This window comes from Subtercola frigoramans, from assembly GCF_016907385.1.
GTDB lineage: Bacteria > Actinomycetota > Actinomycetes > Actinomycetales > Microbacteriaceae > Subtercola > Subtercola frigoramans.
In genome coordinates this window covers 1-114261 of the sequence record NZ_JAFBBU010000001.1, presented here as the reverse complement: position 1 = coordinate 114261, position 114261 = coordinate 1, and the positions used below count along the sequence as shown (strand labels likewise).

114 protein-coding genes and 3 pseudogenes (1 of these 117 only partly in view) are annotated in these 114261 nt (G+C 64.4%); 59 read left to right on the top strand and 58 right to left on the bottom strand.

Annotated features, from left to right (window positions below; translation table 11 throughout):
- The 3 genes from JOE66_RS00585 to JOE66_RS00575 all read right to left on the bottom strand — a co-directional run.
- On the bottom strand, positions 1–192 hold the 5' portion of the coding sequence (locus tag JOE66_RS00585) for an ATP-binding cassette domain-containing protein (RefSeq protein ID WP_205106232.1). 618 nt of this gene lie to the left of the window's left edge; 192 of the gene's 810 nt are visible here — the first part of the coding sequence; its start codon is at positions 190–192; its stop codon lies off the left edge, out of view.
- A 5-nt stretch (positions 193–197) separates the two neighbouring features.
- Positions 198–1208, bottom strand: coding sequence for an ABC transporter permease (locus JOE66_RS00580; protein ID WP_205106231.1), 1011 nt, complete (start codon positions 1206–1208; stop codon positions 198–200).
- A 71-nt stretch (positions 1209–1279) separates the two neighbouring features.
- Entirely contained in the window at positions 1280–2281 is a 1002-nt protein-coding gene (locus tag JOE66_RS00575) for a sugar ABC transporter substrate-binding protein (protein WP_205106230.1), read from the bottom strand.
- A 227-nt stretch (positions 2282–2508) separates the two neighbouring features.
- On the opposite strand from JOE66_RS00575, the gene JOE66_RS00570 reads away from it, so the two are divergent.
- From JOE66_RS00570 to JOE66_RS00545, 6 genes are all read left to right on the top strand, one after another.
- Positions 2509–3390 carry a TolB family protein gene (locus tag JOE66_RS00570; RefSeq protein ID WP_205106229.1) on the top strand — a complete coding sequence of 294 codons (882 nt, stop codon included), beginning with the start codon at positions 2509–2511 and terminating at the stop codon, positions 3388–3390.
- The gene (locus tag JOE66_RS00565; protein WP_205106228.1) at positions 3387–4376 is read left to right on the top strand and encodes a Gfo/Idh/MocA family protein; all 990 of its coding nucleotides are present in this window, start codon (positions 3387–3389) and stop codon (positions 4374–4376) included. Before JOE66_RS00570 ends, JOE66_RS00565 begins: the two co-directional genes overlap by 4 nt.
- 120 nt (positions 4377–4496) lie before the next feature.
- Positions 4497–5369, top strand: coding sequence for a fumarylacetoacetate hydrolase family protein (locus JOE66_RS00560; RefSeq protein WP_205106227.1), 873 nt, complete (start codon positions 4497–4499; stop codon positions 5367–5369).
- Positions 5366–6133: an SDR family NAD(P)-dependent oxidoreductase gene (locus JOE66_RS00555; protein WP_307826979.1), complete on the top strand. Its 768-nt coding sequence runs from the start codon at positions 5366–5368 to the stop codon at positions 6131–6133. The genes JOE66_RS00560 and JOE66_RS00555 overlap by 4 nt, the downstream gene beginning before the upstream one ends.
- Positions 6134–6147: 14 nt before the next feature.
- A complete protein-coding gene (locus JOE66_RS00550; RefSeq protein WP_205106226.1) occupies positions 6148–7131 on the top strand; it encodes an aldo/keto reductase in 984 nt (327 codons plus the stop codon).
- The gene (locus tag JOE66_RS00545; protein ID WP_205106225.1) at positions 7128–8024 is read left to right on the top strand and encodes an amidohydrolase family protein; all 897 of its coding nucleotides are present in this window, start codon (positions 7128–7130) and stop codon (positions 8022–8024) included. The genes JOE66_RS00550 and JOE66_RS00545 overlap by 4 nt, the downstream gene beginning before the upstream one ends.
- On the opposite strand, the gene JOE66_RS00540 is transcribed toward JOE66_RS00545, so the two are convergent.
- Complete coding sequence (locus JOE66_RS00540; protein ID WP_205106224.1) at positions 8009–8731, bottom strand: FadR/GntR family transcriptional regulator; 723 nt, start codon at positions 8729–8731, stop codon at positions 8009–8011. The two genes, JOE66_RS00545 and JOE66_RS00540, sit on opposite strands and share 16 nt — an antisense overlap.
- Before the next feature lie 141 nt (positions 8732–8872).
- On the opposite strand from JOE66_RS00540, the gene JOE66_RS00535 reads away from it, so the two are divergent.
- Together JOE66_RS00535 and JOE66_RS00530 are read left to right on the top strand one after the other, a co-directional pair.
- Positions 8873–10174, top strand: coding sequence for an L-fuconate dehydratase (locus tag JOE66_RS00535; RefSeq protein ID WP_205106223.1), 1302 nt, complete (start codon positions 8873–8875; stop codon positions 10172–10174).
- Positions 10171–11721, top strand: coding sequence for a glycoside hydrolase family 43 protein (locus tag JOE66_RS00530; protein WP_205106222.1), 1551 nt, complete (start codon positions 10171–10173; stop codon positions 11719–11721). Before JOE66_RS00535 ends, JOE66_RS00530 begins: the two co-directional genes overlap by 4 nt.
- On the opposite strand, the gene JOE66_RS00525 is transcribed toward JOE66_RS00530, so the two are convergent.
- Positions 11696–12718, bottom strand: a complete 1023-nt coding sequence (locus JOE66_RS00525; protein WP_205106221.1) for a LacI family DNA-binding transcriptional regulator — start codon at positions 12716–12718, stop codon at positions 11696–11698. The two genes, JOE66_RS00530 and JOE66_RS00525, sit on opposite strands and share 26 nt — an antisense overlap.
- Before the next feature lie 135 nt (positions 12719–12853).
- Between JOE66_RS00525 and JOE66_RS00520 the strand changes: the two genes are divergently transcribed.
- The 9 genes from JOE66_RS00520 (at position 12854) to JOE66_RS17520 (ending at position 24696) form a co-directional block, all read left to right on the top strand.
- A complete protein-coding gene (locus JOE66_RS00520) occupies positions 12854–14155 on the top strand; it encodes an ABC transporter substrate-binding protein (protein WP_205106220.1) in 1302 nt (433 codons plus the stop codon).
- A gap of 17 nt (positions 14156–14172) precedes the next feature.
- Positions 14173–15102 carry a carbohydrate ABC transporter permease gene (locus JOE66_RS00515; protein WP_307826978.1) on the top strand — a complete coding sequence of 310 codons (930 nt, stop codon included), beginning with the start codon at positions 14173–14175 and terminating at the stop codon, positions 15100–15102.
- Positions 15099–15917: a carbohydrate ABC transporter permease gene (locus JOE66_RS00510; RefSeq protein WP_205106219.1), complete on the top strand. Its 819-nt coding sequence runs from the start codon at positions 15099–15101 to the stop codon at positions 15915–15917. Before JOE66_RS00515 ends, JOE66_RS00510 begins: the two co-directional genes overlap by 4 nt.
- The gene (locus JOE66_RS00505) at positions 15918–18308 is read left to right on the top strand and encodes a beta-xylosidase/alpha-l-arabinosidase (RefSeq protein ID WP_205106218.1); all 2391 of its coding nucleotides are present in this window, start codon (positions 15918–15920) and stop codon (positions 18306–18308) included. It abuts the gene before it with no gap.
- On the top strand, positions 18301–20718 hold the full coding sequence (locus JOE66_RS00500; RefSeq protein ID WP_205106217.1) for a glycosyl hydrolase family 95 catalytic domain-containing protein: 2418 nt from the start codon (positions 18301–18303) through the stop codon (positions 20716–20718). Before JOE66_RS00505 ends, JOE66_RS00500 begins: the two co-directional genes overlap by 8 nt.
- Positions 20715–21965, top strand: a complete 1251-nt coding sequence (locus JOE66_RS00495) for a multidrug effflux MFS transporter (RefSeq protein WP_205106216.1) — start codon at positions 20715–20717, stop codon at positions 21963–21965. The genes JOE66_RS00500 and JOE66_RS00495 overlap by 4 nt, the downstream gene beginning before the upstream one ends.
- A 54-nt stretch (positions 21966–22019) precedes the next feature.
- The gene (locus tag JOE66_RS00490) at positions 22020–23213 is read left to right on the top strand and encodes a DNA alkylation repair protein (RefSeq protein ID WP_205106215.1); all 1194 of its coding nucleotides are present in this window, start codon (positions 22020–22022) and stop codon (positions 23211–23213) included.
- Positions 23214–23405: 192 nt separating this feature from the next.
- Entirely contained in the window at positions 23406–24176 is a 771-nt protein-coding gene (locus JOE66_RS00485; RefSeq protein WP_205106214.1) for an HAD-IIB family hydrolase, read from the top strand.
- Between the two features lie 97 nt (positions 24177–24273).
- Positions 24274–24696, top strand: a complete 423-nt coding sequence (locus JOE66_RS17520) for a TraR/DksA family transcriptional regulator (protein WP_205106213.1) — start codon at positions 24274–24276, stop codon at positions 24694–24696.
- Positions 24697–24866: 170 nt separating this feature from the next.
- On the opposite strand, the pseudogene JOE66_RS00475 reads toward JOE66_RS17520, so the two are convergent.
- A pseudogene (locus JOE66_RS00475) lies at positions 24867–25315 on the bottom strand (MarR family winged helix-turn-helix transcriptional regulator).
- A gap of 52 nt (positions 25316–25367) precedes the next feature.
- Here JOE66_RS00475 and JOE66_RS00470 point away from each other — a divergent pair.
- Positions 25368–25649 carry a hypothetical protein gene (locus JOE66_RS00470; protein WP_205106212.1) on the top strand — a complete coding sequence of 94 codons (282 nt, stop codon included), beginning with the start codon at positions 25368–25370 and terminating at the stop codon, positions 25647–25649.
- Positions 25650–25826: 177 nt separating this feature from the next.
- On the opposite strand, the gene JOE66_RS00465 is transcribed toward JOE66_RS00470, so the two are convergent.
- Positions 25827–26669, bottom strand: coding sequence for an alpha/beta fold hydrolase (locus JOE66_RS00465; RefSeq protein ID WP_205106211.1), 843 nt, complete (start codon positions 26667–26669; stop codon positions 25827–25829).
- An 81-nt stretch (positions 26670–26750) separates the two neighbouring features.
- A complete protein-coding gene (locus JOE66_RS00460) occupies positions 26751–27011 on the bottom strand; it encodes a hypothetical protein (protein ID WP_205106210.1) in 261 nt (86 codons plus the stop codon).
- Here JOE66_RS00460 and JOE66_RS00455 point away from each other — a divergent pair.
- Complete coding sequence (locus tag JOE66_RS00455; protein ID WP_205106209.1) at positions 27010–28608, top strand: hypothetical protein; 1599 nt, start codon at positions 27010–27012, stop codon at positions 28606–28608. The two genes, JOE66_RS00460 and JOE66_RS00455, sit on opposite strands and share 2 nt — an antisense overlap.
- 104 nt (positions 28609–28712) lie before the next feature.
- Here the strand turns inward: JOE66_RS00455 and JOE66_RS00450 are convergent, their stop codons facing one another.
- Genes JOE66_RS00450 through JOE66_RS00440 form a run of 3 tightly spaced genes read right to left on the bottom strand, consistent with a single transcriptional unit; the run spans position 28713 to position 30199 of the window.
- The gene (locus JOE66_RS00450) at positions 28713–29051 is read right to left on the bottom strand and encodes a hypothetical protein (RefSeq protein WP_205106208.1); all 339 of its coding nucleotides are present in this window, start codon (positions 29049–29051) and stop codon (positions 28713–28715) included.
- A 3-nt stretch (positions 29052–29054) separates the two neighbouring features.
- Complete coding sequence (locus JOE66_RS00445; protein ID WP_205106207.1) at positions 29055–29657, bottom strand: Asp23/Gls24 family envelope stress response protein; 603 nt, start codon at positions 29655–29657, stop codon at positions 29055–29057.
- Complete coding sequence (locus JOE66_RS00440; protein WP_239518368.1) at positions 29654–30199, bottom strand: RNA polymerase sigma factor; 546 nt, start codon at positions 30197–30199, stop codon at positions 29654–29656. Before JOE66_RS00440 ends, JOE66_RS00445 begins: the two co-directional genes overlap by 4 nt.
- 201 nt (positions 30200–30400) lie before the next feature.
- Between JOE66_RS00440 and JOE66_RS00435 the strand changes: the two genes are divergently transcribed.
- The 6 genes from JOE66_RS00435 (at position 30401) to JOE66_RS00410 (ending at position 33102) form a co-directional block, all read left to right on the top strand.
- Positions 30401–30859: an Asp23/Gls24 family envelope stress response protein gene (locus tag JOE66_RS00435; RefSeq protein ID WP_205106206.1), complete on the top strand. Its 459-nt coding sequence runs from the start codon at positions 30401–30403 to the stop codon at positions 30857–30859.
- The gene (locus JOE66_RS00430) at positions 30856–31104 is read left to right on the top strand and encodes a DUF2273 domain-containing protein (protein WP_307826977.1); all 249 of its coding nucleotides are present in this window, start codon (positions 30856–30858) and stop codon (positions 31102–31104) included. The genes JOE66_RS00435 and JOE66_RS00430 overlap by 4 nt, the downstream gene beginning before the upstream one ends.
- Entirely contained in the window at positions 31101–31484 is a 384-nt protein-coding gene (locus JOE66_RS00425) for a hypothetical protein (protein ID WP_205106205.1), read from the top strand. Before JOE66_RS00430 ends, JOE66_RS00425 begins: the two co-directional genes overlap by 4 nt.
- Positions 31485–31489: 5 nt before the next feature.
- Positions 31490–32191, top strand: a complete 702-nt coding sequence (locus JOE66_RS00420) for a hypothetical protein (protein WP_205106204.1) — start codon at positions 31490–31492, stop codon at positions 32189–32191.
- Entirely contained in the window at positions 32188–32793 is a 606-nt protein-coding gene (locus JOE66_RS00415) for a hypothetical protein (RefSeq protein WP_205106203.1), read from the top strand. The genes JOE66_RS00420 and JOE66_RS00415 overlap by 4 nt, the downstream gene beginning before the upstream one ends.
- 135 nt (positions 32794–32928) lie before the next feature.
- Complete coding sequence (locus JOE66_RS00410) at positions 32929–33102, top strand: CsbD family protein (protein WP_205106202.1); 174 nt, start codon at positions 32929–32931, stop codon at positions 33100–33102.
- Positions 33103–33215: 113 nt separating this feature from the next.
- Here JOE66_RS00410 and JOE66_RS00405 read toward each other — a convergent pair whose 3' ends face one another.
- From JOE66_RS00405 to JOE66_RS00390, 4 genes and pseudogenes are all read right to left on the bottom strand, one after another.
- A complete protein-coding gene (locus JOE66_RS00405) occupies positions 33216–34439 on the bottom strand; it encodes a lactonase family protein (RefSeq protein WP_239518164.1) in 1224 nt (407 codons plus the stop codon).
- Positions 34439–35845, bottom strand: a complete 1407-nt coding sequence (locus JOE66_RS00400) for a M18 family aminopeptidase (protein ID WP_205106201.1) — start codon at positions 35843–35845, stop codon at positions 34439–34441. The genes JOE66_RS00405 and JOE66_RS00400 overlap by 1 nt, the downstream gene beginning before the upstream one ends.
- A gap of 24 nt (positions 35846–35869) precedes the next feature.
- A complete protein-coding gene (locus tag JOE66_RS00395; protein ID WP_205106200.1) occupies positions 35870–37054 on the bottom strand; it encodes a hypothetical protein in 1185 nt (394 codons plus the stop codon).
- A gap of 38 nt (positions 37055–37092) precedes the next feature.
- Positions 37093–37949 (bottom strand): annotated as a pseudogene (locus JOE66_RS00390) (PhzF family phenazine biosynthesis protein).
- A 343-nt stretch (positions 37950–38292) separates the two neighbouring features.
- Between JOE66_RS00390 and JOE66_RS00385 the strand changes: the two are divergent.
- Positions 38293–39936, top strand: coding sequence for an aminotransferase-like domain-containing protein (locus JOE66_RS00385; RefSeq protein ID WP_307826976.1), 1644 nt, complete (start codon positions 38293–38295; stop codon positions 39934–39936).
- 60 nt (positions 39937–39996) lie between these two features.
- Here JOE66_RS00385 and JOE66_RS00380 read toward each other — a convergent pair whose 3' ends face one another.
- Positions 39997–40908 (bottom strand): NADP-dependent oxidoreductase, encoded by a 912-nt coding sequence (locus JOE66_RS00380; protein ID WP_205106198.1) that lies wholly within the window; start codon positions 40906–40908, stop codon positions 39997–39999.
- Between JOE66_RS00380 and JOE66_RS16970 the strand changes: the two genes are divergently transcribed.
- From JOE66_RS16970 to JOE66_RS00365, 3 genes are all read left to right on the top strand, one after another.
- Positions 40907–41713, top strand: coding sequence for a helix-turn-helix domain-containing protein (locus JOE66_RS16970; RefSeq protein ID WP_239518163.1), 807 nt, complete (start codon positions 40907–40909; stop codon positions 41711–41713). The genes JOE66_RS00380 and JOE66_RS16970 overlap by 2 nt on opposite strands.
- 170 nt (positions 41714–41883) lie before the next feature.
- A complete protein-coding gene (locus JOE66_RS00370; RefSeq protein WP_205106197.1) occupies positions 41884–42750 on the top strand; it encodes an SDR family oxidoreductase in 867 nt (288 codons plus the stop codon).
- Between the two features lie 169 nt (positions 42751–42919).
- On the top strand, positions 42920–43705 hold the full coding sequence (locus JOE66_RS00365) for a class I SAM-dependent methyltransferase (protein WP_205106196.1): 786 nt from the start codon (positions 42920–42922) through the stop codon (positions 43703–43705).
- Here JOE66_RS00365 and JOE66_RS00360 read toward each other — a convergent pair.
- Together JOE66_RS00360 and JOE66_RS00355 are read right to left on the bottom strand one after the other, a co-directional pair.
- Entirely contained in the window at positions 43698–43949 is a 252-nt protein-coding gene (locus JOE66_RS00360; protein WP_239518162.1) for a hypothetical protein, read from the bottom strand. The two genes, JOE66_RS00365 and JOE66_RS00360, sit on opposite strands and share 8 nt — an antisense overlap.
- An 87-nt stretch (positions 43950–44036) precedes the next feature.
- Positions 44037–44546 (bottom strand): MarR family winged helix-turn-helix transcriptional regulator, encoded by a 510-nt coding sequence (locus JOE66_RS00355; RefSeq protein ID WP_205106195.1) that lies wholly within the window; start codon positions 44544–44546, stop codon positions 44037–44039.
- A gap of 186 nt (positions 44547–44732) precedes the next feature.
- Here JOE66_RS00355 and JOE66_RS00350 point away from each other — a divergent pair, with 186 nt between their 5' ends.
- Together JOE66_RS00350 and JOE66_RS00345 are read left to right on the top strand one after the other, a co-directional pair.
- On the top strand, positions 44733–45242 hold the full coding sequence (locus tag JOE66_RS00350; RefSeq protein ID WP_205106194.1) for a nucleoside deaminase: 510 nt from the start codon (positions 44733–44735) through the stop codon (positions 45240–45242).
- 102 nt (positions 45243–45344) lie between these two features.
- Entirely contained in the window at positions 45345–45626 is a 282-nt protein-coding gene (locus JOE66_RS00345) for a hypothetical protein (protein ID WP_205106193.1), read from the top strand.
- Positions 45627–45714: 88 nt separating this feature from the next.
- Here JOE66_RS00345 and JOE66_RS00340 read toward each other — a convergent pair whose 3' ends face one another.
- Positions 45715–45891, bottom strand: coding sequence for a hypothetical protein (locus JOE66_RS00340; protein WP_205106192.1), 177 nt, complete (start codon positions 45889–45891; stop codon positions 45715–45717).
- Between the two features lie 9 nt (positions 45892–45900).
- Positions 45901–46089, bottom strand: a complete 189-nt coding sequence (locus JOE66_RS00335; RefSeq protein WP_205106191.1) for a PLDc N-terminal domain-containing protein — start codon at positions 46087–46089, stop codon at positions 45901–45903.
- A gap of 182 nt (positions 46090–46271) precedes the next feature.
- Between JOE66_RS00335 and JOE66_RS00330 the strand changes: the two genes are divergently transcribed.
- Positions 46272–46649, top strand: coding sequence for a hypothetical protein (locus JOE66_RS00330; protein ID WP_205106190.1), 378 nt, complete (start codon positions 46272–46274; stop codon positions 46647–46649).
- 114 nt (positions 46650–46763) lie between these two features.
- Here the strand turns inward: JOE66_RS00330 and JOE66_RS00325 are convergent, their stop codons facing one another.
- The 3 genes from JOE66_RS00325 to JOE66_RS00315 form a co-directional block, all read right to left on the bottom strand.
- Positions 46764–48074: an MFS transporter gene (locus JOE66_RS00325; protein ID WP_372435500.1), complete on the bottom strand. Its 1311-nt coding sequence runs from the start codon at positions 48072–48074 to the stop codon at positions 46764–46766.
- 289 nt (positions 48075–48363) lie between these two features.
- Positions 48364–49839 carry an MDR family MFS transporter gene (locus JOE66_RS00320; RefSeq protein WP_205111429.1) on the bottom strand — a complete coding sequence of 492 codons (1476 nt, stop codon included), beginning with the start codon at positions 49837–49839 and terminating at the stop codon, positions 48364–48366.
- Positions 49840–50149: 310 nt separating this feature from the next.
- Positions 50150–50602 (bottom strand): GNAT family N-acetyltransferase, encoded by a 453-nt coding sequence (locus JOE66_RS00315; RefSeq protein WP_205106188.1) that lies wholly within the window; start codon positions 50600–50602, stop codon positions 50150–50152.
- 43 nt (positions 50603–50645) lie between these two features.
- On the opposite strand from JOE66_RS00315, the gene JOE66_RS00310 reads away from it, so the two are divergent.
- On the top strand, positions 50646–51155 hold the full coding sequence (locus JOE66_RS00310) for a GNAT family N-acetyltransferase (RefSeq protein ID WP_307826974.1): 510 nt from the start codon (positions 50646–50648) through the stop codon (positions 51153–51155).
- On the opposite strand, the gene JOE66_RS00305 is transcribed toward JOE66_RS00310, so the two are convergent.
- A complete protein-coding gene (locus tag JOE66_RS00305) occupies positions 51112–51774 on the bottom strand; it encodes a TetR/AcrR family transcriptional regulator (RefSeq protein ID WP_205106187.1) in 663 nt (220 codons plus the stop codon). The two genes, JOE66_RS00310 and JOE66_RS00305, sit on opposite strands and share 44 nt — an antisense overlap.
- A 124-nt stretch (positions 51775–51898) precedes the next feature.
- On the opposite strand from JOE66_RS00305, the gene JOE66_RS00300 reads away from it, so the two are divergent.
- A complete protein-coding gene (locus JOE66_RS00300) occupies positions 51899–52474 on the top strand; it encodes an NAD(P)H-dependent oxidoreductase (RefSeq protein ID WP_205106186.1) in 576 nt (191 codons plus the stop codon).
- 198 nt (positions 52475–52672) lie between these two features.
- Entirely contained in the window at positions 52673–55144 is a 2472-nt protein-coding gene (locus JOE66_RS00295; protein WP_205106185.1) for a phosphoketolase family protein, read from the top strand.
- A gap of 82 nt (positions 55145–55226) precedes the next feature.
- On the opposite strand, the gene JOE66_RS00290 is transcribed toward JOE66_RS00295, so the two are convergent.
- Positions 55227–56627: an MFS transporter gene (locus JOE66_RS00290; protein WP_205106184.1), complete on the bottom strand. Its 1401-nt coding sequence runs from the start codon at positions 56625–56627 to the stop codon at positions 55227–55229.
- 64 nt (positions 56628–56691) lie between these two features.
- Here JOE66_RS00290 and JOE66_RS00285 point away from each other — a divergent pair, with 64 nt between their 5' ends.
- Both JOE66_RS00285 and JOE66_RS00280 read left to right on the top strand, forming a co-directional pair.
- Complete coding sequence (locus JOE66_RS00285) at positions 56692–57210, top strand: SRPBCC family protein (protein ID WP_205106183.1); 519 nt, start codon at positions 56692–56694, stop codon at positions 57208–57210.
- A complete protein-coding gene (locus JOE66_RS00280) occupies positions 57203–57886 on the top strand; it encodes a dienelactone hydrolase family protein (protein ID WP_205106182.1) in 684 nt (227 codons plus the stop codon). Before JOE66_RS00285 ends, JOE66_RS00280 begins: the two co-directional genes overlap by 8 nt.
- A gap of 21 nt (positions 57887–57907) precedes the next feature.
- Here the strand turns inward: JOE66_RS00280 and JOE66_RS00275 are convergent, their stop codons facing one another.
- Positions 57908–58432, bottom strand: coding sequence for a DinB family protein (locus tag JOE66_RS00275; RefSeq protein WP_205106181.1), 525 nt, complete (start codon positions 58430–58432; stop codon positions 57908–57910).
- A 54-nt stretch (positions 58433–58486) separates the two neighbouring features.
- Here JOE66_RS00275 and JOE66_RS00270 point away from each other — a divergent pair, with 54 nt between their 5' ends.
- Positions 58487–59212, top strand: coding sequence for an alpha/beta fold hydrolase (locus JOE66_RS00270; protein ID WP_205106180.1), 726 nt, complete (start codon positions 58487–58489; stop codon positions 59210–59212).
- A gap of 92 nt (positions 59213–59304) precedes the next feature.
- On the opposite strand, the gene JOE66_RS00265 is transcribed toward JOE66_RS00270, so the two are convergent.
- From JOE66_RS00265 to JOE66_RS00200, 14 genes are all read right to left on the bottom strand, one after another.
- Positions 59305–60588 (bottom strand): ATP-dependent DNA helicase, encoded by a 1284-nt coding sequence (locus JOE66_RS00265; RefSeq protein ID WP_205106179.1) that lies wholly within the window; start codon positions 60586–60588, stop codon positions 59305–59307.
- Positions 60589–60646: 58 nt separating this feature from the next.
- Entirely contained in the window at positions 60647–62605 is a 1959-nt protein-coding gene (locus tag JOE66_RS00260) for a bifunctional copper resistance protein CopD/cytochrome c oxidase assembly protein (protein WP_205106178.1), read from the bottom strand.
- A gap of 186 nt (positions 62606–62791) precedes the next feature.
- Positions 62792–63079, bottom strand: a complete 288-nt coding sequence (locus tag JOE66_RS00255; RefSeq protein WP_205106177.1) for an HU family DNA-binding protein — start codon at positions 63077–63079, stop codon at positions 62792–62794.
- 205 nt (positions 63080–63284) lie between these two features.
- A complete protein-coding gene (rpsN, locus tag JOE66_RS00250) occupies positions 63285–63590 on the bottom strand; it encodes a 30S ribosomal protein S14 (RefSeq protein ID WP_205106176.1) in 306 nt (101 codons plus the stop codon).
- 3 nt (positions 63591–63593) lie between these two features.
- Positions 63594–63761 carry a 50S ribosomal protein L33 gene (gene rpmG / locus JOE66_RS00245; protein ID WP_136640251.1) on the bottom strand — a complete coding sequence of 56 codons (168 nt, stop codon included), beginning with the start codon at positions 63759–63761 and terminating at the stop codon, positions 63594–63596.
- Entirely contained in the window at positions 63761–63997 is a 237-nt protein-coding gene (gene rpmB, locus JOE66_RS00240; RefSeq protein ID WP_205106175.1) for a 50S ribosomal protein L28, read from the bottom strand. Before rpmB ends, rpmG begins: the two co-directional genes overlap by 1 nt.
- Positions 63998–64126: 129 nt before the next feature.
- Positions 64127–64537, bottom strand: coding sequence for a Fur family transcriptional regulator (locus tag JOE66_RS00235; RefSeq protein ID WP_205106174.1), 411 nt, complete (start codon positions 64535–64537; stop codon positions 64127–64129).
- Positions 64538–64589: 52 nt separating this feature from the next.
- The gene (locus JOE66_RS00230; protein ID WP_205106173.1) at positions 64590–65471 is read right to left on the bottom strand and encodes a metal ABC transporter permease; all 882 of its coding nucleotides are present in this window, start codon (positions 65469–65471) and stop codon (positions 64590–64592) included.
- Positions 65468–66421, bottom strand: coding sequence for a metal ABC transporter ATP-binding protein (locus JOE66_RS00225; protein ID WP_205106172.1), 954 nt, complete (start codon positions 66419–66421; stop codon positions 65468–65470). The genes JOE66_RS00230 and JOE66_RS00225 overlap by 4 nt, the downstream gene beginning before the upstream one ends.
- A gap of 34 nt (positions 66422–66455) precedes the next feature.
- The gene (locus tag JOE66_RS00220) at positions 66456–67421 is read right to left on the bottom strand and encodes a metal ABC transporter solute-binding protein, Zn/Mn family (RefSeq protein ID WP_205106171.1); all 966 of its coding nucleotides are present in this window, start codon (positions 67419–67421) and stop codon (positions 66456–66458) included.
- A gap of 165 nt (positions 67422–67586) precedes the next feature.
- Positions 67587–69080 carry a dihydrolipoamide acetyltransferase family protein gene (locus JOE66_RS00215; RefSeq protein WP_205106170.1) on the bottom strand — a complete coding sequence of 498 codons (1494 nt, stop codon included), beginning with the start codon at positions 69078–69080 and terminating at the stop codon, positions 67587–67589.
- A 40-nt stretch (positions 69081–69120) separates the two neighbouring features.
- Entirely contained in the window at positions 69121–70107 is a 987-nt protein-coding gene (locus JOE66_RS00210; RefSeq protein WP_239518160.1) for an alpha-ketoacid dehydrogenase subunit beta, read from the bottom strand.
- On the bottom strand, positions 70107–71228 hold the full coding sequence (locus tag JOE66_RS00205) for a thiamine pyrophosphate-dependent dehydrogenase E1 component subunit alpha (RefSeq protein WP_205106169.1): 1122 nt from the start codon (positions 71226–71228) through the stop codon (positions 70107–70109). The genes JOE66_RS00210 and JOE66_RS00205 overlap by 1 nt, the downstream gene beginning before the upstream one ends.
- A gap of 35 nt (positions 71229–71263) precedes the next feature.
- Positions 71264–72370, bottom strand: a complete 1107-nt coding sequence (locus tag JOE66_RS00200; protein ID WP_205106168.1) for a histidinol-phosphate transaminase — start codon at positions 72368–72370, stop codon at positions 71264–71266.
- A gap of 151 nt (positions 72371–72521) precedes the next feature.
- On the opposite strand from JOE66_RS00200, the gene JOE66_RS00195 reads away from it, so the two are divergent.
- The 5 genes from JOE66_RS00195 (at position 72522) to purB (ending at position 78549) form a co-directional block, all read left to right on the top strand.
- On the top strand, positions 72522–74828 hold the full coding sequence (locus JOE66_RS00195; RefSeq protein ID WP_205106167.1) for a glycosyltransferase: 2307 nt from the start codon (positions 72522–72524) through the stop codon (positions 74826–74828).
- Positions 74825–76117, top strand: a complete 1293-nt coding sequence (locus JOE66_RS00190) for a glycosyltransferase (protein WP_205106166.1) — start codon at positions 74825–74827, stop codon at positions 76115–76117. The genes JOE66_RS00195 and JOE66_RS00190 overlap by 4 nt, the downstream gene beginning before the upstream one ends.
- A gap of 7 nt (positions 76118–76124) precedes the next feature.
- Positions 76125–76520, top strand: a complete 396-nt coding sequence (locus tag JOE66_RS00185) for a phage holin family protein (protein ID WP_205106165.1) — start codon at positions 76125–76127, stop codon at positions 76518–76520.
- Positions 76521–76598: 78 nt separating this feature from the next.
- Positions 76599–77162: a low molecular weight protein-tyrosine-phosphatase gene (locus JOE66_RS00180; protein WP_205106164.1), complete on the top strand. Its 564-nt coding sequence runs from the start codon at positions 76599–76601 to the stop codon at positions 77160–77162.
- 7 nt (positions 77163–77169) lie between these two features.
- Positions 77170–78549, top strand: coding sequence for an adenylosuccinate lyase (purB, locus tag JOE66_RS00175; protein WP_205106163.1), 1380 nt, complete (start codon positions 77170–77172; stop codon positions 78547–78549).
- A gap of 76 nt (positions 78550–78625) precedes the next feature.
- Here purB and JOE66_RS00170 read toward each other — a convergent pair whose 3' ends face one another.
- The 7 genes and pseudogenes from JOE66_RS00170 to rpsF form a co-directional block, all read right to left on the bottom strand.
- The gene (locus tag JOE66_RS00170) at positions 78626–78973 is read right to left on the bottom strand and encodes a hypothetical protein (RefSeq protein WP_205106162.1); all 348 of its coding nucleotides are present in this window, start codon (positions 78971–78973) and stop codon (positions 78626–78628) included.
- Positions 78970–79575 carry a hypothetical protein gene (locus JOE66_RS00165; RefSeq protein ID WP_205106161.1) on the bottom strand — a complete coding sequence of 202 codons (606 nt, stop codon included), beginning with the start codon at positions 79573–79575 and terminating at the stop codon, positions 78970–78972. Before JOE66_RS00165 ends, JOE66_RS00170 begins: the two co-directional genes overlap by 4 nt.
- A gap of 88 nt (positions 79576–79663) precedes the next feature.
- Entirely contained in the window at positions 79664–81040 is a 1377-nt protein-coding gene (gene dnaB / locus JOE66_RS00160; protein WP_205106160.1) for a replicative DNA helicase, read from the bottom strand.
- 392 nt (positions 81041–81432) lie between these two features.
- On the bottom strand, positions 81433–81885 hold the full coding sequence (gene rplI / locus JOE66_RS00155) for a 50S ribosomal protein L9 (protein ID WP_205106159.1): 453 nt from the start codon (positions 81883–81885) through the stop codon (positions 81433–81435).
- Between the two features lie 9 nt (positions 81886–81894).
- On the bottom strand, positions 81895–82158 hold the full coding sequence (gene rpsR / locus JOE66_RS00150; RefSeq protein ID WP_104245567.1) for a 30S ribosomal protein S18: 264 nt from the start codon (positions 82156–82158) through the stop codon (positions 81895–81897).
- 30 nt (positions 82159–82188) lie between these two features.
- Positions 82189–82701, bottom strand: a complete 513-nt coding sequence (locus JOE66_RS00145; protein WP_205106158.1) for a single-stranded DNA-binding protein — start codon at positions 82699–82701, stop codon at positions 82189–82191.
- A gap of 168 nt (positions 82702–82869) precedes the next feature.
- Positions 82870–83199: pseudogene (gene rpsF / locus JOE66_RS00140) on the bottom strand (30S ribosomal protein S6); the annotation flags it as partial.
- 211 nt (positions 83200–83410) lie between these two features.
- Here rpsF and JOE66_RS00135 point away from each other — a divergent pair.
- Both JOE66_RS00135 and JOE66_RS00130 read left to right on the top strand, forming a co-directional pair.
- Complete coding sequence (locus tag JOE66_RS00135) at positions 83411–84628, top strand: glycosyltransferase (protein ID WP_239518360.1); 1218 nt, start codon at positions 83411–83413, stop codon at positions 84626–84628.
- A gap of 92 nt (positions 84629–84720) precedes the next feature.
- Entirely contained in the window at positions 84721–85791 is a 1071-nt protein-coding gene (locus JOE66_RS00130) for an inositol-3-phosphate synthase (RefSeq protein WP_205106155.1), read from the top strand.
- A 66-nt stretch (positions 85792–85857) separates the two neighbouring features.
- Here JOE66_RS00130 and JOE66_RS00125 read toward each other — a convergent pair whose 3' ends face one another.
- Both JOE66_RS00125 and JOE66_RS00120 read right to left on the bottom strand, forming a co-directional pair.
- Positions 85858–87579, bottom strand: coding sequence for a DUF4214 domain-containing protein (locus JOE66_RS00125; protein ID WP_205106154.1), 1722 nt, complete (start codon positions 87577–87579; stop codon positions 85858–85860).
- A gap of 110 nt (positions 87580–87689) precedes the next feature.
- Entirely contained in the window at positions 87690–89129 is a 1440-nt protein-coding gene (locus tag JOE66_RS00120) for a CCA tRNA nucleotidyltransferase (protein WP_205106153.1), read from the bottom strand.
- 127 nt (positions 89130–89256) lie between these two features.
- Between JOE66_RS00120 and JOE66_RS00115 the strand changes: the two genes are divergently transcribed.
- Together JOE66_RS00115 and murJ are read left to right on the top strand one after the other, a co-directional pair.
- On the top strand, positions 89257–91473 hold the full coding sequence (locus JOE66_RS00115; protein ID WP_205106152.1) for a DUF6049 family protein: 2217 nt from the start codon (positions 89257–89259) through the stop codon (positions 91471–91473).
- Positions 91473–93089 (top strand): murein biosynthesis integral membrane protein MurJ, encoded by a 1617-nt coding sequence (gene murJ / locus JOE66_RS00110; protein ID WP_205106151.1) that lies wholly within the window; start codon positions 91473–91475, stop codon positions 93087–93089. The genes JOE66_RS00115 and murJ overlap by 1 nt, the downstream gene beginning before the upstream one ends.
- Here the strand turns inward: murJ and JOE66_RS00105 are convergent.
- Positions 93036–93869, bottom strand: coding sequence for an alpha/beta fold hydrolase (locus JOE66_RS00105; RefSeq protein WP_205106150.1), 834 nt, complete (start codon positions 93867–93869; stop codon positions 93036–93038). The genes murJ and JOE66_RS00105 overlap by 54 nt on opposite strands.
- Before the next feature lie 107 nt (positions 93870–93976).
- Between JOE66_RS00105 and trxB the strand changes: the two genes are divergently transcribed.
- From trxB to JOE66_RS00085, 4 genes are all read left to right on the top strand, one after another.
- Positions 93977–94963, top strand: a complete 987-nt coding sequence (gene trxB, locus JOE66_RS00100) for a thioredoxin-disulfide reductase (protein ID WP_205106149.1) — start codon at positions 93977–93979, stop codon at positions 94961–94963.
- Between the two features lie 91 nt (positions 94964–95054).
- Positions 95055–95381, top strand: coding sequence for a thioredoxin (gene trxA, locus JOE66_RS00095; protein ID WP_205106148.1), 327 nt, complete (start codon positions 95055–95057; stop codon positions 95379–95381).
- Between the two features lie 123 nt (positions 95382–95504).
- Positions 95505–96830 (top strand): aminotransferase-like domain-containing protein, encoded by a 1326-nt coding sequence (locus JOE66_RS00090; protein ID WP_307826970.1) that lies wholly within the window; start codon positions 95505–95507, stop codon positions 96828–96830.
- 2 nt (positions 96831–96832) lie between these two features.
- Positions 96833–97810: a D-alanine--D-alanine ligase family protein gene (locus tag JOE66_RS00085; RefSeq protein ID WP_205106146.1), complete on the top strand. Its 978-nt coding sequence runs from the start codon at positions 96833–96835 to the stop codon at positions 97808–97810.
- 28 nt (positions 97811–97838) lie between these two features.
- On the opposite strand, the gene JOE66_RS00080 is transcribed toward JOE66_RS00085, so the two are convergent.
- The 8 genes from JOE66_RS00080 to rpmH form a co-directional block, all read right to left on the bottom strand.
- Entirely contained in the window at positions 97839–98801 is a 963-nt protein-coding gene (locus JOE66_RS00080; protein ID WP_205106145.1) for a ParB/RepB/Spo0J family partition protein, read from the bottom strand.
- Positions 98794–99705 carry a ParA family protein gene (locus JOE66_RS00075; protein WP_205106144.1) on the bottom strand — a complete coding sequence of 304 codons (912 nt, stop codon included), beginning with the start codon at positions 99703–99705 and terminating at the stop codon, positions 98794–98796. Before JOE66_RS00075 ends, JOE66_RS00080 begins: the two co-directional genes overlap by 8 nt.
- 242 nt (positions 99706–99947) lie before the next feature.
- Entirely contained in the window at positions 99948–100601 is a 654-nt protein-coding gene (gene rsmG / locus JOE66_RS00070; protein WP_205106143.1) for a 16S rRNA (guanine(527)-N(7))-methyltransferase RsmG, read from the bottom strand.
- Between the two features lie 14 nt (positions 100602–100615).
- The gene (locus JOE66_RS00065) at positions 100616–101212 is read right to left on the bottom strand and encodes a Jag family protein (protein WP_205106142.1); all 597 of its coding nucleotides are present in this window, start codon (positions 101210–101212) and stop codon (positions 100616–100618) included.
- On the bottom strand, positions 101209–102189 hold the full coding sequence (gene yidC, locus JOE66_RS00060) for a membrane protein insertase YidC (RefSeq protein WP_205106141.1): 981 nt from the start codon (positions 102187–102189) through the stop codon (positions 101209–101211). The genes JOE66_RS00065 and yidC overlap by 4 nt, the downstream gene beginning before the upstream one ends.
- A 9-nt stretch (positions 102190–102198) precedes the next feature.
- Complete coding sequence (gene yidD, locus JOE66_RS00055) at positions 102199–102462, bottom strand: membrane protein insertion efficiency factor YidD (RefSeq protein WP_307827267.1); 264 nt, start codon at positions 102460–102462, stop codon at positions 102199–102201.
- Positions 102463–102572: 110 nt separating this feature from the next.
- Positions 102573–102911, bottom strand: a complete 339-nt coding sequence (gene rnpA / locus JOE66_RS00050; RefSeq protein WP_205106140.1) for a ribonuclease P protein component — start codon at positions 102909–102911, stop codon at positions 102573–102575.
- 25 nt (positions 102912–102936) lie between these two features.
- Positions 102937–103074: a 50S ribosomal protein L34 gene (gene rpmH / locus JOE66_RS00045; protein ID WP_055810406.1), complete on the bottom strand. Its 138-nt coding sequence runs from the start codon at positions 103072–103074 to the stop codon at positions 102937–102939.
- A gap of 326 nt (positions 103075–103400) precedes the next feature.
- Here rpmH and dnaA point away from each other — a divergent pair, with 326 nt between their 5' ends.
- The 8 genes from dnaA to JOE66_RS00005 all read left to right on the top strand — a co-directional run bounded on the left by dnaA (position 103401) and on the right by JOE66_RS00005 (position 114230).
- A complete protein-coding gene (gene dnaA, locus JOE66_RS00040; RefSeq protein ID WP_205106139.1) occupies positions 103401–104828 on the top strand; it encodes a chromosomal replication initiator protein DnaA in 1428 nt (475 codons plus the stop codon).
- Positions 104829–105191: 363 nt separating this feature from the next.
- Positions 105192–106337, top strand: a complete 1146-nt coding sequence (gene dnaN, locus JOE66_RS00035) for a DNA polymerase III subunit beta (protein ID WP_205106138.1) — start codon at positions 105192–105194, stop codon at positions 106335–106337.
- Between the two features lie 9 nt (positions 106338–106346).
- Positions 106347–107234 (top strand): phosphogluconate dehydrogenase (NAD(+)-dependent, decarboxylating), encoded by an 888-nt coding sequence (gene gnd, locus JOE66_RS00030; RefSeq protein ID WP_205106137.1) that lies wholly within the window; start codon positions 106347–106349, stop codon positions 107232–107234.
- 24 nt (positions 107235–107258) lie between these two features.
- A complete protein-coding gene (gene recF / locus JOE66_RS00025) occupies positions 107259–108503 on the top strand; it encodes a DNA replication/repair protein RecF (protein WP_205106136.1) in 1245 nt (414 codons plus the stop codon).
- Positions 108388–109053, top strand: coding sequence for a DciA family protein (locus JOE66_RS00020; protein ID WP_307826968.1), 666 nt, complete (start codon positions 108388–108390; stop codon positions 109051–109053). The genes recF and JOE66_RS00020 overlap by 116 nt, the downstream gene beginning before the upstream one ends.
- 120 nt (positions 109054–109173) lie before the next feature.
- Positions 109174–111135 carry a DNA topoisomerase (ATP-hydrolyzing) subunit B gene (gyrB, locus tag JOE66_RS00015; RefSeq protein WP_205106134.1) on the top strand — a complete coding sequence of 654 codons (1962 nt, stop codon included), beginning with the start codon at positions 109174–109176 and terminating at the stop codon, positions 111133–111135.
- Between the two features lie 127 nt (positions 111136–111262).
- Positions 111263–113830 (top strand): DNA gyrase subunit A, encoded by a 2568-nt coding sequence (gyrA, locus tag JOE66_RS00010; protein ID WP_239518351.1) that lies wholly within the window; start codon positions 111263–111265, stop codon positions 113828–113830.
- A complete protein-coding gene (locus JOE66_RS00005; protein ID WP_205106132.1) occupies positions 113823–114230 on the top strand; it encodes a DUF3566 domain-containing protein in 408 nt (135 codons plus the stop codon). Before gyrA ends, JOE66_RS00005 begins: the two co-directional genes overlap by 8 nt.
- The last annotated feature ends 31 nt before the right edge of the window (positions 114231–114261 follow it).

Genomic DNA, 114261 nt, shown 5'->3' with positions numbered 1-114261 from the left:
GGTCGCCCCGGCCAGAATACTGACGAGAGTGGACTTTCCGGCACCGTTGTGGCCGAGCAGTGCAACGACCTCACCGGAATACAGGTCGATCGACACATCCCTCACCGCATGGACGCCTCCGAAAGCCACGTCGATGTTGCGCATACTGACAGCGGCGACGCGCGTTGCGCCGGGCTCGATTGTCGTAGTCATCGTTCTCAGATCTCCACTCGGGTTCTCATCATTCGCCGTTTTGCCATCCGGGCGGCGAGCTTGGTCGAGTTCACATCGATGAACAGGGCGAGAAGGATCAACAGACCCTGCCAGATGATCTGGAAGTTGGCGTTCACACCCAGGAGATTCATGCCGTTGCTGATCATGCCGATGACGAGGCAGCCGAAGAGCGTGCCGACCATTGCGATCTTTCCGCCGAGCAGGGGGGTGCCCCCGATGACGACCGCTGCGACGACGAGCAGCAGGAGGGTCGAGCCCGCAGAGATCTGTGCGGATGCCGATCGTGCCGTGAGGAGCACCGAAGCGAACCCGTAACAGGCGCCGGCAATGGTGAACAGGCGCACACGCATCCAGGGGATGCTGATACCGGCCACTCTGACTGCCTGGGGGCTGACAGCCATGGCGATGAGATGTTGGGCGAAGACGGTGGAACGAGACACGACCACGAACAGCGCGAAAACGGGAATCAGAATCAGCGTGGCCACCGAGATGACGCCCACTCGTCCCTGGCCGATTGCGACGAAGGCGGGAGGGAGCTGCGAGACGGGAACGAGGTTCGTGATGACGTAGGTGATACCGATGTACACGGCTCCAGCGGCGAAGGTCACGATGAATGCGGGCAGCTCGAACAGATTCACGATAGCGGCGTTGATGAGCCCGCAGAGTGCGCCGACCACGATGCCGACGAGGACGGCCGCCCAGGCGGGGAAGCCGAACTCGGTCATCGACTTGGCGGAGATGACGCCGACAAGCGGAACGACCCCGGTGATCGACAAGTCGATCTCGCCCGCACCAAGGAGGAACGTGAACCCGAAGGCGACGATCGAGATGACGACGATCTGGTCGAGCAGGGAACCGAGGTTCGACGCCGTGAGGAAGTAGGGGCTGCCGATCGAGAGGGCGACCCCGAAGATCACGGCGAACAGGGCCGCCTTGTTGCCGAGAAGAATACGTTGGACGATGAAGTCCCCGCGACTGGCCATGGTTGTAGACATTGTTTTCACCTTCGTGTGTGACGAGATGCCGGGCCCGGAGTCGTACACCGGGCCCGGCTTCAGGGGCTGGGTCAGCCCTTCAACTTCGAAATGACGTCATCGACGTTCGTGGTGGTCACGGAGTAGACCGGCTTGATCGAGTAGACCTTGTCGGTGAACGAGCCGTCCATCAGGCCGGCTGCCACATCGATGATCTGGCCGTAGTCCGGGCCGAGAACTCCGGTCGTGAAATCGATCGCGCCGCTCTTGACTGCGTCGAGGCTGGACTGGTTGATGTCGTAACCGGAGACGAGCACCTTGTTGCGTACGCCAGCCGTGGTGAGTGCGTTCGAGGCACCCTGGCCCATCGTGGAGTTCGCGGCGGAGATGAGGTTGACTTCCGGGTGGGACTGGAGCCAGTCGGCGGTGGTGTTCTGGGCGATGTCGGTCTGCCAGTTGCCGTACTGTTCGCCGATGATCTTCACGCGGTCAGGGTTTGCCGTGGCGAACGCCTTGACTCCGTCTTCTCGGATGAGTTGCGGAGTCTGCGCCGCAGCCCCGTAGATCAGTCCGACATTGAGCGTCAGTTTGGGGTCGGCGTCGAGCAGGCTCTTCATCCAGTCGGTCGTTGCCGCTGCGTAGTCCTTCTCGCTCGCTCCGAAGGCGACATCGTAGACATCGGGCTCGGGGTCGGAGGGGCGGAAGTCGATCGTCTTCACCCCCGCATCCTTCGCGGCCTGAACAGCGGGCAGCGACCCGGCCGGGTCGACGGCCGAGAAGATCATCACATCGGGGTGCTTCTGAAGCGCCGTCTGCACATCGGAGATCTGCTTGTCGACACTGCCGTTTGCGTCGTACGACTCGAAGGTGATGTGCTTGCCCTTGGCGTTCAGGACTGCCACCTCATCCGTCATGAACTTGATGTACGCCGTCTGGTTCTCGTCGATCTTGTCCACGCTGTAGATGACACTGAAGGTGTTCGCATCCTTCGACGCCTGCGGGGTGCTCCCGCTGGCACAACCAGAGAGAACGAAGACCAGGGCTGTGCCGGCGGATACCGCACCCACGCCCCAGCGAATTCTGCTGTGTTTCATTGCTACTCCTCTTTGAGTTTTCGGGAAGGCCGGTTCGGGCCCACACCACAAGGTAGCCTCGCATTATCGCCCTTTCAAAGCACCTTCTGTACTTTTTCAGAGCAGAAGACGCGCTGCTTCTGTGCTCTGAAAAAGCACATGAAGGTCGTAGAACGCCTTCAGTGAATGCGTCTACCGTCGATGTACACGTACCGCGCGGCAACGAAGCTGCCAGTGGGGAGAGAAACATGGACCTGAGAACACTTGGCACCGCACAATCGACCGCGGTCAGCATCTACGATCGGCTGCTGGAACGCACCACCGAGATCTACCGGAGCGACTCTCTTCTCCTGGAGGCACCGAACTGGGCTAGCGACGGCCGTCTCGTGTTGAACGGTGCCGGTGGGCTGTGGCGGCTCGGACTCGACGGCGATCTCATCGCTGTCGAGCTCAGCGGGGTTCCTGACCTGAACAACGATCACGTGCTCGACCCCGATGGCGAACACATCTACCTCTCTGCCAACGACTGGCAGATCTACCGCGCACCACTTGCCGGCGGTGAGGGGGTGCTGGTGACCGGGAACCCAGAGATCGCCGGGCTGATGCACTTCTTGCACGGGGTCAGCCCCGACGGCGAGCGGCTCGCCTTCATCGGTCTGGAACCGGAGGGAGACAACTGGTGGGCGCACGCGAACGTCTTCACTGTGTCATCGGCCGGTGACGACTACCGGCGGCTGACGGAGGGCGTGTCGCCCTTCGACGGCTCCGAATACTCCCCCGACGGCGAGTGGCTCTACGTCAACACCGAACGGTTCGACGGGCACGCGCAGCTGGGCAGAATGCGCGCTGACGGATCGGATCTCGAACAGCTCACCTTCGATGAGAACGTCAACTGGTTTCCGCACATCTCGCCGGATGGCAGGCACGCGAGCTACATCTCCTTTCCACCCGGTACCGAAGGGCATCCACCCGACGTCTGGGTCGAGATCAAGATCGTCGACATCGACGACTGGAGTTCGCCCCGCACGGTCGCCCGCGTCTTCGGCGGCCAGGGCAGCCTGAACGTCAACAGCTGGAGTCCTGATTCGACTCGATTCGCCTTTGTGAGCTACCCGGAGAACACCAAATGACTGACGCACCTGTGCGGTGGGGCATCCTGGGAACAGGGATGATCGCCGCCGAGTTCAGCGGGGCGCTCGAGCGCTCCTCGGTCGCAACGCTGAGCGCCGTGGCCAGCCGTTCCCTCGGCCGCGCCGAAGCCTTCACAGAAGGCCGCGACGGCGCCAGGGCATATGGGAGCTACGAAGAACTGGTGAGCGACCCGGCCATCGAAGCCGTCTACATCGCAACCCCCCAGCACCGCCATCGCGATGATGCCCTGCTGGCCATCGGCCACGGCAAACACGTTGTGGTCGAGAAACCGCTGGTGCTGAACTCGAGCGATGCCGAGACCATCGCCCAAGAGCTCGGCGATCGCCCGACGCTGGCGATCGAGGGCATGTGGACGCTGTTCAATCCCCTGGTCTCCCAGTTGCTCGGCCTCGTCGACTCGGGTTCGCTGGGCGCGCTGCGGGCCTTCACGGCGAACGCGGGGCCGATCGGCGTTCCCAGGGGCCATCGCGCCCTGACGGCTGAACTCGGTGGCAGCTTTCTCTGGGAGTGCCTGGTGTATCCCCTGGCCATCCTCACGGCAGTCGACAGCGGGTTCCACGAGCCCGCCTCGATAGCCGCCACCTCGCAGCGCACCGCCGATGGGACGGATTTCGCGACCGCTGTGCTGCTCAGCCGCGACACGTCCTTCGCGCAGTTCGGCGGCAGCTTTGCCGCAGACTCGTCGGGCGCCGCCCCTTCGGCTGCCCAGCTGCAGTTCGAGAACGCGTGGGTGGAGCTGCGTGAGATCTACAGCCCGGCCGAACTCACCATCGGCTGGAACGACGGCCGCGTCGAACACTTCACCGTCGACTCGGCTGCGGCGGGATTCGCCTATGAAATCGAGGGTGTCAGCGCAGCCGTGCGACAGAGGGCACCGCTGGATCACCGGCTGCTTCTGGCGCACACGATGCAGAACATCGCGCTGCTCGAGCGCATCCAGGGCGCGGCCGCCGTCCGCCCCTGACAGAGATACATCCGATGTAATCGGGTAATTGACTGAAATCAGCACGGTATCTCTCTCAATCTTCTCAATGACATATGATGTATCTGTCGTTCGTCATGAACCGAGAAGTGTGAGGTCACAGTGAAGTTTCTGCGGTTGGGCCCCCCAGGCCTGGAAGCACCTGCGGTGATGGATGATCGCGGGCAGTTGTTCGACATCTCGACGATCACCGACGACATCACCGGGTCATTCCTTGAACGTGGAGGCATCGAACAGGTGCAGATCGCTCTGGACCAGGGCGGTTTGACGGCGATCGACGATCCGGGCGACGGCACGGGCCAGCGGATCGGCGCACCGATTGCGAGACCGGGTGCGGTCGTCTGTGTGGGCATGAACTACGCAGCCCACGCTGCCGAATCAGGCGCGGAGCCTCCCACAGAGCCGGTGATCTTCTTCAAACACCCGAACACCGTCGTCGGGCCCTACGACACCGTTCTCCTTCCTCCAGGGTCGGTGAAGACCGACTGGGAGGTCGAACTCGGCCTGGTGATCGGCAGACGCGCGCGATACCTGCAGAGCCACGCAGAGGCTCTGGCATCCATTGCCGGTTTCACCATTTCGAACGATGTCTCTGAGCGCGAATACCAGTTGGAGATCTCCGGTGGCCAGTGGAGCAAGGGCAAGTGCGCCGAGACGTTCAATCCCCTGGGGCCGTGGCTCGTACCGACCGCTGAAGTCGGGGACGGGAGCGGGCTGCGTCTCGCGTCGGCAGTGAATGGCGAGCCCCGCCAGGACTCGACGACCAGCGATCTGATCTTCGCCTGCGCCGACATCGTGCTGCGCCTCAGCCAGTACATGGTGCTCGAGCCGGGAGACCTCATCAACACCGGCACCCCGGAGGGCGTGGCTCTCTCTGGCCGGTTCCCCTACCTCAGCGACGGCGACGAATACACCTCCACGATCACCGGGCTGGGCGCCCAGCGCCAGCTCATCAGGCAAGGAACCACACTGTGACCGATTCCCGTATCCCCCTGCCGTACGAAGGGCTCGTCGCTGCGGTGACGGGAGGCGCATCCGGGCTCGGCACGGCCATCGCCAGGGAGCTGAGCAGTCGCGGCGCGACTGTGTACTGTCTCGATCTCACGATCGAGAGGGTCGAGTTGCCCCTGGTCGGCATCGTCTGCGACATCGGCAGCTCGTCGAGTGTCGAGGCAGCGATCGACGAGGTCATCAGGCAAGCACACCAGCTCGACATCGTCGTCGCGAACGCGGGCATCGGGGCACAGGGTGACATCGAGGCGAACGACGACGAGGAGTGGGCGCGCGTTCTGAACGTCAACGTCATCGGCTCCGCCCGCACGGTGCGAGCGGCCATGCCACACCTGCGCCGGTCATCCGCCGCGGCCATCGTGTTCACCTCATCGATCGCGGCATCGGCGGGGCTGCCTGACCGGGCCCTCTACTCGGCGTCGAAGGGCGCGATCTCAGCCCTGACTCGTGCCGTGGCAGTCGATTGCCTGCCGTATGGCATCCGCGTGAATGCCGTCGCGCCGGGTACGGCCGACACCCCGTGGGTGGGGCGGCTTCTCGACGGAGCGAAAGACCCGCAGGCCGAGCGGGCGGCGCTGGAGAACCGGCAGCCCACAAAGCGCCTTGTTCGTCCCGAAGAAGTCGCGGAGGCCGTCGCCTACCTGGCGTCGCCGAGCTCGGGCAGCACGAACGGTATCATTCTCGCTGTCGACGGCGGCATGGATTCGCTCCGCCCGCGACCCGCGTGAATCGAAGGGTCATTGTGAAACACCGCACAGTGCGTGGGCTCGACGTCTCCGAGTTGGGCCTCGGAGCCGCGCAGTTCGGCAACCTGTACCGCGCGACGAGCGATGCCGAGGTCGAGGGCGCCGTCAGCGAGGCGTGGGAAGCGGGCATCCGGTACTTCGACACAGCCCCGCACTACGGCCTCGGGCTCTCGGAACGGCGGCTCGGCAGAGAGCTTCGTGCGCACCCGCGTCATGAGTACGTGTTGTCGACCAAAGTCGGCAGGCTCCTCGTCGCGAACCCCGCTGGTGCCCATACCCGCGATGACGAGGGGTTCGATGTGCCCGCTTCGTTGCGACGCAAGTGGGACTTCTCGGCCGACGGGGTACGGCGCTCGCTCGAGCAGAGCCTCGAACGCCTGGGCCTTGACCGAGTCGACATCGTCTACCTCCACGACCCAGACGACCACCTCGACCAGGCGATCGCCGAGGCCCTGCCCGCTCTGGCTCGCCTTCGCGACGAGGGAGTGATCACGGCCATCGGCGCAGGCATGAATGACTCCGCAGCACTGGCGAGAATCGTCGCTGAGAGCGATGTCGACGTTGTGATGTGCGCCGGTCGCTACACACTCCTGGAACAGGGTGCGCTCGACGATCTGCTGCCGGCAGCCGAGCACCGCGGAGTCGGCGTCGTCATCGCCGGCGTCTACAACTCAGGCCTTCTGGCGCAGAGGCGTCCACCGGCAGACGCCAAGTTCGACTACCTTCCTGCCCCGCCCGAGCTCATCGAGCGCGCAAACCGCATCGCCGACATCTGCGAGAGCCATTCTGTGACGCTGCCGGAAGCTGCCTTGGCGTTCCCCCTGCAGCACTCCTCCACGGCCTCGGTGGTGGTCGGTGCCCGCACGGCTGGGCAGGTCAGGGGCACGATCGAACGTGCTGGGGCCTCGATACCAGTCGGTCTCTGGAGCGACCTGGTCTCGGCCGGCCTGCTCCGCGAAGAATCGGTCGGCTCTGCGTGAGAGACACCCGCATCGACGCTCACCTGCACGTCTGGGATCCCGGCCGTGTGCACTACGCCTGGCTCGGGGCCCAACACGCACCGATAGACCGCCCGATGCATTTCGAGGATGCGGCACCGCTGCTCGCGCGGTCGGGACTCGACGCGGCGATCCTGGTGCAGTCTGCCGACAATTCGGCTGACACGGAGTACATGCTCGACGTTGCGGAGCGATGGCCGCGGATCGTGGGCGTCGTGGGCTGGATTCCACTCGACCAACCGGAGCAGGCCGAGCACGAGCTCAACCGATTGCACCGGAATGAGCTGGTGGTGGGCATCCGGAATCTGATTCACGACCAAGAGGATGCCGACTGGCTGAGGAGACCCGAGGTCATGGACGGGCTGAGACTTCTCGAAGCGAGCGGGACCCCGTTCGACCTCGTCGCCGAACTGCCGCGTCACCTGCAGCACGTGCAATGGATGTCTGAGCGTTTTCCCGCCCTGGACATCGTGATCGACCACCTCGGCAAACCTCCGATCGGGCGTTCAGACGACACCCCTGAGGCATGGTGGAGACTCCTTCGTGATGCCGCAGAGAACCCTCGCGTCCATGCCAAGGTCTCCGGCCTGTATTCCGCCGAGGGCCACACTTCGGCGTGGACCCCGGAGGCGGTCGCGCCCTTCTTCGATCGTGCTCTCGAGGCGTTCGGGGCGGAGCGTCTCATGTTCGGCGGCGACTGGCCCGTCTGCGAGCTCGCCGGCGGCTACGACCGCGTGTGGTCTGCACTCTCGTCGCTCATCGGCGAGTTATCGCCGACAGAAGCAGGCCGGATGCTCGGCGGAACGGCGGCCGAGTTCTACACCCTCGACCCCGCTCGTCTCGAACGCGCGAGGCTCGCTCAGACAGCCGTCTGATCGGGTTCGTGCTCGGCGAGGAATTCCTCGACGGCGAGAAGGTGTGCGCCCATCCTCAGCTGGGCAGCCTCGGGATCACGCTTGGCGATCGACGCGAGAATGGCCCGGTGTTCGGCGAGCGTCACAAACAGTGCGTTCTCGTCAGCGATTGCGCGCCAGAGCCTCCCGCGCACCGTGCGGCTCGAGAGCGCCTCGATCAGGGCAGCAAGCACGGCATTGCCGGAATTGGCGGAGATGAGCCGATGGAATTCGATGTCGCAGTCCAGCGCGGTCTCATGGTCAATCGGGTCGGAGCTGATGGCGACCTCGCTGCGGTCCAGGATGCGGGACGCTTCGTCGAGCTGCGACTGCGTCATCTGTGACACCGCCCGGCCCGCTGCAGCCGTCTCGAGGATTCGCCGCACGGTGTGCACGTTCTCGATGCCGGCGGCGTGCTGGAGATCGACGACGAACCCCATCGGCGCGAGCAGTAGTGAGGGGTCAAGGGCCGTCACAAATGTTCCGGCGCCCTGGCGGGTCTCCAGAACACCCATGATCGACAGCGCCCTCACACCTTCGCGCAGTGAACCTCGTGACACGTTCAGACGAGGCGCCAGATCTTTCTCGATCGGCAGCCGGGCACCCGGGGTCAGTTCCCCGTCGAGGATCATCTGCTTGATGCCGAAGACCACGACATCTGTTTGAGAGAGCGACGATTCATCAGACATATCCGAAGTTTAGCCAATTCCGGCATTTCTTCTGAATGAAATCGCTATTCTCCATTATTCATCTGATCTATACTGGATCGGTCCGGCTTGAGCGGGCCAATTCAGAACCGAATTCATCGATACATCTAATCAAAGGCGCCCATGACCCAGATCACGAGAGTGAGCGTGCACGACGTTCGCTTCCCCACGTCGCTGTCGGCAGACGGATCCGATGCGATGAATAAAGATGGTGACTATTCGGCCGCCTACGTCATCCTGCACACGGACGATGCCTCGCTGAGTGGGTTCGGGTTCACCTTCACGATCGGTCGGGGCAACGACATCTGCGTTCTGGCTGCCCGGCAGCGTGCCGAACCGCTCATCGGCCGCGATGTCGACGACCTGCTCGACGACCTGGGCGGGGCGTACCGCGAGCTCAAGTCCGACTCGCAGCTCCGCTGGCTCGGGCCCGAGAAGGGCGTCGAACATCTGGCGATGGCAGCAGTCATGAATGCGCTGTGGGACTTGGCCGCCCGGCGCGCGGGCAAGCCGCTCTGGAGACTGCTCGCCGACATGTCACCCGAGCAACTCGTCGACGTCGCAGACCTCCAGTACCTCTCTGACGCGCTCACGAGAGAGGAAGCGATGGCCATCCTCCAGAGACAGGCTCCGACCCGCCAGGAGAGGATCACGCAGCTCGAAGCCAGCGGCTACCCGTGCTACACCACCAGCGCCGGGTGGCTGGGGTATTCGGATGAGAAGCTGCGCCGGTTGTGCCAGGAGGCCGTCGATGCGGGCTACCGGCACATCAAACTCAAAGTGGGGGCGAATCTCGACGACGACATCAGGCGCTGTTCGATCGCCCGTGAGGTGATCGGCGACGACGCGAACCTCATGATCGATGCGAACCAGGTCTGGGACGTGCCTGTTGCCATCGAATGGGTCAACGCGCTGGCGCAGTTCCGGCCCCTCTGGATCGAGGAACCGACCAGCCCGGACGACATTCTGGGTCATGCGGCCGTGCGCCGGGCCGTCGCCCCTGTGGGTGTCGCCACCGGAGAACACGGCATGAACCGGGTGCTCTTCAAGCAGATGTTCCAGGCCGAAGCAATCGATTTCTGCCAACTCGACTCCGCCAGACTTGCCAGCATCAACGAAATACTCTCGGTGTACCTCATGGCCCAGAAGTTCGGGGTCCCTGTGTGCCCGCATGCTGGCGGGGTGGGCCTGTGCGAACTCGTCCAGCACCTCTCGGTGTTCGACTACGTCGCGATCTCGGGCTCGCTGGAGAACCGCGTGACCGAATACGTCGACCACCTGCATGAGCATTTCGTCGAGCCTTGCGTCGTCACCGACGGAGCGTACCGGCTCCCCCAGGCGCCGGGGTACAGTGCAGAAATGTACGACAGCACCATCGAGGAATTCTCCTACCCGTCGGGCAGCTACTGGGCTGGCAGGCGATGACGCCCGTCGCCACGGGTGCAACTCCCGTGCTCCCGGGCCTCTACCCCGATCCCTCGGTGTGCCGCGTCGGTTCGCTGTACTACCTTGTGAACTCGACGTTCCACTATCAGCCGGGGCTCCCGCTTCATTCGAGCACCGACCTGGTGACGTGGCATCAGCTCGGCAACGTCGTGACCGGCGAGCTCATCGACCTGCGCGAAGCACCCGACTCCGGCGGGCTCTATGCCCCGACCATCCGCCATCACCGGGGGGTCTTCTACATTGTCTGCACCGTCGTCGGTACCCCGACGGGTGCTGGGTCGTTCTACACCAGCGCAACCGACCCGGCCGGCCCATGGTCGGCGCCGGTGTTCCTCCCCGACGCGGTCGGCATGGACCCGGACCTGTTCTTCGACGGCGACGATGCCTGGTGGGCCGGCTGCCGACTCGTCGAACACGGGGAGTACGAGGGCCAGACCGAGATCTGGCTCCGTCGTCTCGATCTGAACGATGAACGGCTCGTCGGCCAGGAATTCGTCATCTGGAATGGTGCCGTCAAGGGCGGCGTCTGGTCGGAGGGCCCGCACCTCTACAAACGCGACGGCTGGTTCTACCTGCTGACCGCCGAGGGCGGCACCGAGGGCAACCACTCTGTTGTAGTGGCGCGATCGCGTTCGATCACGGGGCCCTACGAAGGCTGCCCCCGAAACCCGGTCTTCACCCACCGGAACCTCGGCACCGACTACCCCGTGCAGTGCGTCGGCCACGCCGACCTCGTCGAGAACGCCGACGGCAACTGGTTCGCCCTCCTGCTCGGCACACGGCCAGCGAGCGGGCACACGCTTCTCGGCCGCGAGACGTTCGCCGTTCCCGTCGCCTGGGAGCAGGGCTGGCCCGTCTTCAATCCCGGAGTCGGTATGCTCAGCGACGCCCTGCGGGAAGAGCGTGGCACCGGCGTCGAGCCCTTCAGCTACCACCTCGACCTGACGGGCGCGACTGCACCAGACGGGGGATGGCTGGCACCCCGCAGCAACCCCCGACTGGGCGCTCCCTCTGAACGCGGCCTGCCGCTTCTGGGCGGCCCCGACGTCAACGATGCGGGCGAATCAGGGTTCGTCGGGCGCCGGCTGGCGCACCACGGTGTCGATATCACCGCCATTGTCGTGCCACCGGATGATCTGGCCGCCCGTGCCGAATTCGGTCTGTTGTTCCTCCAGAACTCGTCACACAATGCCAGGCTCGCAGTGACGCTCGAACACGGAACCGCCTCCTGCGCGGTGGTCGAGACGGCTGGTGGTGTGAGCACGGTCGTCGCTCAGAGTTCGGTACCTGTCGATGACGGAGGCCGGGCGGGCATGAGCCTCATCGGCCGACTCTCAGGCGATAATGTCGAGTTCCGCCTGGCACACAGAGGCAGCGTCACGACGATCGGCGTGGCAGATGCCCGCATTCTCAGTACGGAAACGGCAGGCGGCTTCATCGGCAGCCTCGTCGGGCCATACTTCACGACCTCTTCGGGAGGCCCACTCCACCTCGCTGCCTTCAGCTACGAGGTGCCGCGCAGCTGAGGCGAGAAACCAGGCTGGTGGCGAGGTCGAGACGAACCGTGTCGACCTTCTCACCACTGGCCAGGCGAACCACCAGCCGCGTGGCCTGCTCAGCCATCTCGGCAAGCGGCTGACGGATCGTCGTCAAGGGCGGGCCAAGCCATGCCGATGCCTGGAGGTCGTCGTACCCGACGACAGACAGGTCGCGCGGAATCGTCAGGCCACGCTCGCGAGCAGCCTCGTACACGCCCATCGCCTGCAGATCGCTGCCAGCGAAGATGGCCGTCGGCGGTTCGGCCAGGCCGAGAAGCTCCCTGGCGCCGGCCGCACCACCCTCGACGTGGAAGTCACCTTCACGCACGAGCGCTGGATCGAAGGGGATCCCCGCCTCCTGGAGTGCTGCGCGGTAGCCGTCGACGCGCGCACGAGAACACATGATGTCATCGGGGCCGCTGATCATGCCGATTCGACGGTGCCCCAGCGAGACGAGATGCCGTGTCGCCGAGAGGCCCCCGGCCCAGTTCGCCGAGCCGATGGCAGGAACGTCTGGAGCCGGGTCGCCCGCGGGATCCACGATGACGAAGGGGATGTCCCGGGTACGCAGTTTGGCTTTCTCGTCGGCCGTCAAGTCGGAGAACACCAGTATGACCCCCAGCGGGCGGCGCTCCAGCACGCCCGCTATCCATCTCGTTCCGGGCGAGTGACGGTCGCCGCTCTCTGTAAGGATGAGACTCAGGTCCATCTGCCGAACGACACGCTCGACGCCGCGGATGACCTCGATCGCCCACGCGGAGTCGAGTTCATGAAAGACGAGCTCGATCATCTTCGATCGCTTGCGAACCGCTCGAGGCTCGTACCCCTGGTGCGCCAGAAGTGCCTCGACCCTCTCGCGGGTGCTCTGGGCGACGTCGGATCGACCATTGAGGACCTTCGACACGGTGGCAATCGATACTCCGGCATCGAGTGCGATGCGATCGAGCCGAACTTCGTTGCGGGCATCATTGCCGTTCTTTGCCATGCGTCCAATCAATCTGGTTTTCGAGAGAGAATAAGGGGTCGAATTTTCAGTTGACGCCGCAATTCATCTGACCTATAGTGACAACAGTCCAATCACATTTCGACTATAACATCGAAACTTTCGAAAGGTTCAACGTTGAACATCAAGAACAAGCGGGTCAAGGCACTCGTTTCGCTCGGAATTGCAGGCTCATTGGTGCTCGGCCTCGGCGCGTGCGCGTCGTCGGGCGGTGCAGCAGGTGGAGGAGACAAGAGCATCCAGTTGTGGGTGCTCCAGGACCAGCTCGACTCGGCCCAGAAGGCGGCCGTCGAAACGTTCAACAAGACCTCCGACGTGAAGATCGTGTACAACGAGATCGCGAACGACGGCTACCAGGACAAGGTCCGCACCGCGATGGGCTCGAACCAGGCGCCGGACATCTTCTTCAACTGGTCGGGCGGCAGCATCCGTGACTACGTCGACGCCGGAAAGCTCCTCAGCCTCGACGACGCGATCGCAAAGGACCCGTCATTCAAAGACGCGTTCGTCCCCTCGATCTTCGATGTCGGGCAGATCGACGGCAAGCAGTACGCCGTCCCGATGCGCGGCACCCAGCCGGTCGTGATGTTCTACAACAAGTCAGTGCTGTCGTCTGCCGGGGTCACGGCCCCGACGAGCATGGCCGACGTGATGGCCGACATCCCCAAGCTCGCAGCTGCGGGCGTGACGCCATTCGCCCTCGCCGGCGCCGGATCATGGACCGAACTGATGTGGCTGGAATACCTGGTCGACCGCATCGGCGGCCCCGAAGTCTTCAAGAAGATCGAAGGCGGAGACACCACCGGATGGTCTGACCCCGCGATCCTCGAAGCCGCCACGCAGATCAAGACCCTCGTCGATGCCGGCGCCTTCGGTACCAACTTCGGATCAGTCAACTACGGCTCTGGCGGCACGTCGACTCTCCTTGCTGAGGGTCGGGCCGGCATGCAGCTCATGGGTACCTGGGAATTCGCGACCCAGTTGGGCGAGAACCCCGACTTCGCGAAGAACGATCTCGGCTATGTGGCGTTCCCCTCCGTCGCCGGCGGTGCCGGAGACCCCAGCGACGTCGTCGGCAATCCGTCGAACTACTTCTCGGTCAACTCTGCGACGAAGTACCCTGACACGGCAATCGCGTTCCTGAAATCGCTCTCGTCAGCCGAATACACGGATGCCCTGCTCGCCGGTGGCGAAGTTCCGACAACCACGGCCACCGCCACCAAACTCGACACGACGCCGAACCCCGACTTCGCGAACTTCCAGTTCGACCTCGTGAAGAATGCGCCCAGCTTCCAGCTCTCCTGGGACCAGGCCATCAGCCCCACCATTTCAGCACCGCTCCTCACCGAGTTGCAGAAGTTGTTCAACGGCCAGGACACGCCGGAACAGTTCGTGGCCGCCGTACTGGCGCTCAAGTAACCACAAGGAAGTCAACCGTGAGCACTCGCACCATGACGTTGCCACGGCACAAGACACAGAGTTCGGTCGGCCTGTCAGTAGGTCGGCCGAGCTCTCTGTGGATTCTGCCGGGCACCCTGTTCTTCGCCCTCTTCGCGGTCGTACCGCTGGTGGGAGTCGCCTATCTCTCGTTCACCTCGTGGAACGGGCTCGGCACACCGGAATTCACCGGACTGGACAATTGGGCGAAGCTCTTCAGCGACCCGGTCATGCCCCAGGCCATCGGCATCACGCTGGTTCTCCTCGTCGGCACGATCGTTGTGCAGGTTCCGCTCAGCTTGCTGCTGGGGGTGTGGGCGGCCGGCTTCCAGAAGAACCGCGCGGTGCTGTCTGCCATCTATTTCCTCCCGCTTCTGCTCTCGTCGGCTGCCACGGCGATCATGTGGAAACAGCTGCTCGACCCGAACTTCGGAATTCCGAGCCAACTGGCCAAGATCTTCGGCGGTGACGGCAGCTTTCTCGGTACGCTGACGGGCGCGGTCGCCGCGCTCATCATCGTCTCGAGCTGGCAGTTCATCCCGTTCCACACACTGATCTACCAGGGTGCCGCCCGGGCGATCTCGCCGACTCTGTACCAAGCCGCCTCGATCGACGGCGCGGGCACCGTGCGCTCCTTCTTCGCGATCACCCTGCCGCAGCTGCGCAACGCCATGGTGACGTCGACCGTGCTCATGGTCGTCGGCGGCCTCACCGCCTTCGACCTGGTGCTGATCCTGACCCAAGGCGGCCCGGGCACCGACACCACAACGCTCCCCTACCTGATGTACAAGACGGCCTTCAAGGGCTTCGATATGGGCTACGGAAGCGCGATCGCGCTGCTGCTCGTGATTGTGGCCACCCTGGTCTCCATCGCGATGGTGCGACTCACCGGTTACGACAAGATGACCAGCACCCAGGAGGGGCTATGAGACCGCGCACGAACATCTTCGCCGGATTCGGCTCGATCCTCTGGCTGATCGTGGTCGGCGTGCCGCTGTACGTCGTACTCTCGGCCTCGCTCCAGCCCCGCTCCTCCTACCTCAAGGGTGGGCCCCTCTCTCTTCCGAGTTCACTCACGCTCGAGAACTACGCCTCCGTCTTCCAGAACGGATTCCTGCTCTACCTGCTCAACACCGTCCTCGTCGGCATCGGTGTCGTCGCCCTCGTGCTGGTGCTCGTTCTGCCGCTGGCCTACGGGGTTGTGCGGGGCCGGGGCCGCATCAATATGGCGACGTTCCGGGTGTTCCTGCTCGGCCTCGCGATCCCCTCGCAGGCCGTGATCATTCCGCTCTTCCTTCTGATCAACCAGCTCGGCCTGTACGACACCCTCTGGGCGATCATCCTGCCGACTGCTGCCTTCTCACTGCCTGTCAGTGTGCTGATCCTCACCGGCAGCATGCGTGACATCTCGAATGAACTGTACGAGGCGATGACGCTCGACGGCGCGAGCCCCAGCAAGATCTTCTTCACGCTCGTTCTGCCGCTCTCGAAGTCGGGCATCTCGACCATTGCGGTCTTCACCGCACTCCAGGCGTGGAACGGGTTCCTCTTCCCTCTGATCCTCACGCAGTCGCAGGGTACGAAAGTCGTCACCCTCGGCCTCTTCACCTTCATCAACCAGTACGGTGCCAACGTGCCCGGGCTTCTCGCCGCGGTCATTCTCTCGGCGCTGCCGATCCTGGTCGTCTACCTGTTCGCCCGGCGCGCCCTGGTCTCCGGTCTCATGGGCGTGGGGGGAAAGTAGATGACCCTCGAGAAGCCACCGACGCTCGACACCGTGCCGGTCTGGCAGGATGCTGCGCTCACCGTCACCGAACGGGTCGACTACCTGCTCCAGAACATGACCCTCGAAGAGAAGGTCGGCCAACTCTATGGAGTCTGGGTCGGCGCCTCCGCCGATGGTGGCGACGTCGCGCCGCACCAACACGACATGGAGGAGACGCTCGACCTCGACGATCTCCTCCCGAACGGGCTCGGCCAACTCACCCGCCCCTTCGGCACCGCCCCGGTCGATGCCGCAGTGGGTGCGATCTCGCTCACCACCAGCCAGCGACGAATCATGGCGGCCAGCCGTTTCGGCATACCGGCGGTGGCCCATGAGGAGTGCCTCGCCGGCTTCACCGCCTGGGGCGCGACGGCCTACCCCGTGCCATTGACCTGGGGTGCGACGTTCAACCCCGACATCGTGAGGGCGATGGCGGCCCAGATCGGCACAAGTATGCGTGCGGTGGGCGTGCACCAGGGCCTGGCCCCTGTGCTCGATGTGACCCGCGACCCGCGCTGGGGCCGAACCGAAGAGACCATCGGCGAAGACCCGCACCTCGTCGGAACAATTGCCACGGCCTACATCCAGGGTCTCGAATCGGCAGGTATCGTCGCCACGCTCAAGCATTTCGTCGGATACTCTGCCTCGAAAGCCGCCCGCAACCTGGCGCCGGTCTCTGTGGGCCACCGCGAACTGCACGACGTCCTGCTCGCCCCGTTCGAGATGGCGATCAAGCACAGCGGAGTGCGATCGGTCATGCATGCCTACACCGACATCGACGGCGTACCCACGGCCGCCGACGCATCGCTGCTCACCAGGCTCCTGCGCGAGAGATGGGGCTTCGACGGAACGGTCGTCGCCGACTACTTCGGCATCGCCTTCCTGCACACCCTCCACCGGGTGGCACCGACGCTGGGCGACGCAGCCGCCCTCGCGCTCACCGCCGGGGTCGACGTCGAACTCCCCACCCGCAAGGCCTTCGGTGCGCCGCTGCTCGATGCCCTCGACCGGGGCCGCATTGCCGAGTCCTATGTCGACCGGGCTGCACGGCGCGTGCTCCGGCAGAAGATCGAGCTCGGTCTTCTCGATCACACCTGGGACGCGCTGCCTGAAGGCTTCAGCGAGAGCGATCTGGCTGACCCCGGCGCGAACGTCGGCCGCATCACGCTCGACCCGCCCTCGCACCGCGAAACCGCGAGGGCGATCGCCGAGCAGGGCCTTGTGCTGGTGAAGAACGACGGCCTCCTGCCGCTTGATCCCGCCTCGGCCCCTGCCCGCATTGCGATCATCGGGCCGAGCGCGTCAGATGCACTGACCCTGCTGGGCTGCTATTCGTTTCCGGCACACGTCGGCTCGCATCATCCTGATGTGGCGCTCGGTGTCGAGATCCGGACCGTGGCCGAGGCCGTTCGCACCGAGTACCCGAACAGCGAGATCATCGTTGCCGAAGGCTGCTCGATAGACGGAGACGACCGCTCCCACGTCGCGGCCGCCGCCGAGCTCGCCCGCACGGCCGACCTCGTGATCGCTGTCGTCGGTGACAGGGCCGGCCTGTTCGGCCGTGGCACCTCGGGCGAGGGCTGCGATGCGCCATCACTGCAGCTTCCCGGGGTGCAGGAGGAGCTCGTCGCAGCCCTCAGCAGCCAGGGAACACCCGTCGTACTGGTCGCCGTCGCCGGTCGCCCGTACGCCCTCGGTTCGCTGGTCGACGGCCTCGCCGCGGTCATCCAGACGTTCTTCCCCGGCGAAGAGGGTGCCGGCGCCATCGCGGGAGCCATCAGCGGGAGGGTCAACCCCTCTGGCCGGCTCCCCGTGAGCATTCCGGCGCTGCCGGGCTCGCAGCCGTCCACCTACCTGCAAGCACCCCTTGCCGGGCCGAGCGAGGTGTCGAACATCGACCCCACTGCGCTGTTCCCGTTCGGCCACGGTTTGGGCTACACAAGCTTCGACTGGGACCGGCCACGAGTGGGCGGTCGCCCGGTCGGTGAGTCGTTCTCGCTCGCGACCGACGCCTCAACCCGCGTCAGCGTCACGGTCACGAACACCGGGCAGCGCGCCGGTGCCGATGTCGTGCAGCTGTACCTGCACCGTGATTCGGCCCAGGTCGTCCAACCAGCGAGCCGCCTGATCGGCTATTCGCGGGTCGAGCTCGACCCCGGGCAGAGCACGACGGTGTCATTCGACGTCAGTGCCGAGCTCACCGCATTCACCGGGCTCTCCAGGGAATGGACCGTGCAGCAGGGCGACATCGAACTGCGGCTCGGGCGCTCGAGTTCCGAAACGGCGTACGCCATTCCCGTCACCCTCGTCGGTGGCGACCGGATGCTCGACCACACTCGAATCGTCTTGTGCCCGGTGACCCATGGCTGAACCGGTCGGCCCGCAAGGGTTCACCAGCACCACCCAGGCCCTATCCTGGGCAGACGGGATCGTCTCCGGCAGCGGCACGGTCGGCGCCGTCATCTACGGCACACCGGTGCAGCACCGCATCACTTTCGCCCACGAGCAGTTCTTTCTGCCCGCCAACCGTCGTTCACCGGCACCAGACATGAAGGCGAGTCTCAGCGAGCTGAGGCGCGCGTTGTTCGAGGGCGACTCCAGCACCGCTTCCGAGATCATGCTCGGGGCGGCGGCCGACGGAGATGCTCCGGCTGAACTGATCTGGACCGACCCGCTGGTGCCCTGTGCGTCAGTGTCGTGGCGGCCCGATGCGCCGAGCGAACCCGGGCAGTATCTCCGCACCGTCGACTTCACCACGGGCGAGGCCACCGTGGAGTGGGGCGGAGAAGGGCATCGCCAGTCGATCTCGACCCTTGCCGTTCGATCATCGTCGCGCGTCGTCATCACGATCCGGTCTGAGCGCGATGCGACCGGAACCCTGGCCATCTCGAACGAGAATGTCGTGGAGCCGAGCGGAGTGGGCGTGGGGGCCGTCGACTACCTCGATTTCGTGACCTCTCTGGCCGGCGCCACCGACCGCGCCCTCTGGCTAGATCTTCGCGCACCCGGGCGCGAAGCGGGAACCGCCGCCGGAGTGCTGACGACGGTTCGTTTCACCGGCACCGGCCGTGTTGTGACGGCGGGTGGCGACGAGGGTGCGGTGCGCCTCACGGTCAGCCCCGATCATCCCCTCGTCATCGAAGTGCAGGTCACTCCGTATCCGCTCTCGGGGCGTGAACTTCCCCCCGTGCTGCCCGGATTCTCGCCCAGCGCCGAAACGCCGGAGCAGGCACTCAGCCAGCAGCGCTCGAGCCACGGGTCTCTCATGGCTGCGAGTTCTTTCACCCTCGGCCGAGGCGATGGATGCCCACACCCCTCCACCCTCACCTCGGAACAGCTCTTCGAAGAAGCCCGGCGCGAGAACGCGACCACAGACGCGGTGAACGCCGTCATCGAAACGGCTTTCGCTGCCGGCCGGCACACTATCATCTCCTCGACCGGCGCCCTGCCACCCACGCTCCAGGGCGTGTGGCAGGGCACCTGGACACCGGCGTGGTCTGCTGACTACACGCTCAACGGCAACGTGCAGAACGGAGCGATCGCCGCCCTGGCGTCGACCGGGAACCCCGAGCTGCTCCTGCCGTACTTCGACCTGGTCGGAGCCTTCACCGACGACTACGTCGAGAACGCCGCGCGACTCTATGCTGCCGAGGGCTATCTCCTCAACGCCCGTGCCACGACACACGGCCGCGCGAACCACTTCGTTGCCGACTACCCGCATCTGTTCTGGGTCGGGGCGGGAGGGTGGGCGCTGCGCTTCGCCTTCGACTACTTCAGCACCACCGGAGACATCGCCTTTCTCCGCGAGTGGGCCTGGCCGTTTGCGCAACAGGTTCTCCGGTTCTACGAGACAGCACTCGTCGAGCACGAGGGCGCCCTGCACATCGTGCCGTCGTACTCCCCCGAGAACCTTCCCGGCGGCCGCACGAGCCCCCTGGCCGTCGACGCCACCTGCGACGTTGCGATCATCCGGGATGCCGTGGCGATCGGGCTGGAGTTCGCGCGGGTTCTCGACGACCACCGGTTCAGTTCTGCGTGGTCGCACCTGCGCGATTCCCTGCCTCCGTACCTGGTGGCGCCTGACGGCACGGTGGCCGAGTGGCTCGACCCGCAGTACGCCAACCGCCTCGAACACCGGCATACCTCGCAGCTCTACCCGCTCTGGTATGGCATCGATGACGCCTTCAACACGCCGGAGCTGCGAGCGGCGGCCCGACTCACGATCGAGCAGAAACTCGCCTGGCGCCTGGAAGACCCGACTCCGCCGCCGGGTCGGATGGAGATGGCATTCGGTCTCGTGCAACTCGGCCTCGCCGCGAGCGCCCTGGGCGAATCCGAGCTGGCATTGAGCTGTGTGGTGCTACTCGCCCGAGACCACTGGAAACCCAACATGGTCTCCACGCACGACGCGGGCGTGATCTTCAACGTCGATGCGAGCGGAGGCCTGCCCGCGCTCGCCTCGAGCATGATCATCCGATCGCAGCCCGGAATTCTCGGGCTCTTTCCCGCGCTTCCCGAGAGCTGGAGCAGCGGCGAGATCCGCGGCTTCACGGCGCGAGGCGGAATCCGCATCGACCGCCTGGCCTGGGCACCGGGCGGTGCAGAGTTCGAGATCAGCACGGTGGAGGGCAGCGAGGCCAGCCGCACGAGTGACATCCTGACAGTGCAGACGGCGCGCGACGGCGCTGTCGAGAGTGCCGAGCTTCTGACCCAGGCCTCGCCGCGAGGGTTTCGACTCGACCTCACGTCGGGCAGGGCATCCGGGCGACTGCGCTGGTGACGGGTGCGAGCGTCGCCCTCCGTCACCCCCGCTCCCTCGTCATCGTGCTCGGGATGCTCGTGGCCCTCGGCCCCTTCACCATCGACCTCTATCTGCCGGCCTTCCCGGCGATACAGCACGATTTCGACACCACGCCGGCCGCGATCACGCTGACGCTCACCGGAGCCACGCTGGGGTTCGGCATCGGCCAGCTCATCGTGGGACCCCTCAGCGATTCGGTGGGGCGCAGGGTTCCTCTGATCGTGTCGATCGCCCTGCACATCGTTGCGAGCGCGGGAGCAGCCAGCGCGCTGTCGGTCGAATCGCTGACGGCATTCCGCGTGGCGCAGGGCATGGGCGTCACCGCAACCGGCGTCGTCGTGATCGCCATCGCGCGAGACCTGTTTTCGGGCCAGCGACTGGTGCAGACGCTGGCGAACGTGGCGGTGATCAGCGGGATCGCACCCATCGCCGCCCCCGTGTTCGGGTCGCAGCTTCTGCGGATCACCGACTGGCGGGGTACCTTTCTGGTCATCTGCGGTTATGCCGTGGTTGCGTTCGTGCTGGTGATGCTGCTCGTGCCTGAGACCTTGCGGCCCGAGTTCCGATCACGATTGCGACTGCCGGTGGTTCTGGGCCGCTACCGGGCGCTCGGGCGCGACCCGGGCTTCGCGGGCATCGCTGTCGTCGGGGCGCTGACCTGGTCGGCCCTGTTCAGTTACCTGGCGGCCTCGTCATTCCTGTTCCAGAACGTCTACGCGCTTGATGCCCAGCAGTACGGGCTCATCTTCGCGGGAAACGCCGTGGTGGGCCTGGCGGCGGGCCAGAACACGTCGCGGGTGCTCATCCCGCGATTCGGGGCGGAGCGCGTGCTCACAGCGGCCATGGTCGGACTTCTCGGCGCGGCGGGCGCGGTGGCTCTGAGCGCGATCGCAGCGGCTGGCGGACTCCTGGCGTTCATCGCTGCGCTGATGGCGGTGGTCGTCTGCTGCGCCTGCGCTATGCCGTGCCTGCAGATCCTGGGGCTGCAGCACCAGGCCGCACAGGCCGGCACCGCCGCCTCGGTGCTCGGGGGTGCCAACTTCTGCGTCGCAGGCCTGGTGACGCCGCTCGTCGGGGTGCTCGGCGTCACCACTGCCCTGCCGCTCGCCGCCATCATCGGCTCCTCTGCGGTTCTCGCTCTGATGACCCGGCTTGTGTTTCGTCGTATCTCTCACCTCGCCGTCGTCCGCGCCGGTACCCCTGGCGCCCACCGCGCGTTCGAGTAACCGGGCACTTCTCGGCGGAGCGGGAACGTCGGCGGCATGCGACAGTATTGGCCCATGCCCACTGCAGACGAACTCCTCGGGCCAGGCGTGCTCACGAGCCTCATCGACGTGCTCGAGAGCGTTCGGCCCGGGCATCCGTTCAGCGCCCTGCGGGCGTGTGCTGGTTCACTCCCAGCGCTCAGCCTGCGAGAGCGCAGCGACCTGCTGAAAGACGCGATCCTCGTCGACCTGCCGGGCACTGCGGCCGAGCTCGACGGCGTCATCCACACGGCGCTGAAGAGTCCCCGTTTCACGGGGTGGATGATCTGGCCGGTGTCGGAGGCGGTGAGCACGAGGGCGCTGGAGGCCGGCCGGCGCGTCGAAGCGCGTTCTGGCGTGGAGGAGGGAGCGGGTTCAACCACGGGTGCGAACACGTCGTTCGACGAAGACCCCGGCTCGGCATTCGACGCAGCCCTCGCCCTGCTTGCCGAACTCACCCCACGGTTGACGGCCGAATTCGCCATCAGGCCGCTGCTGCGCGCAGACCTGCCGCGAGCGCTCCCACACGTCCAGGCCTGGACCGCCCACCCCGATGAACACGTTCGGCGGTTGGCGAGCGAGGGCACTCGCGCCTTTCTGCCCTGGGCCACCCGTGTGCCCGGGTTGCTCGAGCGGCCAGAGAGCACGGTGCCGATCATCCACGCCCTCTATCGCGACGAGAGTGAGTACGTGCGTCGATCGGTCGCGAACCACCTGAACGACCTCAGCCGGCAGAACCCCGACCTCGCTGCTTCGATCGCCGCCGAATGGATGCTCGCGGCCGACGCAAACACGGCCCGCCTCGTGAAGCACGGCCTCCGCAGCCTCGTGAAGAAGGGGCACCCCGCCACCCTGGCGTTGTTCGGCTTCGATCCCGGGCACGGGGTGAGCGTGTCGGGCCCTGCGCTCGGGGCATACACTGTGGCGGTCGGCGACGAGCTGCCGTTCTCCGTCAGGCTGCAGAACCCGACGGCCAAACCAGCTCGGCTCGTGATCGACTACGTGGTCCACCATCGCAAGGCGAACGGCACCCAGACGGCGAAGGTGTTCAAGCTGACGACGATGGTGCTGCAGCCGGGTGCCTCTGTTGAGCTCTCGCGGCGGCACTCGTTCAAACGCATCACCACGCGCGTCTACCACCCCGGCGTCCACTCCATCGAGGTGCAGCTGAACGGCAAAGCGTCAGGCCGGGTCGACTTCGAACTCGCGCCAGAGCGCGCGGGCAAGTGAACCGAAGAACGCAAAATCGCGCTCGGGGCGTTCGTCGAATACTCTAGAGGCGTTGCGTGGGTGCTCAGGCTGAATTCGGCGCCGCCCCGCGCGTGCGCCGGCAGACAGGCCAGACTCCCTCCCCCTGCGCACGGCACACGAGAACTCCGCAGTACCTGACCGCAGACTCCCTGAACCGAAGGAAACCCCTCCGTGACGACACTCCCCCGGCTTGTAGCGTTCGACCTCGACGACACGCTCGCCCCCTCGAAGTCCCCGCTCGACCCCGCAATGGCCGAACTGCTGGTGCGCCTTCTTGACGTGACAGAGGTGTGCATCATCTCGGGCGGCCAGATCGCCCAGTTCACCTCGCAGGTCATCGAGAACCTGCAGGGCGCCAGTGACGAAGCGCTCTCGCACCTGCACATGATGCCCACCTGCGGCACCCAGTACTACCTGCACCAGAACAGCGGCTGGAACCAGATCTACGCCGAGAACCTGACCGAAGACGAGAAGGCCCGCGCCCTCGCGGTCGTGGAGCGAGTCGCCCGCTCGCTCGGCTACTGGGAGGCAAAGACCTGGGGGCCCATCCTCGAAGACCGGGGCTCGCAGATCACCTTCTCCGCTCTCGGGCAGGCGGCCCCCGTGTCGGAGAAGACCGCGTGGGACCCGACGGGTGAGAAGAAGAACACCCTCCGCGAGGCCGCCCAGGCCGAACTCCCCGACCTCGAAGTGCGGTCAGGCGGCTCGACGTCGGTCGACATCACCCGCCAGGGCATCGACAAGGCCTACGGCATGAAGAAGCTGGCTGAACTCACGGGCATCCCCCTCGACGACATGATCTTCGTGGGCGACCGGCTCGACGAGAACGGGAACGACTACCCCGTCAAGGCGCTGGGCGTCGAGTGTGTCGCGGTCGAAGGCTGGCCAGACACCGCCGCGTACCTCGAAGAGCTCATCCCGCAGTTCGCGCCGCGCTCATAGGGCGTGTTTTGCACCGAGTCCGGCGCTGCGGGGGTCGCCTCCCCCGAGACCGCTCGCTGCGCCGTGAGAATCCTGCGCCGAAATGAGGCCGGCACACGTGCCTCATAACGACGCAGCGGACACAGAAGACAGCTTCGAGCGCAGGATGACCGGGGCCGAGCGTGCGCGTCTGCACGGCGAGCTCCGGCACCAGCGCGACACCCTCACGGCAGAACTGCAGCGTTCGGCGCAGTCACTCGCCTCGGTGCGCGAGGCTCGGAGCGGGAGAGACGCCGATGACGAGCACGACCCCGAGGGGGCGACCCTGTCGCAGGAGTGGTCGCGTATCGCCGGCCTGGATTCCGAACTCGTCTCCCGCTCCGAGACCCTCGACCGTGCGCTTGCACGCATGGCCGACGGAACCTTCGGCACGTGCATCCGCTGCGACCAACAGATCGGCTTCGCGCGGCTCGAGGCCGTGCCCGCTGCAGAACTCTGCATAACCTGCGCCCGCGAGATCGCAGGCCGAACGCACGCGTAGAGCGTGCCGCTGGCGGCCCACTGGAACACCGAACCCTGGGTGCGCAGAAACGTCCCCGAATCGCCACTTTTGAGGACGTTTCGCCGCACCTAGCGCGCCTCACCACGGTGCAGCGGACTCACGACCACGCTGACTCGGGCCCGCACCGGGCTCACGTGCGCGACCGGCGGTCAGACGGTGGATGCCGACGCGATGACCCCGTGCAGCATCGACCTCAGCTGCTCCAGCTCGGGCACCGACATGGCCAGCGCGCCTGCGATCCGCGGCGGGATGGTGAGCGCCTCGGCGCGCAGGGCGCGACCTGAATCGGTAAGCGTGATGTCGAGCATCCGTTCGTCGGTTCCGCTGCGCTCGCGCCTGACGTAGCCAGCTGCCTCGAGTCGTTTGAGCAACGGCGAGAGTGTCGCCGGCTCAAGCCGAAGGGTCGCGGCCAGGTCTTTCACCGACCGGGGGCTGCCTGCCAGAGCGCCAGCATCACGAGGTACTGCGGGTGCGTCAGCCCCATCGGCTCGAGGATGGGGCGGTAGAGGCCGATCACCGTGCGCGCGGCAATCGCCAGCGCGAAGCACACCTGGTTCTCCAGGCTCAGGATGTTCGGCTCGACCGCATCCTCGCTCATGTCGATTCCTCTCACCGGGCCCATCTCCACATTTAGTTAGTACACTAACAGAATGAGCACCACGTCCACCGACGACACAGCGGCGTCACCGTCTGAGCGCGCAAAGCCCCACAAGATCAGCGTGAAAGAAGCCGGTGGCCTGGGCAATTGGCTGAACGAGCGGCTGTTTCCGTACCTCGGGCCGCCGCCACTCGGGCCGTTCGACACAGCAACGCCCGACGACAGGGCACGCGCGGCCCTCGCCAGCGCGTGCCCCCTCTGTGGTGCGCCGATGAACGCTCACGACGTCGACCGCAGCGGCGAGCGCACCCAGTTGCACTGCCCCCAGCCCTGAATTCAGACGACACCGCCCGAGGCGAGACACGTGGACCGGGGATCGAGGCTTCGTCGCCCCCATCTCGAAGGTGAGTCGCGTGCGCCGTAGTGAGGCCGGCACACGCGCCTCACCATGGCAGGAGGCTCACGACGCTGCCCCCGCGGCACGGGCGGGCCGGGCCGCGCGGGCCCGCGGTTAGCCCTTCACGAACGCCAGCAGGTGCTCGTTGACCTCGGCCGCGTGCGTCGCGAGCAACCCGTGCGGTGCACCCGGTATCTCGACGTAGTCCGCTTCGGGAAACACCTCGTGGAAGACCCGGCCGGTCGAGTCGATGGGTAGGATCCGATCCCCTGTTCCCTGCAGGATGAGCGCTGGTACCCCCGAGGCCCGAACGGCCGCCACGTCGGGCCGGAAATCCTCGATCCAGCTCGGCACGACGGCATAGGCCGCACTGGGTGCACTGGTCGTCGCGGTGTTCCAGGAGGCGTCGACGGTCTGCTGGCTGATCCGTGAGCCGAGGTTCTCGTCGAGGTTGTAGAAATCCTGGTAGAAACCGGTGAACCAGGCGAACCTGTCGGCCTTCGCGTTGGCTTCGATGCCGTCGAAGACCGACTGGGGTACACCGGTCGGGTTGTCGTCGGTCTGCAGCAGGAACGGCTCCAGCGGCGCGAGGAAGGCCACCTTCGCCACCCGCGCGGCTCCATAGGTACCCACATACCGCCCCACCTCGCCGGTGCCCATCGAGAACCCGACCAGAATCGCGTCACTCAGCTCGAGTGTGGTGAGCACTGTGTCGAGGTCGGCCGCGAACGTCGCATAGTCGTACCCCACCGTCGGCTGGCTCGACTTGCCGAAGCCGCGGCGGTCGTAGGTGATGACCCGGAACCCGGCATCCAGCAGCACGGCCGTCTGCTTCTCCCACGAGCGCCCGTCAAGCGGGTACCCGTGAATGAGCACGACAGCCTGCCCCGAGCCGTGGTCCTCGTAGTAGAGGTCGATGCTGGTCGAATTCTCCTGGCCGACGGTGATGTATCCCATGATGTGTCCTTTCGACGGCTGGCGAACGAAGCGCCTGCCTTGGGTGCGTGGGTGAGCACTTCGCGCCATCCACTCCTGACTTCAACCCAACGCGTCGGTGTCCGACTTCGCAAGGGCCAGCCGACAAATCAGGCGAATGTTCACCCAACGGAGAAAGTCGCTGTGGGGGATGCTCACCGACATCTGGCTCGCGCCGACAGGGCCCCGGGCATCCGGCTGTCGCCCTAGTCGGCTGATCTGCCCAGCAGCATGCTGCGCTCGGCTCGCCAGCACCGCTACTCTGCTCGTGAGGGGTACTCGCTTGTTGCGACGCGCTCCGGATGATCGGAGGAGAGTCGCCATGGCACGACTGTCGAATGCGCAGCTCGAGCAGCTTGTCGAGCAGCTCGAAGACGAGAAGAACGTGCTGCGCGACGAGCGCGATGCAGCGGCAGCGAAGGCAGAGGCAGAGGCGACCGCGAGGCGTGCTGCTGAGACGGCAGCAGCCGAATCGACCGCGGCCGCCTCAGCTGCTTCGGCCGCCGCCGCCTCTGCCGCCGCCGCGCCCAAGGGGCGCAAACCCAGAGGCAGGGGCTGGACTGTTCTCGCCACGGCCCTGATCGTCATCGGCGCGCTGCTCTCCCCGGTCGCCGTCGTCGCCAACTGGGCGAAACTGCAGCTCAGCGACACAAACGCATTCGTCGACACCTTCGCTCCGCTCGCCGACGACCCGGGCGTACAGGACTACATCACCGCCCAGGTGGTCATCGCGATCGACAACCAGATCCACATCGACAAGCTCACCTCCGACGTCTTCGATTCCATTTCGAATCTCGGCCTGCCACCCGTGGCAACCACTGCGCTCGGCGCATTCAAGGGTGTCGCTGCAAATGGCATCCGTACGCTGATGACCAATGCCGTCGGCACCTTTGTCAGGTCCGATGCCTTCGCGGCGATCTGGCGGCAGGCGCTCACCACCAGCCACCAGCAGCTCATCGACGCGATGAATGGTGACCCGAACGCCGCACTCACGATCAGCGGCACCGGCGAGGTGGGCATTCAACTCGGCCCGATCATCGACCAGGTCAAGACGGTGCTGGTGAACCAGGGAATCACCTTCGCCCAGAACATCCCCACCATCAACAAGACCATCGTCGTTGCGCAGTCGGATTCGGTCGTCAAGGCGCAGCTCGGTTATCGGGCTGCCGTTGCGGCCGGCGCCTGGCTCCCCTGGCTCGCTCTGCTCTTTCTGGTTGCCGGAGTCGTCGTGGCTCGGCGTCGCACGGTAGCGATGATCTGGGCCGCTATCGCCCTCGCGCTTGCCATGGGGTTGATCATCGCCGGCGTACCCATCGGTGAGCTGATCTTCGTGGGTTCGGTCTCGCCTCAGTACGTACCGAGCAACGTGGCTGGGACCCTCTACGAGCACATTCTGGCCCTGGCCCAGAACAGCGCCATCGCGGTCGCCGTGCTCGCGCTCACGATCGCCATCATCGGCTTCGCCACAGGGCCATTCCGGGTCTCGCGCGCGGCCCGGAGCCTGGCCGAGTCGGGGGCGTCGAAGGCCCGCGGCGCCGTCGCCAAGCGTGGCGTCACCAGTGGCAGGGTCGGGGTGTGGCTGTACCGGTACCGCTACATCACGCGAAGTGCCCTGGCCGTGATCGGTGCGGCGATCATCCTCCTCACCCGGCCGCTGTCACCGGGCCTCATCATCGGAACTGCCGTGTGGATCGTGGTGGTGCTGATCGTTCTCGAGCTGCTCCAACGACCCCCGGCAGAGGTCGCGGCGTATGAAGCCCTGCCCGCCGCGGAGACCCGGGCCGCACTCGGCACCGACTCCACCTCCAGCGCGGGCACGGGCATCGAGTTCAGCGACGCCGACACCGTCGAGATCGGGCCGAACGTCACCGCCGTGATTCCGGCTGACGCCGAGCAGGGTTCCGGCGAGCGCACCAGCTGAGCCGGTCGTCGGCCGCCTGCGCCCCGGCGACGGGCACACGACGCAAGAGGCACGACACAGAAGCCCCAGCGCGAGTTACCCGTGACAGGCGTCCGGGGCGGAGGTCAGCCGATACGGCCGACAGTCACCGCGATCGTGGCGGGCGCGGTCTCACCCTTCAGGGTGAAGAACGAGCAGATGGAGTCGTAGACATCGCGGCACACCTCGGTCGCCGAGGCAGCCTCCTCGACCCCGATCGTGACCTTGATGACCAGGTCGGCCGTGTTGTCCGGCTTGCCCGAAACCGAGACCTCGGCCGATTCGACCTCCCGCTGGGTCACGAGTTCGACCACCCGGGAGACCAGCTCGACCGGGCCCGGCGTACTCGCATAGAGCGATTCGACCCCCGGCACTGCGCGCACGACGGCGCTGAGTTGCGAAGGGAGTGCAGTGCGATCATCCATGGGTCATTCGCTCTCGTCTGGTGTGCTCTTGATGAAGTGCACGTCGTGGATGTTCACGTCGATCGAGGCGATGGTGAGTTCGGTGTGCCGAAGCAGTTCAGCGTAGATCGCGCTGCGAACGCGGGCGGCCGCACCCTGCATCGATTCGCCCCAGAACACACTCACGTCGAGCAGAACGGTGATCGGCTCACCCGGGACACTGACGTCGCCCACCAGCTGGCACCGCCCGATGAGCACGCCGGCAACCGAGTCGCCGGCCGCACGGATGAGACCACGCACGGCCCCTTCGGTGAGACTGAGTTTGGCCGCGGGAGAGGGGTGCTGGATGGGGATCTCGCGGCCCGCCCGGGATTCCAGGCCGATGCGGTTCAGGATGCCCGAGATCCAGCTCTCGTCGCGTGACGGTTCATTCAGAGCATCGGTGTCGAGCAGCGACCCAGACACGGCGCGCAGCCGTTCGATCGCCGAGAGCGCGATCTGGCAGCCCGGCGAATTCTCGATCGAAGCGATGACCGGCAGGCGCCCGGAGTCGAGGTAGTCACTGAGCTCGTCGATGGTGTGGCCGTCGAGGTCGTCGGGCTCGAAGCCCTTGAGAATATCGCTCATCGCCACTCCTCCATCTCGCGGATGACGTTCTTTCGCGCCCGGGCCAGTAGGCCTCGAACCGTCGAGACGGGAACATCGAGCTCGCTGGCTATGTCGTCGTAACTGTAACCCGCGAGTTCTTTCAGCACCCAGCACTGCCGCTGCTCCGGCGAAAGCCGTGAGAGGGCCTCGCTGAGGGCCGCCTGTCGGGAACGGGATTCGGCGACCACCGCGGGGGCGTCGGCAGCGGGCGCCGGCTGGTCGTGATCATCGATGTCCACGTGCAGCTTGCGGGCACGGATGCGGTCGATGCTCTTGCGACTGACAATGCGCATCAGCCAGCTCTTCACAACACTGCCGTCGTTGAGATTCGGCAGCTGCTGCCACGCGGTGATGAATGACTCCTGCACAACATCGTCGGTCTCGTCGTTGTTGCCGAGCACCCGCGTGGCGTAGGCGCGCATGAGCGGGCCGTAGCGGCGAACCAGCACCTCGAAGGCGCGCACATCGCCATCTGCTGCACGGCCCACGATGGTGCGGTCGTCGGCGTCACCGAGTGGCAGCGAGTCGTGCGGTGTCTGCGCCGACTGCGACGGCTGCTCGGTCTGCAGAGACGGTCGAGGGTCTCCCACGATGCGCGCACCCCGATTCAGAACAGAACTTTTTCTCCGAGCGTGACGAATCAGCCTGTGATGCCGTCTCACTAACGACTATCGCACACCAGCACCCGCACCAGCGGGGGGCTTGAACCGAGGAGAAGTTCCATGGCAAACTCGAACACCGCACCGACCAGCGTGACCCCCACGATCGTGGCGACGCCCACGCTGTCTCCGAGCGCCGAAGTCGCCGTAGGCAAGACGGTCATCAACGACAGCGTCATCGCCAAGGTCGCCGGCATCGCTGCACGCGAAGTGGCCGGCGTTCACGCCCTCGGCGGCGGTGCGGCCCGTGCCATCGGAGCGATCCGCAACGCGATCAGCAGCACCGACCTCTCCCAGGGCATCAGCGTCGAGGTGGGCGAGACGCAGGTCGCCGTCGACGTGACAATCGTCGCCGAGTACCCGGTGCCGCTGCAGGACGTCGCTGACGGGGTTCGGCAGTCGATCATCCGGGCCATCGAAGACCTCGTGGGCATGGAGGTAACCGAGGTCAACGTGACCATCGACGACGTCTACATCCCGACCGACGACGCCAGCACCGAGACCGAGGCTCGGGTCCAGTGAGCCTCGGCAACGACAGCACGCGCCTCGGGGTTCCGGCGCCCGTGACCGCGCGAGTCTCCGCAACCCGGACCGGCATTCTTGTGGGGGCCGTTCTCGCCCTCACCTGGATCGTGCTCGGTTTCTGGGCGTTCGTCTTCGTCGTGGTGGCGATGGCTCTCGGTGCCGTGATCGGCCGCGCCCTCGACGGCAGGCTCGACATCGCGGCGCTGGTCGGGGCGTTCAGGGGCAAGCGTTCCTCGTCATGACGCCCGAACAGCAGGCTCCTGAAACCCGGGCCGGGCGCACCCAGATCTCGTCGCGGGCCCTCGACCGGGTCGTCGGCGCCGTAGCAGCAGACGCCCTCGGGGTTGCGACGAAAGCAGTGCACGTGCGGCTCGGCGATGACAAGGGCAGCCTGGCGATCGCGGTGGCCTCCCCCATCCGGGCGGTTCCCCTGGATTCGCCGGCTCGCGTGGCCCGTCCAGCGGAATCGGGCACGCAGCCTGCAGTCACCCTGGTGCAGCGCGCCGACGCTGCCCAGCACACGATCAAGCACCGAGTCGGCGTACTCACGGGCTCGGCCGTCGGCCTGGTCGAGGTTCGACTGACCGGCGTTCGGCTCGAAAACGATCGGAGAGTGGAATGACCAGCGTGACGGAGACTGAGTCCCGAACGGCCACGACCGAGTCGGCGCGACCGGTCGCTGCTCGGGCGCAGCAGCCTGGTGCACACGCCACGAACGCTCCGGATGCTGCGGTCGGCGCAGACTCCGACCCGCGGCTTTCCCGGCTGTACTCGCGGCTGCGCCGCCGCGAGTTGCACTCCCCCCGCTCCACAGCGGCGATCGCAACGGCACTGGTGGTCATCCTCGTACTCGCCTACGTCGGGACGGAGATCGTACTGCGCCTGTTCGGGCAGCCGGCCCTGCTGGCTGCGCCTTCCGCGCTTGCGGCGGGCACGGCCGACGCCGCGACATACCCGAGCGGGTTGCTGCTCGCCGGTGGCCTCATCATCGTGGTCGTCGGCCTGGCCCTGCTCGTAGTCGCCGTGTCGCCCGGGCGTCGCGCCCGGCGTGCGCTCACCTCCGCGCGTGCCGTCGTCATCGCCGACAACGAAGTTGTCGCCTCGTCGATTGCCCGGCACGCCGCTCGTGCAGCGCGAACCAGCCCTGACAACGTCACGGTGAGCGTGTCCGGCCGCACCGCGCTCGTGCACATCGTGCCGGCGTCGGGAGTTCCCGTCGACACCGCGGCAGTGCGCCGTGCCGTTGAGGAACACGTCGGTTCGCTGGCCCTGGGCACGGGCATCCGGTGCCGGGTCACCGTCGCCGAACACGGAAAGGTCGGAGCATGAACAGCACGAATCGCGTCCTCAACCGCACGCTCCTCCTCCTCGCAGGGCTTGTGCTGATCGGCGTCGGCGGCAGTGCGATTCTGCTCGCCGGCTCGCAGCCGTTTGCCGATGCGTGGCGTTCGGTCGCGCCCGCGGCCACCATAACGGTGGAGAGCTGGCTGCGCGCCACTCCTCTCGCCGCACTCGGGCACAGCTGGCTGCTGGCTGTCGCCGCCGTTCTTCTTCTCGCCGCTGCCGCCATCCTGGTGATCTTCGTGCTCCGCCAGGGCGGCGGTCACACGCGCCGACTGCTCGCTGCGCCGGCCACGATCGATGGCTCGACCCTCGTCGAAGCGGGCGTGGCCGAGCAGCTTCTCGGGCGTGCGATGGAGTCGCGGCCCGAACTGCTGTCGTCACGGGTCTCCACCTACCGTGTGCGGGGGCAGTCAGTGCTCAAGGTCTCCGTCACGTGTCGACGGGGCGTCTCACCGGCGGAAACGGCTCGCACTATCGAAAACCTGCTGGCGTCGCTCGACGAGCAGCTGGGTGCCCGCATCGCAGCGGTGATCCAGCTGAGCGGAGGATTCAGGGTTCGCGCCTCGTCGTCAACCCGCTTGCAGTGATTCGTCTCTTCGGCTGGACTTGCACCAGAGAAACAGATTTCACCTCCAGAACCCCGCACCGACGGGGAGCGACTGGACACACGACCTTCCGGCTGCGAACCCCGCGCTGGAAAATGAGGAAAGGAATAACCGACTATGGGCGCTTCAGAGAAGATCAACAACGCAGCTCAGGATCTCGCGGGCAAGGCCAAAGAGGCCGCCGGCAAGGTCACCAGCAACGATTCACTCACCGCGGAGGGCAAGGCCGACCAGGCCGGTGCCAGCGCGAAGAAGGCCGGCGAGAACGTCAAGGACGTCTTCAAGAAGTAGTGACTCCACCGGAGCGGTAACTCCACTGCATAGGGTGGTTCGGCCTGCGAGGGGCTCCGGGAGCGCATGTTCCCGGAGCCCCTCGCCAGGCCTGCACCTGCCCCTTCTGCGTTCTACGCAGGGACCAGCACGGTCGGCGCTGCGACCGACAGCCGGCCAGCAGGGCTCGGGATGCCCGTGGCGGGGTCGCGCTCGAACAGTGTTACGTCATTCGATTCGGTGTGGGCCACGAGCACGTGTGTGCCGAGAACAACATGGTGACGAGGCTTGACGCCGCCGGTCGGTACGTCGGCAACCGGATGCACGGCTCCCCGATCATCCACCGACAAGGTGCTCAGCCGATTCGACCCGCGGACTGTGACGTAGGCGAACCGCGCGTCGGCCGACAGAGAGATCTCCGCGGCCGCGTCGAACAGCTCGATCGGCGCTGAGACCGCCGACGACGTGCTGGTGATCTGCAGGAGCGGGAGCCCTGACGGGCCGTAGGCACGCACGTTCTCGGCAGGCGCGATGGTGACGACTTCCACCGAGTACTCGGTGAGAACCAGCAGCGCGCCGCTCGGGTGGAGCGCCAGGTGGCGTGGACCGCTCCAGAAGGGGAGCACGATCTCATGGTCGAGCACAAGACGAGAGCCAGGGGCCGCCTCGGGTGACACATCAGAATTCTCGGCGGTGGGGCGGTACTGCCAGACCCGCACCAGGTCGAACCCGAGGTCAGTGCTGACGACGCGGCCATCGGGGATCACGATGCTGCAGTGAGCGCGGCTGGTCCGCGGCGCGAACCCAGCCTCGGCAGCCTTCGTCGTGGTGACTGCGAGCGCTGCCTGCTCGGCGAAGGGGTCGCTGGCCGTCGCATCTTCGAAGCGTGAGACGATGGCACCCGATCCGTCGAGGTCGTAGAGCACCAGCCTGCCGTCGTTCCAGCACGAGACGACGAGGAATCGGCCCTGCGGGTCAACGGCGACATGACAGGCAGCGGAACCGGAGGGCCAGGTCTCGCCGAGGGGCTCGAGGTCGTATTCCCCGGCGCGTATATAAGCGCCGACGGTCTGTGCCTTCTCGCCGACCGCATACACGACGGGCAGCCTCGGGTGGGTCGCCAGGAAGGACGGGGAGGGGAGGGCTCTCGCTGTTCCCAGCCACTGCAGACCCGGTGCGCCTCCGCCCGATTCAGCCATGCCTATGACGTCGATGTTGACGTCGACGTAGTCGGATGCCGTGGGCACTCCGCTCTGCACCCTCAGCGCGCCGATCCCGACGCCGTCGCGACCCGCGTCGGCAGTGTAGCTTCCGACCCAGACCATGCCCTTGTCTTCACTCCCGTGGAAGGTCCGCATCACGCATTCCCCTGCTCGATCGCGTGGCGTGCCACGAATATGCTCCGCTCCGCCGGTGCGAGGAATGCCGTCAATGCCGCCGAGAGCGCCGGTGGGTCGGCCACGTGGGCCAGCTCCCGCGCGGAGTGCATCGACAGCAGGGGCACCCCGACGTCCACCGTGCTGATTCCCAGTCGAGTGGCCGTCAGTGGCCCGATCGTCGAGCCGCACGGCACGGTGTTGTTCGAGACGAACTCCTGGTAGCTGACGCCGGCATCGGCGCAGACGTCAGCCCAGAGGGCGGCACCCCGGGCATCCGTCGCGTAGCGCTGGTTGGCGTTGATCTTCAGCAGGGGGCCGCCGCCGGCGATCGGGCGATTCACCGGATCGTGCTTCTCTGGGTAGTTCGGATGCACGGCATGCCCCGCATCGGCAGAGATGCACCACGACCCGGCGTAGGCCCGGAGCCGCTGCTCGGTCGTCGCCCCCAACCCTCCCGAGATGCGCGTGAGAATGTCGTCGAGTAGTGGGCCACTTGCGCCTGAGCGCGACGCTGAGCCGAGTTCTTCGTGGTCGAAGCACGCGAGTACGCTCACGTGCCCGTCGCTTCGCCCGGGGCTGTCGGGCTCCGACAGCGAGAGCAGTGCAACCAGGCCGGCGAAGACAGAGCTGAGGTTGTCCATGCGTCCCGCAGCGAAGAGCTGGTTGTCCAGGCCGAACCTCCGGGGCGGGGCGGTGTCGGCGGTGAGGATGTCATAGCCGAGAACGTCTGAACCGTGGAGGCCAGAGTCGTGGAACGCCGTGCCCTCGAGCTCGGCCCGGGGCACGAGGCCGGCGAGGTGGTCGAGCAGGTCGGCCTGCGATAGGTCGCCGACCCCGAAGACCGGGCTGGTGTGCCGCTGGCGGTCGAGCGTGAGACCCGTATTGGCATCGCGATCGAGGTGGATGGCCAGCTGTGGGATACGCAGGAAGGCGCCGGTTCGAACGAGATGCGTGGTGCCAGCGACGGTGACGATGCGGCCGGCGAGCTCGAGTTCGCGGTCGAGCCAGGAGTTCAGCAGGGGGCCGCCGTAGACCTCGACACCGGCCTGCAGCCAACCGTTCGACGAGGTGGTGGGCTTGGGCTTCAGTTTGAAGCCGGGCGAATCGGTGTGCGTGCCGACGATGCGGAACGGTGTCGTGGGGCCGGCAGTGGCGGGCACGCTCCAGGCGACGATGGACCCGTCGCGCACCACGTAGTGCCGAGCTGGTGACCCGTCGGCGCCGTCCGCTCTGGCCTCGGGGCTCGGCCACTCCTCCCGCTCGTCGAGTTCGGTGAAGCCCGCGGCCGATAGTTGCCGGGCAACCTCTGCGACAGCGTGGTACGACGAGGGAGACGCGGTGATGAACTGGGCAAAGTCGTCGATGTAGTCGGGTTCAGCATCCATAGCCTTCAGTCAACCACCCGAAGGCTACTGCCGGAGAAACTCGAGCCCGAATGAGCGACTGTCGCCGTGATTCACGGTGTTCGACAACCAGGTTTCGAGGGTGACTCCGTCTTGTTCCGACGACGTGTACCGGTCTCTACTGGCAAGAATGTGGGGTGTCTCGCCGCGACTGTCGGCATCGACGTTCGTGAGGAACACGCTCACGCCTGGCAGGGAGTCGACGAGAACCCTGAGTGTCGACTTGAGTCCGTAGTTCCAGTCGGAGCCGGCCTGCGGGGAATAGTAGCCGCCGTCGAGACTGGCGGAGAAGGCGGCGAGCGTCTTGTCGAGGAGGGTCTGGGAGATGAGGGTCGTGAGACGCGATCCGTACCGCGCCGAATTGTAGGTCACGGCGTCCTTCAGCGGGTTGCGAGTGACCGCGAAGCCGTAGCGCGACTCGAAATCGGCACCCCAGACCTCGACCACGCTCGGGAAGGCGGTGGCGGCGAAGTAGGCGCTGTCTGAGTACTGGAAGAGCGCGGCTGAAGCGTAGTGGTCGGCGACGTCGCCCAGCCAGAACGCGGCGCTGAGCCCACCGGTGCCGGTGCCGGCGACAAGCACGGTTTCGGGCTTCGCGACCTGGCCGTACACCCAGTCGAGAGCGGCCCGGGTGTTGTTGTAGCCGTTGAAGAAGGCCGTGGCTTTCTCCCCGCTCTCCGATGTGAAGGTGCGGGTCGCATCACCGACTCCGAGGTCTCCCGTCGTTGTCGGGATGTACACCGTGGTGTAGTCCGAGAAGGGGTTGTCGGCTGTCGTTCGCAGTATGCCGCCGAAGCTGTTCACCTCGTAGAAGGGCAGGTTCGGCGAGTAGAAGTTGCCACCACCGATGATGCTCGAGGCCAGCGTGACCGGCTGGATCGCCGTGTCTCCGTTCCAGTTGAGGCCACCGTCACCGAAGAACAGCATCACCTTGTCACTGCTGCCGGGCTTGACGAAGATGGTGAAGGGTGTTCCATCGCCGTTCGCGGCGGGGGCAGCCACGACGACACTGCTCCAGGTGCCCAGTTTCGCGGCCGACAGGGTCGACACCGCTGGTGCCTGCTTCACGAGGAGCGCTGCAGCACCGAGCACCCCGCCCGCAACCAGTGCCAGGGCCGCGATGACCGCCACCACCACCGTCGGCCAGCGGCGTCGTCGGGCAGCCGTTACGTCGGGAGTCGCGGGTGTCACCGCTTCATCATTGCACGCGCGGCCGTATCTCCCGCGAGCTACAGCAACACCGTCCCCGACACGCAGGTCACCGTCTGCCCGCCGACCCAGACCTGGCCGTCGATGAGCTCGAGGTCGACCAGGCCGTCACGGCCGAGCCGGGCGCCCTGACGGGCCACGTAGTGATTCGGGGCGTGGCCGGCGCCGATCATCCATTGGGCAAGGCTGGCGTTGAGACTGCCGGTGACCGGGTCTTCACGCACCCCCACGCCACCTGCGAAGCCACGCACTTCGAATTCCGGATGCCCGGCAGTACTCGCGTGCGGGCCCACGATGCCGATCGAGCGTTCGCCCAGCGCCTCGATGTCTGGCTCCACGGCGAGCACGGCCTCGGCCGTGGCAAGCAGCAGCCCAGCCCAGCCCGGGCCGTTGTCGACCCAGTTCGAGTCGACCACATCGGCGCCCGAGATGCCGAGAGCAGCCACGATGCCTGCGAGCTCGTCGCTGTCGATCGGGCCACTCCGCAGCAGCGGGGGCGCCGCAAAAGCGAGTCGAGCCGATGCCGCATCGACACGAATCCGTACCAGGCCGACTCCGCATTCCTGAACGACGGTGCCGCTCTGACGCGGCACTCCACCCGCCTCCAGCCAGGCGTGCGCAGAACCGAGGGTCGGATGCCCGGCGAACGGCAGCTCGCTGCTGGGAGTGAAGATGCGCACCCGATAGTCGGCGCCCGCCGCGGCGCCGGCGGCGGTGGTGGCAGGAGGAAGGTCGTCTCAGAGAGATTGGTCCAGTTCGCAAATCGAGCCAGGGTCGCGTCCTCGATGCCTTCGGCGTCGAGGACCACTGCCAGGGGGTTGCCTCGATAGGCGACAGGGGTGAAGACGTCGACCTGGGTGAATGCTCTGGTTCTCATGGCTGGCTCTCTTCTTCTGGTGGTTCGCTGCTCATGACTGGTTCGCCCGCTCCGCGACGGTCGGCGGGGCATCCATGAACCCTGAACTGTGAAAGTCGTCGCGGTAGAAGCCAGAGTCACGTGTGCGAATGGGAGCATACCCGCCCTGTCGAATGGCGTGCAGGCTGGCAACGATCGCTACCAGACCAATTACGGCCAAAAGCCCGAGAAATATCATCGCCGCTCACTCCATTCGATTATTAAACAGTCCACTTGGCGCCTGATTGGCCCGTTTTGGTAGACGATGCCATCCAATTGCAGAATGTCTCTTTCGTCAACAGGCCACTTTTGGTATGCTGGCTTGGTGACCGCCCTCCGCCTCTCTGCCCGCGCACTCGAAAACCTCCTCGGTGAGTGGAGAATCGGCTCAGCCACGACCTATGTCGCGCTCGCTGATCGCATTCGCCTCCTTTCGCTCGACGGGCGGATTCCCGGGGGCAGCAGGCTCCCGGCCGAGCGCGAACTGGCCGCGAGACTCTCACTCAGTCGCAGCACGATCGGTGCCGCCTACGCCCACCTCCGCGAATCGGGTTACGTCGAGAGCATCCGCGGCTCAGGCAGCGTCACGCGCTACCAGCCCCCGGCGACGACGCACGCGGGGTTCCACATCGGGTTGGGCGACGACGTCGACGGGGACTTCGACGGGGACTTCACCGAAGGTTTCAGCTCCGAATCCGGCACCGGGTTCGCCGACGACGCCAGTGACGAGTTCGACCACATCACTGCGGCATTTGTCTCCGGCGAGGCCGATTCACTGCCGCCGACAGGCATCGACAGCCATCGTGACCGGCGGGCCGGCCAGAACGCCCCCCTGCCCGCCTTCGATTCGATGCTCAACTTCACCCAGGCGGCCCTGCCCGCCGCACGCGAAGTCAGCGAGGCCCTGCAACTCGCCGCGGGTGAGATCGGCCCGTTCCTGAAGACCACCGGCTTCGAGCCGTTCGGCCTGCCGGCGCTCCGCCAGGCGATAGCCGACCGATACGGCGAGCGCGGGCTGCCCACACACCCCGACGAGATCCTCGTGACCAGCGGCGCGCTCAGCGGCCTCAGTCTCATCGCCAGGACCCTCGTCAGCCGTGGCGACCGCGCCATCATCGAGTCCCCGACCTACCCGCACGCCGCCGATGCGCTGGCAGCGGCCGGCGCTCGGCTTGTACCCGTCGCGGTCACCGTGGGGGAGGGATGGGACGAAGACGCCTTCATCCAGGCGTTGGCTCGCACCGCCCCCACGGTGGCGTACATCATGCCCGACTTCCACAACCCCACCGGCGAGACGATGAGCAACGACTTTCGCCGCCGACTGGTCGACGCCGCCCAACGCGCAGGGACCGTGCTCATCGCCGACGAGACCACGGCCGAACTCAACATCGACCGCGCTGACAACGACTCCTTCGCTCCCCTCGCTGTCTTCGGAGACGCCATCATGCTCGGTTCGGCGGCGAAGACCCTGTGGGGCGGGCTCCGCATCGGCTGGATCCGCGCGCCCCGCACCATGATCCGCCGCCTCCTCGGCACCCGCGCGTTCACCGATATCGGCACGCCGCTGCTCGAACAACTCGCGGCAACGCACCTCATCAGGCAGACAGCGTCAATACTGCCCGAGCGCCAGAAGGTGCTGCGCGCGGGCCGCGACCTGGTGCGCGATACCCTTGCCGTCACCCTGCCCGACTGGCAGTTGCCGGTCATCTCGGGTGGCCTCTGCCTCTGGGCGAAGATGCCGCGTGCCGCAAGCTCCCAATTGGTTCTGAACCTCCGGGCCCGGGGCATCCTCATGAACGCCGGCCCCCGCTTCGGCATCGACGGGGCCTTCGAGCGGTTCCTGCGCATTCCGACGAGCTACTCGCCCGCCGATACGCACCGCGCTCTGGATGCCCTGCAGCACACCTGGCACGACCTGAATGGTCGCCCGCTCGCCCCGGAGCTGCCCTCCTTCGCCGAGATGGTCTGACCGCAGCATCCTGACCGGGTGGCAGTCATGCGCTGCGCGAGCCAGTCGGTCGGCGCGGGGTCAGAGGTCGAGCAGCACTTTGCCGCGTCGGCCGCCCGCAGCGACGGCATCTTGGGCTTCGGCCGCATCGGCGAGGGCAAAGTGCCGCGCGACCGGCAGCACGAGCGCACCCGCGACGACGAGCGCCGCTACCTCGTCCAGCACAGCTGCACTCTGATCTTTCGCAGATCCCGATGAGAAGGTGACACCCAGCGCGTAGGCGGCAGGATCGGCCAGCGTCACAACGCGATCCGTGCCGCCCACGAGTTCGATCGAGCCGGGCAGCACTCCGGCGCCCGCGGCGTCGAGCACGGCATCGACCCCGTCGGGAGCGAGCTCACGCACGCGTTCGAACACACCCTCGCCGTAGAGCACCGGGTGCGCGCCGAGGTGCCGCAGGGCATCCACGTCGCGCGAGCTGCAGGTCGCAATCACGGTGACGTCGGCGCGAACGGCCAGTTGCACGGCGAGCGAGCCGACGACGCCCGCTCCGCCGTGGATGAGCAGCGTCTCGTGCGGCACCAGGTGCAGAAGGCCGAGCCCGCGGGTTGCCGCGTCTGCTGCGACCGGCAAGGATGCCGCGGCCTCCCAGTGCAGCGCGTGCGGCTTCTTCGCCACCACCCGGGCCGCCGCGAACTCGGCGTACGAGCCGCTCGTCGCCCAACCGAACACCTCGTCGCCGACTTCGATGCCGGAGACCTCCGCACCGAGCTGTTCGACGGTACCCGCCATCTCACTACCGGGCACAAGCGGGAAGGTCGGGTGGATGACCTTCTGCATGCTGCCGGAGCGCAGCTTGAGGTCGAAGGGGTTCACAGCCGCGAGCCGCACTCGAACGAGTACTTCGTCGGGCGCGATGCCCGGAACCGGGCGATCGTCGGTCAGACGCAGAACATCGGTGCCGCCGTAGGTGTCGAAGGAGATGGCTCTCATGGCAGACACCCTACTCGCCCGGCGATCGTCACCGTCAGCGAGCCGCACGACCGGTTCAGCGAAATCCAAGTGCGGTGGCTGGACCGCGACTGCCCTCCGCATCGGAATCGATTTTACAGGGAGGGCAGCGTACATTGGCCGAGGGAGTACTCTCCTCACCGATACGCGAACGGACGAACCCACACCCGTGCCCCTCCTCAACGAACGAGCCACCAGCGCGCTCGACCAGGCCAGCGCACAGCGCCTCACCGTTGCGCTTCAGACCGAGGCGAACGCCGCGCGCGGCCGCCGCGTCAAGGCGGCTCCGGCCGAGGCTCCGAACCGCGACGCGACGACCCCACCCCCTCCGGCTCGAACCACCGAACCGCGCCGGGCGAAAGGCACTGCCGCGCCGACGATCATGGTGGATGATCGCACTCTCCCCGTCACGCCCGAAGTGGTCGAAGCGGTTCTCGACCTCCTGCGCCGGTTCGCCGAGGGGCACGCTGTGGTTGTCGCCTCGACCGACTCGCTCCTGACGACTTCGCAGGCAGCGGAGCTGATCGGCATTTCGGCGACGTACCTGTTGCGTCTGGCAAATGAGGGCGTCATCCCCGTCGAGTACCGCGGAACCCATCGCCGCTTTGCCCTGGCCGATGCAACGGCGTACCTCGAGAAGTCCCGCGCCGCCAAGGCCGAACGCGCTGCGTCTTCACCGTCTGCGCCCGATGCGACCTCAGATCTGGACGCGACCGCCGAAGCGAAGTCACCAGCCGACCCGAAGACGCCCGGCACGCGAAGCAAACGCGCTCGCACCGCAGGCTGAGCCTGGGCCCGGCTCAACCCCCTCCCGACGCACGGCCTGTCCAACCCCGCGACGATGTCGCCTCTCTGTCGAGCGGTCGGGAAGTACTCGGGCGGCTGCGCGGTTGACCCGTGCGAGGTGCCCGAAATATCGGCACCGCACCCTCGTCAGCGTCACCCGAAAGGAACGTCATGTCAATCGTCGTCACCGGAGCCACCGGCCACCTCGGCCGTCTCATCGTCGAAAGTCTGCTCGCACGTGGTGTTGCGCCGGGCGACATCATCGCCGCCGGGCGCAATGCAGAGAGATTGGATGCCCTGCAGCAGCTCGGCGTTCGCACCGCCGTCATCGACTTCTCTGACCCGTCGTCTCTCGCTGCAGCGTTCGAGGGCGCAGACACACTCGTCCTGGTGTCGGGCAGCGAGGTCGGGCAGCGTGTCACCCAGCACTCCAACGCCATCGATGCGGCGAAGGCTCCCGGAGTCACCCGAATCGTCTACACGAGCGCCCCGCGCGCAACCACCAGCGCGCTGATTCTCGCCCCCGAGCACAAGGCCACCGAGGAGTACCTCCGGGCATCCGGAATCGACTTCACGATTCTTCGAAACAACTGGTACAACGAGAACTACACCGGTGGCCTCGGCCAGATCGCCGAAACGGGCATCTACCTGGCAAGCACCGGCGAGGGTCGGGTGGCGAGCGCCTCACGTGCCGACTACGCCGAAGCCATCGGTGCTGTGCTCACAGCGGAGAACCCCGCAGAGCACGTGAACGCCACGTACGAGCTCTCTGGTGACGTCGCCTGGAACGGAAGCGAATTCGCCGTGACACTGAGCGACGTGCTCGGCCGCGAGGTCACGTATTCGTCAGTGACCACTGAGGGGCATGCCGCAGCCCTGCGCGCCGCAGGCCTCGACGAAGGAACCATCGGCTTCGTGACCGCTCTCGATGCGAACATCGCAGACGGCCTCCTCGACAAGTCCTCCGACGACCTGTCACGCCTGATCGGCCGGCCCACCACCCCCGTCGGCGTCACGCTGGCTGCCAGCTGTAGCTGACCTGACGGCGCGGTGTGAGCGTCGGAAGCCGAATGCGGGCTGACGCTCACACCGCACCTCTCCCTAGACTGAAACCAGAGACAGAAAGCACAAACTCGAACCACCCCGGATGCCGCCACCGCGCGACCCTTCGGCCCCCCAACCCTTACCCCACAGACAGGTCCCCGCAATGACGCGTCGCGACCCGACACACGCTCTCTCGTTCGGCAGGGCTGTCGGCGACTATGACCGTGGCCGCCCCCGCTACCCCGATGCCGCTGTCGACTGGGTGCTGGCCCAGACCCTCGGCAGACTCGGGCCCGCTCACGCCGCCGCCGGCCCCCTCGATGCGCTCGACGTCGGCGCCGGGACCGGCAAGTTCACGGCCTCCCTCCTCGAGAGGGGCCTCAACGTCACAGCCGTGGAACCCGATCCAGTCATGCGCACCCGGCTCACCGACACTTTCGGCAGCAGCTACGGCACAGCCCTTTCGGCAGTCGACGGCACTGCAGAGGCTCTGCCCGTGGCTGCGGCGTGCGCCGACCTCGTGACCTTCGCCCAGTCCTGGCACTGGGTTGACGTCACCCGCGCGTCGGCCGAGGCTTCCCGAGTGCTGCGACCCGGCGGCACCCTCGCCCTGGTCTGGAACATCCGCGACGATTCCGCCGAGTGGGTCGCCGAGCTCGGCGCAATCATGGGCACCTCGTCGGCCGAGCGCTTCGACAGCATCAGCCCACCCGTAGGGGCCCCGCTGCACACGTACGCCCACGCAGACTTCTACTGGGACAACACCATCACCCGCGAATCACTCCTGGCCATGGTCACCTCGCGCAGCTACGTGATCGCCCTGCAACCCGACGCGCGCGGCGAAATGCTCCGGATGATCGAACTGCTGCTCGACGAACACCCCCACCTGGCCGGCCGAACCTCGTACCTGTTGCCGTACGTGACGCGGGTGACCCTGGTCGCTAGCTGAAGCGCTTCTTCGCTTTCTTCGAAGCCCTGTTTGCAGCCTTCTCAGCTGCCTTCGTGGCGTCGGCAGTGGCCTGCTTCGCCGCCTTCACAGCACGAACACGGGCCTTCTTCACCTGGGGGTCATTCCAGAAGCTGGTCGCCGTTGCAGCGATCTCCTTGTAACGGGTCTTGCCCGCCTTGGCGCCGAGAACATACGCCGCGAAACCCAGTGACGCGATGAACAGGAAGCACAGAATTTTTTTCAACGATCTCTCCACATCTGACGAAGCCGATTCTTCACTTCTATCATGGCCGGTCGGGTGAAAGCGCGGGGGGCCTTGACGGCGAACGGCTCAGGCACCACCGGAGAGCTCCGCCAGGAAGCGCCCCTCGGGGTCGAGGCGGCCGAGCATGAGCGTCATGATGCGATCAAGACTGGCCACGTCATCCTGGCCGAGGGGAGCGATTGCATTCTGAAGGACCGTGGCGACGTGACCCGGCGCGGTGGCGACGACCTTCTGCCACCCCTCCTCCGTCAGCACCGCGTTGGTGGCGCGCCTGTCTTCGGCGCAGGGAGTGCGCGCCACGTACCCGCGTTTCTCGAGCCGCGAGACGACGTGCGAGAGTCTCGGCAGCGTGGCGTTGGTCGCCGAAGCGAGCGCCGTCATCCGCAGGGTCCGCAGGGGAGCCTCCGACAGCATCGCTAGGGTGAAGTACTCGAAATGCGTGAGGTCTGCATCACGCTGCAATTGCGTGTCGAGAACACCGGGCAGCAGCTCGACGACCGCGATGAACTTCACCCAGGCCTGCAGCTCGTCAGCGGTCAGCCAGCGCCGTTCAGACGTCGATGTGAGTTCACCCATGAACCCATTCTAGGCCAATACTTGACGCAACAACTGTTCGAAACTGCCTTAGTTGTCGCAACAAGCACTTGCTTCTCGCCGGAGGGCATCGGAGTGGGAGCCGGCCCGCGCCAGGTACCCCGGCGAAATGGCTACGCTGGGTGAAAGACCGATTATCCTTCATCTCACGATTGTGAACCCACAGCCATGACTGATTTTCTGCAGCCCAGCGCATCATCAGCCCTCACGCAGGCCGATCTCGATCGGCTCCGTGATGCGATCGAGGTGTCGAAGCGCTCTGTTCGAAGCGGCAACCACCCGTTCGGGGCCGTTCTGGTCGACGCATCCGGTGCCGTCGTCCTCGAAGCAGAGAACTCGGTCGTGACGAGTAACGACTGCACAGGCCACGCCGAGACCAACCTCGTTCGCGCTGCGTGGAAGGCCTTCGGCCCCGAGGCTCTCGGCTCGTACTCGCTCTACACAAGCTGCGAGCCGTGCGCAATGTGCTCAGGTGCCATCTACTGGTCGGGGATCAACCGCATGGTCTTCGCAATGTCAGAAGCCGAGCTGGGCGAACTCACCGGCGACCACGCCGAGAATCCCACCATGTCACTGACCAGCGAGATCGTGCTGAACAGCGGCCAGCGGCGCATCACTGTGCTCGGCCCGGCTCTGAGCAGCGAAGCGCTCGTGGCCCACGACGGCTTCTGGGCATGACGGCTGGCCGGGAGACGAGCCTCACCCCACGCAGTCGAGCGCTCGAGGTGATCCCGTGAATCCACGCCCGAGACGAGCGATCTTTCGAAGGAGCAGAGCCTGATGGACCCGACGCGGCGCCTGATGTTCTGGCTGAAGATCCCGTATGCCGCCGACGCGGCCCTGGTGGTCATCGGCATCGCCCTGATAGCGGGCGGCCAGCCCGTCGGCTGGTGGGTACTGGTGTTCGCTGCGGTGCGTGCTGTTGTCGGCACCATCGCCCTCGTCTGGGTCGCACCCCGGATGATCGCCCGGCGCCGACCGGAGGGCCCTCCGCCCAGCAGCCCCCGCGACTCCGAGCCGCCCGGCGGCCGAGCGGGTGAAACTCCGTCGGAGCCGGTCTGAACCGGCTCCGTTCCAGCGGCGCAGTCGTGCCCGACGCAGCTTGCCGGCGCAGTCGTGTCCGACGCGGTCTCGGCCGATGCGGCCTGAGCTACTCGAGTCCCTCGACGTCGACAGTGGCGTGCGACTCGTGGTCGGCGGCTGATCGCAGCAGGTACGACGGTGTCGGCTCGTTCTCAAAGCCCTCCACGGCGCCAGAGACGACGAATGGCGGGCGCGAAGCCGACAGCTCAGAAGCTGCGTTGTGGGGGGTGGGGTTGTTCAGCATGCAGAAATCCTAGCGGCCGACGCGGCCTCGGCCGAAAATCAGCCAGAGAATCGTACCGACCACGCTCAGGAAGAAGGCGACCAGGATCCAAACGAACTTGCCCAGCGCACCATGGTTCGGGTTTCGCACGATCGACACGATCGTCGCGACGAAGATGATCAGATACAGAATGCTGAGCAGAAAGCTGATCGGTTCCATGAAGATATCCCCTTGTCGTGGCGCGCGCGGATCGGTCGATTGCCAGCATAGTGGCCAACACAGACGGGCCTCAGGGGCAGCCATCGGGCACACTCCGCAGCCTGGCCGCACACTCCACCGTGCGCAGGCTCTAGTCTTAACACAGCGCTGGGCACAAAGCGACGAACGAGGAGTCAGAGTTCATGTCAGACAACATCATCGACAGGTCCCCCGGAAAGGCGCTTCCGCGCCCGATCGCCGTCTTCACGACCGTGCTCATGTGGGCCGTCGCGATCGTGCTCTGGAGCATCTCACCACTCGTGACCGACTCCGCTGCAAACAACTTCGTCATCGACACTGCGCTGGTTCTCGCCTCGGTCGGCTTCTCGATGCTCTTCATCGACTGGGTGCGCACGGCCGTGAGGGCGCTCTTCTTCGGCGTCATCGCCATCGCCCTCTTCGCGATCGTCGACCTCAACGAGATTCTCGTCTTCACCTATACGCTGCGGATGATCGTTCCGCTGTTTGCGCTCTACACCCCGGTCAACCGCATCTCCGCGAACTTCCGCATCTTCGCGTAGACGCGATCGCGGGCGTTCGCCTTCACCTACCACCGCCTGCACCGAGCCGCGACAGATGAGCCCGGCCGTTCCACGTGGAACGGCCGGGCTCTCTGTTCTTCCTCGTTGTGCGTTCTAGACGTCTGCCGTCTCGAGGTTGTGCTTGCGGGCATCTTCGGCGTCAATCTCCCGGAGAGAGGCGCCCTTGGTCTCGCGCAGCGTGAGAACCGTGATGCCCGTGATGATGCAGGCGATCACGATGTAGATCGCCACCGGCACCCAGGAGTGGTACTGCTGGAGCAGCGCCGTCGCGATAATCGGAGCCAGCGACCCGGCAAGGATCGACGTCAGCTGGTAGCCGAGAGAGACGCCGGAGTAACGCATGCGGGTCGGGAACATCTCGGCCATGATCGCCGGCTGGCCGGCGTACATCAGGGCGTGGAAGCAGAGCCCGATCGTCACCGCGAAGACGATGATCGCCGGGTTCTGCGTGTCGAACATCGGGAAGGCGAAGAACGCCCAGGTGGCTCCGAGCACGGCACCGGCGAAGTACACCGGCTTGCGGCCGATCCGGTCAGCGAGGCGCCCGACCTGCGGGATCACGGCGAAGTGCACGGCGTGGGCGATGAGCAGGGCGAGCAGCAACTGGCTCGTGTTGTACTTGTGCACGGCCACGAGGTAGACGATCGTGAAGCTCACGATGATGTAGTAGAGGATGTTCTCGGCAAAACGCAGTCCCATGGCCTGCAGCACGCCCTTGGGGTACTTGCGAACGACCTCCTTGACACCATAGCTGGCCGTCTTCTCAGCCTCGGCCTTGGCACGTGCCTCGAGAAAGATCGGGGCTTCAGTGACGTGTGTACGAATGTAGTAGCCGACGAACACGATCACAGCCGAGAGCCAGAAGGCCACGCGCCAGCCCCAGCTGAGGAACTGGTCGCCGGGCAGGATCCACGACATGATCAGCAGCACCAGGGTTGCCAGGAGGTTCCCGACCGGGACTGCGGCCTGCGGCCAGCTCGACCAGAAGGCACGCGACTTGTCGGGGCTGTGCTCTGCGACCAGCAGCACGGCGCCTCCCCATTCCCCACCGATCGCGAAGCCCTGCACGAACCGCAGCACGACGAGCATGGCCGGTGCCCAGTACCCGACGTTGTTGAAGCCGGGAAGGCAGCCCATCAGGAAGGTCGAGACTCCGATCAGGATGATCGTCGCCTGCAGGGTCTGCTTGCGGCCGAGTTTGTCGCCGATCTGGCCGAACACGATCCCGCCGAGCGGGCGGGCGATGAACCCGACGGCGTAGGTGATGAACGCTGCGATGATGCCGTCGAGCGGAGTGTTCGCATTCGGGAAGAAGAACTTTCCGAACACCAGGCTTGCTGCTGTGGCATAGAGGAAGAACTCATACCATTCGACGACGGTGCCCACCATCGAAGCGGCGACGATCTTCTTGAGACCTGCTACGGCCGTTGGAGTGGGCTTGCCGGGGTCGCTTGCGCCCTGGGAGTAGGGGTCGGGGCCGGAAGTGTTGATGCGGGAGTCAGCGCTCACGATTGAGTCTCCTTCTGTGTCGTCAGTGACACCTGGTTTGTGAAGCCAGCAGTGCGTCGTACCGCACATTGCGGCTGCACTGAGTATTCGCGCACATCAAAAGCATCGCAATGCCCGATTGCGCACAGTTCGTCTGCAAAGTTGCAGACTTCGAGGAGAGTTCAGATCGACAGCACGCTCATCTTCAGTGGGAGATGCCTGCCATCTCACCACCGCCGATGTTGTCGGCCGGCTTCCGCACGAAGAACGAGACCACCACGGCCGCGAGGGAGATGACCGCACCCACGAAGAATGCGGCCCGGATACCGTCTGTCTGTGCCAGCACCGGATCCACGCCGGTGGCGATCAGCGAGGCGGCGTGCGTCGCCATGATCGTCACGAAGAGCGCCGTGCCCGCGGCACCGGCAACCTGTTGCACCGTGCCGACCACGGCGGATCCGTGGGAGTACAGTGCTGGCTTCAGCGACCCGAGGCTCGCCGTGAAGAGCGGGGTGAACATCAGCGCGAGACCGATACTCAGCACGATGTGGGCAATGAGGATCATCCATACCGGCGTCGTCGACGTCACCTGCGTCAGCACCCACAGCACTACGCTGACGATGATCGCCCCCGGCACAAGCAGTACCCCCGGGCCCCGCCTGTCGTAGATGCGGCCGACGAACGGTGCAAGCACTCCCATGATCAAACCGCCCGGCAGAAGCAGCAGTCCGGTCGCCAGGGTATCGAGGCCGAGCACGTTCTGCAGGTAGAGCGGAAGCAGGATGAGGGTTCCGAACAGAGCCATCATGCTGATCGCGAACATCACGATCGAGAGGGTGAAGTTCTTCGAAGTGAAGGTACGCAGATCGAGCAGGGCGCGGTCGGAGCGCTGCAGGGCGAGCTGCCGCAGGATGAACGCCGCAAGGCCCGCGATGCCGACGGCCAGGGGAACCCAGTTGGGAAGCACACCGAGTTGCGTTCCTCCGCCGATCGTTGTGAGGCCATAGACCAGGCCACCGAACCCGATGGCCGAGAGGATCACCGAGAACACGTCGAACGGCACCCGACGCGGTGTGGTCACATTCGGAATGCGGAGAGCCCCCAGCACCAGCGCCGCAAGGGCGATCGGCAGGACGAGCCAGAACATCCAGCGCCAGTCGAGCACGCTCAGGATGAGCCCGGAGATCGTCGGGCCGATGGCCGGAGCCACCGAGATCACGATGGAGATGTTGCCCATCGTGCGCCCTCTCGACGCAGGTGGCACCAGAGTCATGACGGTGGTCATGAGCAGGGGCATCATGATCGCCGTGCCACAGGCCTGGATGACCCGGCCGACCAGCAGGATCTCGAACCCAGCCGCGGTCGCCGAGATGAGCGTGCCGAGGCTGAAGAACGTCATCGCCGCAATGAAGACCGGCCGCGTATTGAAACGCTGGAGCAGGAAGCCCGTGATCGGGATGACGACAGCCATCGTCAGCATGAAGGCAGTCGTGAGCCACTGGGCCGACTCGGCGGGGATGCTGAGGCTCGACATGAGCCGCGGGAGCGCGACGCTCATGATGGTCTCGTTCAGGATGACGACGAACGCGCTCACAAGCAGAATGCCGATGACCAGGCGATTGCGCGCGTCGATCCTCGTGTCGGCGTCGGCCTGGGACTCACCCGCGTTGCGGGCGTTCAGAGAAGACCCGCCCGTGGGTTCCGAGGCTGTGCGAAATCCATCGGCCGTCACGACGGGGATCTCCGAGGCGATCGACGTGTCGGGGGCAGTGTTCTCTGACACCTGGGCTCCTGTCGGTTGAGGCTGAAACGAGTCGAACTGTGGCGCGCACGAATCCCCACGTTCACCACAAGCCGACGTGACTGTCACATATTCCGAGGCGACGGCCGTAACCCGTCGTCACCATATGTGTACGATGTTCACATTACCTCGTGGTCACGCTCCTGCACAGAGCAGAAGCAGAGAACAGCAGCATGAGCGATCCGGTGGATCAGAGATCACGCCCGAAGAACAGCGAAGTCGCAGAGTCCACGTAGTGGCCGAAGGCTGCCGCACGGGTGTAGCCCTCGCGCTGGTAGAACCGCACCGCGTCGGGTTGCGCAGGGCCGGTCTCAAGCAGCAGGCGTGTGATTCCCCGGGCGACGGCTTCGCTCTCGAGGCGGTGCAGAAGGAGGGTGGAGGCACCGGTTCCCCGTGCGGCGGCCACCACGAACATCCTCTTGATCTCTGCGGTGCCGTCGCCGAGCAACCGCAGGGCGCCACAACCGATCGCTTCGCCCGACGTGTCTCTCGCAATCAGGAAGACGGCGATGTCGTCTGCCGTCGGTTTCACACCGGGCTCGGTGTCTGCGCCGTAGCGGGTGTCGAGTTCGGTTCGTTGGGCTGCACGCAGCTTCACTCCGTCGGGATCACTCCACGCTGTCACTTCGATCGTCACTGTCACAGGTCAATTGTCTCCTCATTCTGCGCCGCGTACCCTTGGGAGGGTGAGCACGCCGAATATCGCCATCCGCAGCACGACTGAGGCCGACTGGCTGCGGGTCAGAGCGCTGAGGCTCGAGATGCTTGCCGACACCCCGCTGGCCTTCGGTGAGACCCTCGCCTCGGCGCTCGAGCTCGACGACGGTGCCTGGCGGGCACGCGCCCGACGGGGCGAAGCGCCCACCGGCACCGCGCTGGTCGCCACGGATGAGAACGCGGGCGCCCTGTGGGTGGGCTCCATGGGGGGTTACCTCGACAGCGTCGGGCCAATGCTGGTCGGGGTCTACGTGACTCCCGAGTACCGCGGTAGGGCCGCCGGCGTCACCGATCTCCTGCTGAAGGCGGTCGAGGAGTGGGCGCGAAGCGAGTCAGACAGCCTGACTCTGCACGTGCACTCAGAGAATCCACGCGCTATCGCCGCCTACACCAAGCGGGGCTACCGGCCAACAGGCCAACTGTTCCCGTACATCCTCAATCCTCATCAGCACGAGCTGGAGATGCGCAAGCAGCTGTGATGCAGAGCACGAGCTGCTCCCACCCGTCCGCGAGCCGGGTCATCTCGATGTTCTGCGTTCGGTTCTCGTAGAGCACGAGTGTCGCGTCGAGCATCGAGATCAGGTTGAGGGCAAACACGGGAACATCACCGTCGAATCCCGCCTGGCGAAGCAGCATGCTGACATGCATCAACCCGGCACCGCGGGCGGGGGAGGAGTAGCGGTCATCGGGCCGCTCTTCGGCGGCCCGCAGCAGGTCTCCCTGCAGCGAGAGCAACTCGAGTCGCTGGCGCCCGAAGGCGACGAGACGGATGATCGGCTCTGCTCCCGGCCCGAGTGGCGGTGGCCCGGCAAGGAACCCGCGCTGGAACTCGGTCTCGATCTCATTGAGCAGCTGGAGCAGGAGCCCGCTGCGTGACCCGAAGCGACGAAAGATCGTGCCCTTGCCAAGGTGGGCTTCACGGGCGAGCCTGTCCATGGTGAGCGCATCGACACCCTCGGAGTCAACGATCCGGCGGGCGACCTCGAGAAGTTGCGCACGATTGCGCTGGGCATCCGCCCGTTCGCGCGGCACACGCGAAGCCGCAACAGGGCCCGGAGGCGGGCTCTCAGATGCGAGGAGGTTGTCGCGGGCATCCATTCTCGGACTTTAGCACGGAGGGAATAAACGGACCGTGGTCCGGTTGAACTGGATGATGGGCCGCGCTGTCCGCGTTCGCTGGCTCACCACACCTCCCCTCTCGATCTACCCTCTTGGAGAAGAAATGACTGACACTTCCATTCTCGTTCTCGTCGGCAGCCTGCGCGCCGGCTCGACCAACCGCCAGCTCGCTGAGGCAGCGATCGGCGTGGCACCCGAAGGCGTGGCGCTCACCATCTTCGAAGGACTCTCCGACCTCCCGTTCTACAACGAGGACATCGACGTCGAGGGTTCCGTTCCCGCCGCGGCCGCGGCCTACCGCGCAGCCGTCGCCGCGGCTGACGCCGTGCTCGTGGTCACCCCCGAGCACAACGGAACGATCCCGGCTGTGCTCAAGAATGCCATCGACTGGGCTTCGCGGCCCTACGGCGCCAGCCCGATCTCGGGCAAGCCGGTGGCAGCCATCGGCAGTGCCTTCGGCCAGTTCGGCGGGGTTTGGGCCCACGACGAGACCCGCAAGTCGTTCGGGATCGCCGGTGCAACCGTGCTCGAAGAGATCAAGCTGTCCGTTCCCGGGTCGATGGTGCGTTTCGCCGAGATCCACCCGAAAGACGACGCCGAGGTGTCGGCCCAGCTTGCCGCAGTCGTGCGCGATGTCGTCGCCGCCGTGTCAGAGGCATCGACAGTAGCCGCGGCGTAGGGAACTCCTCCCGCACAATCACGGCCCGGCACCGGTTCTCCACAGAATCGTTGCCGGGCCGTTCTGTTCAGCGAATATCGGGCAACCTCGGTGTGAACGGGTCATAAGACCCTGTACCGCGCACAGGCCCCGTGCCTAGGGTGGGTGAAGAGAGCGAACCCCGTCGGGCATTCGCCCGGAAAGAGAGCTGCGCAGCCCATGACCAGTGAATCCAGCAACGCACCGTGGCCGAGCCTCGAACCCGTGAAACTCGAGGGCGAAGAGCTCCAACGGGTGAATGCCTGGTGGAGGGCTGCGAACTACCTCTCGATCGGCCAGATCTACCTGCTGCGAAACCCGTTGCTGCGCGAGCCGCTCAGCCGCGACGACATCAAACCCAGGTTGCTGGGCCACTGGGGTACCACCCCGGGGCTGAACTTCGTCTACGCCCACCTCAACCGCATCATCCAGCAGCGCGAGCAGGCCACGCTCTACATCGCCGGCCCCGGCCACGGTGGCCCGGGAATGGTGGCGAACGCGTACCTCGAGGGCACCTATTCCGAGGTGTACGCGCCCATCCAGCAGAATGAGGAAGGGCTTCGGCGGTTGTTTCGCCAGTTCTCGTTCCCCGGTGGCATACCGAGTCACCACGCGCCAGAGACTCCCGGCTCCATCCACGAGGGCGGTGAACTCGGGTACTCGTTGTCGCACGCCTACGGTGCCGCCTTCGACAACCCCGACTTGCTCGTGGCCTGCGTCATCGGCGACGGCGAAGCAGAGACCGGCCCGCTGGCCACCAGCTGGCACTCGAACAAGTTCCTCAACGCTGCGGAAGACGGTGTCGTCCTGCCGATCCTGCATCTGAACGGGTACAAGATCGCGAACCCCACTGTTCTGGCGCGCATCCCCGAAGACGAGTTGCTCGACCTCATGCGGGGCTACGGGCACAACCCGCACCTCGTCTCGGGCGGTTTCGACGGAGAAGACCCACTGCTGGTGCACCAGCGCATGGCAGAGACGCTCGACGAGGTCCTCAACGAGATCGCCGAGATCAAGCGCCAGGCCAGGGAAGGTACGCTCGACGGCACGGCCCGCTGGCCGATGATCATCCTCCGCACTCCCAAGGGCTGGACGTGCCCCGCAGAGATCGACGGCCTGCCGGTCCAGAACACCTGGCGCGCACACCAGGTGCCGCTCGCCAACGCACGTGACACCGAGGCGCACACGCGCATCCTCGAAGACTGGCTGAAGAAGTACAAGCCTGAAGAACTGTTCGACGACGCTGGCGCCCTCGTGCCGTTCGTCGCAGAGCTCGCCCCCGCCGGAGATCTCCGCATGAGCGCAACACCTTTTGCGAACGGAGGGCTCCTCCGCCGCGAGCTGGACCTGCCGGACTTCCGCGACTTCGGAGTGGAGGTTCCTTCGCCAGGAGCAACAGAAGACTCCGCAACGAAGGTGCTCGGCGACTGGCTGGCCCAGGTCATCGTGAAGAACCCCGACAACTTCCGTATCTTCGGCCCAGACGAGACCGCCTCGAATCGACTTCAGGGCGTGTATGCGGCGACAGACAAGCAGTGGAACTCCGCGATCTGGCCGATCGATGAGCATCTCGCACGAGCCGGTCGGGTCATGGAGGTCCTGTCCGAACACCAGTGTGAAGGCTGGCTGGAGGGGTATCTCCTCACTGGGCGGCATGGGCTGTTCAACTGCTACGAGGCCTTCATCCACATCATCGACTCCATGGCGAACCAGCACGCCAAGTGGCTGAAGGTGTCGAACGAGATCCCGTGGAGGCGATCGATCTCATCTCTCAACTACCTGCTCTCGTCCCACGTGTGGCGCCAGGATCACAACGGCTTCAGCCACCAGGACCCGGGGTTCATCGACCACATGGTCAACAAGAAGGCCGACGTCGTGCGGGTCTACCTGCCCATCGACGCCAACACCCTGCTGTCGACCTATGACCACTGCCTGAGGTCTGTCGACTACATGAATGTGGTTGTCGCCGGCAAGCAACCCGCTCCCAACTGGCTCACCATGCCAGAGGCCGTCGCTCACTGCACCAGGGGCCTCGGAATCTGGGACTGGGCCGGCACAGAGACACCGGGCACGGAGCCTGACGTCGTTCTCGCCTGCGCCGGAGATGTTCCGACTCTCGAAGCTCTCGCTGCAGCCTCCATTCTTCGCGAACACCTGCCGAACCTCGCCGTGCGCGTGGTCAATGTCATCGACCTCATGCGGCTGCAGTCGGAGTCCGAGCATCCGCACGGTCTCTCCGACAGTGAGTTCAATACCATCTTCACCACGACCAAGCCGGTCGTCTTCGCGTATCACGGTTATCCGACTCTGATCCACCGTCTCACCTATCGCCGGGCCGGGCACGCGAACATCCACGTTCGTGGGTACAACGAAGAGGGCACCACGACCACGCCGTTCGACATGGTCATGCTCAACAGCCTCGACCGGTTCCATCTCGTGATCGACGTTCTCGACCGCGTTCCGGGCCTGGCGGTGCGCGCGGCATCCCTCCGTCAACAGATGCAGGATGCACGTATGCGTGCGCGGGCATATACCCGGGCTCACGGGGAAGACAGCCCCGAAGTCACGGGGTGGCAGTGGGCGGGCACCGACGGCCGTGGCGCCGTTCTCGCCGCTTCACGCGTAGAAGACACCGGTGGAGACAATGTGTGATCCGAACCGAGGTAGGCGGCTCGGCGCTTGGGGTGTGCGGGAAGGATGCGCCGCACACCGAAGCCCGATCTGACTCTGCCGATCAGCGACTGCCGGTCAACGAATTGCCGGCGCCCACACGGGATGAGGTCGAACGATCTCGGAGGGCGCGGCCTACTCCGACCATCCCGACGATGACAGCCGCCGCCGCGGCAACCCAGAAGGCATCCATAACCGACCCGGCATCGATCACAATGCCGGTGAGCGCGCCGCTCACCGTCGCGCCGGCCGCCATACCGATCGAGGGCCAGGTGAGGGCCTCCGTCAGGCGGCCTTCCGGTGCGCGTGCGGCGATGAAGGACGTGCCGGAGATGAGCACCGGCGTCGTCACGAGCCCTGCCACAACGACGACTCCCGCAAGTACAGCCGGGTCACGAACCAGAAGCAGGCTGGGCACGACGATCGCGTATGCGACGGTAGAAACCACCACCCGCGTTGTCGGCCGCCACAGGGCACTGAGGGGTCCGAAGGCGAAGGCAGCGACGACACTGCCGACCGACAGGACGGCAAGCGTCACGCCGGTGAGCCACGGTTGCCCCGCCTCACGCCCGACACCGACAGCCGCCAGGTCGATGGCGGTGAAGACAGCCCCGACACCAGCGAAGACGGGCAGGATGCTGAGCACTCCGGCAGGCGGATACCAGGCGGTGCGGGGGCGACTGGGTGCGGCAGCGGCATCTCCGGGCTTTCTCGATTCTCTAACGGCCACCGACGGCGTCGTCGACCGCTGCAGCCACAACCAGAGGCCACCGACGATCGACACTGCAAAGGCGGCTGCGAAACCCGAGATCGGCCCTGCGGTCGCGGCGATCACGACAACGGCCGGCGGCCCGATCACGAAGACGAGTTCGTCACTCACCGACTCCAGCGCCAGCGAGGTGTGCCTTCCCGGTTCATCGAAGACCACGGTGCGCCACCGGGAACGAACGAGCGAACCCACGTCGATAGACGAAGCACCCAGCACGAAGGCGGCGACGAACCAGGTCCAGATGGGAGCGGCAGCAAGCACGAGAGAGACCAGTGCTGCAGCCGCGACCGCTGCAGCGGCAAGACTGAATGGCAGGACCAGGCGCTGGCCCCGGGCATCCACTGCGCGTGCCCAGAGCGGGCCGCCGACGGCGATACCCAGGATGATGGCGCCCGAGACCGCACCCGACAGGGCGAAGCTGCCGGAGAAGGCGGCAACGAGCAGAATGGTGGCCACTCCGGCGGTCGAGCGCGACACCCGGCCCAGCCACCCGGCGAGCACGAAGCTGCGAGCGCCGGGAACCCGCAGAATGTCGGCGTACGAACCGAAGAAGCGAATCGCCGTCGGACGAGATCGTGGTTGTGAAGCGGGGCCACGAGAGGAGGCGGGTGCCGAACCGGCAGACACGATACGAGAACCCCACTGGCCGAATCCGAAGGCAGGAACGGCCCTGCCCGCCGCTCGGAACGACACCATCAGTTTATCGCGGCCACGAAGTAGAGTGAGAGAACGATTCCAGCCTCGGCGGAGAGACCACGCTATGACACAACCGTTGGTGATGTTCACCGTCGTCGGAGTGAGTTTCTCAGCTCCCTCGGTAGCCTTCGACATCGTCGTTCCCCGGGACGACAGCACGCTCTTCACCGGGTACGCAAAAGTGCTCCCGGCCGTGGTCGGCCTGTCCGACTTCAGCGGGCCATATGACACCGCTGGCGCGTCGCGCACGGTGCACCTCTCCGACGGCGGCACGTTCCGCGAGACGATTGTGCGCTACGAGCGCCCCGCAGGCGAACACGCGACCGGCCACTTCGACTACGACGTCGACCAGTTCACCGGCCTGCTCAGTTCGCTGGTCTCCGACGCGACAGCGAGATGGAGCTATGCCCCTGGCAGCGCCGGTCGCACTCACATCACCTGGACGTATGGGTACCGGCCTCTGCCAGGCAGGGCCTTCATCGTCGAACACATCATCGGGCCCCTCTGGCTTCGGTATATGAAGAAGGGAATGAAGGCCGTACTGCAGGCGATCGTCACCGAGCGAGTGGATGCTCGTGGCTGAGTTCATCACGATCCCTTCGCCCGGCTGGCCGCTCGAATTCGGTACAGAGGGCAACCCTTCCGTCGTGCTCGTGCATGACCGTTATGGGCGACTTCCGTACCTCGAGTCCTATGCCACCGCTCTCGCCAGCCGTGGTCTCTTCGTGACGGTTCCCGACCTCTTCAACGGAGTGGCCACCATCGACGACTCCGGCGCAGACGAACTCAGCCGAGACCTGGACCTCGGGTTCGCGCTCGGAGCCCTCGATGACGCCGTCGAAATCGGCAGGGCACGCGCGCTGGCCAGGGATCTGCGCTCAGACAAGGATTCCGACGTCTCGAAGGTGGGTCTGATCGGGTTCGAGCTCGGCGGCTGGGTGGGTCTCCGGCTGGCCCAATCGGGCAACCTCGACGCCATAGCCGTCTACAGCGCCGGACTGGGTGACGACGAGGCCGGCATCATCCCCTGCCCGGTGCTCCTCAACTATTCTGAACGCGGCAGGTGGGGCACAGGAGACGAGCCCGACAGGTTCGTCAGCCGCCTCAAAGAGATGGGAACACCCGTCACCCGGCACACCTATGCGGCAACCTCAGACATCTTCGCGAACGCAACGCTCATCGAACGCCTCGACAAGAATGCCGCCGCATTGGCGTTCGCGCGAACGACTTCGTTTCTGCAGGAGCAGCTCGGCGACTGACCGGGCCGCGGTGCCGTCAGGTCACTCGCCGGCCCCGACATCGTGCAGGTGGTGGGTCGGGTCATGGATGAAGTATCGCGTCAGGCTGTCGACCGTGAACACCGACCCGTCGCCGCGACGGCCCGTGCGCTGCCACGCGTCTCCGGGAATCGCGTCGATGTCATCGGCGATCGCGAGGCCCGCACTGACGAGGTCGGCAGAAACCGCCTCTGGTAGCTGTTCGTTGTATCGCGACTCCAGCGCCGTGGCGTCCTGGTCCCAGTCAGCGAATGCCGGGTCGTCCTCAGCCAGCATGAGTGCGAGCCGAATGCGGAACAGCCGGAAGACATCGCGCACGTGCGCCGCGTACTCCAGGGCAGACCAGGTGTCGGCATTCGGCCGCTCGGCCACGTCGGGCCGCGCCAGCACGTCCGGCCACCGGGCGACGTTCGCGCGCGTCAGCTCGGCAACTGCAGCTGCCGGGGTCTTCGAAGAATCGAAACCGCACTCCGGGCACTCTCGTTCGAGAACCCACGTCCAGTTCTTGGTGTCAGGAACAATAGCCATGCGGTGATTCTAGGCACCTTTCGGTGTCGCCGAGGGACACGTACCCTCGATGCTATGAACATTGTTCTCGTTCCCGGATTCTGGCTGGGCGACTGGTCGTGGAAACCGATCACCGACAAGCTCACGCAGGCCGGGCACACGGTGCACGCGCTGACCCTGCCCGGTCTCGAGTCTGACGACGAGCCACGCGGCCACGTGAGTTTCGACGACCACGTTCGTGCCATCACCGATGAGATCGACAGCATCGCCGATGCCAGCGAAGATGAGATCGGCGATACCGACATCGTGCTGGTCGGGCACAGCGGTGGTGGGCCGCTGATCTATGCGGCAACCGACCGCAGACCCTCGCTTGTGGCACGCGACATCTACGTCGACTCCGGTCCGCTGGCCGACGGTTCGGCGATCAATCCGAACATTCCCGCGGTCGATGGGGAGTGCCCACTCCCGCCCTGGGACTTCTTCGATGCTGACGAACTCGCTGAACTCACTCCCGAGATGCTCAACGAGTTCCGCACTCGCGCTGTACCCGAGCCGGCAGCAGTCACTTCTGACCTGGTGGTGCTCAGTGACGACCAGCGCCGTCTCGATGTTCCCGCGACCGTGATCACCTCCACGTTCTCCTCAACGGACCTGCGCGAAGCGATGCACGCCGGTCACCCGTACTTCGCGGAGCTCGCCCGGGTGAGAGACGTGACTGTCGTCGACCTTCCCACGGGCCACTGGCCGCAGTTCTCGCGGCCGGCCGAGCTCGCTGAGGCGATCCTCGCCGCACTGCGCTGACTCAAGCGAGCACTTACTCAAGCGGGCGCTGGCTCAGGCGGGCGCTGGCTGAGGCGCGCAGTGATTCGGGCGAGCAGTGACGGGTCCTGTTCTCAGGAATGTGTTCCCGCCGGCGGTGGGCGGTGCATGAATCGCTGCACGTCCCGATCCACGATGATGTCGGCGGGCCGAAGCGGCCTGGTCAGGTAGAGTCCCTCGAGCGAAGTGAGACGGCTCAGGGCGACATAGGTCTGCCCGGAACTGAAGACCCTGGTGCCCAGGTCGACGATCGCAGAGTCGTACGACTTGCCCTGCGACTTGTGGATGGTGACCGCCCAGGCCAGGCGAAGAGGGAACTGGGTGAACTCACCGACCACGTCCTTGGTGAGTTGCTTGTTCGCGGGTGAATACGAGTACTTGAACTTCTCCCAGCTCACGGGCTCCACCTCGTGGACTTCGCCGTCGACTTCGACCCAGACCGAACCCGCGATCTTCGTGACAGTGCCGACAGTGCCGTTCACCCAGCGCTGGTCGGCGTCATTGCGCAGGAACATGACCTGCGCGCCTGTCTTGAGCTCGAGGCTCTCTTCTGCCGGGTAGGCGCGGCCGCCGAAGTCTCCCGAGATCTCGGCCTTCGCGGTCTTGACGGCACCGGAAAGTCTCTTGAGCGCAGCGGCATTGATTCGGTTCACCGAGTCGTTGCGGGTGGCCAGCGTGATGGTTCCGTCGGCGGGCGGCGTTCGTGCGCCCGCGCCGTTCAGGGCATCCGCGATCTCTTTCGTCACCATGCCGTGGCGAACCGCATTGAGCATGAACTTGAAGTCGTCATCGTGCTGGCGGTGGATCTCGGTGAGTTCGACGATGGTCAGGGGAGCTTCGGCCCACACCTTCGCGTCGAAGAACCACATCGACGGATAGTGGTCGGCGAAGTATGCGCGCTCGTCTGAATCGCCGGGGACGGGAGCGAGTTGGTATGGGTCGCCGAAGAGCACGACCTGCACGCCACCGAACGATTCCAGTGGGCGTTGCCTGGCCTGCCTGAGGCTGCGGTCGATGGCATCCATGAGATCGGCATTGACCATCGACACCTCGTCGATCACCAGGGTGTCGATCGTGTTGAGCACCTTGCGCACATCGCCACTCTGCTCGATGTCATGGTCGGCGATCACGCCGATCGGCAGGCGAAGCAGCGAATGGATGGTCTGGCCACCCACATTCAGGGCCGCGACGCCGGTCGGGGCAGAGATCACCAACTGCTTCTCGGTATTCCACGACAGGTGGTTGAGAAGCGTCGACTTGCCGGTGCCTGCCCGACCGGTCACGAAGACGTGCTTCTTCGTTCCCTCGATGAGTTCGTAGACGCGCTGCTGTTCGGCCGACAAGGTGGGCCCGCTCATTCGGGTCGTCCCGGTGACTCGTCTCCGCGGGTGCAGCTGGCACAGGAGGCTGGCCTGTTCACCGGGACCTGCCCAGTCGTTCGAGCATGGCGTTGTAGTCGTTCAATTCGGCGTCGTTCGTACGGTCTGCTGTGCGATCGAGCCGCTTCGTCTCTTTCGTATCGCTCCGACCCCACTGGATGGCCACCACAATGGCCAGGATGATGGTGGGGATCTCGCCGATGCTCCACGCAATGCCGCCACCGGTCTGTTGGTCGACGATCGCACTGGCGCCCCAGGTGCGACCCATCGATCCGTACCAATCGGCCAGCAACAGGCCTGAGCCCGTCATGAGCGTGAGCCCGAAGAAGGCGTGGAACGCCATGGTGGCCAGAAGCAGCAGGAGTCGGAATGGGTACGGGAGGCGGTACGGTACGGGGTCGACGCCGATGAGCGCCTGGGCGAAGAGGTACCCCACGATCAGGAAGTGCACGATCATCCACTCGTGGCCGATGTGGTCGACGGTGGCCCAGCGGAAGAGTGGCGTGTAGTAGAAGGTGAGCAGACTGGTCGCGAACAGTATCGCCGCGACGATCGGATTCGAGACGAAGGTGCCGAATCTCGAGTGCACCGCCAGCAGGATCCATTCCCGTGCTCCACGGGTTTCATCGGTGCGTTTGTGAATAGCTCGAAGTGCCAGCGTGACGGGGCCAGCGGAGACCAGGAAGATGGGAATCATCATCGCCAGGATCATATGGCCGAGCATGTGCACGCTGAAGAGATACTTCTCGTACACGTTCATGAAACCGTTCGTGACAAACAACAACAGCAGCATGCCGAGCACCCAGAACACCGTGCGATGAACGGGCCAGCTGTCGCCGCGGCGACGCAGGCGCCAGACTCCGGCGAGGTAGAAGAAGATGCCGAATGCGCAGACAAGCACCCAGAGCAGGTCGAAGTTCCACTGGCCGAGCGCCGTGCCCGCAGAGAGTTCAGGGGGAAGGGGCTCACCCGTGAGGATCTGGGCCGGTGTGAGCGTTGTCGGTACCGTCTCGGGGATCGGCGTGGCAGTGCGGGCGAGTGCCACTGCAACACCGGATGCGACGCCCATGAACACCAGCTCGGCGATCACGATCTGCCAGAAGGCAGCGCGACCCTGGGAGGCAGACAAGCGACGGATGAGAAGTCGTCGGTACAGCGCACCGATCAGGCCCAGAACGACGAGCGCAACGACCTTCACCACCACGAGGATGCCGTAGGGCGTGAGCAGCCGGTCGAGAGAACCAACACGCAGTTCGGCGCTCACGTAGCCGGACGCCGCCACCACGACGAAACACACGAGCGCGACGCTGGAGTAGCGCGAGACGACGTCGACCAGCCTGGCATTGTCAAGCTGCTTCGACAGAAGGGCCAGCGTGAGCAGCCCTCCGAGCCACACAGCCGAGAAGACCAGGTGCAGGAACAGGGCGGTGATCGCTGCGTCGTGGCCGTCTGCCCCGGCCGCATGCCCCTGCTGGGCCATCGGTACCAGCGCCACGACGGCGAGTAGCCCGACGAAGACGAGCGCCGTGAGATTGCGGACGGCAAAGCAGAGTACCGTGACGGCGGCCGCGATGAGGGTGGTTTCGAGCCACGCCTGGCCGAGCGGAACAGAGATGAGGAACTGCCCGAGAATCTGGCCGAACTTCGAATCGATACTGGCTGACGCCGAGGTCACATTGAGAAAGCTCAGAAACCCGGTGAGGGCGGCAGAAACCGTGAGGAGTGCGGCACCGGCTGCCGCGACATCCATGGCCCGCGTGAATTCGGGCTTGGACGAACGCAGCGCAAAGACCGCGAGAAGGAGTGCACCGATGGTGAGGGAGGCGCTGAGGTTCACGAGCAGGGTTGCCATGGGCAACCCGAAGCGGACGAGCGGCCCCGGGTCTTCGAGCAGCTGCGCGGTTGCACCGCCTCCGTATTCGAGACCGAGAACGAGCACGACGAAAGCCACAACGACGAGCACTGCCGGCCCGGCTATTCGAACGACTTTCGGCACCTGTCAACCCTACGACAGCGCGCCTGTGAAGCCCGCCGGGTGAGGCAGGCCTGTGCAGAACTTCGTGGCTGAGCGATGTGTGCACAGGCATCGTGCAGGCCAGGGGATGCTCGGTACCCACGAAAAACGAGGAGCCAGGCCTAAGCCTGACCCCTCGTTCACGAGTGGTTCGAAAGGAAATCGAAATTACTTGACGGCGGCCTTCAGCTTGCTGCCAGCGCTGATCTTGACCGAGTTGCCTGCGGCGATCTGAATTGCCTCACCCGTCTGGGGGTTGCGACCGGTGCGAGCTGCGCGCGACGTGCGCTCAACGGCGATCCACCCGGGAATGGTGACCTTGACGCCGTTCGACACCGAGTCGGCGAGGGTCGCGAACAGTGAGTCGAGAACCTCGTTAACGGAGGTCTGAGTCTGGCCCGAAGCGGCGGCGACTGCTGCGACGAGCTCGGTCTTGTTGAGTGACTTATCAGCCATTTAGTGTCCTCCTCGGACCATCCTGCTGCGGAAGGCAGCAATTCTGTTGTATCGGTTGCGTGAGCAATTATCACCCAGCGCACAGTGTTTCTCTAGGCAGTGCGCAAAGCCAACCGGTGGTGTAGGCAACCCCGAGGGGCCGCTCGCACACCGGCTGCAGAGAGCCGCGGCCCACGAGGGTCGCGGCGAACTCTGCGAGGGTAACCTACCAGCTTGACTTCGTGATGCCCGGCAATTCGCCGCGGTGCGCCATTTCACGGAAGCGAACGCGCGAGATGCCGAAGTTGCTGAGGTGACCGCGAGGGCGGCCGTCGACAGCGTCACGGTTGCGAACGCGGACCGGCGACGCGTCACGAGGAAGCTTCTGGAGGCCGACGCGAGCTGCCTCGCGTGACTCGTCCGTGCCGTTGACGTCGACGAGAGCCTTCTTCAGCTCGAGGCGCTTGGTTGCGTAGCGGGCCACGATGACCTTGCGCTGCTCGTTCTTTGCGATCTTGCTTGTCTTAGCCATGTGTTACCGCTCCTCTCTAAAGTCGACGTGCTTGCGGATGACCGGGTCGTACTTCTTCAGCACGAGGCGGTCGGGGTCGTTGCGGCGGTTCTTGCGGGTCACATAGGTGTACCCGGTACCGGCGGTCGAACGGAGCTTGATGATCGGACGGACATCTTGTGCTTTAGCCATTAGATCTTCACCCCACGCGACAACAGGTCTTTCACAACGGATTCGATACCGCGAGCATCAATGACCTTGATGCCCTTGGCAGAAAGGGTCAGGTTCACGTTGCGCCGGAGCGACGGAACGTAGTAGGTCTTCTTCTGTACATTCGGGTCGAAACGACGCTTGGTGCGTCGGTGCGAGTGCGAAATGTTGTGCCCGAAGCCGGGAACGGCTCCAGTCACCTGGCACACTGCGGCCATGACTTTCCTCCAATTACCGTAGAGCGGATGCTCTACCCAAGTTCTCTTGTCGGCACGCCCGAACCCCGCAGAAGTTCCCGGAAAGGGTGCACTAGGGGGAGATGGCGTACATGTGAGCGGAGATACCACTCAACCAGCGTCCAAGCCTACGTGAAGGGGCTCAGCTGCGCAAGTCGAGCAGTACCCGAACACATCCACCACATGCTCTGCCTGGCTGAATCCGTGATGAGACGCGATCTTCTTCGCCCAGGCCTCCACAGCGTCTGCTTCGATTTCTATCGTGAGGCCGCAACTGCGGCAGATCAGGTGGTGGTGATGCCCGACCGAGCAGGCGCGATACAGACTCTCGCCCTCCGGGGACTGCAACGAATCGGCCTCACCCTCGCTGGCGAGGTCACTCAGGGCACGGTAGACCGTAGCGAGCCCGATGTGCGAACCTGCGCTCTTCAGGCTCGAGTGCAGGTTCTGCGCGCTCACGAAACCCGTCTGCGAACCGAGAGCACTGCGCACAGCTTCTCGTTGCCAGGTGTTCCGTTGCATGGATCGGCCTCTCCCCTCACAGGCCTGCGGGAAGGCCCAATTGTGCACAATGTTAGCTTCGCGCTGTCACCAGATCGGTGGAGCGCCCAGTATTGCCTCGTCGCGCCCTGACCGCGGCGACGATCCTGCACACGACATAGATGAGAAAGGAGAGCGTCGTCACGTAGGGGCTGATCGGCAGCGAACCCCCCAGAGCAAGCATGATGCCGCCAACCAGCGAGAACACCGCGAAGACCGTGCTCAGCAGCGGCACAACGATCGGCGACGACGACACCCTCAGCGCTGCAGCTGCCGGTGTCACCAGAATGGAGAGAACGAGCAAGGAACCCACGATCTGAACCGAGACAGCCACCGCAAGACCCAGGAGCAACATGAAATACAGGGACAGAAAACGCGTGGGCACTCCCCGGGCAGCGGCCACCTCCGGATCGATACTCGCGAACGTGAGCGGGCGCCAGACCACCATCAATCCGGCTACAACCACGATGGAGATAGCGACCAGCGAATTCAGTCGCGGGTCGTCGACCGCGACGATCTGGCCGGTGAGCAGGCCGAACTTGTTGGCAGACCTCCCCGGGTACAGGGCCAGGCACAGAATGCCGAGGCCAAGACCGAACGGCATCAAGACGGCGATGATCGAATTGCGATCCCGCGCCCGCGCCCCGAGCACGCCGATCAGTGCCGCAGCCACCAGCGAACCGACGATCGAACCCTCGACGACGCCCACCCCGAAGAGAAGCCCCGCAGACGCCCCGGCGAACGAGAGCTCGCTGATGCCGTGCACAGCGAAGGCCATGTCCCGTGACATGACGAAGACCCCGATCAACCCGCCGACCACCCCCAGCACTGCACCCGCGATCAGGGAATTCTGCAGGAGCACCAGCAACTCGCCGTAGTTGCTGAAGTTGAAGATCGCAGACCACCAGTCGTTCATGATCGCACTCCGAACGGGCTCTCGCCTTGTGCGGAAGAGTCGCCCGCTCCGCCGACAGCCGGGTACTGTCCCGACTGGGTCTGGTCGGTGCCCCGGGCGTGGCTGGCGCCTCGGGCGTGCTCGTTGCTGTGGTGGGACAGGTCTCCGCCGTCGTGGCTGTGCGCTCCGTCGGGTGTGCCCACCACAACGACCCGGCCGTGCGAGCGGAACACGTCCACGGGCGATCCGTAGAGCTCCGAGAGCACCGACGAGCGCAGCACCTCGTCGGGGGTCCCGATCCGGAAGGCACCCCCGGCCAGGTACAGAACGCGGTCGACCATGTCGAGCACGGGATTGATGTCGTGCGTCACGAAGAGAACACCGAGGTTCCGCTCCCGGCGCTGCGTGTCGATGAGCTCACTCACCGCTCGCTGGTACTTCAGGTCGAGCGAGAGAAGTGGCTCATCGCAGAGCAACAGGCGCGGGTCGCCCGCCAGCGACTGGCCGATCCTCAGGCGTTGCTGCTCGCCGCCCGACAGGGTGGATACCGGCACGTTCGCATACGAAGAAGCACCGACCGACGCCAGAATCGCGTCGACGGCCTCACGGCGCCGCCGCGAGGGCAGCGGCAGACCGTAGCGATGCCCAGTGAGACCCAGGGCAACCAGGTCCCTCGCCCGGAGCGGCGTGCCGTCATCGGCCAGTCGCTGCTGCGGCACATAGCCGATCTGACGGTCGCCGCGACGAATCGGTTCACCCAGGAACGATGCTTCACCCTCGCTGAGGCGCTGTTGGCCGAGAATGACCTTGAGCAGGCTCGTCTTACCGGAACCGTTCGAACCGATCACCGCGATGAACTCCCCGGCCCTCACGTCGAGGTCGAGACCGCTCCACAGTGTGCGACCCCCGAAAGTCAGCCCGGCATTGTGCAGGCTCAGTACTACCGGATGCCCGGCTGACCAGTCGCGCATCCCTTCCCCACCCTCCAACGGCATCGACGACCCCCTACCTGGCAAGCGCCGTTGAGAGGGCAGCAAGGGTATCGGCCATCCACCCGGCGTACGTCGAGCCGACTGGCAGCGTTTCGGTGACGGGCACCGTCGATGCCCCGGCTGCGATGGCAGATGCCCGCACCGCATCGGTCTGCGGGCCGACGGTCTGCGAGTTGTAGACGAACAACTTCACGCCGCCCGTCGTGAAGAGAGCCTCGGTTTCGGCGACGACGTCGGGTGCAGCATCCGTGCCACCCTCGACTGCCGCGCTGAACTTCTCTGGCGTGACATTCACCAGGCCGATCGCGTCGAGCATGTACAACGGCACCGGCTCAGTGATGGCGACAAGGGTGCCGGCATAGCTGCCCTTCAGCTGCACCTCCGTTGCTTCGAGGGCGGCGAGCTTCTGGCTGAACTCCGTGGCGTTCGCCGAGAACGTGGCGGAATCGGCCGGCGCAAGGGCGGTCATCCGGACGACCAGCTCATCGGCGAGCTTCGAGATGGTCGGAATGTCGTACCAGAGGTGCTCGTTGAACGACCCGTTCGCGGGCTGTTGGTCTTTGCCCGAGATGGCCGCCGCGTTCAGCACCACCACGTCGGGATTCCTGGCGCTGGCCACCATGGCATCGAGAAAGTCGTCGTAGCCACCGCCGTTCTCGACGACGATGTCGGCCTTGGAGACCGCGAGCTGGTTCTGCGCGTCGGCGGTGAACTCGTGCGGGTCTTTCGACGGGTCGGTGATGATCGACGTCACCGTGACGGCAGCGCCGCCGATCTGGGCGGCGATGTCACCGTAGACATCTGTCGACGCGACGATGGAGATCGTCGAACTGCCGCCCGCCACCGCGCCGGAGCCAGTGGGCGCTGCCGCACTGCTGGCGCACCCGGAGAGGAGAGCGACCGATGCAGCTGCAGCGAGCACCCCTACCAGGCGCAGCAGGGGCGCCGAAGAGCGCGGATCAGAACGGGTGCGGCTCATGATGAGGCAATCTAAGGAGAGAGGCGGACGCACCGAACAGTGCATCCGTCATCGATCGTACGGCTTATTGATAATGATTGTCAAAAGCAACAAGCCGATCGCGGTGCACCACTGCACACGAGTGCCAGCCAACGGATCGGTCAACCCGTCACTCTCAGCTCCACCTCAGTCGAGCAGGAGCGCCGGCTCCTCCACGATCGCTGCCACATCGGCCAGGAACCTGCTCGCCACGTCTCCGTCGACCACTCGGTGGTCGAAACTCGCCCCGAGGGTCGTCACGAACCGGGGGCGCACTTCGCCGTCGACGACCCACGGCCGCTGCTTGATGGTTCCGAGGGCGATGATCGCCACCTCCCCGGGGTTCAGGATCGGCGTGCCGGTGTCCATACCGAACACACCGATGTTCGTGATGGTGATGGTGCCGTCAGCCATGTCGGCAGGGCTGGTCCGCCCCTCGCGTGCCGTTAGTGTGAGACTCTCGAGCGCACCAGCGAGCTGGAGCAGCGTCATCGACTGGGCCTCTTTGACATTCGGTACCAGCAGTCCGCGTGGCGTGGCCGCGGCGACCCCCAGGTTCACGTAGTTGCGAACGATGATCTCTTTGTCGGTCCACGCCGAATTCACCATCGGGTTGCGACGCACAGCCCAGATGATCGCCTTGGCGATGATGAGCAGCGGCGAGACCTTGACTCCGGCGAAGTCGGCCGACGTCTTCAACCGCTTCACGAACTCCATGGTGCGCGTCGCATCGACGTCGACGAACAGGCTGACGTGCGGCGCGGTGAACGCGCTCGCCACCATGGACTTCGCAATGTGCTTGCGCACTCCCTTGACGGGAATACGCTCCTCGCGTTCGTCTGCCCACTGTGGAGTCTCGATGTTGTGGAACACCTTCGCCTGCGAGGCGTGGCGAATCACGTCGTCGCGCGTGATGTCGCCGATCGGGCCCGTCGGCGTCACCTCGGTCAGGATGACATCGAGATCCTTGGCCAGCTTGCGGATCGGCGGCTTCGCAATGACCGGCAGCCCGGTGATTGCGGGCGAGGAGTGACCGACCGGCCTCGTCGCGACCGGGGTGGCCGCCGTCGCTGAAGCCGCGGCTGCGGAGGGCGCGGGCGAAGCGGCCCCGGCCGTCGCAGGTGGCCGGGGCCCGGTCGATGCCGGACTCCCGCCGACAGGGGCACCACCTCCCACAGCATTGCCCGCACCACTCACCCCGCGCGGCCGGCGCCTGCTCGAAACGTGACCTTTCGTGCCGTACCCCACCAGCACAGCACCTGGCGCCTCGTCGTTCGACACCGTCGATGCGGCGTCTGAGACTGATTGTGCAACATCGGCATCGACGGCCGACGCTGGGACCGGTGCCACAGTGGCCGAAACTTCCGGAGCACCTGCTGCTGGCCCCACCGACCCAGCATCAGTGCCGAAGACACGGATGATCGGCGCGCCAACCTCGACGGTGGTGCCCTCGAGCACCAGCAGTTCACGCACGACACCCTCGTACGGTGACGGCAGCTCTACGAGCGACTTCGCCGTCTCGATCTCGACGATCACCTGGTTGATCTCGATGGTGTCGCCCGGTTTCACGCGCCACGACACGATTTCGGCCTCGGTCAGGCCCTCACCGACGTCGGGCAGATGAAACAGGGATTCACTCATGTCAGCTCCTTGTGATTCTTGCAGTCATCTGACGACGTCATCAGAATGCCAGTGCGCGATCGACCGCTTCGAGCACCCTGTCGGCGTCGGGCAGATAGAGCCCTTCGACCTTCGATGAAGGGTACGGAGTGTCGAACCCCGAAACCCGCAGCACGGGAGCTTCGAGCGAGTAGAACGCCCTCTCGGCGACCGTCGCTGCGATCTCCGAACCGACGCTCACGTTGCCGGGGGCCTCCTGGCAGACGACGAGCCGGCCGGTCTTCTCGACGGAAGCGAGAATCGGCGCGTAGTCGATCGGGCTGAGCGACCGGAGGTCGATGACCTCGACGCTGATGCCCTCGTCTCCCGCCACCTGTGCCGCCTGGAGCAGCACGGAGACCATGGCTCCGTGCCCGACGACCGTCACGTCGGTGCCGACACGAACGACACGGCTGGCGTGGAGCTTCGCAGCGCTGGAGGTGAAGTCGACGGGGCCCTTGGGCCAGTATCTGCTCTTCGGTTCGAAGAAGAGCACGGGGTCGTTCGAGGCGATCGCCTCCTGGATCATCCAGTACGCATCGTTCGGAGTACTCGGGCTGACGACCCGGAGCCCGGCCGTGTGAGCGAAGTAGGCTTCCGGGCTCTCCTGGTGATGTTCCACGGCACCGATGTGCCCGCCGTAGGGCACACGGATGACGACCGGCATCGCCACTGAGCCGCTGGTGCGGTTCGTCATCTTTGCCAACTGCGTCGTGATCTGGTCGAACCCGGGGAAGATGAACCCGTCGAACTGGATCTCGCAGACAGGCCGATACCCGCGCATTGCGAGTCCGACCGCCGTGCCGATGATCCCTGATTCTGCGAGGGGCGTGTCGAGCACACGTTTGGCGCCGAATTCGGCCTGCAAGCCCTCAGTGACGCGGAACACCCCGCCGAGAGTACCGATGTCCTCGCCCATGAGAAGCACACGATCATCCGCAGCCAGGGCCGCACGCAGGCCGGCGTTCAGGGCCTTCGCCATGGGCATCTCTTCGAGTGTTGCGGGCATCAGGCACCTTCGTTCAGCGAGGATTCGTAGGCTTCGAGCCAGGCCTTCTGCTCCGCCGGCACCGGGTGCGGTTCGGAGTACACCGTGTCGAAGATGCTCGCGAGCGAGGGCGGGCCGAGCTCGAGGGTGCGGTGCCTGAGGTCTGCCGCAAAATCGTCGGCCTCTGCACCGACCTCGGAGAAGAACGCGTCGTCGGCGCCGCGTGAACGCAGGTACGAGGCGAACCGGATGATCGGATCCCTCGCGACCCAGTACGCCAGTTGCTCTGGCGTCTGGTACCGGGTGGGGTCGTCGCTGGTCGTGTGCGCGCCGATGCGATAGGTGACCGCCTCGATGAGCGAGGGGCCGAGGCCGGAGCGGGCGTCGTCGAGGTGCTTGCGCGTCGCTGCGAAGCTCGCGAGTACGTCGTTTCCGTCGATCTGCACGCTGGGTACACCGAATCCCCTCGAGCGCAGATAGAGCGGAATCCGTGACTGCGTGGAGACCGGCACCGAGATGGCCCACTGGTTGTTCTGCAGGAAGAAGACCTGTGGCGTCTGGTTGCTGGCGGCGAAGACGAATGCCTCACTGACATCTCCCTGGCTCGTCGAACCATCGCCGAAATAGGTCATCACCGCGGTGTCGACAGAGGTGTCGCCGGTGCCGACCAGGCCGTCGAAGGCCACGCCCATTGCGTAGCCTGTGGCGTGCAGAGTCTGCGAGCCGATCACGAGGGTGTAGTTGCGAAAGTTGCCGTTGGCGGGGTCGTTGGGGTCCCAGCCGCCCAGGCTCACCCCACGCATCACCTTCACGATGTCGACGATGTCGATACCCCGGACCAGGGCGACCCCGTGTTCGCGATAGCTAGGGAAGAGAACGTCCTGGGGGCGCGAGGCGCGGGCAGAACCCACTTGTGCGGCCTCCTGGCCGTGACTCGGGGGCCAGAGGCCCATCTGCCCCTGGCGCTGCAGGTTGGTGCACTCCTCGTCGAACCGGCGGGTGATCGCCATGTCCCGATAGAACTGGCGATAGTCGTCCTCGCCCAGCGATTCCAGGTACGGAAGGTACGGTTCGGCCGCAGCGCTCGGGGCGAATTCACCGTCGATCGTAAGAAACTGCACCGTCGGCGAATCTTCTGCCACCTGGTTACCTCGTACTTCTGTGTGTGGGCCGGCCTCTAACGTATCGGCTCCGCTGCGCGCCGCTTTGAGAGGTTCTGAACAATCTCTTCGGTTGAAGAAAGGAGTTTACCTACAGACTCGGACTCACCGATCGAGATCCGGATTCCCTCCGGGTGGAATGGCCTCGCCATGATTCCATTGCTGGTCAGGATTTCGGCGGCCTCGGCCGTGTAGTCGCCCGTGTCCAGCCAGACGAAGTTGCCCTGGGGTTCTGGCACCTGCCAGCCCTGGGCAATGAGCCCCTGCCAGATCGTGCTTCGCAGGGCGGAGATGTGCGCGACGCGCTCCAGGAGTTCTGTTTCGTGGTCGAGCGAGGCGATCGCTGCAACCTGGGCATGGTGGGTCACGGCCAGGGGGATGCTCGCACTCCGGGCCGCGTCGATCACCGCTGTGGGGCCGATTCCGTATCCGATGCGGAGGCCCGCGAGCCCGTATGCCTTCGAGAATGTGCGAAGCACGAGGAGGTTCGGGTAGATGCCCAGCAGGTCCATGCCGTTGACGGCTTCTGGATCGGTGACGAACTCGGCGTAGGCCTCGTCGAGCACTACGAGGAGGTCGGAAGGCACCCGTGCCATGAAGGCCGCGAATTCGCCCTTGGTGACGATGGTGCTCGTCGGATTGTTCGGCGTACAGACGATCACGAGCCTCGTGCGCGTGGTGATGGCGTCTGCCATGGCAGACAGGTCGTGCGAGTGATCGGGTCGGTTGGGAACCTTGACACTCGTTGCACCGCTCATCGCCGGCAGCAGCGGGTACGCCTCGAACGAGCGCCAGGAGTACACCACCTCGTCGCCAGCACCTGCGGCAGCCGTGACAAGCTGGGCGAGCACCGCCACAGAACCTGCCCCGACGATGACCTGCTCGAGGGGAACACCGTGCCGCGCAGCCAGTCGAGCCGAGAGCTCGGGAGCGAACCCGTTGGGGTACCGGTGCATCACGGCCGTCGCCGCCTGCGTGGCCTGCAGCACCCCGGGAAGCGGGTCGAAGGGATTCTCATTGGAAGAGAGTTTGAACCCACCCTCGACCGTCTTTCCCTGGCGGTATGCCGGGAGGGCGACGATTTCAGGGCGCAGTCTCACCGCGGGAACATCGGGGGCGCTCATCCTGACAGTGTATTTGATTGCCCGCACGCAGGCCCTGTTGGTGGCCCGGAATGTCAAGCCCTGCGAATGACCAGCCTGTGCACAGCTGACTCCCACTAGCGTGGGAGTGTTTCACCGAGCCCAGCCATCAGATTTGAGAGTCGCCCCAGCCATGACCATCGATTCGGCACTGTTGAAGTTGCATGAGACACCCTTCCTGCTCGATGCGATGCGGTACGCCGACGAGTTCGCGGCCTCGGCCGACCGGTTCGGGGACGCCTCGATCGCGTCACTGGTCGAGATCATCTCCGATGGTTCCGATGCTCTCGCCGCGATCACGGCAGTGCACGCCCTCGCGCGGATCTACGACGATGAAGCCGAGATAGCCCTGTCGAACCTGCTCTCGAGCGAACATGCATTCCTTCGTGAACACGCCGCCTGGGCCTTCTGGAGCAGGCTCCCGCGACTCGACGCCATCTCCAGGCTGGTGGCGGGCATCATCTCCGGAGGGTTCACCGGCGCGCTTTCGCAGCGCACGCTCCAGCAATGGGCCACCTCCACCCCCGATCACATCGCCCTCGCCATCGAGGGTTCGCTCGCCTCTGAGTCCGAGCCAGGTGCCAGGGCCCGCCTTGCAGAGACCCTGGGGCTCATCCCGGGTCGCGTGGCGGGCCGGGCGCTGGCTTTTCTTGCGGCAGACGACACCGAGCACCTGGTGGTCCGTGTCGCAGCCATGGCCGCGCTGGGAGACCGAAACAGCGAGAATGCGGCCCTGCGGGTGGTCCAGGAGTTCGCCGAGACATCGGGTGAGCTCGGAGACGTCGCACGCCTCGCTGCCTACGACATCGAACTGTCACTGAACCCGCCCCTCAGGCCCCGGATGACAGGGCGAAGGCCGTCGTTCGGGCTCGCCGACCTCGGAGGACGTCCGCGCCAGGGGCTCACGGTGGCCCAGCTGTTCCTGCACGCGGACATCGATCGCGGTCTCACCCGGGCAGGTGCCGGCGACAACGGAGGCATCGCGACCCTTCTGGTGAGACTCGGAGATTCGCTCGCCAGAGAAGAAGCCATCGGCCGCGTCATCACCATGTCGCGGGGATCCGCCGCCGCCGCCCTGGCGGCCCTTCCCGGAGTCAGTCACGATCTCGCCGCCGAGAACGCGGCCCTCCTCCCCAGCTCAGACAACCAGAACCCCGCCGGCCAACACCTCTTGGTTCCGATTCCGCTGCTCGCACCGCCGACATCGTCGGCGACCGCCTGGCCGACCCGCATCGCAGCGGAGCGAGGCATCCGTCGCGCCCTGCTGGCTCTCGGGCCGGTCGACGTGCTGCACCTGCGTATGGCCGATGTCGGGAGTATGGCGGCGGCCACCGTCGCCGAACGTCTCGGCATCCCGGTCGTCTTCACTCTTGCCCCCGATCCGCATGGCGTCATCCACGCCCTCGACATGTCCGGGGCACTGACACGTGCCTCCTTCGGCGATGTCGATGAGCACGAGCACTACTGGTTCAGAACCCGACTGGTGCAGCGCCTGTCCCTCCAGGCCGCTCACATCGTGCTCTTCCCCCGGCCTGACCTTCCCGTCGCCTTGAGCGAGCTTCTCGGAGTCGACATCCAGGCCGATCCCGAGCGCTACACGGTCGTACCAGAGGGCATCGACGTCTCGGTCATCGAGTCAGCCCTCTCTGAGGCCCGGAACACCGGGGCGGGGGCCGCGTTCACCCAGCTCGACGACCTCATCGCGGCCCTTCCCCCGCGCCGTCACGGGCTGCCGATCGCCCTGAGCGTCGGCCGGCTGCACCACGTCAAAGGCATGGCGACCATCGTCGAGGCCTGGGCGAGTGACCCGCAGCTTCGCGCACAGAGCAATCTCGTCATCGTCGGCGGTGACCTGGCCCATCCCTCGACAGACGAACAGGGTCAGCTCGACCGCATCGCGGCAACGCTCGACGCCCACCCCGAGGCCCGCGACGGTCTCGTACTCGCCGGGCACCAGCCCAACGACGTCGTCGCGCGGTGGCTCGCGGCCGTGCGGCTCGGCCGTCCCGGCCTCATCGGAGCCCACGGCGTCTATGTCTGCGGCAGCCTCAAAGAGGAATTCGGAATCGCCCTGCTCGAGGCCCTCGCCGCCGGGCTCGTGGTCCTGGCGCCCGATGGCGGCGGGCCGGCGACCTATGTGCACCGGGGGGTGACCGGAGTACTCGTCGACACCAAGTCGGCCACGGGCATCCGCCTCGGAATGCATGAGGCGTTCGCTCTCGCGCACGTGCCCGATCCGGATGCCCGGCCGTCGGTACCCCGGCTCGATGACGCTGGGGCGACCGCAGAGAGCGCAGCCGACGCTGCCCGGATCAACGAAGCCCAGCAGCTGATCTCCGGCAGTTTCACGGTGGACGCCATGGCACACGCGCTCACGGGCGTCTACACCGGAGTCGCCGAACGGTCGCTCCGCCCGCTGCACTCCGAGTTCGCCCTGTGACGCTCCTCGTCATCAGCCCGGACTACGCCTCACACCTCCTACCGCTCGCCACGCTGGCAACGGCCTGGCGCGACGCCGGCGAGGACGTGGTCGTCGCCACGGGCCCCGCCACTGCGTCGATCGTGGAGAGTTTCGGTTTCTCGCGCGTCAACCTCCAACTGGGGCGCGGTTCCAACCCCGGTGTCATCAGGGCCGAAGACCAACCGAAGGGTGAAGACGAAGCCCTCCGCGGATTCTTCGAGGCCACGCGCGTCTCGCTCGTGGAGACCCTGCGCTTCCAGGCCAATGCGCGCAGCAGTGACCTTCTCTGGAACCCCGTCGGGACCGCCAGGGCCGTGCAGGCCGTCGTCGAACAGGTGCAACCCGACCAGATCATCGTCGACCATCTTGCCTTCGGCGCCAGGCTGGGGCTCGCAGCTGCACGGATTCCGTATGGCGACGTCGTGCTCGGGCATCCGACCGCCCTTCCTGTCGGCGACGAAGTGTATGGGTACCCGCCGTCCTGGCCCGATGTCTTCACACCCGACAGCGTCGAGCTCGCGGGTCTCCGAAGTCTCTGCGAGCACATTCGCGACGACTTCACCGCCCAGTGGAACAGCGCCCTCGCCGAACTGCGCCCCGGCGCCGAACCGTCGGTGGATGCGTTCGCGGAGCACGGCGAACTGCTGCTCTTCAACTATCCAGAAGCCCTGCACACAGCGGAACGCACCGCCCTGCTGCCGCCACACGCCTTTCTGGGCTCCTCCGTTCGCTCGGAGCCCCTCGAGGATGACGTCCAGGCGTGGCTCGCCTCGAGTGCAGTGCCGGTGGTCTACGTCAGCTTCGGCAGCTTCCTGTCGGTGCGCAGCGACGTGCTGAGGCGAGTTGCGGATGCCCTGCGAACCCTTCCCGTCAGAGTCGCCCTCGCCGTGGGGTCCGCCGACCGCGCTACGCTCGGCGAACTGCCGGCCTCCTGGCTGGTGCGCGACTTCCTGCCGCAGGTCCGGCTTCTGGAGCACTCGGCACTGGCGGTCACGCACGGCGGCAACAACTCGGTCACCGAGGCAGCCACGGCCGGCGTGCCGATGCTCGTACTGCCCTTCTCGACCGACCAGTTCGCGGGTGCTTCGTCGATCGAATCTGCTGGCCTCGGCGAATCGCTCGACCCGAATGCCGCCACGGCAGACGACATCAGGCAGGCCGTCGTGCGCATCCTCGCTTCTTCGGCGCCGGACACGGCGGCGAACCTCGGCCAGAACCTCCGTGCCATGCCCGGAAGAGATGTCGCGCGGGCGAGTTTACTGGGATAGTAGTCGCATGCGCCGATTCATCGTGTCTCTGATTGCCAACGCTATAGCCCTCTGGCTGACAACCCTGATCGTCTACGGCGGTATCCACCTGCGGCCCTATGCCTCCGGCGCCTTCGCCTGGGTGATCTCCCTCCTCTTCATCGCTCTCATCTTCGGCATCGTCAACGGCATCATCGGTACGTTGATCCGCATTGTGGCATTCCCGCTCTACATTCTGACGCTGGGCCTGATCTCGCTGATCGTGAATGCGATCATCCTGCTGCTTGCGAGTTGGGTGACGAGCTGGTTCGGTTTCGGCCTCATCGTCGATGGTTTCTGGTGGGCAGTGCTGGGCGCTCTCGTTCTCGCGATCCTCAGCGCAATCATCGGTGCCATCCTCAAGCCGTTCGCACGCAGCCGCTGACCGGTCGACGCGGGTGAGCGCCGCGCACGGGGTCGCAGCTGCGCACCGGGTGCGGTCACGATGAACGACAATGGAATCATGCCTGCCGACCGCCCCACTGATGCGAGCGGCGTGTTCCGCGTCTGCATGGTGTGCACGGGAAACATCTGTCGCTCTCCGATGGCGGAGGTCGTGCTGCGCAGGCTCGCATTCGACGCAGGCCTGGCCGACAGGATCGCCGTCTCTTCGGCCGGCACCGGAGAATGGCACGTCGGCGAGAAGGCAGACCCACGCACGGTCAGCTCCCTCGAGAAGAGCGGCTACGACGGTGCCGATCACCGGGCGCGCCAGTTCGACCCAGGCTGGTTCGACGATCTCGACCTGGTGATCGTGCTCGACCGAAGCCACGAACGGGTTGTGCGCGCGTGGGCGACGACCGATTCCGACCGGTCCAAGATCAGGCTCCTGTCGAGCTTCGACCCGGACTCCGGGCCCCTCATCGACGTTCCGGACCCCTACTACTCCACAGACGCGCTCTTCGACGAAGTGCTGCAGATCATCACGCGCGCGTGCATCGCTCTCTTCGCCCAGCTCGAGCCGGCGCTGCGTCACACGCCAGCCAGTTTCACAGCCCTGTACACCGACACCGACTCGAAAGTCTAGACACCCCATGGCCCTTCCCCTCCAGCCACTCAGCCCCCTCGACGGCCGCTACCGCGCTGCGGTCAGCGGCCTGGGCGAGTTTCTCTCCGAAGCCGGTCTCAACCGTGCGAGGGTGCACGTCGAGGTCGAGTGGCTCATCTATCTCACCGACCATGAATTCTTCGGAACCGAACGGATGACTGAAGACCAGGTGCGCGAACTCCGCCGGTTCGCGTCGTCATTCGGCCAGGCCGAGATCGACGAGCTTGCCGTGCTGGAGGCGACAACCAAACACGATGTGAAGGCTGTCGAATACCTCGTGCGCAATCGACTGGCCGCGCTCGGGCTCACCGAGATCGCTGAACTCACCCACTTCGCCTGCACCAGTGAAGACGTCAACAACCTCTCCTACGCGATAACCATTCGCGAAGCCGTCACCGAGGTATGGATGCCCGCCCTCCGCCGGGTCGTCGCCGAACTCCGCGCGGCAGCATACTCGTACCGCGACGACGCCATGCTTGCGCGCACCCACGGCCAGCCGGCAACCCCCACGACGATGGGCAAGGAACTCGCGGTCTTCGTCTACCGCCTCGAGCGTCTTGAGAAGCAGGTCTCGCAGGGTGAGTACCTCGCCAAGTTCAGCGGAGCCACCGGCACCTTCGCAGCACACCTGGCAGCCGACAACACAAAGGACTGGCCCCGCATCTCAGAGGAGTTCGTCACGAGCCTCGGCCTGACCTGGAACCCCCTGACGACCCAGATCGAATCGCACGACTGGCAGGCCGAACTGTATTCGCGTGTGGCACATGTAAACCGTGTGCTTCACAATCTCTGCACCGACGTGTGGACCTACATCTCGCTCGGCTACTTCACGCAGATCCCTGTCGTTGGTGCAACGGGTTCGTCGACGATGCCGCACAAGATCAACCCCATAAAATTCGAGAATGCCGAGGCCAACCTCGAACTCTCCAGCGCCCTACTCGACTCGCTCAGCCAGACACTGGTGACGTCACGCCTCCAGCGGGACCTGACGGATTCGAGCACCCAGCGGAACATCGGCGTGGCACTCGGCCACTCGTTGCTCGCCCTCGACAACATCGTGGCGGGCCTCGGCCAGATCTCTCTCAACAGGAAGCTCCTCGACGACGACCTCGACGACAACTGGGAAGTACTCGGTGAAGCCATCCAGACCGTTGTGCGCGCTGAGATCACGGCCGGGCGCAGTTCGATCGTCGACCCGTACGCACTTCTCAAGGAGCTCACGCGAGGCAAGAAGATCGGCCAGGCGGATCTCGTCGACTTCGTCACTGGTCTTGATATCGGGGACGAGGCGAAAGCCCGACTCGTGCAGTTGAGCCCGAGCACGTACACCGGCCTGGCGGGCGGCCTGGTCGACTACCTGGGCTGAGCAGCCCGGGCGTGACTCGGTGTGCCCAAGGGGTCAGCCGGCTGGTGGCGCGTCAGGGCCCCAGTCAATGCCCCCGTCAGTGCTCCAGGCTTCGCGGGGTGTCTCTGCGGGTGCCCTTGTCGCCACCGTCAGCCAGTTCCTGCGCCTCGGCCGCGTTGGGCTTGAACGTCAGCGTGAACATGGCCGTCACGATGAGCGCCACGATGAAGGCGATGCCGAAGAAGATGATGGCGAGGATAGGCTGGCGGGTCGACAGCAGCACGGTCAGGCCGACGAAGAGCCCCATTACCGCCGAGATGACGAGCAACTCTGCCGGCTTCAATATCTCTCTGCGGGTCGGTTTACCGAAACCCGACGGACCCTTCGCCGTCAGGCCGGCGTCAGGGGTTCCATTGGTGTCTGGCGTGGAGGACTGCTCGGTCACGGTGTCGTCTCTTGATTCAGTCGAGTGAGGTTCGATGGTTCGTGTCCCCAACGGAGCGAGAGCCCGCCGATGACCAGAAAGATGCCGAGGATGACGGCGTAGCCACCGAACAGTCCGACAGCGGTGACGATGTCCAGAGGCAGAAGCAGGAACACCAGTGCCAGGATGGCCGTGAAGCTGCCCACCGCGATCCAGTCGCGTGCCGAGAGTCGCTCAGACTCGGACTGCGCCGTTCTGCTGCGCAGCCCGCTGTAGAGCTCGAGAAAGCCCGTCAGCGATGCGTACAGGGTGACGATGTACAGAAAGAAGGGAACGCCGCCGCTGTTGAAGACCAGGGCCGCAGCACCCATGGCCAGGCCCACGATCGCCTGCGTCACGAAGAGTCGTCGGATCACGCCGGGCGCCATGACTCGCAGTGAGAGGAGGCTGACGAGCAGTGCCGACGTGACGGCGAACGCGCCGAACACGAAGAGCCCGACCTGCGAGGAGTGATTCAGGTTGAAAGCCAAGTACAGCCCCACCACGAATGCCGGTACGGCACGGGCGACAGGCACACCCCAGTAGGGTGACCGACCTTCCACGATGGCGGGCTGATGACTCACGGTGCAGCTGCCTCATTTCGCTCGGTGCTGACCCCCCATTGTATCGGTGCACACTGGAGCCTTCATGGGAGCGGCCGGTGTCGGCCGCTCAGTTGCGCGGCATGTCTGCGAAGCGCGAGAAGTGGCCGTGGAAGCCGACGGTGACGGTGGCGGTCGGCCCGTTCCGGTGCTTCGCGACAATGAGGTCGGCTTCGCCGGCGCGGGGGTTGTCTTTCTCGTAGGCGCTCTCGCGATGCAGCAGGATGACCATGTCCGCGTCCTGCTCGAGCGAGCCACTCTCACGGAGATCAGAGAGTGCGGGCTTCTTGTCTGCGCGCTGTTCCGGACCTCTGTTGAGCTGCGACAGGGCGATGACGGGAACCTGCAGTTCTTTCGCCATGAGCTTCAGCGCTCGTGAGAACTCGCTGACCTCCTGCTGCCGGGACTCGACACGTTTGCCGGAGGTCATCAGTTGCAGGTAGTCGATGATGACCATCTTCAGCCCCACCCGTTGCTTGAGCCGGCGGCACTTCGCGCGAATCTCGACCAGGGTCATGTTGGGGCTGTCGTCGATGTAGAGCGGAGCGTCGTTGATACGGCCGCGTGTTGCGGCGATCTTGGTCCAGTCGTGGTTCTCCACGGTTCCCTTACGCATACTCTGCAGGGGAATCGACGACTCGGCGGACAGGAGCCTCATGGCGATCTCACTGCGGCCCATTTCGAGCGAGAAGAAGATCGATGGCATGTCATGTTTGATCGATGCGGCCCGGGCGAAGTCGAGGGCGAGCGTCGACTTACCCAGTGCGGGACGCGCCGCCACAATGATGAGCTGGCCGGGGTGCAGGCCGTTGGTCAGTTGGTCGAGTTCTTCGAAGCCCGTCGGTACCCCCGTCATCTGGCCCTCGCGACCCTTGGCCGCTTCGATCTCATCGATGGCCGCATTCACCGCGGTCGTCAGCGGAACGTAGTCCTCGGTCTCTGTGTTGCCGTTGACGGCATAGATCTCGGCCTGGGCGTTGTTGACGAGGTCCATGACCTCGCCCTCACTCGCGTATCCCATCTGCACGATGCGCGTACCCGCCTCGACCAGTCGCCGCAGAATTGCCTTCTCGGCGACGATCGATGCGTAGTAACCGGCGTTGGCGGCCGTCGGGACGAGGCTGGTGAGAGTGTGGAGGTACTCCGCGCCCCCGGCGCGCACCAGCTCTCCTGACTTGGTGAGCTCATCGGTGACAGCAATGACGTCGGTCGGCTCGCCGTGCGAATAGAGATTGAGGATCGCATCGAAGACGAGTTCATGCTTCGGAATGTAGAAGTCCGCCCCGCGCACCACCTCAACGACATCGGCGACAGCGTCTTTGCTGAGCAGCATTCCGCCGAGCGCACTCTGTTCAGCGAGGAGGTCGTGCGGAGGGGTGCGCTCATGCCCACGGGTCTCTGAGCCCGAACGCTGGTCACTGGTCAGACCGAGATGTGCAATCGACACCCGTGCTCCTCTTCGCTTCTCTCACATGCTTACCGTCGACCCCCGACACTGCACGACAGGCGCACGGTGAGCAAGCTGCCTAAGACTAGAAAGCTCTCAGCACTGTTGCCAAATGCGCCTGTGCATAACTCTGTTGATAAAAACGACGAAACGCCGCGCTGCTTGTGTAGAACTTGTGGAATCGCCTGTGCACTCCAGGCCGATATTTCCTACTAAAAGGCTTCTGATCAGGCATTCATCTTCTCAACACCCTGTGCATAAACGGATGTCTATACCCTCGCTTGAATGTTAGGGAATCGCCGAAGACCTGTGCACAAAGGGCTTGACAATCGGCACAACAAAGGGGGACCGTACCGATACACGATCGGCTACGGCCCCCCTTCGAGGTACTGCTACTTGGCAGCAACCACCTGGATGGTGATCGTTGCGCTCAGGTCGTCGCGAAGTCGCACCTGCGCTTCGTGCGTGCCCGTCGCCTTGATGGGACTGGTGATCTCGATCTTGCGCTTGTCGAGCGAGCCGTGGCCCGCGGCGGCTACCGCGTCGGCGATGTCGCTGGTCTTGACCGAACCGAAGAGACGGCCTTCCTTGCCGGCCTTGATGGCCAGCTTGACGACGTTGGCCTCGAGAACCTGCTTGAGGTGCTGCGCTTCTTCGATCGTCGCGAGCTCGCGGGCAACACGAGCAGCCTTGATCGATTCGATCTGCTTCTCGCCGCCGCGGCTCCAGGTCACAGCAAAACCCTGGGGAATCAGGTAGTTGCGAGCGAACCCGTTCTTGACGTCTACGACGTCACCGGCGGAACCGAGGCCTGAGACCTCGTGGGTGAGGATGAGTTTTGACATTGTGGATTCCTACCTGCCCGAGCCTGCGTAGGGCAGCAACGCCATCTCGCGGGCATTCTTTACTGCGCGGGCGATGAGACGCTGTTCCTGGACCGAGACGCCGGTGATGCGGCGTGCACGGATCTTTCCTCGCTCGGAGATGAACTTGCGAAGGGTGTTGACATCTTTGTAGTCGATGACACCGACGCGGATCGACTTTGCCGGGGCGGCATTCTTGCCGTCTTTCCCCTTGCGGATCGGCTTGCGGCGATCGCCGCTGCTCTTTCCAGCCATGGTTATTCTGCTTTCTGAAAAAGGTGAAGTTTAGAAGGGGGTTTCGTCGCTGTAGCTGCCTGGAGTGTTCCAGACATCAGCGCCGCCACCGGAGTTCGCCGAGGCGGGGGCACTTGCTGCCCACGGCTCGTCGCCACCGCTGCTGACCTGGCTCCGGCCGCCACCGGAATTACCCGAAGACGAAGCGCGAGTGACCTGGGCGGTTGCGTAACGAAGGCTGGGGCCGATCTCGTCGACCTCGAGCTCGATCGAGGTGCGCTTTTCGCCCTCTTTCGTCTCGTAGGAACGCTGGCGCAGACGCCCGGTCGCAACGACACGGGAACCCTTCGTCAGCGAACCGGCCACGTGCTCGGCGAATTCACGCCACACGCTTGCACGAAGAAACAGCGCTTCGCCATCTTTCCAGTCGTTCGACGCACGATCGAACGTGCGAGGAGTGGAAGCGATGGTGAAGTTGGCAACCGCCAGCCCGTTCTGCGTGTAACGCAGTTCAGGATCGCCGGTGAGGTTACCGACGACGGTGATTACGGTTTCGCCAGCCATGATCGACTACTCAGCTGCTGCGGCAGGAGCCGCGGGGGCTGCTGCCGGCTTCGAAGCTGCACTGACACTTGCCGCTGCGCGAGCAGCAGGAGCAACAGGTGCTGACTTCGCCGGGGCAGAGGCGGCAGTCGAAGAGCTCTGGACCTTGGGCGCAGACGCCTTCGGGTTCGCAGCCGCGCGAGCAGCCTTCTCTTCTTTGCGCTTCGACTCGGCGGCAACCTGGGCGATGGCCTCTTCTGCACGAAGGACCTTCGTGCGCATGACGGCCTCTGAGAGCTTCAGCTGGCGGTCGAGCTCCACGGTGGACTCCGACGTAGCGGTCAGCTTCACGACGGCGTAGATGCCCTCGGTCTTCTTGTTGATCTCGTAAGCCAAGCGACGGCGACCCCAGATGTCGACGTTGTCGACTGTGCCGCCATCTTTGCGGATGACGTTGAGGAACTTGTCGAGGCTCGGTGCCACGGTGCGCTCGTCGATTTCTGGATCGAGGATGACCATGAGTTCGTACTGATGCGTCACTAACCCACCTCCTTCGGACTAGATCGGCCACAGAATTTCTGTAGCAGGAGGGTGTGTGCATACGTCTGCAGTTCTCGTGGGAGAACCCCACTGTACGCAGACAACCTGTAGAGACTACCAGAAACGGCATCCCGCGGCACCATTGCTCTCTCCACGATTGCACCACGGGCCCTAGAGTTGCACGGTGAGCATGAAACGCATCGGTCTCGTCTCCGTGCACACCTCCCCTCTGGCCCCACCCGGGGCCGATGATGCGGGCGGCATGAACGTCTACGTCGTCGCGCTCGCAGAGGCCCTGGCCGATCGAGGATTCGATGTCGAGTTGCTCACCCGCTCGTCGAACCCCCTCGACCCGGAGATCGGCCACACCCCGCGCGGGGTGCCTGTGCGGCTGCTGCGTGCAGGGCCCCAGCAGCCCGTACCCAAAGACGATCTCGCGCGTCACATGTACGCGTTCCGGGATGCCCTGCGAGCCCTGCCCGCATTCGACCTCCTGCACTCGCATTACTGGGTCTCGGGCGCCGCGGTGCTCTCTGTGGCCGAAGAACAGGGCATCCCGCACGTGCAGAGTCTCCACACGGTGGCGGCCCTCAAGAATCTCCACCTGGCTCCTGGCGATCATCCGGAACCGGCGGAGCGCCTGTGGGCCGAGAAGCGCCTCGTGACCGATTCGCAGGTGACCCTCGCATCGACAGAGGCGGAGCGCGCGGCGATCATCACGGCGTACGGCGTCGATCCTTCGCTGGTGGAGGTGGTGGTTCCCGGCGTCGACACCGAACTCTTCCACCCGGGGCCACAGGGCGCGGGTTCGTCGGCCCCTGAACGCGCGATCGTGCTGGCTCTGGGGAGGATCCAGCCTCTGAAGGGCCAGGATCTCGCGATCCGAGCCATCGCAGCCCTACCGGGGGCTCGGCGACCACGACTCGTCATCGCGGGCGCAGCGACGCCCGGCGAGACGAAGTTCGAGAAGTCTCTCCGACGCCTCGCCACCGAACTCGATGTCGCCGATGATGTCGACTTCGTCGGAACCCAGTCACGCGCCGAAGTTGCCCACTGGATGCGTGCGGCCTCCGTTGTTCTGATTCCGTCGCACTCCGAGACCTTCGGCCTGGTGGCGCTCGAGGCTGCGGCTTCGGCTACTCCTGTACTCGCCACGCGATCCTCGGGAATGCAGGCATCGGTTTGCGACGGCGTGAGCGGGATCCTGCTCGATTCGCGGGATCCTGGGGAGTGGGGCCGTGCACTCGATTCGTTGCTGGGCAAACCCGGCCGGCTCGCCGAACTCTCGGCGAGCGCCAGGGAGTTCGGCCTCCTGCATGACTGGGGAAAGACGGCCGACGCCACCGCCGATGCCTATCGCCGGGCTGGCAGCCGCATGATCGCGACACAGCGAACGCCCCTAGAATAATCAGTGCTCGCGCGCCACTCGCGCCGGAATCCCGGCGTTCGAAGGTCTCTCGGCGCGCTTTCGTTCTCCACACTCAGAAGAGGTTCAGCTGCATGGGCATCAAGGTTGCGATCGCCGGCGTCGGAAACTGCGCAAACTCGCTTGTGCAGGGGGTCACCTTCTACCGCGATGCGCCTGAAGATGAGGTTGTTCCCGGCCTCATGCACGTGCGTTTCGGAGAGTTCCACGTGGGCGACATCGAATTCGTGGCCGCGTTCGATGTCGACGCAGCCAAAGTCGGGCTCGACCTGGCCGACGCGATCTGGGCGAGCGAGAACAACACCCTGAAGTTCGCCGACGTCGCCCCGGCCGGCGTCGAGGTGCTGCGCGGCCCCACATTCGACGGACTCGGCGAGTACTACCGCCAATTGGTCGACGAATCTGAAGCGCCCGTCGTCGACGTGGTCGCCGCTCTTCGTGACAGCGGTGCTGAGGTGCTCGTCTGCTACCTGCCCGTCGGGTCTGAAGAAGCCGTCAAGTTCTACGCCCAGGCCGCCATCGATGCGAAGGTCGCCTTCGTCAACGCCGTACCGGTCTTCGTGGCGAGCGACCCGGTCTGGGCCGAGAAGTTCCGTTCGGCCGGCGTGCCGATCGTGGGCGACGACATCAAGAGCCAGGTCGGCGCCACCATCACCCACCGTGTGCTGGCCCGCCTGCTCGAAAGCCGTGGCATCGCCATCGATCACACCTACCAGCTGAACGTCGGCGGCAACATGGACTTCAAGAACATGCTCGAGCGCAAGCGCCTGCAGTCGAAGAAGATCTCCAAGACGCAGTCCGTGACCAGCAACATCGACGTCACGCTGCCCGAACGCGACATCCACATCGGCCCGAGCGACCACGTGCCGTGGCTGGATGACCGCAAGTTCGCCTTCGTTCGCCTCGAGGGCCATGGCTTCGGAAACGCCCCGATCAGCCTGGAGTACAAACTCGAGGTCTGGGACTCGCCGAACTCGGCCGGCGTGGTCATCGATGCACTCCGCGCTGCAGCGATCGCCCTCAGGGCAGGCATCGGGGGCCCGGTCGAATCGGCCTCGGCCTACTTCATGAAGAGCCCGTCGAAGCAGTACCCCGACGACATCGCCCGAGAACTGCTCGAGCAGTTCGTCGCCGACGCAGGTTAGTCAGACTTCTGTTCGAGCAGCTGCTCGGCGCGGAGGGAGATCCCCGCGCGCGCCAGGCAGTGTTTCTCAGCTGCCCGGGAACCTGGTCGATGCCAATGAATAGTATTCATCGCTGTTGGTGAATCCGGAACGCACGGCGGCGTCGCCCGCGCGAAGGTCGTAGTCCGCCCAGAACTGCACGCCCATTTCGTCGGGAACACGGCCGAGGTAGTGCTGGTACATCAGCGAGACGCGCGATCGCGCCGCTTCGAGTGAATTGTAGATCTGCGCGACGATCCAATCGCGGTTGAAGCCGGTCTGCCAGCTACCTGGGTGCACCAAGTCCAGGTTAGACAGGTCGTGCTTGATCGATGCCTGCACCCAGAATTCCTCTTCGGTGAATGTTGCCGTTCGCCCGAGGATCGCCTGGTACACCCCGCCGACCCACTGATACTGGTTCGCCCCGTTGCGGTTGTAGAACTCCTCCGATGCGTAGAACGATTTCTCGATGTCATCGGTGGTCACGGTTCCGCGGTGCATGGCATCGAGCCAGAATGCTCTACCAGAGGGATCTGGCCCACGATCGAGAATCGAGTTGTAGGCGTTGTCGATCCGGATCAGCCGGTATTCGTCGCTGCCGGCGAACGCAGACGCCACACTTCCGCGCGAGTCCCCGACGGCAAACCGGTGGCCCCAGAAAACGACCTCGCTCTCACCTGGGCGACGGTTCAGAAAGTCCTGGTATAGCGCGGTCACGAAGGCTCTCACGGGAGCAGATACTCCCGGGGCCGAGACTGGTGACTCCGTCAACACGAATGGCTGGGTCAACGACTGCCCGTCCTTCAGGTCGAGTGTTGGCGACGTCTTGTTGCTGAAGGCCCTGCTGCCCGAATAGAGGAGATTCACCCGGTACTTCGCCGGAAACAGCTGCGTGATCGAGTACGAACCCGACGACATTGTCAACGCCGGATCGATGGTGACCCAGGTCTTCGCCTTCGTGTCGAACGTATCGACAGAAAGTGAATAGGAGTCGGCCGAAGTGCACGGTGCGCACGTTATCGATCCGGAGATCGTGCCGGGCCTACTGAGGCGGGCGTTCGCGCCCGTACTGTTCTGCCCCGCCGTCAGCGAGATCTCCACCCCATCGGGGTTGAGCGCCGTCGAACCCAGCCATTGCTCGAACCCGTAGCCGCTGAACTTGACGCGGTAGGTTCCCGCGGGCACCCTCGGCAGTGTGTAGCTACCGTCGCTGTTCTCGTTCTTCCAGAACAACCATCCGTGATCGACATCTGACGCGTCGTAGAGAAGAACCTGGACCCCGGGCGCAGGGTTCCCGCTCTGGTCGGCGACGGTACCGCTGATCGACCCACCAAGCGCGAGCGTCGCATCGATGCCGGCCCGATCCGCCGCCACAGTGAGCACACCCGCGGCCGTCGGCGAGGTGCCATAACGCTGGAACCTGGCGAGTCCCGAGCCGACTGTGCTCGTATCGACGAACGACGCCGAACCCTGGTAGACGAACTCCAGGACAAGTGGCACTCCGTTTGCAACGGTCACCGAATAGTTCCCACTGGCATCGGTGGTTCCGATCACGGGCCAATCCGAGCCCCCGTACCATGAGCTCTCCGCGTAGTACCACAAGGAGACACCGACTTCACCGGCGCCCGCAGGATGATCGGCAGTACCCAAATCGACGTGACCGGAGATCACACTCGTGTCGGCAGCCTGCGCTGACGCGGCGGGTCCCAAGCCGACCACAAGGCCCGCCGCAACGAGCAAGACAGAGATGCCCGCAAGAATTCTTTTCACGATTGTCTACCCCAGGAATCGCTTCACAATCGTGAAGTGCATCGCGCAACGTTGCGATTGCCTACACAACGTAGCACTGCCGGCAACCGGTCCCCGATTGCGCAGATGGCCTAGTCGGCCAGTCTTCGCGCGGTCCACCACGAATGCAGGCGACGGGTGGCCTCCTCCTCGCCGAGCGGGCCCTCATCCAGTCGCAGCTCGAGCAGAAAGCGGTAGGCTTCGCCGACCTCCCGGGAGGGCTTCAAACCCAGGATTCTCTTGATTTGTTCGCCGTCGAGATCGGGTCGCACCGAGTCGAGTTGCTCCTGCTGCGCGAGCTCGGCGATTCGCGACTCGAGGTCGTCGTAGGCGAAGGAGAGGCGATCGGCCTTACGACGATTGCGTGTCGTCACGTCGGCGCGCACGAGGATGTGCAGGCGTGCAAGCAGCGGCCCGGCGTCACGCACGTAGCGACGAACAGCCGAGTCCGTCCACGCGCTGTCGGTGTACCCGAAGAACCGCAGATGCAGCTCGATCAGGCGGGCAACCGCGGCGATCGTGTCGTTGTCATAGCGGAGTTCGCGCAGGCGTTTCTTGACGAGCTTCGACCCGACCAGGTCGTGGTGGTGGAACGACACGACCCCACCCGGTTCGAGTCGTCGGGTCGCCGGCTTGCCGATGTCGTGCAGGAGGGCAGCCAAGCGAAGCACGAGGTCTGGTTCAGCGCCCTCGTCCGCCCTTTCGCGTTCGAGGTCGATCGCCTGTTCGAGCACCGTGAGGCTGTGCTCGTAGACGTCCTTGTGGTGGTGGTGCTCGTCGGTCTCGAGGCGAAGGGCCGGCACCTCCGGCAGCACGAAGTCCGCGAGGCCCGATTCGACCAACAGTTCGACTCCCCTTCGAGGCCGGTCTGACCTCAGCAGTTTCGACAGTTCTTCACCGATACGTTCGGCAGAGATGTGCGTGATGCTCGAGGCCATCCCGGCGAGCGCCGAGCGCGTCTCATCGTCGAGCTCGAAGTCGAGCTGCGCGGTGAACCGAACGGCCCGCAGCATGCGCAGAGGATCGTCGCCGAACGAGATCTCGGGCGTCGACGGTGTGCGAAGGCGACCGTCGAGCAGATCATCCATGCCTCCGGAGGGATCGACGAGCACCTTCGAGGGCAGACGCAGCGCCATGGCGTTGACCGTGAAGTCCCGGCGGAGAAGGTCGCCTTCGAGCGTCGTGCCGAACTCAACAACGGGCTTGCGGGTGACCTGGTCGTAGACGTCGGAGCGGTACGTGGTGATCTCGACCGTTTCGCCGCCGATGCGTGCGCCGATCGTGCCGAAGGCGCGCCCGATGTCCCAGTGGGCGTCGGCCAGGGGCGCGACGATCGCGAGGATCTGGTCGGGGGTGGCGTCGGTGGTGAGGTCGAGGTCGTGCACCGGGCGCCCCAGGAACGCATCGCGAACCGGGCCGCCGACCAGGGCGAGCTCGTGGCCAGCTGCCGCGAAGGCAGCGGCGACCAGCGAGACGGGAGGCGTCTCAGCCAGCTTCGCCAGGGCGGCGAGGGAGTCAGCTACCGGTTGCACCCCGCCACTTTACTGCCTGCCCCCCTCTGAGAGCCGAACTGACGCCACAGCTGTGGATAACCGCCCGGAGAGAGCCGCACCTCGACCCGCAACGGTCGTTCAGGAGACACACCCTAGAATCGGCAGTATGAATGCGGCGGCGAAATCGGGTGTCCGTCGCGGCCCGAGACGCGCCGTGCCACTCGCGCCGACGGCATCTGCCCTGCGCCGTTCGGCGTCACGGATGCTCGCCGCTGGCATCCTTCTGGCCGGCATCGCCCTGGCAGCTCCCGCCCAGGGCGCCGCAGCCGAGACCACGCCAGTGCCGACCCCGAGCTCGACTGCCACCACGGATGCCGGCGCGGTCTCCCTGACCCTCGCCCCCGACAACGCGGGCTCCCTTGCACCGTCTCAGGACCTCGCGATGACGGTGACGATCGAGAACACGACTGCTGTCGCCGTGCCGGCCGGGGTCATCCACGTCTGGCTCGACCGCACCAGGCTGACGACACGCACAGAGCTCTCCGGGTGGCTCGACCCGGCCACCGATACCCCCCAGGATGCTGATTCTGCCAGCGTCGATGCCGCGACGGCCTCAATCGCGCCGGGCGCGACGGCGAGCATCCGGGCGAGCATCCCTGCCGCCCAGATCGGGCTCTCCGCCTGGGGTGCCTACGGGCTGAAGGCGACGCTGCCTCTCGGGTCGACGATTCTCGACACCCGAAGCGCCGTGGTCTGGTCAGAGGGCGCCCCCTCGACCTTCTCTGCGCTCGGCCTCATCATGCCCATCACCGTACCGCCGACGAGCGCCGGGCTGCTTTCTGCGACCACCCTGACGGACTACACCGGCACAGACGGAGTCCTGACGAAAAAACTCGACGCCGTCGCGGGCAGGCCCGTGACCCTGGCCATCGACCCGATGATCATCGTCTCCATCCGGGTACTCGGCACGACGGCGCCCCAGAGTTCGCTCGACTGGCTCGCACGGCTTGCCGCGGCTCCGAACGCGAGCTTTCCCCTGAGCTACGCCGACTCCGACCTCGCCATCGAGCGGCAGGCCGGCGCCCCCGCCGTGCTCTCCCCGACATCGTTCGACTACGCGCTGAGCGCGTCGAACTTCCAGTCGCTGCCCACCCCAGACCCCTTCACCCTGTTCGCGCCGACGCCGGCACAGACCGCACCGGCAGCGCCTGCCTCACCCGGTGCGCCGACAACCCCGACTCCCGCGCCAGGCCAATTGCCGACGTTCTCCGACCTCACCTCGTGGGACTACACCCGCACAGACCTCGCCTGGCCCGCCGCGAACACGGTCTCAACCGGGGATTCGACGTTCTTCGCACAGAGCGGCCTCACCACGAGCATCCTGAGCAGTGACAACGTCACTGTCGCCGCGCAGGGCATCACTCCGAACGCCCCCGCCTCGGTCGACGGGTCGAGTTCGATCCTGCTCGATGCGCAGATCACGGATGCCCTGCAGACCGCCGCTGACGCGGCAACCGAGGCTCCGCGTGATGCGGCGTTGGCCGAACTCTCTGCCATCCTCGCCGTGACCACCGGTACCTCGCCTGGCACTACTCCCTCACTCGCCGCGAGCCTGGGTCGGGATGCACCGACGTCGAGTTTCGGGGTGATGCGTGTTCTCGATGTGCTCGAGGCATTGCCCTGGGCAGCCGAGGTCCCCCTGGGCGACGTGCTGACGGCTCCACAGACACCGGGTATCAGCCTCCGCGACAGCCCGCAGGAAACCTCGCGTGCCGACGCCGTGCGATCGATGCTCACCAGCGAGAGCCAGGTCGCAGCGTTCGCGCCGGTCATCGACGTTCCCGAATTGATCACCGGTCGCCAGCGCGCGAGCCTGCTCGGCGTACTGGCACAGTCGTGGTCAGCAGACACCGATGGCCGCGCGACTGCAGAAGCGGTGTACCAGAAGGCGTCGGCAGACACCCTCTCCTCAGTGCAGATCGTCGACGGCAGTTCGATCAACCTGCTCGCCTCGAATGGCGACGTGCCCGTCAACATCAGGAACTCGCTCGCCTGGCCCGTCACGGTCATCCTCCAGGTCACGCCGTCGAACGGGCGGATCGTGGTCGAACCGAACCGCATCGACATCACCGTCGAGGCGCAGTCGCAGAAGACGGCGAAGGTGCCGGTCAAGGCGGCAGTCGCCAGTGGTGAAGTCAATCTGAGGCTGGAGCTCTACAACAGGAACGGGGTGCTCGTCAGCCAGGCCCAGCCGCTCCAGATCAACGTGAGCGCCGACTGGGAGGGCATCGGTACGCTCATCATCGCAATTCTCGCTGTCGCCTTCCTCGCCTTCGGAATCATCAGGCAGATCCGTAAGCGGCGCAGAGCAAGGCGCGCGTGATGGCCGAACGCAGCATCGGTCGCTCGAGCGCACTGCTCGCCTCCGGCACGATCGCCTCACGTATCCTCGGGTTCCTCAAGGCGATCGTCCTGTTGCAGGCGATCGGTGCGTTTGCCGCCGGTGACGCGTTCACTGCCGGCAACCAGCTCCCCAATACGATCTACGTCATTGTGGCGGGCGGAGCGCTCAGTGCGGTCCTGGTACCGCAGATCGTGCGGAGCGCACTGCACACCGATGGCGGCACCGCCTACATCAACAAACTGGTGACGATCTCGCTCCTCGTACTGGCCGTGACTGCGCTCGTCGCCACGCTTCTCGCGCCGTTCCTGGTCTCGATCACCGCCCATGGGTTCTCGGCAGAGCAGACAGCCCTCGCGACCGCGTTCGCCTACTGGTGCCTGCCCCAGATCTTCTTCTACGGCGTCTACACGATCCTGGGTGAAGTGCTGAACGCGCGAAACTCCTTCGGGCCGTTCACCCTCTCACCCATCCTCAACAACATCGTGGCCCTCGTCGGGCTCATCGTGTTCATCGCCGTCTTCGGCGCAGACCCCGACGGAACGCGGCCTCTCGACTGGTGGACTCCCTCCTCCGTCGCCCTCCTCGCCGGCACAGCAACCCTCGGCATAGCCGTGCAGGGCCTCATCCTGTTCGCCTTCTGGCGCCGCGTCGGGCTCGTCTACCGGCCCGACTTCGGGTGGAAGGGTGTCGGCCTCAAACAGACTGGAAAGATCGCCAGCTGGTCGTTCGGCATGATCCTCGTCACGACGGCGGCCGGTCTCGTCGAGACGAATGTGGTCTCGACGGCATCCGGCGGCGACTCCGCCTCGATCGCTGCCCTCGCGAATGCGTGGCTGATCTTCATGCTCCCCCACTCGGTGGTCGCCGTCTCGATCGCCACCGCCTATTTCACCCGGATGAGCGAGAATGCGTCTGCCGGGGACCTCGGCCGGGTGCGCGCCGATGTCTCTGCGAGCATCCGGCAGATCACCGTCATCATGGTGCTCGCCGGGGTGGTGCTGTTCGTGGTCGCCTACCCGTTCGGCCGGGTGATGATCGATTCCATCGCCGGCTCGACGGCCATCGGAACCGTACTCATGGCCTTTCTCGTCGGCCTGCCTGCCTTCAGTATTCTCTTCGTTCTGCAGAGGGCGTTCTTCTCCCTCGGCGACACACGCACGCCGTTCTACACAACCGTCTTCCAGGCTGTCGTCTTCAGCATCGGCAGCCTCGCCGTGCTCCTGTTCGTGCCGAAAGCCTGGGTGGGTGTCGGTGTCGCGCTGATGCTCTCGCTCGCGGGAATCCTGCAGACCATTGTGGCGGGAGTTCTCATTCGCCGAAAGCTCGGCGGGGGCATTCGCCGGGTGGCGACGAGCTTCGCGAAGGATGCCCTGGCCGCCCTGCCCGCATCGGTCGCCGGTGCCGCGGTGTACTTCGCCTTCGGCGGCCCAGACCCGGCGGGCTACGCCCTCTCCGGCCGCATTCCTGCGATCATCACGATGGCCGTGGTCGCCGTCGTCATGACGGTTCTGTACGCTGCCACACTTCGACTGGTGCGCTCCTCAGAGCTGAGTGAGGCCGTCACTCCGATCCTGAGACGGCTGCGGCGCAGCTGAGGCCAGAAACTCGCGAACGACGTCGACCACTCCAGCGGCCGGTCTCAGCGTTGACGCGTGGTCGCGCCCGGGCAGCGGTACAAAACGGGCATGGGGCATCAGCCCCGCTGCACGTTCTGAGTCGGTGAAGGCTCGCCGATCATCCGTACCCGCCAGCAGAAGCGTGGGCAGTTCGATCGAGTGCAGCGCCTGCTCGTCGACGCCGGGTTCGAGTTCGACGCGCCGAAAATACGACCGGATGGCCGCGGGATCGTTCGCCAGGAAGGCCGCCGTCGTCGCGGCGTCGACCGGTATGCCCCGGCGCTCCTCCCAGCCGTCGATGAAAGCGCGCATTCCACCCGCGCCCAGTGCCTCGTCGTACCCTTCGAAGAAGAGTCTCCCGACGCTGCGCCCGGGTGCACGATAGCTTCCGGCAGCAGAGACGAACGAGAGCATGCGTTCGGGGTGGGTGGCCGCAAGGGAGAAACCGGCGCGGGCGCCGAATGAATATCCGAAATAGTGGGCGCTCGTGACGCCGGCGGCATCGAGAACGGCCAGGAGGTCGGCGACGACGAGCTGCATCCGGTAGTCGTCAGGCTGATGCGGTTTGCCACTCAGCCCATGCCCGCGGAGGTCGACAAGGATCAGTCTGTAGTCGTCCCGCAGAGCCTTCACGTACCCGAGGCCGCGCCACATCGCTCGCGACAACCCCGAACCGTGGACCATCACGAGCGGGGTTCCCTCACCGACCTCGGTGTAGGCGATCCGCACGCGGTCAAGAGGATTGAAGGCTTCACTCACCGTTCAATCATGGGCCCTCCGGCTCTGGAATACCCGGCGGCTAGGATTGGTTGAGGTCTACAGTGCAACATCGTGGGTGCTGAGTCACCGCTACAAGGAGCTTGTCGATGAGACAGATAATCATCATTGGGTCTGGCCCTGCCGGGTTCACCGCGGCCATCTATGCGGCGCGCGCGGGTCTTCAGCCGTTGCTCATCGCCTCGAGCGTCGAAGCCGGCGGCGAACTCATGAAGACCACCGAGGTGGAGAACTTCCCCGGGTTCCCCGAGGGTATCCAGGGCCCCGAGCTGATGACCAGGCTCCAGGAGCAGGCTGAGAAGTTCGGCACCGAGGTGCTCCTCGACGACGTGACGAGTGTGGACTTCAGCGGTGACATCAAAAAGGTGTCCACGGGCTACAGCGGGGACTTCGAGGCACAGGCCGTCATCTTCTCGACCGGGTCTGCCTACCGCAAACTGGGCATCGATGACGAGGAGCGCCTGAGTGGTCGCGGCGTCTCCTGGTGCGCCACCTGCGACGGTTTCTTCTTCAAGACCAAGACGATCGCGGTTGTCGGCGGCGGCGACTCTGCCATGGAGGAGGCCACCTTCCTGACCCGTTTCGCCGAGAAGGTGTACCTGGTTCATCGCAAAGACAGCCTGCGGGCATCCAAGATCATGCAGGAGCGCGCGTTCGCCAACGAGAAGATCGAATTCGTCTTCAATTCGGCCGTCGTGGGCATCCGCGGCGAGAACACTGTTGAAGCGCTGACACTCGAAAACACTGTCACGGGCGAATTGAGCGAACTCCCGGTGCAGGGGCTGTTCGTGGCCATCGGCAATGACCCGCGAACCCATCTCGTGCACGGCCAGCTCGACCTCACGGCGTCGGGAACGATCGCTGTCGACGGTCGCTCATCGAAGACCAATATCGCCGGCGTCTTCGCTGCAGGTGACGTCATCGACGACACCTATCGGCAGGCTGCCACCGCGGCGGCCTCAGGAACGGTCGCAGCGCTCGACGCCGAACACTACCTGGCCGGCCTCGCCGAGGCACATGCGATCGCAGAACTGCGCGAGGCCGAAGCTGAGATCGAGCTCATCCGGTCCTCCTGACAAGCCCTCCGTGTGCCGTTTCCCATGCACACCCACGAAGGCTGAAACCCGCTGACGTCCACCGAACACCTCCCGTGAAAGAGAGAACACCATGTCAACCGCAACAGCAGTAACCGATGCGAGCTTCGAAGCCGATGTGCTCAACTCTGAAGAGACCATCCTGGTCGACTTCTGGGCCGAGTGGTGCGGCCCGTGCCGCGCCGTGTCGCCCATCCTCGACCAGATCGCTGCAGAGCACTCCGACAAGATCAAGATCGTCAAGCTGAACGTCGATGAGAACCCCCAGACCGCGGCCAAATACCAGATCACGTCGATTCCGGCGATGAAGGTGTACCGGGGCGGAGAAGTCGTCAAGACGATCATCGGCGCCAAGCCCAAAGCGGCACTCGAGAACGACCTCGTCGACTACCTCGGCTGATTTTCCACGTTCGTCGCGGCCGCCTGGGCGGCCTTCGGCGGTAAGAGGGCCCGGGCCGATTCTGGCACCGGGCCCTTTTCGGCGTTGGTAGCATGGAATTTCGCCTCATTCATGGAAGTGCACGTGAACAGCCACCACAGACCATCGTCGCCCTCTGGCACAAATCTCGACCCCTGGTACAACAACTACGCTGACCGTGCCGCCGGCCTGTCTGTCTCAGAGGTCCGTGCCCTGTTTGCCGTCGCATCCCGGCCTGAGGTGGTCTCACTGGCCGGTGGGATGCCCGCCGTTTCGGCTCTCCCTCAACACCTCGTCGTCGAATCGATGGCGAAGGTCATGGCTGAGCAGGGTTCCGTCGCCCTTCAGTACGGGTCTGGGCAGGGCGTTCCCCGATTGCGTGAGCACATCCTCGACGTCATGGCCCAAGAAGGCATCTCCGGCAGCGTCGACGACGTCGTCGTGACCACTGGTTCACAGCAGGCCCTCGACCTGGTGACAAAACTCTTCATCAATCCTGGCGATGTCATCCTCGTCGAGGCACCCAGTTACGTCGGCGCGATCGGCGTGTTCCGCTCCTACCAAGCCGATATCGAACATGTACTGATGGACGACGATGGGCTCATCCCCGAGGCGTTGCGCGAGGCGATCACGCGAGTGAAGTCGTCGGGCAGAACCATCAAATTCCTCTACACGATCCCGAACTTCCAGAACCCCGCCGGTGTGACCCTCACGGCGCAGCGTCGAGTGGAGATTCTGCAGATTTGCCGATCAGAGGGCATTCTGGTGTTGGAGGACAACCCCTACGGGCTTCTGTACTTCGATGGGCCGCCCCCTGCGCCGATGCGCAGCACCGAAGACGAAGGCGTTATCTACCTCGGCTCGTTCTCGAAGACGTTCGCCCCGGGATTCCGGGTGGGTTGGGCAATCGCACCCCACGCCATTCGCGAGAAACTCGTTCTCGCTGCAGAGTCGGCGATTCTCTGCCCGAGCTCGTTCAGCCAACTTGTGATCTCCGAATACCTCTCGACTGCTGACTGGAAGAGCCAGATCAACACCTTTCGAGGGGTCTATGAAGAGCGCAAGAACACCATGCTCGCCGCCCTGGCCGAGCACCTGCCCGAGATGACCTGGACAAAGCCGAACGGCGGGTTCTACGTCTGGCTCACCCTTCCCGACTACCTCGATGCCAAGCAGATGCTGCCCCGCGCGGTCACCGAGCTCGTCGCCTACACGCCTGGCACCGCGTTCTATGCCGACGGTGGTGGCCGCAACAAGATCCGACTCTCCTTCTGTTATCCGACGCCCGATCAGATCCGCCTCGGCATCCGTCGGCTCACGACCGTCATCAATAGTGAGATCGATCTGCTGGAGACGTTCAACGCGACAGGCCCCCTCCAGACCATCCGCCAAAGCCGTTCGTTCTCAGCCCCACCACCAGACCTGGACTAACTATGACTGACTCACCCGCCAAGCGTTCCGTCGTCGTTCTCGCTGGGGGCATCTCCCATGAACGTGAAGTCTCCCTGCGCTCCGGTCGCCGTGTTGCCGACAGTCTGATGGCGCGCGGGCACCGCGTGACCATGCGCGAGCCCGACAGCACACTCCTGAGCTTCCTCGAGGACGCCTCGCCCGACCTGGTCTGGCCGGCACTACACGGCGCCAGCGGCGAAGACGGCTCCCTGCGTGCTCTGCTCAGTGCTCAGGGAATCGCCTACGTCGGCTCAGAGTCTGCATCGGCACAGCTGGCCTGGCACAAGCCGACGGCGAAGGTGCTGGTTTCCCGTGCCGGATTCGCCACCCCGGAGTCCATTACCCTACCCCGTGAAACGTTTCGTGAACTGGGTGCCAGCCAGGTGCTCGATGGTGTGCTGAAACACCTCGGTACCCCCGTCGTGGTGAAACCGGCCATGGGTGGGTCCGCACAGGGCGTGACCGTCGTCGAGAACGACGTCGATCTACCCCGGGCCGTGGTCGATGCGTACACCTATGGCGAGACCGCCCTTATCGAACAGAAGATCGTCGGCACTGAGATCTCCATTGGCGTCCTTGACACCGGCGCGGGTGCTTTCGCCCTCCCGGCAGTCGAAATCGTGCCCCGATCAGGGGTTTATTCCTACGAAGCTCGTTACAATGCGGGTGAGACGGAGTTCTTCACTCCCGCTCGACTCGAAGACGACTGGGCCGAAGCCGCCGCACACGCCGCACTGAGCATCCATCAGACCCTGGGTCTTCGTCACCTCTCGCGAATCGACCTGATCATCGATGACAGCGGAATTCCGTGGTTCCTCGAGGCGAATGTGATGCCCGGACTCACTGAAACGTCTCTGGTGCCTTTGGCGATCGTCGCCGACGGCCTGAGTCTCGGCTCGGTCTACGAGCAGCTCGGCGAGCTCGCCATCCGCGATTCACGCCACTCTGAATCGGACTGAACCGAAGCCTCATCGAACGACACGTCGCTCAACTGGACCTGCTAGACCCGAACCCCTGATCTCCGAGATCGCTCAGGATTCTGTTCAGGTCCTGAATCGTTGCGAAATCGATCACAATCTGGCCGCGAGTCGCACCCAGGCTCACCTTGACACGCGTGTTGAGTCGATCACCCAGACGCTCGGCGATCTCGTCGAGGTGGTCGTTGCGACGCCCGGCCGTCGGCCGCACCCGGCGTGCCCGGGGGGTTCTGGATGCTGCGGCCTCCGCCGCCCTCACCGACAGATCCTCGTTCACAATCTTGTCGGCAAGGCGCCCCATCTCCTCCACGTCGACAACAGACAGAATCGCCCTCGCGTGACCAGCACTCAGCACGCCTGCTGCGACGCGCTTCTGCACGGCCGTCGGCAGCTTCAGAAGCCGAATGGTGTTCGTGATCTGTGGCCTCGACCGGCCAATCCGAGACGCAAGCTGTTCTTGTGTGATGTCGAAGTCGTCGAGAAGTTGTTGGTACGCTGACGCCTCTTCGAGAGGATTCAGCTGGGAACGGTGCAGGTTCTCCAGAAGTGCGTCCCGGAGCATATTCTCATCGGCTGTGTCTTTGATGACGGCGGGGATCGTGTCGAGCCCCAGTTCCTTGCTTGCCCGAAGTCGTCGCTCACCCATGACGAGTTCATATTCCTGGGCAAGCCCCGGCTGTGCGGGCAGTTGACGAACCACGATCGGCTGAAGCACCCCAACCTCGCGGATCGACTGCACCAATTCGGCAAGATCATCAGCATCGAACTCCGTCCGTGGCTGTTTGGCATTCGGCACGATCGATGCGGGCGCGAGATTGGCGAGACGAGCGCCTGGCACCGAGACCAGCTCGGCTTCACCTGCACCACGCTCTGCGAAGAAGACATCGACCGGACTTGTCGACCGTGATTCGTCGATCGTGGGAATCAGTGCCCCGATTCCGCGGCCAAGTCCAGTGCGTTTGGGGTTAGCCATGGTTGTGTACTCCTCGTCGTGCGATTTCTGATGCTGCTTCAAGATAAGAAAGTGACCCGGGGGAATTCGGGTCGTAGCTGATGACGGTCTGGCCGTAACTCGGCGCCTCTGAAATACGCACAGAGCGCGGGATGATCGCTTGGAGCGTCTCGGTCGGAAAATGATTGCGCACATCGTCAGCCACCTGGGAGGCAAGGCGAGTGCGACCGTCGTACATTGTCAGGAGAATCGTCGAAACGGCGAGGTTGGGATTGAGGTGTCGTTCGATCAACGCGATATTCGAAAGAAGCTGACTCAGGCCCTCGAGCGCGTAATACTCGCATTGAATGGGAATGAGAACCTCGCGGGCGGCGACGAACGCATTGATCGTCAACAACCCCAAGGAGGGTGGGCAGTCGATGAAAACGTAGTCGAACGGTTCCCCACGTTCTTCGGCCCGGCTCAAATAGGCATTCAGGCTTTCTCTCAGGCGGAGTTCACGCGCGACGAGTGGAACTAATTCTATCTCCGCGCCCGCAAGGTGGATGGTCGCCGGCGCGCAATAGAGACGATCGAACTCAGGACTCTTCTGCACGACGTCTTCCAATGAGACATCCCGGATCAGAATGTCATACACACTCAACGTCTCTGCTCGATGATCCACTCCGACCGCCGTCGACGCGTTTCCCTGCGGATCGAGGTCGACGACCAATACCTTCGCGCCCGTCTTCGCCAACGCGGCGGCCAGATTGACAGTCGTAGTGGTCTTCCCGACCCCGCCCTTCTGGTTCGCCACGGTGAACACCCTCGTCTTCGGGGGGAGTGGAAACTCCGCGACAGCGATAGCTCGTCTTCGCTGTGAAAGGTCTGCGATCTCGCGTGCAAGGGGAGTCGAAGCGTCGAAGCCGACCGATTCGCTTGTCATAGATACTTTCTTCAATGGCTGCTCACCCGGTGTGGTCCTGGAATGGTCCGAGGGTGGTTTTGTGCTGGTGATGTTTCACGTGAAACACTGGTTTATCTTCATAGATCAGGGGTCGGCTCACTGGTAATAGAGCCCACGTCCACGGTACCTGCCCACGGGGAATTATCTAAGTCGATCGGCATGTCGATTCACGCACAGCCGATGTTTCACGTGAAACACCTCTACCCTGCGTTGCCCACCGGTCAGGACACAGTTGCACGAACGACGCGAGTCGGATCGGTCAGCACGCCCACCCCGAGCACTTCGACCCTGACATCGCGTAAGCCGAACTTGCGAATCACCTTGCCAGCGTCCTCAATCTCACGCTCCGCGCCCGCGCCCTTCATGAGCACAAGCTCGCCGCCCCGCCGAACAAGAGGAGCACACAAGGGCACCAGTTTCGACAGGGCGCTGACGGCGCGGGCCGTCACCTGATCGAGAGCATCAGGGAGCCCAACATCCTGAGCTCGGGCGCGAACAACCGAGACGTTGTCCAAGCCGAGTTCAGCAGCCTGGTCGTTCAACCACTTCACCCGGCGTTCCATGGGCTCAATGAGTACGAACGACACGTCAGGGCGAGCAATTGCCAATACCAGGCCAGGGAGGCCAGCGCCGCTGCCGATGTCGCCAACTCGGCCAGGTCTCATCAGCGGCGCCACTGCTACACAATTCAGCACGTGCCGGCTCCAGAGACGAGGTAGTTCGACAGGGCCAATCAGGCCATACTCCTCGCCATGTCGCGCAAGATTACTGACGAATGCACGAGCGACGCCGATCCGATCCCCGAACATGGCTTGTGCTGAAGCGGGTTCACTCTCGAGCGAACGGAGGACCTCGTCGTAATCGATATCGCTCATTGTTTCACGTGAAACTACGCTGCGCTGATCACAGTGTGGCGATCGCGCCCTTCGCCTTCAGAAGCCGAGGCGAAACCGCGCTCTGCAACCAGGTCATGAACCACCTTGCGTTCATAGGAAGACATTGCATCCAGGGCGACCATACTCTCGCCACCGACTTCGATCCGATCGATCGCTGTTGCCACCAGACGTGCAAGCTCGGCCTCTCGAGCCTGGCGACTGCCGCCGACGTCGAGAATGAGACGCGAGAATCCACCGGTCTTCGTCTGCACGGCCAGGCGCGTGAGCTCCTGGAGAGCCTGAACGGTGTCGGGATTGGAAAGGAGCCGAAGGTTACTGTCTTCGGAGGAATTGACAGAGACGTAGGCTCTACCACCACGGGCATCGATGTCGATATCTCCGTCGAGATCGCAGATGTCCAGGAGTTCCTCGATGTAGTCGGCTGCAATGTCACCCTCATCTTCGAGGCTGCCAGTGGCCGGATTCTCTGAGGAATCAGTATGGTCGGTCGACTCGGTCTGCTCGACAAGACGGGCGTCCACGCCGGACTTCCCGGGTCCGTCGGACAACTCTACGAACTCCTGCGTGTTCACGTCGGTCACATCACTCATTTCTTTTCACCCTGCTTCTTGGCTCTGTTCTTCCCCACCGGCTGCTGACGCTGGGTGGTCACCGGCTTCGACGAGTCGAGCACGACATGGCTGATCGACCCGTCTCCCGCGGTCTGGATGTTCAACTTGCCCTTCTTTGCAAGCCTTGCCTCACGTGCTTTTGCGGCTTCGCTACCAGGTGTGGGCATATTTCGAATGACCAGGAATTGCTGTCCCATCGTCCAGAAGTTCGACGTCAGCCAGTAGAACATCACGCCGAGAGGGAACGTGAAACCAGAGAAGGCGAATACCAGAGGAAGGATGTAGAGCAGGATCCGCTGTTGTTTGAACATCGGACTGTTCTTTGCCTCAGGGGACTGGTTCCGGGACATGATCTGAAGTTGCGTGATGAACTGGGAACCCGTCATGAGGATCACCATGATGACGGCAATGACCATCACAGCCACGTCACCCGTCACTGTCGCCTGCTGAAAACTCTCATGAAGGGGAGCGATACCGAAGAGTTTGGCGTTGCCGAACTGCTGCGCGAGCTCGGAGTTCAACAGGCCGACCCCGGCCTGTCCCTTCTGTGCGTCATTCAGAACAGAGAAGAGGGAGAAGAAGATCGGCATCTGTAGCAGGAGTGGAAGGCACGAGCTGAGAGGATTCGTACCGGTTCGCTTGTACAGCTCCATCGTCTCCCGAGACATTGCCTCGCGAGAGAACTGATCTTTCTTTCCTTTGTACTTATCCTGAATTTTCTTCAGTTGTGGGGCGACCTCAAGCATCTTGCGTTGACTCTTGATCTGCCGCACGAAGACGGGGATGAGCGCCGCACGGATCACGAGCACCATGCCGACGATCGACAGCACCCAGGTCAGCCCCTCAGCAGGGTCCATCCCAAGGGCCGTGAACAGCGTGTGAAACGACACGAGCAGAAATTCCACGACCCACTTGATGGGCCACAGGATGGTACTGATGAATCCGGGAATATCCATGTTTTCGGGCTAGCCCTTTCGTTGGCCGTTAGCTACGACGAAGCCGAATCTGGTGATGCGGAAATGTGAAACTCGGGGTGCGGGAACGTCATCGATCCCACCGGCGGCCCACGGATGACAGCGGATGATGCGGTACCCCCCGAGACCGATACCGACAAGGAGACCGCGGCGCTGGATCGCTTGCATCGTGTACGACGAACAGGAAGGGTAGTAGCGGCACACGTCTCCGTACAGCGGCGAAATGACTGCCCTGTATGCCCTCAGAATGAGCACCGCCGCGTTTCGGGGGAGCAGAAAGACCCAAACCGCCACGCCTGTAAGCCGAGAGAGAACCTGCGAACGCTTCCGCGGCTGCACATCAAAACTGCTGACCAGAGCAGTGTTCACGACAGCACCTCAGCCCGTGTCAGCGAACGCGAGACCTCTCGCTTCAGCTCCTCGAAGGTGCAGTTCGCCGCTCCCGGAAGCGCCCTGATCACAATCTCCGAACCAGGTACCACTGTCGGGGCGAAGCCATAACAGATTGCCTTGAGTCGACGTCGAACGCGATTACGTACGACCGCGACCCCGACTGATTTCGCCACGATGAAACCGAATCGCGGAGTCGACTGCGAGCCTTTCCGGAGGTAGGTCACCGTACTCGGAGCCGCAAACCTGGCACCTCGGCGAACCGCAGCACGATAGTCATCTGCAGTCGTTATTCGGGCGGATCTGGCCAGCACCTTGAGGTGAACTCAGTGGGACGAATTACGCGGAGAGCTCTGTGCGGCCCTTGCGACGACGAGCCGAAAGGATTGACCGGCCGGCACGGGTACGCATACGCAGACGGAACCCGTGAACCTTCGCTCGACGACGGTTGTTGGGCTGAAAGGTTCTTTTGCTCATGATTCTTGGTCTCCGTGGCCCAGCCGATGACGCGCCGGGAAGCTTAGTAAGGTGTGCGCTCGCACACAGGTCAACTGATTAAAACTACGGCCTGACTGGCAATTGGTCAAACTGAAAGCGGCCAAACGCCCAATTATCCACAGTTCATTGTCAGTGGTCGAAAGTGACACGCCTAGAAGAGGCAGAATGAACTTGATCTAGTTCGTGCCAGTCACTAGCTTAGATCCTTAGGTTTGTGACAGTGGTGTGGGGATGCAGTCGCACAATTCTTCGTACGTCTCCCTCGCAGCTGCTGGGGCTACACCTATCCTTCTGACAGGAGATCCATGGCTGACGATTCCGGTTCACCGGAGGCCAATTGGCGCACCGTTCTCCAGGCACTGTCGACCGATGAGCGGATCACACCCCAGCTGCATGGATTCTTGGGGCTTGTCGTTCCCAAAGGGATAATGGCCGGCTCGTTCTACCTCGAGGTTCCGAACGACCTGACACGCGGAATGCTCGAGCAGCGCATACGCGTCCCACTACTGTCGGCCCTCGGAAAACTCGACGAGTCCTTCGGGGTGACCAGTTTCGCGGTCGTCGTCAACCCGGACATCAGTGGTGACGACTACCTTCCACAACCTGCGGTCGTCGAGGTGCCCGCCACCACGAGCAACTACATCGAAACGACACCGATTCAGGAGACAGTCGGCCCGCTGCGGAACAACGACACGAGACTGAATCCGAAATACAGCTTCGACAACTTCGTCATCGGGGGGTCGAACCGTTTCGCCCACGCAGCTGCCGTGGCCGTGGCGGAGGCACCAGCCAAGGCCTACAACCCGCTCTTCATCTACGGGGACTCAGGACTCGGCAAGACTCACCTGCTGCACGCGATCGGCCACTACGCCATGAGCCTGTACCCCGGGGTTCGAGTCCGATATGTGAGTTCAGAGGAATTCACCAACGATTTCATCAATTCGATAGCGAACAACCGCGGGGCAGCCTTCCACTCGCGGTACCGAGACATCGATCTCCTTCTCATCGACGACATCCAGTTCCTCCAGGGCAAAGCAGAGACGCAGGAAGCCTTCTTCCACACCTTCAACACCCTGCATGACCACAACAAGCAGGTTGTGATCACGAGTGACCTGCCGCCGAAACACCTCACCGGCTTCGAAGACCGCATGCGGACCCGGTTCGAATGGGGTCTCATCACCGATGTACAGACACCAGACCTCGAAACCAGGATCGCGATTCTCCGAAAGAAGGCGCAGAGCGAAAAACTCCAGGTTCCCGATGAGATACTCGAATACATGGCGTCGAAAGTCTCGTCGAACGTCCGCGAGCTCGAAGGCACTCTCATCCGCGTGACGGCGTACGCAAGCCTGACCCGCAACCCCGTCGACCTCGCCCTCGTGCAGACAGTACTGAAGGACCTGATAACCCTCGACGATGACAACGTCATCGCTCCCGTGGACATCATCGGGCACACCGCAGAGTACTTCAAGCTGTCCGTCGATGACTTGTATGGCTCATCCCGGTCGCAGGCGATCGCGACGGCGCGTCAGATCGCCATGTACCTCTGCCGGGAGCTGACGAGCCTTTCCCTGCCCAAGATCGGTCAACTGTTCGGCGGCCGGGACCACACCACCGTCATGTACGCCAACAACAAGATCGGCAAGCTCATGACGGAGAAACGCTCGATCTACAACCAGGTAACCGAGATCAGCACAAGAATCAAGCACAATCAGCGCTACAAGGGCGTTTGAACACATCGATTGGGCTGATTCCACACGTTGTGCACAACCCTGTGTATAACTGCTGCCAATGTGTTGATGATCTGTGGATGGCTGTGCGAACTCCCGCGAGTGCAGCAGCGCACGGGCATGGTAATTACAAGAAGTTTGCCCACCGTTTCAACAAGTCACACGAGTGTAGTTCCGATGAAGACACAGGGAACCTCGGCCGTTATCCACATATCCACGTCGGTTAAGAAGATTAACCAAAGAATTGTTTAATGATGATCGCCAATAACTTTTTCACCGGGGCGACTCCCTCGAAACCGGTCACGCAGAGCCCCCGCCCACCGGATAGCATGGACCGACCAATACGTAAAAACTGAAGGTGCGCGCGTGAAGTTTCAAGCAAACAGGGACGTATTTAGCGAAGCCGTATCTTTCGCGGTCAAACTTCTGCCTCAACGAACAACCTTGCCGATTCTCAGCGGGGTGCTCATCGAAGCCGACGCCGAGGGCCTCACCCTCTCCTCGTTCGACTACGAGGTGTCATCCCAGACCCACATCACTGCAGATGTGGAAGAACCTGGACGTGTTCTGGTGTCGGGCCGGCTGCTCTCCGACATCGCGAACAGGCTCCCCAATGCCCCGGTGCGCTTCTACACCGAAGACACCCACATCATCGTCAGCGCCGGGTCTGCGAAGTTCACCTTGTTGAGTATGCCTGTGGAGGAATATCCGAGCCTGCCTATCGTCGGAGAGGAATCAGGGCTCCTAAGGGCAGACGATTTCTCCGCGGCGATTGCACAGGTCGCGGTAGCGGCTTCGCGAGACGACGTGACCCCGGTGATCACAGGGGTACAGCTGGAGATTTCCGAACGCAGCCTCTCGCTCGTGGCCACAGACAGGTATCGCGTCGCAGTGCGCAACATCGACTGGGATGCCGGCACATCGAACATCGAAACAGCATCTGCACTCGTGCCCGCAAAGACGCTCCAGGAGATCGGCAAGACCTTCGGCAACAGCGGGACCATCTCCGTTGCGATCACAAATACCGATGACCGAGAGCTGATCGCTTTCAAGGCAGATCGCAAGACAGTCACTTCCCTGCTGATCAAGGGCAACTTCCCGCCTGTCAGACGACTCTTCCCTGACACTGTCGAGAACTACGCGGTGATGAACACTGCAGACCTGATCGAGGCAACAAGACGTGTCTCGCTGGTGCTCGAGCGCGAGGCGGCGCTTCGATTCACCTTCACAATCGATGGCGTCACGCTCGAAGCCGTCGGCTCAGAGCAGGCCCAGGCGTCGGAGACAATCGACGCGCTCCTCACCGGTTCTGACACCGTCGTCTCGCTCAAACCGCAATTCCTCCTCGACGGGCTCGGAGCGGTGCACTCGGAGTACGTGCGTATCTCCTTCACCAAGACCGACAACCCCAACAAGCCAGGGCCCGTGCTGATCACAAGCCAGTCGTCAAAAGACCAGCCAGGGTCAGACGACTACAAGTACCTGCTTCAACCCAACCTCTTACTTCGCTAGGGAGAAGACATGCACCTCGGACTCATCGGGCTCGGAAAAATGGGCAACAACATGCGCGAAAGACTGCGCGAAGCCCAGATCGAGGTTGTCGGCTACGACAGCAACCCTGCTGTGAGCGATGTCGCAGACCTGGCAGCGTTGGCTGCTGCTCTACCGACTCCGAGAATCGTGTGGGTCATGGTCCCTGCCGGTGTCATCACCGATTCCGTCATCTCCGATCTCGCTGGCGTACTCGACTCGGGTGACCTGGTCATCGACGGCGGGAACTCCCGGTTCACCGAGGACTTCAAGCACGCCGAGCAGCTGTCGCATTCCGGCATCAACTTCGTCGATGCCGGCGTCTCGGGCGGCGTCTGGGGGCTGAAGAACGGCTATGGGCTCATGGTCGGCGGGGACAAGGCAGACGTCGAACGTGCCATGCCGATGTTCGATGCTCTCCGGCCAGAGGGCCCCCGTGCAGAGGGCTTCGTCCATGTGGGCGAAGTGGGTGCCGGGCACTACGCAAAGATGGTGCACAACGGCATCGAGTACGCCCTCATGCAGGCCTATGCAGAAGGTTATGAACTCCTCGACACCAAAAAAGACATCATCAAAGATGTCACCGGCACCTTCAAGGCCTGGCAGCGGGGTACAGTCGTGCGCTCATGGCTCCTCGAGCTTCTGGTGCTTGCCCTTGAAGAAGACCCCGAATTCGTCGACATCGAAGGTTACGTGGAGGACTCTGGCGAAGGCCGGTGGACCATTGAAGAAGCGATCGCGAATGCCGTTCCTGTCCCCACGATCAGTGCGTCGATCTTCGCTCGTTTCGTCTCGCGGCAGGAAGACTCGCCTGCAATGAAGGCCGTCGCGGCGCTTCGCAACCAGTTCGGTGGTCACGCCGTGAAGAAGGCCGACTGACCACCGCTTGCTGAGCGAACCAGAGTGTTAGTCCGTCACCTGAGCCTCACCGACTACCGGAACTATTCCCGCGCAGAGGTTCCACTGTTCCGCGGCCCGAACCTGTTCGTCGGTCGCAATGGGCAAGGAAAGACGAACCTGGTTGAGGCACTGGGGTATCTGAGCACGCTCGGCTCGCACCGGGTGTCGAATGACCAGGCACTCATCAAGAGCTCAGCCCAGGCCGCGATCATCCGTGCCCGCCTGCAGCACGAGGAGCGTGAGCTCCTTGTTGAACTGCAGCTGAACAGAAGTGAGCCCAATCGCGCGCAGGTCAATCGCAGCGTGGTCAAGGTGCGCGAGATACCGAGGTATTTCTCGAGCGTATTGTTCGCACCGGAAGATCTGGCGCTCGTGAGGGGAGACCCGTCTGTGCGGCGCCGGTTCCTCGACCAACTGCTGGTGGCGAGAACGCCCAGGCTTGCCGGAGTCACGGCAGACTACGACCGCGTGCTGCGTCAGCGCAACACTCTGCTGAAGTCGGCCAGAACTGCGGGAGTACGCGGGTCGGGGCTGTCAACCCTCGACATCTGGGATGATCGGCTGGTTGTTCTGGGTTCGGAGATCATCACCGAGCGGGCAGCCCTGGTGTCTGAGCTCCGGCCACGTGTTGATGCCGCCTACCGGGCCGTGGCCGGAGCGGATCACGCTCCGCGCCTGACGAACCGGCTGAGCATCATGCCCGGCACGAACACAGACGACGAGCTGCACGACACACACGCTGCTGAACCTGGTGAGCTTGTTCGAGGGGCCGGCGCTGGAATTCCCGACACTCGCGCGGGAGTCGAAGAGGCCTTTCGGGCCTCCCTTGCTTCGGCACGCAAGCAGGAGATAGACCGGGGAATCACGCTTGTGGGCCCGCATCGGGACGATGTGGTCTTCGAGCTGAATTCCCTGCCGGCGAAGGGGTACGCGAGTCATGGTGAATCCTGGTCCTTCGCCCTGGGCCTGAAAGTTGCATCGGCAGAGCTGCTGCGCTCCGATTCACAAACAGGCGATCCCGTGGTGATTCTCGATGACGTGTTCGCTGAGCTCGACCAGTCACGACGCGGCCGCCTCGCGGCGGCTGTCGGCGGGTTCGAACAGGTCCTCATCACAGCGGCAGTGTTGGAGGATGTGCCTGCCGAGCTCGCTGCGCACACTGTTCACATCGACGCAGGTGCAATCGTCGATCAGGATGCCGATGACGGCGTACGCCCGGGTGAGCGCGGCGGGGGCACGCGTGACTGACCGCGATTCGCCGGATTCTGCGGCTCAGAACGGAAGGCTGCCGGAGGATCCGCCTGAGCACGAACCACAGCTGGGCGAATCCGCGTCGGTCTATGCGAGATTCAAGACCACTTTCGGTGACGCGCGCCTGATCGGACGATCGAAGACGAAGCTTCGGCGAATTCCAAGCGGCGAATCGGTTCCCTATGGCACAGGGAGGGACCCTCGGGGGATCAGCTCGGTACTCGACGGGCTGACGAGTGAACTGGGGTGGAGCGGGTCGCTAGCGAAGTCAGACCTGATGCTCGCGTGGAAGGAGATTGCCGGTGCCGAAACTGCTGAACACAGTCATCCGGCAGATATCACGGACTCTGTTCTTTCCGTGCAGTGTGATTCGACCGCGTGGGCAACTCAACTGAGACATATGCGAACAATGATCCTTACACGCATCGCTATCGAGTATCCCGATGCCGGAATCGAGTCAGTGCGCTTTCTTGCACCAGACGCTCCATCATGGAAAAGAGGTTCCAGATCAATTCCAGGGCGGGGCCCTCGCGATACCTACGGCTGACAAGGCAAAACTGGTCACCTTGCCAAAATAAACGCCCCAGATCGGCAGCAAAGCTCGTGCGGTGAGCATAGTTTGGTAGAATGAAGGGTCGCCCTTTCTTGCTTTGGAGCCCATATATCCATGACATCCCCACTTGACCAGTCGGACTCCGAAACCGAGTACGGCGCAGACGCCATCCAGATTCTCGAAGGTCTTGAGGCGGTCCGCAAGCGTCCGGGAATGTACATCGGCTCAACCGGTCCGCGGGGGCTGCACCACCTCGTCTACGAAGTGGTCGACAACTCGGTCGATGAGGCTCTCGCCGGCTACTGCGACACCATTCTGGTCACCATGCGTAAAGACGGCGGCATCCGTGTCGTCGACAATGGCCGGGGGATTCCGGTCGATCTGAACAAGCAGGAGAACAAGTCGACGGTTGAAGTCGTCCTGACGATCCTGCATGCCGGTGGCAAGTTCGGTGGAGGTGGATACTCCGTGTCAGGAGGTCTGCACGGTGTCGGCATCTCCGTCGTCAATGCCCTGTCTGCCGAACTCGACGTCGAGGTCCGTCGCCAGGGCCATGTCTGGCGTCAGAGTTACAAACACGGCATTCCCCAGGCACCGCTCTCACAAGACGAGATCTCGACAGAGACGGGCACGACGACGACATTCTGGCCGAGTACCGAGACCTTCGAGACAGTCGAATTCGACTACGAGACGCTGCGTGCGCGTTTTCAGCAGATGGCCTTCCTCAACAAGGGTCTGCGAATAACACTCACCGATGAGCGTGGTGAAGAAGACGTCGTCGTTAGCTACCTCTATGAACGGGGACTGGTCGACTACGTCGAGTACCTGAACCGGGCGAAGAAGAACGAACTCGTGCACGACGAAGTCATCTCGTTCGAGAGCGAAGACACTGATCGTAAGATCTCACTCGAAGTCGCCATGCAGTGGACCAACGGGTACACCGAGAGCGTCCACACGTATGCCAACACCATCAACACGCATGAGGGCGGCACGCACGAAGAGGGATTCCGTGCAGCTCTCACCACACTCGTGAACAAGTACGCTCGCGAGAAGAGCATCCTGAAGGAGAAAGACGAGAACCTCACCGGCGACGACGTTCGTGAGGGGCTCACCGCTGTGATCTCCGTGAAGCTCGCCGAGCCGCAGTTCGAGGGCCAGACGAAGACCAAGCTCGGCAACACCGAAGCAAAGGCCTTCGTACAGCGGGTCGCAGGCAAGGAACTCGCTGACTGGTTCGACCGCAAGCCGACCGAGGCTCGTGAGATCATCCGCAAGGCGATCCAGGCTTCGCAGGCACGAATGGCCGCGCGCAAAGCTCGCGAGCAGACGAGACGTAAAGGTCTGCTCGAAGGTGGCGGCATGCCTGGCAAGCTGAAGGACTGCTCGAGCCGCGATCCCGCGAAATCCGAGATCTTCATTGTCGAGGGTGATTCGGCCGGGGGGTCTGCCATCCAGGGTCGCAACCCGGAGACCCAGGCCATTCTCCCTCTGCGCGGGAAGATCCTGAACGTCGAGAAGGCACGGCTCGATCGCGCACTCGGTAACAACGAGGTCCAGGCGATGATCACGGCGTTCGGCGCCGGCATCGGTGAGGACTTCAACCCCGACAAGGCCAGGTACCACAAGATCGTACTCATGGCCGACGCCGACGTCGACGGGCAGCACATCACAACGCTCTTGCTGACCTTGGTCTTCCGGTACATGCGCCCGTTGATCGAACTGGGCTACGTCTACCTGGCGATGCCGCCACTGTATCGCCTCAAGTGGTCGAACGCCCCACACGAGTACGTCTATTCGGATGCCGAGCGCGACGCGCTCCTCGAGCACGGTGCGGCCGCCGGGAAGCGTATTCCGAAGGAGAATGCCATCCAGCGTTACAAGGGCCTCGGCGAGATGGACTACCGGGAACTGTGGGACACCACGATGGACCCCGACACACGCACCCTCCGCCAGATCACCCTCGACGATGCGGCAGCAGCAGACGAGATCTTTTCGACGCTCATGGGGGAGGACGTGGAGTCCAGGCGCAACTTCATTCAGAAGAACGCGAAAGACGTTCGGTTCCTCGACATCTAGTGGCGGGTTTCGATACGCCGCACTGAGCGCGGCTACTCAACCAGCGAGCATCCTGAACACCGACAGATAGAGAACGATGACTGACGAAACACCAACAGGTGACTCCATTGCCCCGGACTCCCGAGGCATGATGACCGACCGTATCGAGCAGGTCGACCTGCAGCTCGAGATGCAGCGTTCGTATCTCGACTATGCGATGAGCGTCATTGTCGGTCGGGCCCTTCCCGACGTCAGGGACGGCCTGAAGCCTGTGCACCGCAGGGTCATCTACGCGATGTACGACGGAGGTTACCGGCCCGACCGGGCCTTCTCGAAGTCAGCGCGTGTAGTCGGCGAAGTCATGGGCCAGTTCCACCCGCACGGTGACTCGTCGATCTACGACGCGCTCGTGCGCCTGATCCAGCCGTGGAGCCTCCGGTACCCGCTCGCCCTCGGCCAGGGCAACTTCGGGTCCGCGGGCAACGACGGAGCTGCGGCCCCACGGTACACCGAGACCAAGATGGCCCCGCTGGCGCTCGAGATGGTCAGGGACATCCAGGAAGAGACCGTCGACTTCCAGGACAACTACGACGGCCGTACCCTCGAGCCGGTCGTCCTTCCGAGCCGTTTCCCGAACCTCCTTGTCAACGGGTCCGTCGGCATCGCAGTCGGTATGGCCACGAACATCCCGCCACACAACCTGCGCGAAGTGTCATCGGGAGCGATCTGGTACCTCGAGCATCCTGATGCCACTCGTGAGGAGCTTCAGGATGCCCTGATCGAACGCATCAAGGGTCCAGACTTTCCCACCGGTGCCCAGATTCTCGGTACGAAGGGCATCCACGACGCGTATCGCACCGGTCGTGGCTCCATCACCATGCGCGCCGTGGTCAGTGTCGAGGAGTTGCAGGGCCGCAACTGCCTGGTCGTCACTGAGCTGCCGTACCAGGTCAACCCCGACAACCTCGCGATCAAGATCGCCGACCTCGTGAAAGACGGCAAGATCGGCGGTATCGCCGACATCCGCGATGAGACGTCAGGGCGGACGGGCCAGCGACTGGTCATCGTGCTGAAGCGCGATGCGGTTGCGAAAGTCGTTCTGAACAACCTCTACAAGCACACCTCGCTGCAGGAGAACTTCGGCGCGAACATGCTGGCAATCGTCGACGGCATTCCCCGAACACTGCCGATCGACGGCTTCATCACGGAGTGGGTCGCTCACCAGATCGATGTCATCGTTCGTCGCACCCAGTTCCGTCTTCGCCGAGCAGAAGAGCGCATGCACATTCTGCGCGGGTACCTGAAGGCCTTGGATGCCCTTGACGACGTCATCGCCCTCATCAGGCGTTCGGCCACCGTCGAAGACGCACGCCTCGGCCTGATGAGCCTGCTCGAGATCGACGAGATCCAGGCAGACGCTATCCTCACAATGCAGTTGCGACGCCTGGCTGCCCTCGAGCGACAGAAGATCGCCGACGAAGCTGCCGAGCTGCAGGTCGAGATCGATGGGTACCACGTGATTCTTGCGAGCCCGGAGCGCCAGCGCGAGATCATCATCAGCGAACTGACCGAGATCGCGGCGAAGTTCGGTGATGATCGACGTACGGAGATCATGTTCGGCTTCGACGGTGACATGAACATGGAAGACCTGATCCCCGAAGAGGAGATGGTCGTCACTGTCACTCGTGGTGGCTACATCAAGCGCACCCGAAGCGACAACTACCGGAGCCAGCATCGTGGTGGCAAGGGGGTCAAGGGCGCCCAACTGCGGGCAGACGACGTGGTGGAGCACTTCTTCGTCACGACCACACACCACTGGTTGCTCTTCTTCACGAACATGGGCCGGGTGTACCGGGCCAAGACGTACGAACTGCAGGAAGCAGGGCGCGACGCGAAAGGCCAGCATGTCGCCAATCTGCTCGCCCTGGGCCCGGACGAGCAGATTGCCCAGGTGCTCGACATCCGGGACTACAAAGCCGCAACCTACCTGGTTCTGGCGACCAGGGAGGGCCTGCTGAAGAAAACGGCCCTCAGTGAATACGACACCAACCGCTCCGGTGGGATCATCGCGATCAACCTCCGTGAAGGTGACGAGCTTGTGTCTGCGTTGCTCGTCGAGGAGGACTCCGACGTGCTCCTCGTTTCGAAGAAGGGCATGTCGATCCGCTTCACCGCGTCGAATGAGTCACTTCGCCCAATGGGCAGGTCGACGGCCGGGGTTATCGGCATGAAGTTCCGCGACGAGGACTATCTGCTCGATGCGTCGGTCGTCACCGAAGACGGATTCGTCTTCGTCGTCACTGAAGGCGGCTTCGCCAAGCGCACCTCGGTCGACCAGTACAGGTTGCAGGGTCGCGGTGGTCTCGGAATCAAGGTCGCCAAGCTACAGGATGCCCGTGGCGACCTCGCCGGATCACTCATCGTCGACGAGGAGGACGAGGTCTTGGTGGTTCTTGCCAGCGGCAAGGTGGTACGCTCTGCCGTGGCCGAAGTGCCCGCCAAGGGGCGTGACACCATGGGCGTCGTATTCGCTCGTTTTGCCGATGAGGACCGCATCATCGCGTTGGCAAAGAACACGGAACGCGCTGTGGTCACTGAAGAGTCGGCAACCGTCGAAACCGTGACAGGCGCGGCTGATACCGTGAACCCAGTCGAGATTGACTCCCCTGAAACCCCGAGCGAGACCGAAGAAGAGGATCGAGTAATCGATGAGTAACGTAGCCGAGAAGCTCGCCAAGAAGTCATCACGGCCCGCACAGACGAAGCAGGTGCGGCTTCGGCTGGTCTACGTCGACTTCTGGTCGATCCTGAAGCTCTCCTTTCTGTGGTCGATCATTCTGGGTATCGTCACCGTCGTGGCGACGTTCCTCATCTGGTCGCTCCTCAACCAGACGGGGGTGTTCAACTCGATCAACAGTGTGCTGACCGAGATCGCTGGCAGTGGCAACTTCAACCTGAACGACTTCGCCTCCCTGGGGCAGGTCATGGGCTTCGCAATCATCGTCGCCATTCTCGACGTGATTGTCATCACCGCCCTGGGCGCAATTGCTGCTGTTCTCTACAACCTGACAGTGAAGATCACTGGCGGAGTGATGCTCGGTTTCACGAACAAGTAGGTAATGGGTAAGATAGAGAAGTTGCGTCGGA

Coding starts and splice junctions, on each gene's coding strand:
- dnaA (WP_205106139.1), top strand. CDS start 103,401: ATGGCTGACGATTCCGGTTCACCGGAGGCCAATTGGCGCACCGTTCTC.
- JOE66_RS00445 (WP_205106207.1), bottom strand. CDS start 29,657: ATGAGCGATATTCTCAAGGGCTTCGAGCCCGACGACCTCGACGGCCAC.
- rpmH (WP_055810406.1), bottom strand. CDS start 103,074: ATGAGCAAAAGAACCTTTCAGCCCAACAACCGTCGTCGAGCGAAGGTT.
- JOE66_RS00215 (WP_205106170.1), bottom strand. CDS start 69,080: ATGAGTGAATCCCTGTTTCATCTGCCCGACGTCGGTGAGGGCCTGACC.
- JOE66_RS00415 (WP_205106203.1), top strand. CDS start 32,188: ATGAACAGCACGAATCGCGTCCTCAACCGCACGCTCCTCCTCCTCGCA.
- JOE66_RS16970 (WP_239518163.1), top strand. CDS start 40,907: ATGGCAGACACCCTACTCGCCCGGCGATCGTCACCGTCAGCGAGCCGC.
- yidC (WP_205106141.1), bottom strand. CDS start 102,189: ATGGATATTCCCGGATTCATCAGTACCATCCTGTGGCCCATCAAGTGG.
- gyrB (WP_205106134.1), top strand. CDS start 109,174: ATGACATCCCCACTTGACCAGTCGGACTCCGAAACCGAGTACGGCGCA.
- JOE66_RS00510 (WP_205106219.1), top strand. CDS start 15,099: ATGAGACCGCGCACGAACATCTTCGCCGGATTCGGCTCGATCCTCTGG.
- JOE66_RS00005 (WP_205106132.1), top strand. CDS start 113,823: ATGAGTAACGTAGCCGAGAAGCTCGCCAAGAAGTCATCACGGCCCGCA.
- trxA (WP_205106148.1), top strand. CDS start 95,055: ATGTCAACCGCAACAGCAGTAACCGATGCGAGCTTCGAAGCCGATGTG.
- JOE66_RS00455 (WP_205106209.1), top strand. CDS start 27,010: ATGGCACGACTGTCGAATGCGCAGCTCGAGCAGCTTGTCGAGCAGCTC.
- rplI (WP_205106159.1), bottom strand. CDS start 81,885: ATGTCAAAACTCATCCTCACCCACGAGGTCTCAGGCCTCGGTTCCGCC.
- JOE66_RS00580 (WP_205106231.1), bottom strand. CDS start 1,208: ATGTCTACAACCATGGCCAGTCGCGGGGACTTCATCGTCCAACGTATT.
- JOE66_RS00490 (WP_205106215.1), top strand. CDS start 22,020: ATGCCCACTGCAGACGAACTCCTCGGGCCAGGCGTGCTCACGAGCCTC.
- JOE66_RS00530 (WP_205106222.1), top strand. CDS start 10,171: ATGACGCCCGTCGCCACGGGTGCAACTCCCGTGCTCCCGGGCCTCTAC.
- rpmB (WP_205106175.1), bottom strand. CDS start 63,997: ATGGCCGCAGTGTGCCAGGTGACTGGAGCCGTTCCCGGCTTCGGGCAC.
- trxB (WP_205106149.1), top strand. CDS start 93,977: ATGAGACAGATAATCATCATTGGGTCTGGCCCTGCCGGGTTCACCGCG.
- JOE66_RS00285 (WP_205106183.1), top strand. CDS start 56,692: ATGACACAACCGTTGGTGATGTTCACCGTCGTCGGAGTGAGTTTCTCA.
- JOE66_RS00210 (WP_239518160.1), bottom strand. CDS start 70,107: ATGCCCGCAACACTCGAAGAGATGCCCATGGCGAAGGCCCTGAACGCC.
- JOE66_RS00425 (WP_205106205.1), top strand. CDS start 31,101: ATGACGCCCGAACAGCAGGCTCCTGAAACCCGGGCCGGGCGCACCCAG.
- JOE66_RS00575 (WP_205106230.1), bottom strand. CDS start 2,281: ATGAAACACAGCAGAATTCGCTGGGGCGTGGGTGCGGTATCCGCCGGC.
- JOE66_RS00270 (WP_205106180.1), top strand. CDS start 58,487: ATGAACATTGTTCTCGTTCCCGGATTCTGGCTGGGCGACTGGTCGTGG.
- JOE66_RS00465 (WP_205106211.1), bottom strand. CDS start 26,669: ATGGGATACATCACCGTCGGCCAGGAGAATTCGACCAGCATCGACCTC.
- JOE66_RS00305 (WP_205106187.1), bottom strand. CDS start 51,774: ATGGATGCCCGCGACAACCTCCTCGCATCTGAGAGCCCGCCTCCGGGC.
- JOE66_RS00200 (WP_205106168.1), bottom strand. CDS start 72,370: ATGAGCGCCCCCGATGTTCCCGCGGTGAGACTGCGCCCTGAAATCGTC.
- JOE66_RS00505 (WP_205106218.1), top strand. CDS start 15,918: ATGACCCTCGAGAAGCCACCGACGCTCGACACCGTGCCGGTCTGGCAG.
- JOE66_RS00300 (WP_205106186.1), top strand. CDS start 51,899: ATGACTGACACTTCCATTCTCGTTCTCGTCGGCAGCCTGCGCGCCGGC.
- JOE66_RS00330 (WP_205106190.1), top strand. CDS start 46,272: ATGTCAGACAACATCATCGACAGGTCCCCCGGAAAGGCGCTTCCGCGC.
- JOE66_RS00075 (WP_205106144.1), bottom strand. CDS start 99,705: ATGACAAGCGAATCGGTCGGCTTCGACGCTTCGACTCCCCTTGCACGC.
- JOE66_RS00225 (WP_205106172.1), bottom strand. CDS start 66,421: ATGCGCGACTGGTCAGCCGGGCATCCGGTAGTACTGAGCCTGCACAAT.
- JOE66_RS00500 (WP_205106217.1), top strand. CDS start 18,301: ATGGCTGAACCGGTCGGCCCGCAAGGGTTCACCAGCACCACCCAGGCC.
- JOE66_RS00365 (WP_205106196.1), top strand. CDS start 42,920: ATGACGCGTCGCGACCCGACACACGCTCTCTCGTTCGGCAGGGCTGTC.
- gyrA (WP_239518351.1), top strand. CDS start 111,263: ATGATGACCGACCGTATCGAGCAGGTCGACCTGCAGCTCGAGATGCAG.
- JOE66_RS00410 (WP_205106202.1), top strand. CDS start 32,929: ATGGGCGCTTCAGAGAAGATCAACAACGCAGCTCAGGATCTCGCGGGC.
- JOE66_RS00540 (WP_205106224.1), bottom strand. CDS start 8,731: ATGTCTGATGAATCGTCGCTCTCTCAAACAGATGTCGTGGTCTTCGGC.
- JOE66_RS00460 (WP_205106210.1), bottom strand. CDS start 27,011: ATGGCGACTCTCCTCCGATCATCCGGAGCGCGTCGCAACAAGCGAGTA.
- JOE66_RS00230 (WP_205106173.1), bottom strand. CDS start 65,471: ATGAACGACTGGTGGTCTGCGATCTTCAACTTCAGCAACTACGGCGAG.
- JOE66_RS00450 (WP_205106208.1), bottom strand. CDS start 29,051: ATGGATGATCGCACTGCACTCCCTTCGCAACTCAGCGCCGTCGTGCGC.
- JOE66_RS00570 (WP_205106229.1), top strand. CDS start 2,509: ATGGACCTGAGAACACTTGGCACCGCACAATCGACCGCGGTCAGCATC.
- gnd (WP_205106137.1), top strand. CDS start 106,347: ATGCACCTCGGACTCATCGGGCTCGGAAAAATGGGCAACAACATGCGC.
- JOE66_RS00220 (WP_205106171.1), bottom strand. CDS start 67,421: ATGAGCCGCACCCGTTCTGATCCGCGCTCTTCGGCGCCCCTGCTGCGC.
- JOE66_RS00130 (WP_205106155.1), top strand. CDS start 84,721: ATGGGCATCAAGGTTGCGATCGCCGGCGTCGGAAACTGCGCAAACTCG.
- JOE66_RS00345 (WP_205106193.1), top strand. CDS start 45,345: ATGGACCCGACGCGGCGCCTGATGTTCTGGCTGAAGATCCCGTATGCC.
- JOE66_RS00470 (WP_205106212.1), top strand. CDS start 25,368: ATGAGCACCACGTCCACCGACGACACAGCGGCGTCACCGTCTGAGCGC.
- JOE66_RS00525 (WP_205106221.1), bottom strand. CDS start 12,718: ATGGCAAAGAACGGCAATGATGCCCGCAACGAAGTTCGGCTCGATCGC.
- JOE66_RS00400 (WP_205106201.1), bottom strand. CDS start 35,845: ATGGATGCTGAACCCGACTACATCGACGACTTTGCCCAGTTCATCACC.
- JOE66_RS00115 (WP_205106152.1), top strand. CDS start 89,257: ATGAATGCGGCGGCGAAATCGGGTGTCCGTCGCGGCCCGAGACGCGCC.
- rpsN (WP_205106176.1), bottom strand. CDS start 63,590: ATGGCTAAGACAAGCAAGATCGCAAAGAACGAGCAGCGCAAGGTCATC.
- JOE66_RS00435 (WP_205106206.1), top strand. CDS start 30,401: ATGGCAAACTCGAACACCGCACCGACCAGCGTGACCCCCACGATCGTG.
- JOE66_RS00565 (WP_205106228.1), top strand. CDS start 3,387: ATGACTGACGCACCTGTGCGGTGGGGCATCCTGGGAACAGGGATGATC.
- JOE66_RS00350 (WP_205106194.1), top strand. CDS start 44,733: ATGACTGATTTTCTGCAGCCCAGCGCATCATCAGCCCTCACGCAGGCC.
- rsmG (WP_205106143.1), bottom strand. CDS start 100,601: ATGAGCGATATCGATTACGACGAGGTCCTCCGTTCGCTCGAGAGTGAA.
- JOE66_RS00275 (WP_205106181.1), bottom strand. CDS start 58,432: ATGGCTATTGTTCCTGACACCAAGAACTGGACGTGGGTTCTCGAACGA.
- purB (WP_205106163.1), top strand. CDS start 77,170: ATGGCCCTTCCCCTCCAGCCACTCAGCCCCCTCGACGGCCGCTACCGC.
- JOE66_RS00355 (WP_205106195.1), bottom strand. CDS start 44,546: ATGGGTGAACTCACATCGACGTCTGAACGGCGCTGGCTGACCGCTGAC.
- JOE66_RS00145 (WP_205106158.1), bottom strand. CDS start 82,701: ATGGCTGGCGAAACCGTAATCACCGTCGTCGGTAACCTCACCGGCGAT.
- JOE66_RS00255 (WP_205106177.1), bottom strand. CDS start 63,079: ATGGCTGATAAGTCACTCAACAAGACCGAGCTCGTCGCAGCAGTCGCC.
- JOE66_RS00080 (WP_205106145.1), bottom strand. CDS start 98,801: ATGGCTAACCCCAAACGCACTGGACTTGGCCGCGGAATCGGGGCACTG.
- JOE66_RS00295 (WP_205106185.1), top strand. CDS start 52,673: ATGACCAGTGAATCCAGCAACGCACCGTGGCCGAGCCTCGAACCCGTG.
- JOE66_RS00380 (WP_205106198.1), bottom strand. CDS start 40,908: ATGAGAGCCATCTCCTTCGACACCTACGGCGGCACCGATGTTCTGCGT.
- JOE66_RS00535 (WP_205106223.1), top strand. CDS start 8,873: ATGACCCAGATCACGAGAGTGAGCGTGCACGACGTTCGCTTCCCCACG.
- JOE66_RS00405 (WP_239518164.1), bottom strand. CDS start 34,439: ATGCGGACCTTCCACGGGAGTGAAGACAAGGGCATGGTCTGGGTCGGA.
- JOE66_RS00020 (WP_307826968.1), top strand. CDS start 108,388: ATGTGCCTGCCGAGCTCGCTGCGCACACTGTTCACATCGACGCAGGTG.
- rpmG (WP_136640251.1), bottom strand. CDS start 63,761: ATGGCTAAAGCACAAGATGTCCGTCCGATCATCAAGCTCCGTTCGACC.
- JOE66_RS00370 (WP_205106197.1), top strand. CDS start 41,884: ATGTCAATCGTCGTCACCGGAGCCACCGGCCACCTCGGCCGTCTCATC.
- JOE66_RS00135 (WP_239518360.1), top strand. CDS start 83,411: ATGAAACGCATCGGTCTCGTCTCCGTGCACACCTCCCCTCTGGCCCCA.
- JOE66_RS00340 (WP_205106192.1), bottom strand. CDS start 45,891: ATGCTGAACAACCCCACCCCCCACAACGCAGCTTCTGAGCTGTCGGCT.
- JOE66_RS00185 (WP_205106165.1), top strand. CDS start 76,125: ATGCGCCGATTCATCGTGTCTCTGATTGCCAACGCTATAGCCCTCTGG.
- JOE66_RS00195 (WP_205106167.1), top strand. CDS start 72,522: ATGACCATCGATTCGGCACTGTTGAAGTTGCATGAGACACCCTTCCTG.
- JOE66_RS00290 (WP_205106184.1), bottom strand. CDS start 56,627: ATGGTGTCGTTCCGAGCGGCGGGCAGGGCCGTTCCTGCCTTCGGATTC.
- murJ (WP_205106151.1), top strand. CDS start 91,473: ATGGCCGAACGCAGCATCGGTCGCTCGAGCGCACTGCTCGCCTCCGGC.
- JOE66_RS00335 (WP_205106191.1), bottom strand. CDS start 46,089: ATGGAACCGATCAGCTTTCTGCTCAGCATTCTGTATCTGATCATCTTC.
- JOE66_RS00085 (WP_205106146.1), top strand. CDS start 96,833: ATGACTGACTCACCCGCCAAGCGTTCCGTCGTCGTTCTCGCTGGGGGC.
- JOE66_RS00265 (WP_205106179.1), bottom strand. CDS start 60,588: ATGAGCGGGCCCACCTTGTCGGCCGAACAGCAGCGCGTCTACGAACTC.
- JOE66_RS00180 (WP_205106164.1), top strand. CDS start 76,599: ATGCCTGCCGACCGCCCCACTGATGCGAGCGGCGTGTTCCGCGTCTGC.
- rpsR (WP_104245567.1), bottom strand. CDS start 82,158: ATGGCTGGAAAGAGCAGCGGCGATCGCCGCAAGCCGATCCGCAAGGGG.
- JOE66_RS00065 (WP_205106142.1), bottom strand. CDS start 101,212: ATGAGTGATGTGACCGACGTGAACACGCAGGAGTTCGTAGAGTTGTCC.
- JOE66_RS00235 (WP_205106174.1), bottom strand. CDS start 64,537: ATGCAACGGAACACCTGGCAACGAGAAGCTGTGCGCAGTGCTCTCGGT.